101 protein-coding genes and 14 tRNA genes (2 of these 115 only partly in view) are annotated in these 115,343 nt (G+C 50.3%); 77 read left to right on the top strand and 38 right to left on the bottom strand.

What is annotated here, in order from left to right; genetic code table 11:
- The 13 genes from rlmD to rpoS all read left to right on the top strand — a co-directional run.
- Nucleotides 1-940, top strand: partial view of a 23S rRNA (uracil(1939)-C(5))-methyltransferase RlmD gene (gene rlmD / locus HNR75_RS06090; RefSeq protein WP_188026100.1) — the 3' portion only. It extends 383 nt beyond the left edge of the window; the window shows 940 of its 1,323 coding nt (coding positions 384-1,323); the start codon falls outside the window, past its left edge; it ends in the stop codon at nt 938-940.
- A gap of 17 nt (nt 941-957) precedes the next feature.
- Nucleotides 958-3,189 (top strand): GTP diphosphokinase, encoded by a 2,232-nt coding sequence (gene relA, locus HNR75_RS06085; RefSeq protein WP_188026099.1) that lies wholly within the window; start codon nt 958-960, stop codon nt 3,187-3,189.
- A gap of 65 nt (nt 3,190-3,254) precedes the next feature.
- Entirely contained in the window at nt 3,255-4,052 is a 798-nt protein-coding gene (gene mazG, locus HNR75_RS06080; protein ID WP_188026098.1) for a nucleoside triphosphate pyrophosphohydrolase, read from the top strand.
- A 142-nt stretch (nt 4,053-4,194) separates the two neighbouring features.
- On the top strand, nt 4,195-5,832 hold the full coding sequence (pyrG, locus tag HNR75_RS06075) for a CTP synthase (RefSeq protein ID WP_188026097.1): 1,638 nt from the start codon (nt 4,195-4,197) through the stop codon (nt 5,830-5,832).
- Nucleotides 5,833-5,925: 93 nt separating this feature from the next.
- Nucleotides 5,926-7,227: a phosphopyruvate hydratase gene (gene eno / locus HNR75_RS06070; RefSeq protein WP_188026096.1), complete on the top strand. Its 1,302-nt coding sequence runs from the start codon at nt 5,926-5,928 to the stop codon at nt 7,225-7,227.
- Between the two features lie 99 nt (nt 7,228-7,326).
- Complete coding sequence (gene ftsB / locus HNR75_RS06065; RefSeq protein ID WP_188026095.1) at nt 7,327-7,644, top strand: cell division protein FtsB; 318 nt, start codon at nt 7,327-7,329, stop codon at nt 7,642-7,644.
- A gap of 2 nt (nt 7,645-7,646) precedes the next feature.
- Nucleotides 7,647-8,330 (top strand): 2-C-methyl-D-erythritol 4-phosphate cytidylyltransferase, encoded by a 684-nt coding sequence (ispD, locus tag HNR75_RS06060; RefSeq protein ID WP_188026094.1) that lies wholly within the window; start codon nt 7,647-7,649, stop codon nt 8,328-8,330.
- Nucleotides 8,327-8,809, top strand: a complete 483-nt coding sequence (ispF, locus tag HNR75_RS06055) for a 2-C-methyl-D-erythritol 2,4-cyclodiphosphate synthase (RefSeq protein ID WP_188026093.1) — start codon at nt 8,327-8,329, stop codon at nt 8,807-8,809. The genes ispD and ispF overlap by 4 nt, the downstream gene beginning before the upstream one ends.
- Complete coding sequence (gene truD, locus HNR75_RS06050; protein ID WP_188026092.1) at nt 8,802-9,863, top strand: tRNA pseudouridine(13) synthase TruD; 1,062 nt, start codon at nt 8,802-8,804, stop codon at nt 9,861-9,863. Before ispF ends, truD begins: the two co-directional genes overlap by 8 nt.
- Nucleotides 9,844-10,590, top strand: a complete 747-nt coding sequence (gene surE, locus HNR75_RS06045; RefSeq protein ID WP_188026091.1) for a 5'/3'-nucleotidase SurE — start codon at nt 9,844-9,846, stop codon at nt 10,588-10,590. Before truD ends, surE begins: the two co-directional genes overlap by 20 nt.
- A gap of 10 nt (nt 10,591-10,600) precedes the next feature.
- Nucleotides 10,601-11,218 carry a protein-L-isoaspartate(D-aspartate) O-methyltransferase gene (locus HNR75_RS06040; RefSeq protein ID WP_188026143.1) on the top strand — a complete coding sequence of 206 codons (618 nt, stop codon included), beginning with the start codon at nt 10,601-10,603 and terminating at the stop codon, nt 11,216-11,218.
- 209 nt (nt 11,219-11,427) lie between these two features.
- Nucleotides 11,428-12,342, top strand: a complete 915-nt coding sequence (locus HNR75_RS06035) for a peptidoglycan DD-metalloendopeptidase family protein (RefSeq protein ID WP_188026090.1) — start codon at nt 11,428-11,430, stop codon at nt 12,340-12,342.
- A gap of 49 nt (nt 12,343-12,391) precedes the next feature.
- The gene (gene rpoS / locus HNR75_RS06030; RefSeq protein ID WP_188026089.1) at nt 12,392-13,366 is read left to right on the top strand and encodes an RNA polymerase sigma factor RpoS; all 975 of its coding nucleotides are present in this window, start codon (nt 12,392-12,394) and stop codon (nt 13,364-13,366) included.
- Nucleotides 13,367-13,440: 74 nt separating this feature from the next.
- Here rpoS and mutS read toward each other — a convergent pair whose 3' ends face one another.
- Entirely contained in the window at nt 13,441-16,035 is a 2,595-nt protein-coding gene (gene mutS, locus HNR75_RS06025) for a DNA mismatch repair protein MutS (RefSeq protein ID WP_188026088.1), read from the bottom strand.
- Between the two features lie 31 nt (nt 16,036-16,066).
- Here mutS and HNR75_RS06020 point away from each other — a divergent pair, with 31 nt between their 5' ends.
- From HNR75_RS06020 to alr, 12 genes are all read left to right on the top strand, one after another.
- Nucleotides 16,067-16,552: a CinA family protein gene (locus tag HNR75_RS06020; protein WP_188026087.1), complete on the top strand. Its 486-nt coding sequence runs from the start codon at nt 16,067-16,069 to the stop codon at nt 16,550-16,552.
- Between the two features lie 73 nt (nt 16,553-16,625).
- Complete coding sequence (recA, locus tag HNR75_RS06015; RefSeq protein ID WP_188026086.1) at nt 16,626-17,714, top strand: recombinase RecA; 1,089 nt, start codon at nt 16,626-16,628, stop codon at nt 17,712-17,714.
- A gap of 101 nt (nt 17,715-17,815) precedes the next feature.
- On the top strand, nt 17,816-18,223 hold the full coding sequence (locus HNR75_RS06010) for a regulatory protein RecX (RefSeq protein ID WP_223157789.1): 408 nt from the start codon (nt 17,816-17,818) through the stop codon (nt 18,221-18,223).
- 154 nt (nt 18,224-18,377) lie between these two features.
- Nucleotides 18,378-21,002, top strand: a complete 2,625-nt coding sequence (gene alaS, locus HNR75_RS06005; protein ID WP_188026084.1) for an alanine--tRNA ligase — start codon at nt 18,378-18,380, stop codon at nt 21,000-21,002.
- Between the two features lie 200 nt (nt 21,003-21,202).
- Nucleotides 21,203-21,397 carry a carbon storage regulator CsrA gene (gene csrA, locus HNR75_RS06000; RefSeq protein ID WP_188026083.1) on the top strand — a complete coding sequence of 65 codons (195 nt, stop codon included), beginning with the start codon at nt 21,203-21,205 and terminating at the stop codon, nt 21,395-21,397.
- 164 nt (nt 21,398-21,561) lie between these two features.
- Nucleotides 21,562-21,654 (top strand) — tRNA-Ser (locus tag HNR75_RS05995).
- Between the two features lie 10 nt (nt 21,655-21,664).
- A tRNA-Arg gene (locus HNR75_RS05990) sits at nt 21,665-21,741 on the top strand.
- A 28-nt stretch (nt 21,742-21,769) separates the two neighbouring features.
- Nucleotides 21,770-21,846, top strand: a tRNA-Arg gene (locus HNR75_RS05985).
- A 30-nt stretch (nt 21,847-21,876) separates the two neighbouring features.
- Nucleotides 21,877-21,953 (top strand) — tRNA-Arg (locus HNR75_RS05980).
- A gap of 30 nt (nt 21,954-21,983) precedes the next feature.
- Nucleotides 21,984-22,060: transfer RNA gene (locus HNR75_RS05975), tRNA-Arg, on the top strand.
- Between the two features lie 92 nt (nt 22,061-22,152).
- A complete protein-coding gene (gene dnaB, locus HNR75_RS05970; protein WP_188026082.1) occupies nt 22,153-23,547 on the top strand; it encodes a replicative DNA helicase in 1,395 nt (464 codons plus the stop codon).
- Between the two features lie 9 nt (nt 23,548-23,556).
- A complete protein-coding gene (gene alr, locus HNR75_RS05965) occupies nt 23,557-24,633 on the top strand; it encodes an alanine racemase (protein WP_188026081.1) in 1,077 nt (358 codons plus the stop codon).
- A gap of 10 nt (nt 24,634-24,643) precedes the next feature.
- Here the strand turns inward: alr and HNR75_RS05960 are convergent, their stop codons facing one another.
- Entirely contained in the window at nt 24,644-24,883 is a 240-nt protein-coding gene (locus tag HNR75_RS05960) for a hypothetical protein (RefSeq protein ID WP_188026080.1), read from the bottom strand.
- Nucleotides 24,884-25,100: 217 nt separating this feature from the next.
- Here HNR75_RS05960 and dusA point away from each other — a divergent pair, with 217 nt between their 5' ends.
- Nucleotides 25,101-26,117, top strand: coding sequence for a tRNA dihydrouridine(20/20a) synthase DusA (gene dusA, locus HNR75_RS05955; protein WP_188026079.1), 1,017 nt, complete (start codon nt 25,101-25,103; stop codon nt 26,115-26,117).
- Between the two features lie 51 nt (nt 26,118-26,168).
- On the top strand, nt 26,169-26,393 hold the full coding sequence (locus HNR75_RS05950) for an HP1242/YdcH family protein (protein WP_188026078.1): 225 nt from the start codon (nt 26,169-26,171) through the stop codon (nt 26,391-26,393).
- A 57-nt stretch (nt 26,394-26,450) separates the two neighbouring features.
- On the opposite strand, the gene lnt is transcribed toward HNR75_RS05950, so the two are convergent.
- The 5 genes from lnt to miaB are packed head-to-tail and all read right to left on the bottom strand — an operon-like array spanning nt 26,451 to nt 31,878.
- Entirely contained in the window at nt 26,451-28,004 is a 1,554-nt protein-coding gene (gene lnt / locus HNR75_RS05945) for an apolipoprotein N-acyltransferase (protein ID WP_188026077.1), read from the bottom strand.
- Nucleotides 27,991-28,869, bottom strand: coding sequence for a CNNM family magnesium/cobalt transport protein CorC (corC, locus tag HNR75_RS05940; protein WP_188026076.1), 879 nt, complete (start codon nt 28,867-28,869; stop codon nt 27,991-27,993). The genes lnt and corC overlap by 14 nt, the downstream gene beginning before the upstream one ends.
- A 14-nt stretch (nt 28,870-28,883) precedes the next feature.
- On the bottom strand, nt 28,884-29,351 hold the full coding sequence (ybeY, locus tag HNR75_RS05935) for an rRNA maturation RNase YbeY (RefSeq protein WP_223157788.1): 468 nt from the start codon (nt 29,349-29,351) through the stop codon (nt 28,884-28,886).
- Nucleotides 29,348-30,397, bottom strand: coding sequence for a PhoH family protein (locus tag HNR75_RS05930; RefSeq protein ID WP_188026075.1), 1,050 nt, complete (start codon nt 30,395-30,397; stop codon nt 29,348-29,350). Before HNR75_RS05930 ends, ybeY begins: the two co-directional genes overlap by 4 nt.
- A gap of 50 nt (nt 30,398-30,447) precedes the next feature.
- Nucleotides 30,448-31,878, bottom strand: a complete 1,431-nt coding sequence (gene miaB / locus HNR75_RS05925; protein ID WP_188026074.1) for a tRNA (N6-isopentenyl adenosine(37)-C2)-methylthiotransferase MiaB — start codon at nt 31,876-31,878, stop codon at nt 30,448-30,450.
- A gap of 206 nt (nt 31,879-32,084) precedes the next feature.
- Here miaB and HNR75_RS05920 point away from each other — a divergent pair, with 206 nt between their 5' ends.
- The 25 genes from HNR75_RS05920 to nadA all read left to right on the top strand — a co-directional run bounded on the left by HNR75_RS05920 (nt 32,085) and on the right by nadA (nt 48,209).
- The gene (locus HNR75_RS05920) at nt 32,085-32,339 is read left to right on the top strand and encodes an FmdB family zinc ribbon protein (RefSeq protein WP_188026073.1); all 255 of its coding nucleotides are present in this window, start codon (nt 32,085-32,087) and stop codon (nt 32,337-32,339) included.
- A gap of 57 nt (nt 32,340-32,396) precedes the next feature.
- Nucleotides 32,397-34,163 carry an aspartate--tRNA ligase gene (aspS, locus tag HNR75_RS05915; protein WP_188026072.1) on the top strand — a complete coding sequence of 589 codons (1,767 nt, stop codon included), beginning with the start codon at nt 32,397-32,399 and terminating at the stop codon, nt 34,161-34,163.
- A 108-nt stretch (nt 34,164-34,271) separates the two neighbouring features.
- Entirely contained in the window at nt 34,272-35,015 is a 744-nt protein-coding gene (locus HNR75_RS05910) for a YebC/PmpR family DNA-binding transcriptional regulator (protein WP_188026071.1), read from the top strand.
- Nucleotides 35,016-35,145: 130 nt separating this feature from the next.
- Nucleotides 35,146-35,667: a crossover junction endodeoxyribonuclease RuvC gene (gene ruvC, locus HNR75_RS05905; protein WP_188026070.1), complete on the top strand. Its 522-nt coding sequence runs from the start codon at nt 35,146-35,148 to the stop codon at nt 35,665-35,667.
- Between the two features lie 74 nt (nt 35,668-35,741).
- Complete coding sequence (ruvA, locus tag HNR75_RS05900; protein WP_188026069.1) at nt 35,742-36,362, top strand: Holliday junction branch migration protein RuvA; 621 nt, start codon at nt 35,742-35,744, stop codon at nt 36,360-36,362.
- A 13-nt stretch (nt 36,363-36,375) separates the two neighbouring features.
- On the top strand, nt 36,376-37,392 hold the full coding sequence (gene ruvB / locus HNR75_RS05895; RefSeq protein WP_188026068.1) for a Holliday junction branch migration DNA helicase RuvB: 1,017 nt from the start codon (nt 36,376-36,378) through the stop codon (nt 37,390-37,392).
- 448 nt (nt 37,393-37,840) lie between these two features.
- A complete protein-coding gene (locus HNR75_RS05890) occupies nt 37,841-39,397 on the top strand; it encodes a cytochrome ubiquinol oxidase subunit I (RefSeq protein ID WP_188026067.1) in 1,557 nt (518 codons plus the stop codon).
- A gap of 12 nt (nt 39,398-39,409) precedes the next feature.
- Complete coding sequence (cydB, locus tag HNR75_RS05885) at nt 39,410-40,549, top strand: cytochrome d ubiquinol oxidase subunit II (RefSeq protein WP_188026066.1); 1,140 nt, start codon at nt 39,410-39,412, stop codon at nt 40,547-40,549.
- A 10-nt stretch (nt 40,550-40,559) separates the two neighbouring features.
- Nucleotides 40,560-40,670: a cytochrome bd-I oxidase subunit CydX gene (cydX, locus tag HNR75_RS05880; RefSeq protein WP_188026065.1), complete on the top strand. Its 111-nt coding sequence runs from the start codon at nt 40,560-40,562 to the stop codon at nt 40,668-40,670.
- Nucleotides 40,671-40,804: 134 nt separating this feature from the next.
- Nucleotides 40,805-41,218: a tol-pal system-associated acyl-CoA thioesterase gene (ybgC, locus tag HNR75_RS05875; protein ID WP_188026064.1), complete on the top strand. Its 414-nt coding sequence runs from the start codon at nt 40,805-40,807 to the stop codon at nt 41,216-41,218.
- A gap of 1 nt (nt 41,219) precedes the next feature.
- On the top strand, nt 41,220-41,891 hold the full coding sequence (tolQ, locus tag HNR75_RS05870) for a protein TolQ (protein WP_188026141.1): 672 nt from the start codon (nt 41,220-41,222) through the stop codon (nt 41,889-41,891).
- Between the two features lie 2 nt (nt 41,892-41,893).
- Nucleotides 41,894-42,334, top strand: coding sequence for a protein TolR (gene tolR / locus HNR75_RS05865; protein WP_188026063.1), 441 nt, complete (start codon nt 41,894-41,896; stop codon nt 42,332-42,334).
- 15 nt (nt 42,335-42,349) lie between these two features.
- The gene (gene tolA, locus HNR75_RS05860) at nt 42,350-43,417 is read left to right on the top strand and encodes a cell envelope integrity protein TolA (protein ID WP_188026062.1); all 1,068 of its coding nucleotides are present in this window, start codon (nt 42,350-42,352) and stop codon (nt 43,415-43,417) included.
- Between the two features lie 41 nt (nt 43,418-43,458).
- Entirely contained in the window at nt 43,459-44,754 is a 1,296-nt protein-coding gene (tolB, locus tag HNR75_RS05855) for a Tol-Pal system beta propeller repeat protein TolB (RefSeq protein WP_188026061.1), read from the top strand.
- Between the two features lie 27 nt (nt 44,755-44,781).
- Nucleotides 44,782-45,300, top strand: coding sequence for a peptidoglycan-associated lipoprotein Pal (pal, locus tag HNR75_RS05850; protein WP_188026060.1), 519 nt, complete (start codon nt 44,782-44,784; stop codon nt 45,298-45,300).
- A 12-nt stretch (nt 45,301-45,312) separates the two neighbouring features.
- On the top strand, nt 45,313-46,104 hold the full coding sequence (gene ybgF, locus HNR75_RS05845; RefSeq protein ID WP_188026059.1) for a tol-pal system protein YbgF: 792 nt from the start codon (nt 45,313-45,315) through the stop codon (nt 46,102-46,104).
- A gap of 147 nt (nt 46,105-46,251) precedes the next feature.
- Nucleotides 46,252-46,327: transfer RNA gene (locus HNR75_RS05840), tRNA-Lys, on the top strand.
- A gap of 10 nt (nt 46,328-46,337) precedes the next feature.
- A tRNA-Val gene (locus HNR75_RS05835) sits at nt 46,338-46,413 on the top strand.
- 18 nt (nt 46,414-46,431) lie between these two features.
- Nucleotides 46,432-46,507 (top strand) — tRNA-Lys (locus HNR75_RS05830).
- Nucleotides 46,508-46,518: 11 nt separating this feature from the next.
- Nucleotides 46,519-46,594: transfer RNA gene (locus HNR75_RS05825), tRNA-Val, on the top strand.
- A gap of 47 nt (nt 46,595-46,641) precedes the next feature.
- Nucleotides 46,642-46,717 (top strand) — tRNA-Val (locus HNR75_RS05820).
- 19 nt (nt 46,718-46,736) lie between these two features.
- Nucleotides 46,737-46,812: transfer RNA gene (locus HNR75_RS05815), tRNA-Lys, on the top strand.
- Nucleotides 46,813-46,819: 7 nt separating this feature from the next.
- Nucleotides 46,820-46,895: transfer RNA gene (locus tag HNR75_RS05810), tRNA-Val, on the top strand.
- Between the two features lie 11 nt (nt 46,896-46,906).
- Nucleotides 46,907-46,982: transfer RNA gene (locus HNR75_RS05805), tRNA-Lys, on the top strand.
- 165 nt (nt 46,983-47,147) lie between these two features.
- Complete coding sequence (gene nadA / locus HNR75_RS05800) at nt 47,148-48,209, top strand: quinolinate synthase NadA (RefSeq protein ID WP_188026058.1); 1,062 nt, start codon at nt 47,148-47,150, stop codon at nt 48,207-48,209.
- Between the two features lie 76 nt (nt 48,210-48,285).
- On the opposite strand, the gene HNR75_RS05795 is transcribed toward nadA, so the two are convergent.
- Nucleotides 48,286-49,176 carry a D-hexose-6-phosphate mutarotase gene (locus HNR75_RS05795; RefSeq protein WP_188026057.1) on the bottom strand — a complete coding sequence of 297 codons (891 nt, stop codon included), beginning with the start codon at nt 49,174-49,176 and terminating at the stop codon, nt 48,286-48,288.
- Between the two features lie 73 nt (nt 49,177-49,249).
- Entirely contained in the window at nt 49,250-50,245 is a 996-nt protein-coding gene (gapA, locus tag HNR75_RS05790) for a glyceraldehyde-3-phosphate dehydrogenase (protein WP_188026056.1), read from the bottom strand.
- A 317-nt stretch (nt 50,246-50,562) separates the two neighbouring features.
- Between gapA and malQ the strand changes: the two genes are divergently transcribed.
- The 4 genes from malQ to msrB all read left to right on the top strand — a co-directional run bounded on the left by malQ (nt 50,563) and on the right by msrB (nt 57,623).
- Nucleotides 50,563-52,749 (top strand): 4-alpha-glucanotransferase, encoded by a 2,187-nt coding sequence (gene malQ, locus HNR75_RS05785; RefSeq protein ID WP_188026055.1) that lies wholly within the window; start codon nt 50,563-50,565, stop codon nt 52,747-52,749.
- A 66-nt stretch (nt 52,750-52,815) separates the two neighbouring features.
- On the top strand, nt 52,816-54,999 hold the full coding sequence (gene glgB, locus HNR75_RS05780) for a 1,4-alpha-glucan branching protein GlgB (protein WP_188026054.1): 2,184 nt from the start codon (nt 52,816-52,818) through the stop codon (nt 54,997-54,999).
- A 55-nt stretch (nt 55,000-55,054) separates the two neighbouring features.
- On the top strand, nt 55,055-57,136 hold the full coding sequence (gene glgX / locus HNR75_RS05775) for a glycogen debranching protein GlgX (RefSeq protein WP_188026053.1): 2,082 nt from the start codon (nt 55,055-55,057) through the stop codon (nt 57,134-57,136).
- 103 nt (nt 57,137-57,239) lie between these two features.
- The gene (msrB, locus tag HNR75_RS05770; RefSeq protein ID WP_188026052.1) at nt 57,240-57,623 is read left to right on the top strand and encodes a peptide-methionine (R)-S-oxide reductase MsrB; all 384 of its coding nucleotides are present in this window, start codon (nt 57,240-57,242) and stop codon (nt 57,621-57,623) included.
- 57 nt (nt 57,624-57,680) lie between these two features.
- Here the strand turns inward: msrB and ansA are convergent, their stop codons facing one another.
- Complete coding sequence (ansA, locus tag HNR75_RS05765; RefSeq protein ID WP_188026051.1) at nt 57,681-58,688, bottom strand: asparaginase; 1,008 nt, start codon at nt 58,686-58,688, stop codon at nt 57,681-57,683.
- A 40-nt stretch (nt 58,689-58,728) separates the two neighbouring features.
- The gene (sppA, locus tag HNR75_RS05760) at nt 58,729-60,579 is read right to left on the bottom strand and encodes a signal peptide peptidase SppA (RefSeq protein ID WP_188026050.1); all 1,851 of its coding nucleotides are present in this window, start codon (nt 60,577-60,579) and stop codon (nt 58,729-58,731) included.
- A 155-nt stretch (nt 60,580-60,734) separates the two neighbouring features.
- On the opposite strand from sppA, the gene HNR75_RS05755 reads away from it, so the two are divergent.
- Complete coding sequence (locus tag HNR75_RS05755; protein ID WP_188026049.1) at nt 60,735-61,289, top strand: NAD(P)H nitroreductase; 555 nt, start codon at nt 60,735-60,737, stop codon at nt 61,287-61,289.
- A 1-nt stretch (nt 61,290) separates the two neighbouring features.
- Here HNR75_RS05755 and yfbR read toward each other — a convergent pair whose 3' ends face one another.
- The 3 genes from yfbR to dacB all read right to left on the bottom strand — a co-directional run bounded on the left by yfbR (nt 61,291) and on the right by dacB (nt 64,830).
- Nucleotides 61,291-61,905, bottom strand: coding sequence for a 5'-deoxynucleotidase (yfbR, locus tag HNR75_RS05750; RefSeq protein ID WP_188026048.1), 615 nt, complete (start codon nt 61,903-61,905; stop codon nt 61,291-61,293).
- Nucleotides 61,906-61,985: 80 nt separating this feature from the next.
- Nucleotides 61,986-63,203, bottom strand: a complete 1,218-nt coding sequence (locus HNR75_RS05745) for a pyridoxal phosphate-dependent aminotransferase (RefSeq protein ID WP_188026047.1) — start codon at nt 63,201-63,203, stop codon at nt 61,986-61,988.
- Nucleotides 63,204-63,375: 172 nt separating this feature from the next.
- Nucleotides 63,376-64,830 carry a D-alanyl-D-alanine carboxypeptidase/D-alanyl-D-alanine endopeptidase gene (gene dacB / locus HNR75_RS05740; RefSeq protein WP_188026046.1) on the bottom strand — a complete coding sequence of 485 codons (1,455 nt, stop codon included), beginning with the start codon at nt 64,828-64,830 and terminating at the stop codon, nt 63,376-63,378.
- 181 nt (nt 64,831-65,011) lie between these two features.
- Here dacB and fabV point away from each other — a divergent pair, with 181 nt between their 5' ends.
- Nucleotides 65,012-66,205, top strand: a complete 1,194-nt coding sequence (gene fabV, locus HNR75_RS05735) for an enoyl-ACP reductase FabV (RefSeq protein ID WP_188026045.1) — start codon at nt 65,012-65,014, stop codon at nt 66,203-66,205.
- A gap of 94 nt (nt 66,206-66,299) precedes the next feature.
- Here the strand turns inward: fabV and HNR75_RS05730 are convergent, their stop codons facing one another.
- A complete protein-coding gene (locus HNR75_RS05730) occupies nt 66,300-66,527 on the bottom strand; it encodes a hypothetical protein (protein WP_188026044.1) in 228 nt (75 codons plus the stop codon).
- A gap of 482 nt (nt 66,528-67,009) precedes the next feature.
- Between HNR75_RS05730 and HNR75_RS05725 the strand changes: the two genes are divergently transcribed.
- The 6 genes from HNR75_RS05725 to HNR75_RS05700 all read left to right on the top strand — a co-directional run bounded on the left by HNR75_RS05725 (nt 67,010) and on the right by HNR75_RS05700 (nt 73,408).
- Nucleotides 67,010-68,293 (top strand): tyrosine-type recombinase/integrase, encoded by a 1,284-nt coding sequence (locus tag HNR75_RS05725; RefSeq protein WP_188026043.1) that lies wholly within the window; start codon nt 67,010-67,012, stop codon nt 68,291-68,293.
- Between the two features lie 518 nt (nt 68,294-68,811).
- Complete coding sequence (locus tag HNR75_RS05720; protein ID WP_188026042.1) at nt 68,812-68,988, top strand: helix-turn-helix transcriptional regulator; 177 nt, start codon at nt 68,812-68,814, stop codon at nt 68,986-68,988.
- A 301-nt stretch (nt 68,989-69,289) separates the two neighbouring features.
- Nucleotides 69,290-69,787 (top strand): MarR family transcriptional regulator, encoded by a 498-nt coding sequence (locus HNR75_RS05715; protein WP_188026041.1) that lies wholly within the window; start codon nt 69,290-69,292, stop codon nt 69,785-69,787.
- The gene (locus HNR75_RS05710) at nt 69,774-70,154 is read left to right on the top strand and encodes a hypothetical protein (RefSeq protein WP_188026040.1); all 381 of its coding nucleotides are present in this window, start codon (nt 69,774-69,776) and stop codon (nt 70,152-70,154) included. The genes HNR75_RS05715 and HNR75_RS05710 overlap by 14 nt, the downstream gene beginning before the upstream one ends.
- A 331-nt stretch (nt 70,155-70,485) precedes the next feature.
- Nucleotides 70,486-72,090 (top strand): class I SAM-dependent DNA methyltransferase, encoded by a 1,605-nt coding sequence (locus tag HNR75_RS05705; RefSeq protein ID WP_188026039.1) that lies wholly within the window; start codon nt 70,486-70,488, stop codon nt 72,088-72,090.
- Nucleotides 72,080-73,408, top strand: a complete 1,329-nt coding sequence (locus HNR75_RS05700; RefSeq protein ID WP_188026038.1) for a restriction endonuclease subunit S — start codon at nt 72,080-72,082, stop codon at nt 73,406-73,408. Before HNR75_RS05705 ends, HNR75_RS05700 begins: the two co-directional genes overlap by 11 nt.
- 72 nt (nt 73,409-73,480) lie before the next feature.
- On the opposite strand, the gene HNR75_RS05695 is transcribed toward HNR75_RS05700, so the two are convergent.
- Both HNR75_RS05695 and HNR75_RS05690 read right to left on the bottom strand, forming a co-directional pair.
- Nucleotides 73,481-74,299 carry a hypothetical protein gene (locus HNR75_RS05695; protein WP_188026037.1) on the bottom strand — a complete coding sequence of 273 codons (819 nt, stop codon included), beginning with the start codon at nt 74,297-74,299 and terminating at the stop codon, nt 73,481-73,483.
- Entirely contained in the window at nt 74,265-75,257 is a 993-nt protein-coding gene (locus HNR75_RS05690) for a type IV toxin-antitoxin system AbiEi family antitoxin (protein WP_188026036.1), read from the bottom strand. The genes HNR75_RS05695 and HNR75_RS05690 overlap by 35 nt, the downstream gene beginning before the upstream one ends.
- A gap of 146 nt (nt 75,258-75,403) precedes the next feature.
- Between HNR75_RS05690 and HNR75_RS05685 the strand changes: the two genes are divergently transcribed.
- The gene (locus tag HNR75_RS05685; protein ID WP_223157787.1) at nt 75,404-78,673 is read left to right on the top strand and encodes a type I restriction endonuclease subunit R; all 3,270 of its coding nucleotides are present in this window, start codon (nt 75,404-75,406) and stop codon (nt 78,671-78,673) included.
- Nucleotides 78,674-78,907: 234 nt separating this feature from the next.
- Nucleotides 78,908-80,182 (top strand): phospholipase D-like domain-containing protein, encoded by a 1,275-nt coding sequence (locus HNR75_RS05680; protein WP_188026034.1) that lies wholly within the window; start codon nt 78,908-78,910, stop codon nt 80,180-80,182.
- A 198-nt stretch (nt 80,183-80,380) separates the two neighbouring features.
- On the opposite strand, the gene HNR75_RS05675 is transcribed toward HNR75_RS05680, so the two are convergent.
- From HNR75_RS05675 to rpsU, 4 genes are all read right to left on the bottom strand, one after another.
- A tRNA-Ile gene (locus HNR75_RS05675) sits at nt 80,381-80,456 on the bottom strand.
- A gap of 92 nt (nt 80,457-80,548) precedes the next feature.
- The gene (rpoD, locus tag HNR75_RS05670; protein WP_343043256.1) at nt 80,549-82,456 is read right to left on the bottom strand and encodes an RNA polymerase sigma factor RpoD; all 1,908 of its coding nucleotides are present in this window, start codon (nt 82,454-82,456) and stop codon (nt 80,549-80,551) included.
- Between the two features lie 190 nt (nt 82,457-82,646).
- Nucleotides 82,647-84,407 (bottom strand): DNA primase, encoded by a 1,761-nt coding sequence (gene dnaG / locus HNR75_RS05665; RefSeq protein WP_188026032.1) that lies wholly within the window; start codon nt 84,405-84,407, stop codon nt 82,647-82,649.
- An 81-nt stretch (nt 84,408-84,488) separates the two neighbouring features.
- Nucleotides 84,489-84,704, bottom strand: a complete 216-nt coding sequence (gene rpsU, locus HNR75_RS05660; protein ID WP_188026031.1) for a 30S ribosomal protein S21 — start codon at nt 84,702-84,704, stop codon at nt 84,489-84,491.
- A 185-nt stretch (nt 84,705-84,889) separates the two neighbouring features.
- Between rpsU and tsaD the strand changes: the two genes are divergently transcribed.
- Nucleotides 84,890-85,909, top strand: a complete 1,020-nt coding sequence (gene tsaD, locus HNR75_RS05655; protein ID WP_188026030.1) for a tRNA (adenosine(37)-N6)-threonylcarbamoyltransferase complex transferase subunit TsaD — start codon at nt 84,890-84,892, stop codon at nt 85,907-85,909.
- On the opposite strand, the gene plsY is transcribed toward tsaD, so the two are convergent.
- A complete protein-coding gene (plsY, locus tag HNR75_RS05650) occupies nt 85,889-86,500 on the bottom strand; it encodes a glycerol-3-phosphate 1-O-acyltransferase PlsY (RefSeq protein ID WP_188026029.1) in 612 nt (203 codons plus the stop codon). The genes tsaD and plsY overlap by 21 nt on opposite strands.
- 105 nt (nt 86,501-86,605) lie before the next feature.
- Between plsY and folB the strand changes: the two genes are divergently transcribed.
- The gene (folB, locus tag HNR75_RS05645; protein WP_188026028.1) at nt 86,606-86,956 is read left to right on the top strand and encodes a dihydroneopterin aldolase; all 351 of its coding nucleotides are present in this window, start codon (nt 86,606-86,608) and stop codon (nt 86,954-86,956) included.
- Nucleotides 86,956-87,444: a 2-amino-4-hydroxy-6-hydroxymethyldihydropteridine diphosphokinase gene (gene folK, locus HNR75_RS05640; protein WP_188026027.1), complete on the top strand. Its 489-nt coding sequence runs from the start codon at nt 86,956-86,958 to the stop codon at nt 87,442-87,444. The genes folB and folK overlap by 1 nt, the downstream gene beginning before the upstream one ends.
- Before the next feature lie 4 nt (nt 87,445-87,448).
- Here the strand turns inward: folK and HNR75_RS05635 are convergent, their stop codons facing one another.
- Nucleotides 87,449-88,681 carry a multifunctional CCA addition/repair protein gene (locus HNR75_RS05635; RefSeq protein WP_188026026.1) on the bottom strand — a complete coding sequence of 411 codons (1,233 nt, stop codon included), beginning with the start codon at nt 88,679-88,681 and terminating at the stop codon, nt 87,449-87,451.
- Nucleotides 88,682-88,781: 100 nt separating this feature from the next.
- Here HNR75_RS05635 and HNR75_RS05630 point away from each other — a divergent pair, with 100 nt between their 5' ends.
- The 3 genes from HNR75_RS05630 (at nt 88,782) to HNR75_RS05620 (ending at nt 92,725) form a co-directional block, all read left to right on the top strand.
- Nucleotides 88,782-90,410, top strand: coding sequence for an ExeA family protein (locus tag HNR75_RS05630; protein WP_188026025.1), 1,629 nt, complete (start codon nt 88,782-88,784; stop codon nt 90,408-90,410).
- Complete coding sequence (locus tag HNR75_RS05625; protein ID WP_188026024.1) at nt 90,410-91,126, top strand: general secretion pathway protein GspB; 717 nt, start codon at nt 90,410-90,412, stop codon at nt 91,124-91,126. Before HNR75_RS05630 ends, HNR75_RS05625 begins: the two co-directional genes overlap by 1 nt.
- Before the next feature lie 96 nt (nt 91,127-91,222).
- Entirely contained in the window at nt 91,223-92,725 is a 1,503-nt protein-coding gene (locus HNR75_RS05620; RefSeq protein WP_188026023.1) for a CYTH and CHAD domain-containing protein, read from the top strand.
- A gap of 75 nt (nt 92,726-92,800) precedes the next feature.
- On the opposite strand, the gene rho is transcribed toward HNR75_RS05620, so the two are convergent.
- Together rho and trxA are read right to left on the bottom strand one after the other, a co-directional pair.
- Complete coding sequence (gene rho / locus HNR75_RS05615) at nt 92,801-94,066, bottom strand: transcription termination factor Rho (protein ID WP_188026022.1); 1,266 nt, start codon at nt 94,064-94,066, stop codon at nt 92,801-92,803.
- 215 nt (nt 94,067-94,281) lie between these two features.
- On the bottom strand, nt 94,282-94,608 hold the full coding sequence (trxA, locus tag HNR75_RS05610) for a thioredoxin TrxA (RefSeq protein ID WP_188026021.1): 327 nt from the start codon (nt 94,606-94,608) through the stop codon (nt 94,282-94,284).
- A 150-nt stretch (nt 94,609-94,758) separates the two neighbouring features.
- On the opposite strand from trxA, the gene rhlB reads away from it, so the two are divergent.
- The 5 genes from rhlB to HNR75_RS05585 all read left to right on the top strand — a co-directional run bounded on the left by rhlB (nt 94,759) and on the right by HNR75_RS05585 (nt 101,327).
- Nucleotides 94,759-96,036 carry an ATP-dependent RNA helicase RhlB gene (gene rhlB, locus HNR75_RS05605; RefSeq protein WP_188026020.1) on the top strand — a complete coding sequence of 426 codons (1,278 nt, stop codon included), beginning with the start codon at nt 94,759-94,761 and terminating at the stop codon, nt 96,034-96,036.
- Between the two features lie 16 nt (nt 96,037-96,052).
- Nucleotides 96,053-97,549: a guanosine-5'-triphosphate,3'-diphosphate diphosphatase gene (gene gppA, locus HNR75_RS05600; RefSeq protein ID WP_188026019.1), complete on the top strand. Its 1,497-nt coding sequence runs from the start codon at nt 96,053-96,055 to the stop codon at nt 97,547-97,549.
- 383 nt (nt 97,550-97,932) lie between these two features.
- Nucleotides 97,933-99,519 carry an alpha-glucoside-specific PTS transporter subunit IIBC gene (locus HNR75_RS05595; protein WP_188026018.1) on the top strand — a complete coding sequence of 529 codons (1,587 nt, stop codon included), beginning with the start codon at nt 97,933-97,935 and terminating at the stop codon, nt 99,517-99,519.
- A 60-nt stretch (nt 99,520-99,579) separates the two neighbouring features.
- Entirely contained in the window at nt 99,580-100,908 is a 1,329-nt protein-coding gene (locus HNR75_RS05590) for a 6-phospho-alpha-glucosidase (RefSeq protein WP_188026017.1), read from the top strand.
- A gap of 122 nt (nt 100,909-101,030) precedes the next feature.
- Nucleotides 101,031-101,327, top strand: coding sequence for a SemiSWEET family sugar transporter (locus HNR75_RS05585; protein ID WP_246358758.1), 297 nt, complete (start codon nt 101,031-101,033; stop codon nt 101,325-101,327).
- Between the two features lie 17 nt (nt 101,328-101,344).
- On the opposite strand, the gene HNR75_RS05580 is transcribed toward HNR75_RS05585, so the two are convergent.
- The 13 genes from HNR75_RS05580 to nuoC form a co-directional block, all read right to left on the bottom strand.
- On the bottom strand, nt 101,345-102,502 hold the full coding sequence (locus tag HNR75_RS05580; protein ID WP_188026016.1) for an iron-containing alcohol dehydrogenase: 1,158 nt from the start codon (nt 102,500-102,502) through the stop codon (nt 101,345-101,347).
- Between the two features lie 32 nt (nt 102,503-102,534).
- Nucleotides 102,535-103,338 (bottom strand): UTRA domain-containing protein, encoded by an 804-nt coding sequence (locus HNR75_RS05575; RefSeq protein ID WP_188026015.1) that lies wholly within the window; start codon nt 103,336-103,338, stop codon nt 102,535-102,537.
- A gap of 144 nt (nt 103,339-103,482) precedes the next feature.
- A complete protein-coding gene (nuoN, locus tag HNR75_RS05570; RefSeq protein WP_188026014.1) occupies nt 103,483-104,952 on the bottom strand; it encodes an NADH-quinone oxidoreductase subunit NuoN in 1,470 nt (489 codons plus the stop codon).
- A 9-nt stretch (nt 104,953-104,961) separates the two neighbouring features.
- Nucleotides 104,962-106,482 carry an NADH-quinone oxidoreductase subunit M gene (gene nuoM / locus HNR75_RS05565; protein WP_188026013.1) on the bottom strand — a complete coding sequence of 507 codons (1,521 nt, stop codon included), beginning with the start codon at nt 106,480-106,482 and terminating at the stop codon, nt 104,962-104,964.
- 10 nt (nt 106,483-106,492) lie between these two features.
- The gene (gene nuoL, locus HNR75_RS05560; protein ID WP_188026012.1) at nt 106,493-108,331 is read right to left on the bottom strand and encodes an NADH-quinone oxidoreductase subunit L; all 1,839 of its coding nucleotides are present in this window, start codon (nt 108,329-108,331) and stop codon (nt 106,493-106,495) included.
- Entirely contained in the window at nt 108,328-108,636 is a 309-nt protein-coding gene (gene nuoK, locus HNR75_RS05555; protein WP_188026011.1) for an NADH-quinone oxidoreductase subunit NuoK, read from the bottom strand. The genes nuoL and nuoK overlap by 4 nt, the downstream gene beginning before the upstream one ends.
- Complete coding sequence (nuoJ, locus tag HNR75_RS05550; RefSeq protein WP_188026010.1) at nt 108,633-109,160, bottom strand: NADH-quinone oxidoreductase subunit J; 528 nt, start codon at nt 109,158-109,160, stop codon at nt 108,633-108,635. Before nuoJ ends, nuoK begins: the two co-directional genes overlap by 4 nt.
- A 13-nt stretch (nt 109,161-109,173) precedes the next feature.
- Nucleotides 109,174-109,716 (bottom strand): NADH-quinone oxidoreductase subunit NuoI, encoded by a 543-nt coding sequence (gene nuoI, locus HNR75_RS05545; RefSeq protein ID WP_188026009.1) that lies wholly within the window; start codon nt 109,714-109,716, stop codon nt 109,174-109,176.
- A 10-nt stretch (nt 109,717-109,726) separates the two neighbouring features.
- On the bottom strand, nt 109,727-110,695 hold the full coding sequence (gene nuoH / locus HNR75_RS05540) for an NADH-quinone oxidoreductase subunit NuoH (protein WP_188026139.1): 969 nt from the start codon (nt 110,693-110,695) through the stop codon (nt 109,727-109,729).
- Nucleotides 110,696-110,697: 2 nt separating this feature from the next.
- Entirely contained in the window at nt 110,698-113,424 is a 2,727-nt protein-coding gene (nuoG, locus tag HNR75_RS05535; protein ID WP_188026008.1) for an NADH-quinone oxidoreductase subunit NuoG, read from the bottom strand.
- A gap of 32 nt (nt 113,425-113,456) precedes the next feature.
- Nucleotides 113,457-114,791 carry an NADH-quinone oxidoreductase subunit NuoF gene (nuoF, locus tag HNR75_RS05530; protein WP_188026007.1) on the bottom strand — a complete coding sequence of 445 codons (1,335 nt, stop codon included), beginning with the start codon at nt 114,789-114,791 and terminating at the stop codon, nt 113,457-113,459.
- Nucleotides 114,788-115,288 carry an NADH-quinone oxidoreductase subunit NuoE gene (gene nuoE / locus HNR75_RS05525; protein WP_188026006.1) on the bottom strand — a complete coding sequence of 167 codons (501 nt, stop codon included), beginning with the start codon at nt 115,286-115,288 and terminating at the stop codon, nt 114,788-114,790. The genes nuoF and nuoE overlap by 4 nt, the downstream gene beginning before the upstream one ends.
- 2 nt (nt 115,289-115,290) lie before the next feature.
- Nucleotides 115,291-115,343, bottom strand: the 3' end of a protein-coding gene (gene nuoC / locus HNR75_RS05520) for an NADH-quinone oxidoreductase subunit C/D (RefSeq protein WP_188026138.1). Its footprint extends 1,717 nt past the window's final position; only the last 53 of its 1,770 coding nucleotides appear in the window; its start codon lies off the right edge, out of view; the stop codon is at nt 115,291-115,293.

Genomic DNA, 115,343 nt, shown 5'->3' with positions numbered 1-115,343 from the left:
CAGTGCCCCGCAGGCTTATCGCCGTGTGTGTCGCCTGGCCGTGAAATATGACAAGAGTAAACGTTGTGTTCAGCTCGGCTTTCGACAGAAGCAGAGTCAGTCGCTGGTGGAGATCGACCGTTGTCCGGTGCTGACAGCTGCGTTATCCGCGCTGATCGTTCCGTTACGGGCCATGCTGAACTCGCTCGGATCTTATCGCGATATCGGACATGTCGAGCTGTATGACACGGACAGCGGACTGGCGATGCTGCTGCGTCACAACGGGAAACCCTCCGTAAAAGATAAAGCCCTGATGCAGGATTTTGCGCTGCAGCATGATTGTGCATTGTATCTGCAGACAACCGGAACGCCGGAACCGCTGGCGGACGTTGCCCCAAGTTTTTATCAACTGGATGACCTGCGTCTTTATTTCCGGCCGGGTGATTTTTTGCAGGTCAATGCCGCCGTTAACCAGCGACTGGTGAATTATGTGCTGGAGTGGCTCATGCCCGCAGCCACCGATAACGTCCTGGATCTGTTCTGCGGGATTGGCAACTTCACCCTGCCTCTGGCACGGCAAGCTGCATCCGTTACCGGCATCGAGGGTGTCGATGACATGGTGCAAAGAGCGGCTCTGAATGCAAACCTGAATCAGCTGGCTAATACCGAATTTCATCGCGCAGATCTGACAAAAATGGCGGAATATGCCAACGCAGGCTGGCAGCAACAATGTTATGATCTGGTGCTGTTGGATCCAGGTCGGGCCGGTGCCGAAGATGTAATGCCATGGCTGGCTAAAAATGGTGCCCGCCGGATCGTGTACGTTTCTTGCAACCCTGTCACCGCGGCACGTGACTGTGCACTGCTACAATCAGACTATGCAGTGAAACAGTGGGGGTTGCTGGACATGTTCCCGCATACCGGGCATGTCGAATCTCTTTTCTTGTTTGAACGAAAATAAATAAGGACGAGCGTCTCATGGTTGCAGTTCGTGATACTCACCTGAAAACGGGTTTTGACTTCAATAACTGGATGACAACGTTGGACTTGTCTGCGACAGACAAAGCCGCGTTAGTGTCGGTATTTGAATATTGTCACAACCGTATTCAGGATGAAAATGAACAGCAACGCTTGTCCAAGCGCAGCGCCGAAATGATCGGCATTCTGCTGACGCTGCACATGGACATGGATACGCTGAAAACAGCAGTGCTATTCCCGCTGATTGAGCCTGGTCATCTGACGATCGAACAGGCTGAAGCCGATTTCGGCGAGGGGATCAGCCGGTTGCTGCTGGGCGTGATTGATATTGATGCCATCCGTTTTCTGCAGCATCTGAATAATGCCGCTGTTTCTGATAGTCAGGTTGATAACGTGCGTCGCATGTTATTGGCGATGGTCGAGGATGTGCGTGCCGTTGTTATCAAACTCGCCGAACGTATTGCCTGCCTGCGGGAAGTCAAAAATGCCACCGAAGAAACCCGGGTTTTGGTGGCGAAGGAAATTTCCAATATCTATGCTCCCCTGGCAAACCGCTTAGGTATTGGTCAGCTTAAATGGGAGCTGGAAGATCTCTCATTCCGTTATCTGCATCCGGATACCTACAAACAGATTGCCAAGCTGCTGGATGAAAAACGCCTGGATCGCGAGCGCTATATTCAACAGTTTGTGGCGGATACAAAAGCTGCATTGCAGGAAGCTGGGATTGACGCCGAAGTCTATGGCCGGCCAAAACATATCTATAGCATCTGGCGCAAGATGCAGAAAAAGAACCTGAATTTTTCTGACTTGTATGATGTGCGTGCTGTCCGTGTCGTCACCAAGCGACTACAGGACTGCTACGCTGCACTCGGTATTATCCATACCCACTGGCACCATATTCCGCGCGAATTTGATGACTACGTCGCCAACCCGAAACCGAACGGTTATCAGTCGATTCATACCGTGGTACTGGGGCCGGATGGTAAAACAGTCGAGATCCAGATCCGTACCGAGCAGATGCATCAGGAATCGGAACTGGGTGTTGCCGCGCACTGGAAATACAAGGAAGGCATGCAGGCCGGTAAAAATGCTGCCTATGAAGAACGTATTGCCTGGCTGCGTAAATTGCTGGCCTGGCAGGAAGACATGGTGGAATCCGGTTCGCTGGTGGATGAACTGCGTACGCAGGTATTTGAAGATCGTGTCTACGTGTTCACGCCAAAAGGCGATGTCGTCGATTTACCGGCCGGCGCAACACCACTGGATTTTGCCTATCAGGTGCACAGCATGATCGGCCACCGCTGTATCGGGGCCAAAATCGATGGTCGCATCGTGCCATTCACCTATCAGTTGCAGACCGGTGATCAGATCGAGATCATTACCCAGAAAGAACCGAACCCCAGCCGAGACTGGATGAATCCAAACCTCGCGTTCTTGCGTACCAGTCGTGCCCGGGCCAAGGTGGCAGCCTGGTTCCGGAAACTGGATCGGGATAAGAATATTCTGGCGGGCAAGGAGTTGCTGGATAAAGAAGTCGAACGCCACGGCTTTAATCTTTCCCGGGATGAACTGGCTTCGACGGTCAAAGAGTTTTACACCCGTCTGAGCCTGATGGAATTTGATGATTTGCTGGCCGGTATAGGTTCCGGTGAGGTTCGTATTAATCAGCTGATGAACTTCCTGGAACAAAAGCTGAATAAACCGACCGCGGAGGAAGAAGACCGCCGTCTACTGGCACAGCTGGAAAATAAAACCCAGCACCGGATGAAAAACATCAAACCGGGCAAAGGTCATATCGTGGTTCAGGGCGTCGGCAACCTGATGACGCATGTGGCCCGTTGCTGTCAGCCGATCCCGGGAGACAGCATCATCGGCTTTATTACCCAGGGGCGAGGGATCTCCATTCACCGCGAAGATTGCGAACAGTTCAAAGAGCTGAGTCGCCGTAATCCGGAACGCGTCATTGATGCTGTCTGGGGTGAAAATTATTCCGGTGGGTATCCGTTGACGGTTCGTATTACCGCCAATGATCGTTCTGGATTGTTGCGTGATATAACCACCATCATCGCCAACGAAAAAATCAATGTACTGGGCATGCGCAGCCGGTCCAATGTCAAACAGCAAACCGCCGATATCGATATTGATATGGAAATTTACAATATCGAAACGCTGAACCGGATGCTGGCGAAGATCAACCAGATGAATGACGTGGTCAGCGCTAAACGTCTTTAATCAGCATTTATCTTTAACCGCCGTCATCCACAACGGCGGTTTTTTATTTTCAGCAGGTACTCATCATGTCACACACATACTCCATGCAAGATCTTCTGGCTCTGATGCAGCAGTTGCGTGATCCGGAAAAGGGTTGTCCGTGGGATAAAAAACAGACCTTGCACAGTCTGACCGCTTATACCATCGAAGAAGCTTACGAGGTGGTGGACAGTATCGAACAAAATGACCTGAATGGCCTCAAGTCAGAACTGGGCGATCTGTTATTTCAGGTGGTGTTTTATGCGCAACTGGCGCAGGAACAGGGTCTGTTCAATTTTCAGGATGTCGTCAACACCATCAGTGAAAAACTGGTGCGCCGGCATCCACATGTATTTGCGGATAAAGAATTTGTGGACGCGGCTGCCGTGAGCGCTAACTGGGAAGCAGAAAAAGCGAAAGAGCGTAAAGAAAAAAATGCCTCGGCGACCAGCGTCCTGGACGATATCCCGCAAAGTTTACCGGCACTGATGCGCGCGAATAAAATCCAGAAGCGCTGTGCAACGGTGGGATTTGACTGGCATGAATTGCCGCCCGTGATTGAAAAGATCCATGAAGAACTCGACGAAGTGATGGCCGAGCTGAATCAGCCGGAACATGACAAAAATGCTCTGGGTGAAGAGCTGGGCGATTTGTTGTTTGCGAATGTGAATCTGGTTCGTCATCTGGGATTCGATCCGGAAAAGATCCTGCGTGCCGGTAATAATAAGTTTGAACGACGTTTCCGGGCACTGGAGCAAATCGTTCATTCGCAGGGACGCTCCTTAAAAAGCTGTTCGTTAGACGAATTGGAAGCCGTTTGGCAACAAGTTAAACAAATGAAGTGAAGTTGATGCAACGCAAGACTCCTCTCAATGCAAATGAGTATCCTGTTTGCCGTTGTTAGGAGCGGGGGCTTGCGGTATAATTTCATCCCGTCTGTTTCTCCCGCACGCATCTGCGTGATTCCTAAACATCTTCAGGTTCAGCATGACGACTAAATATATTTTCGTGACAGGCGGGGTGGTTTCATCCTTGGGTAAAGGTATCGCGGCAGCATCACTGGCAGCGGTCCTGGAAGCGCGTGGTTTAAAAGTAACCATGCTGAAACTCGATCCGTACATCAACGTTGACCCGGGCACCATGAGCCCTATTCAGCATGGTGAGGTATTTGTCACGGAAGATGGCGCCGAAACCGATCTGGATTTAGGTCATTACGAGCGTTTTATCCGTACCAAAATGTCCCGTCGCAACAACTTTACCACTGGTCGTGTTTATTCCGACGTACTGCGTAAAGAACGCCGCGGCGATTATCTGGGTGCAACGATTCAGGTCATTCCACACATCACTAACGCGATTAAAGAGCGTGTGATTGCGGGTGCCGAAGGCCATGATGTGGCGATCGTTGAAATCGGTGGTACGGTTGGTGATATCGAATCATTGCCATTCCTGGAAGCTATCCGTCAGCTGGCGGTGGACATTGGCCGTAACAACGCATTGTTCATGCATCTGACACTGGTGCCGTATCTGGCTGCTTCCGGTGAAGTAAAAACCAAACCAACGCAGCATTCGGTAAAAGAACTGCTGTCTATTGGCATTCAGCCAGACATCCTGATTTGTCGTTCTGATCGTGCTATTCCGGCCAACGAGCGTGCGAAAATCGCGTTGTTCTGTAATGTACCGGAACGTGCCGTAGTTTCACTGAAAGACGTTGATTCTATTTATAAAATCCCGGCACTGCTGAAATCGCAAGGTCTGGATCAGCTGGTCGTTGATCGTTTCGGTCTGCCATGCGCAGAAGCCAATCTGTCAGAATGGGAACAGGTTATTTACCAGGAAGCGAATCCGACTGGTGAAGTCACTATCGGTATGGTCGGTAAATATGTCTCTCTGCCGGATGCTTATAAATCAGTGAACGAAGCACTGAAACACGGCGGTCTGAAAAATCGTTTGAGCGTCAATATCAAATATATCGATTCTCAGGATCTGGAAACGAAAGGTCTGGATGTACTGGAAGGTCTGGACGCAATTCTGGTTCCGGGTGGTTTCGGTGAGCGTGGTGTTGAAGGCAAGATCCTGGCGGCACAATATGCCCGTGAGAATAAAATCCCGTATCTGGGGATCTGCCTGGGCATGCAGGTGGCGCTGATTGAATATGCGCGCCATGTAGCCGGTATGGAAGGTGCGCATTCAACCGAGTTCAAGCGTGACACGCCTTACCCGGTCGTTGGTCTGATCACCGAATGGATCGATGAAGAAGGTAAAGTGGAAGTACGTACTGAAGGCTCGGATCTCGGCGGCACCATGCGTCTGGGTTCTCAGTTGTGCCATCTGGCCGAAGGTTCCAAGGTTCGTGCTTTATATGGCAACGAGACTATTCAGGAACGTCACCGTCATCGCTACGAAGTAAATAACACCCTGTTGCCGAAAATTGAAGCGGCAGGGTTGAAAGTTACCGGTTTGTCTGCGGACAAGAAACTGGTAGAGATCGTTGAAAATCCGGATCACCCATGGTTCGTGGCAGTGCAATTCCACCCGGAATTTACTTCTACACCGCGTGACGGACATCCTCTGTTTGAAGGCTTTATTAAAGCGGCAGGGGAGTACATGAAGAGACATCTAAACTAATCGACAAAATCCGTGGTTGTGGCATATATTGCCGCAACTACAATTTATAAGTTTGTTTGTAGTTCATATATCTAAATAACGAGGATTGACAATATGGCTAAAATCGTCAAAGTGATCGGTCGTGAAATCATCGACTCACGCGGTAACCCTACTGTAGAAGCTGAAGTACACCTGGAAGGTGGTTTCGTAGGTATGGCTGCTGCTCCGTCTGGTGCATCTACCGGCTCTCGCGAAGCACTGGAACTGCGTGACGGTGACAAAGCTCGTTTCCTGGGTAAAGGCGTTCTGAAAGCAATTGCTGCTGTAAATGGCCCAATCGCTACTGCGCTGCTGGGTAAAGATGCACAGGATCAGGCTACTATCGACCAGATCATGATTGACCTGGATGGTACTGAAAACAAATCTAACTTCGGTGCTAACGCAATCCTGGCGGTATCTCTGGCAAACGCTAAAGCAGCTGCTGCATCTAAAGGCATGCCACTGTACGCATGGATCGCTGAACTGAACGGCACTCCAGGTGTTTACTCTATGCCTCTGCCAATGATGAACATCATCAACGGTGGCGAGCACGCTGACAACAACGTAGATATCCAAGAATTCATGATCCAGCCAGTTGGCGCTAAGACCCTGAAAGAAGCAGTTCGTATGGGTGCTGAAGTGTTCCACAACCTGGCTAAAGTTCTGAAATCTAAAGGTTACAACACTGCAGTTGGTGACGAAGGTGGTTTCGCTCCTAACCTGAAATCTAACGCTGAAGCGCTGGAAGTTATCGCTGAAGCTGTTGCGGCTGCTGGCTACGTTCTGGGTAAAGACATCACTCTGGCGATGGACTGTGCTGCATCTGAATTCTACGATGCCGAGAAGAAAGAATATAACCTGAAAGGCGAAGGTCGTATCTTCACTTCTAACGCTTTCTCTGACTTCCTGGAAGATCTGACTAACAAGTTCCCAATCGTTTCTATCGAAGACGGTCTGGACGAATCTGACTGGGAAGGTTTCGCTTACCAGACTCAGAAACTGGGTAAAAAAATCCAGATCGTTGGTGACGACCTGTTCGTAACTAACACCAAGATCCTGAAACGTGGTATCGACAACGGTATCGCTAACTCCATCCTGATCAAATTCAACCAGATCGGTTCTCTGACCGAAACTCTGGCTGCGATCAAAATGGCTAAAGACGCTGGTTACACTGCAGTTATCTCTCACCGTTCAGGTGAAACTGAAGACGCTACCATCGCTGACCTGGCTGTTGGTACCGCTGCTGGCCAGATCAAAACTGGTTCTATGAGCCGTTCTGACCGTGTTGCTAAATACAACCAGCTGATCCGTATCGAAGAAGCTCTGGGTGCCAAAGCGCCTTTCAACGGTCTGAAAGAAGTTAAAGGTCAGGCTTAATTTTTAGCCCTTCCTTTTTTGCTTCAAGAAAGCCCCGCTCTATGCGGGGCTTTCTTTTATATACCAATATGGGAAACTATGTCTCCAGGAGGAGACGACATGCGCCTGTTTACCCTTATCCTGATGGTTGTGTTGGCGTTGGTTCAGCGTCAGCTCTGGTTCGGGAAAAACGGACTCGTTGAGTATCGACAAGTCTCGGAAAATTTATTACGCCGGCAGGCAGATAACCAAAAACTGCAAGAACGTAATATGCTTCTTAAAGAAGACATTGAAGATCTGAAAAGCGGTCTGGAAGCTATAGAAGAACTAGCCCGGAATGATCTGGGGTTTATTAAACCCGGAGAGACGTTTTATCGGGTGCTGCCTCGTGACAGTGCCGGACAAAATAAACAAAGCTCATTACCGAAGAGTGACTAATCATGCAGACATTTACCGCCGTAGTGCCCGCTGCAGGCCGGGGAAGCCGGATGCAGGCTAATATGCCGAAGCAATATTTGCCTCTGGGTGATAAAACGATCATCGAACACACGTTAACGCGTTTGCTGGCTCATCCACAGATCGAGAAGATAGTGGTGGTGATTGCTGCCGATGATCATCATTTCTCCTCTTTACCGCTCGCCAGTCATCCGAAAATAGAAGTCACCATCGGCGGACCGGAGCGGGCAATCTCGGTGCTGAATGGTTTGTCTTGCGTCGAAACAGACTGGGTCCTTGTGCATGATGCGGCCAGACCTTGTATTACGCTCGCAGATCTGGATACATTAGTGTCTGCCATCGATCAGGGTGAAGACGGCGCGATATTAGCGATTCCGGTAAAAGATACGATGAAACGTGCTGATATCAGCAATCGTATTGAACTGACCGTTGAACGCGGGCATCTCTGGCATGCGCTGACTCCTCAAATGTTCCCTACGCAGCAATTGGCGGATGCGATTGATGCAGGTTTGGCTCAATCCATCGTATTAACTGATGAAGCCTCGGCGATGGAGTTGGCCGGATTCAAACCACTACTGATCACAGGGCGAGCCGATAATATTAAAGTGACCCAGCCGGAAGATCTGGCGCTGGCAGCATTTATTTTGCAACAACAGGAACGTGCATGATTCGGATTGGACACGGTTTTGATGTGCATCGTTTTGGTGGCGAAGGCCCCTGCACATTGGGTGGGGTTAAGGTTCCTTATGAACAGGGGCTACTCGCTCATTCTGACGGCGATGTCGTATTACATGCGGTAGCTGATGCGTTGCTGGGTGCTATTGCTGCCGGTGATATCGGCCGGCATTTTCCGGATACCGACCCGCAATTTAAAGGGGTGGATAGCCGGATCCTGTTGCGTGATGTTTTCGCCCGGGTGAAAAAAAGCGGATTTAAACTGGGTAATCTGGATGTCACCATCATTGCGCAGGCGCCGAAAATGGCACCGCATATCCCGGCGATGTGTCTGAATCTGGCTGCAGATCTGGAGAGTCAGTTATCTCAGGTGAATGTCAAAGCGACAACAACAGAAAAACTGGGCTTTACCGGCCGCAAGGAAGGAATCGCGGTTGAAGCCGTCGTGTTGCTGGTTGCTGCTGATGAATAAAGAATTTGATCTGGACTGGCCATACAGCTTCGGTAAACCTGAGCAGACTGCATTATTAAAGGCCGAACCGGCCGATTTTCAGGTTATTGAAGACCTCGGGTTCATGCCGTGCGGGCAGGGCGAACATCTTTTTGTCCGGATCCGGAAAACAGGGGAAAATACCGCCTGGGTGGCAAAGCTGCTGGCAGAACATACCGGTTTACCTCTTTCTGCCATCAGCTGGGCAGGTCTGAAAGACCGGCATGCGGTGACAGAACAGTGGTTCGGTTTACATTTACCGGGAAAACCAGATCCTGATCTTCGAGGCTTACAGTCTGATACTATTCAGGTTTTACAGACAATCAGGCATGATAAAAAGCTGAGACCTGGCGCATTACGTGGTAATTTCTTCTGCCTGAAATTACGGGAACTGAGTCAGAGCCGTGAGCTGGATATGCGGTTACAGCAAATATCTCAGCTGGGTGTGCCAAATTATTTCGGTCCGCAACGTTTTGGACATCATGGCAACAATCTGCATGCAGCAGAAGCTATGTTTGCAGGGCATCGCCGGATTCATGATCGGCAAAAACGGGCGATGTATCTTTCTGCTGCCCGCAGTTATATTTTTAATCACGTAGTCGCGGCCCGAGTCCGTGATAACCGTTTACAGGAACCGATGCTGGGTGATTGTTTACTGTTTACTAACCGTGATGGCTATCTGGTAACAGATAAGAAAACAGATAAAAATGCTATTGCGCAGCGCATTGCATTCGGTGAGCTGGTTACGAGTGCTCCACTGTGGGGGCGAGGTGAAAATCTTGCCCAGAGCGATGCGCTGGCATGGGAATCTGCCGTATTGGCAGAACATGACGCCTGGTTACGGGCATTGGAACAGGCGGGAATGCAGCAAGAACGGCGCCGCGCGGTACTGCGTACCAATGATTTACGCTGGCGTTGGCTGGATAACGCGCTTGAGCTGCATTTTTCTTTATCAGCAGGCAGTTATGCCACCAGTCTGATCCGCGAATTGGTTACCACAAGAGAAAATAAGCACGATGAAGATTCTGGTCAGTAATGATGATGGTGTAAATGCACAAGGATTGCATTGCCTGAGTGAAGCATTATGTTCGCTGGGCGAAGTTATCGTCGTTGCACCGGATCGCAATCGCAGCGGCGCCAGTAACTCTCTGACACTGGAAAATCCTATCCGGGTTGAAACGCTAGAGACTGGAAAACGTTATTCAGTCAAAGGAACACCGACGGATTGTGTGCATTTCGCAGTCAATAAATTGCTCGATCCCTGGCCGGATATTGTTGTCTCAGGCATCAATCATGGCGCCAATCTGGGGGATGATGTGATTTATTCGGGCACAGTCGCTGCTGCTACCGAAGGGCGGCATATGGGATTACCGGCCGTTGCGATCTCGCTGGTTGGTGAAACGCATTTTTCCTCGGCAGCGCATTATGCCTGTTTGCTGATTTCCCGGTTGCGTTCACATCCTTTGCCATCCGATCAGATTCTGAATGTGAATGTTCCGGATTTACCGCTGGAACAGATTAAAGGCATCAAAGTAACCCGGCTTGGGAATCGCCATCGTGGTGAAAAAATGATTGTCATGCAGGATCCACGAGGCAAACCGGTCTACTGGATCGGCCCTCCAGGTGAAAAACAGGATGCGGGTGAAGGCACTGATTTTCATGCAATCGAGCAGGGATATGTTTCAATTACGCCGCTTCATGTGGATATGACGGCATATGCCAGTGTTGCTGAACTCTCTGCATGGGTTGGGGAGTTTAAATAGCGTGCGTGACATGGTGGCTTCGCTGTTAATCAGGCAATTACAGGAACTCGGTATCAGAGATGAGCGAGTGCTTGCCGCTATGGCTAATGTGCCACGTAATTATTTTGTGGATGAAGCCATCTCGCATCAGGCCTGGGAAAATACGGCATTACCGATTGGTTTTGGTCAGACAATTTCACAACCCTACATTGTGGCCAGAATGACTGAAACACTCATCCAGAATAATCCACGGAACGTGTTGGAAATTGGCACGGGATCCGGTTATCAGACGGCTGTGCTATCCCAGCTTATTCCGCAGGTTTACAGTGTCGAACGGATTAAGGCTCTGCAATATCAGGCGCGTCGCCGGTTACTGCGGCTGGATTTTCATAATGTTTCTATGCGCCACGGCGACGGCTGGGCCGGCTGGCCAAGCAAAGCGCCCTTTGATGCCATTATTGTAACGGCAGCAGCTGAAAAGATTCCTGATGCGCTGTTGGCGCAACTAGCTGATGGTGGCCGGATGGTGATCCCGGTTGGCGAATATAAACAGGAGCTGCTGCTGATCGAAAAATATGGTTCAAGAACCAGAACTGAGATTCTGGAAGCTGTTCGTTTTGTTCCTCTGGTACATGGCGAGTTAATTTGACGTCGATTAATTCGGCTTGGATGTTCATGCGTACATACAATAAACAAGAATCTTTCGTTTGCATGCTGATCTTATTGTTCTCTCTGGCAATAACGGCATGTGTCTCATCGTCCTCTCCTGCGCCGGTCAGAGACGCCGGGAGTAAAAAACAGCCTGAACCTTCTTACCGGAGTCATGTTTCCCGGATAACCGTTTCCGAGAAGAGAGAAATGTTTGGTATTTCCTCCGTGAACGAGCGCCCCAAATTAACGCCAGGCACTCCTTATACGGTCAAGGCAGGCGATACCTTATATGCGATTGCATGGATGTATGATGCGGATGTTCGTACGCTGGCGGAACAAAATGCGCTTCGTGCTCCGTATCATGTGCGTACCGGCCAGGTATTACGTTATTCATTGCCCGATACGCTGAAATCATCCGGAGTATCTACAGAAATTCCAGAATACAAGGTTAGGGTGGGTGATAGCCTGTCTGTGCTGGCAGAAAAACATGGGCTACGTTTGGCTGAGCTAGGTTCATTCAACAATATTAAAGCACCTTATGTTATTCATCCGGGTCAGACTATTCGCTTCCCGACAAATGCATCTATCGGCATTGTTAATAATGCAACAAACAGTCCATCTTTTGGTCCAAAGGGCTCCTTTAATGAGGAGCGTGCAGTAGATCAGAAATCTGAAAAAAGCAATACGAAAGCGTTTGTTGACAAAAAAGAAACTGCTTACTCTAACCCTACCGAACAAGTCACTAACAAATCACTAACCTGGCGATGGCCAGCAAAAGGTATGATGATCGGTGGCTATAAAGCAGGAGAACAGAGCAACAAGGGGATCGATATATCAGGCAAACGTGGTCAGCCGGTAGTCGCCGCTGCAAACGGGCGGGTCGTCTATGCTGGTAATGCACTTCGTGGATATGGAAATCTGATCATTATCAAACATAACGAAGATTATCTTTCTGCGTATGCACATAACGATGCGTTGAGAGTAACAGAGCAACAAGTGGTTAAAGCTGGGCAAAAGATTGCCGATATGGGTAGTAGCGAATCGTCAGATGTCAGACTTCATTTTGAGATTCGTTATCGCGGTCAATCTGTGGATCCTTTGAGATATTTGCCGAAACGATAGTTCCACAATTGTCGCAGTCAGATACGTTGTGGAACTCAAGGAGGGGGCCATGAGTGTAACTGAACGTGCTGATAGTGATATGGATCTTTTGGACTTACAAGATCCGACTGAAATGGATGACATTACTGAAACTGATGAAGTTTCAGATTCAACGGATGAACTCCAGTTATCTCCCACACTTAATCGCATCATGGATGCGACGCAGCTATACCTCGGTGAAATTGGTTTTTCACCTTTACTGACTGCAGAAGAAGAAGTTTATTTCGCTCGCCGGGCTTTACGCGGCGATGAAGCAGCACGTAACCGCATGATTGAGTCCAACCTGCGTTTGGTCGTAAAAATTGCCCGTCGTTATAACAACCGGGGTCTGGCTTTATTGGATCTGGTTGAAGAAGGTAATCTGGGGCTGATCCGGGCTGTTGAAAAATTCGATCCGGAGCGGGGTTTCCGCTTCTCCACTTATGCAACATGGTGGATCCGTCAGACTGTTGAACGGGCTATCATGAATCAGACCCGAACCATCCGTTTACCTATTCATGTAGTCAAAGAACTGAACGTCTACCTGCGGACAGCCCGGGAACTGGCACAACGTCTGGACCATGAACCGACAGCGGAAGATATTGCCAGTCTGCTGGATAAACCGGTAGAAGAAGTCTCCCGGATGTTAAAGCTGAATGAAAAAATCTGTTCTGTGGATACGCCGCTTGCCGGTGATGGTGACAAATCACTGATCGATATTCTGACTGATGATCGGATTAATTGTCCGGAAGATCAGACTCAGGATGATGATATGCAGAATAGCATTGTCATGTGGCTGGAACAGCTTAACCCGAAACAGCGGGAAGTACTGGCTCGTCGTTTCGGTCTGCTGGGCTATGAACCTGCCACTTTAGAAGAAGTGGGTGAGGAAATCGGCCTGACCCGGGAACGTGTTCGTCAGATCCAGGTTGAAGGCTTGCGTCGCATGAAAGAGATGCTGACCCAGCAGGGGTTATCGGTAGAAACCTTGTTTCAGCTGGATTAAAACAGACATGTAAATATGAAATCGCCGGACAATGTTCCGGCGATTTTTTTCGTCTGGATATATCTGATTGCTGATTATTCCAGTATTTCTGTTTTGGCTAATTCCTTGATTTTATATAGCCAGTCTAATGCATCTCGCGGTGACAGACTATCTGGATCAAGTTGTTCCAGCGCCTGATACAGTTTGCTCTCTCTGAAGGTGTTTTCTGCTGCAGTCATGGTTGTGATAGTTTCCGGCTTGCCTTCATTGGCTGAATGATCACGGTTTTCCAACTCATGTAATTTGGTCCGGGCCAGACTCAGCACTGCACGCGGAACGCCTGCTAGGGCAGCAACCTGTATACCGTAAGAACGGTTTGCTGCACCTTCCTGCACGGTATGCAGAAAGGCTACGCTATCACCATGTTCAATCGCATCGAAATGCACATTGACGATATTGGGCTGTTGTTCCGCCAGTTGCGTCAGTTCAAAGTAATGGGTTGCGAACAGCGTGTATGCCCGGATTTTTTGTGCCAGTTGTTCCGCACATGCCCAGGCCAGCGACAGCCCGTCATAGGTGCTGGTGCCTCGGCCGATTTCATCCATCAGTACCAGACTCTGGTGTGTGGCATTATGCAGAATATTGGCCGTTTCGGTCATTTCCACCATGAAGGTTGAACGTCCTGATGCCAGATCGTCAGAGGCGCCGATACGAGTAAAGATTCGATCAATCGGACCTACTTTAGCGGCTTCGGCTGGCACATATGCGCCGATATATGCTAACAGCACAATCAATGCGGTCTGGCGCATGTAGGTCGATTTACCACCCATATTCGGACCGGTAATGATCAGCATATGCCGCTCATCATGCAGCTTCAGATCATTGGCGATGAATGGTGCCTGCAGACTCTGTTCCACCACAGGATGACGTCCGGCTTTGATGTGAATGATCGGCTCGTTAGTTAATTCCGGACAATGATAGTCCAGTGTCTGAGCCCGCTCCGCCAGATTATTGAGCACATCCAGTTCTGCGATCGCGGCCGCGCTGATTTGCAATGCACTCAGGTGTGGCAGTAACTGATCGAGCAAATCTTCATAGAGCTGTTTTTCCAGCGCCAGTGCACGACTTTGTGCTGTCAGCACCTTTTCTTCATATTCTTTCAGTTCAGGGATCAGATACCGCTCATTATTTTTCAGTGTTTGACGGCGGATATAATCAGCTGGTACCAGATGTGCGTTGGCTTTGGTGACATCAATATAGAAGCCGTGGACTTTGTTATAACTGACTTTTAGCGTCGCAATGCCGGTCCGTTCGCGTTCCCGCACTTCAAGGCGTTCCAGATAACGGGTCGCGCCGTTTTCCAGATCCCGCAGCTCATCCAGATCATCGTTATAGCCAGGAGCAATCACACCGCCATCGCGGATAATGACTGGGGGATTTTCCACAACAGCCCGTTCCAGCAGTTCCTGTAATTGAGGGAAAGTGCGGATGGCCTGACGGATTTCCTTCAGGGGTTCGCAATGTTGCAGACTTGCCTGTAATTCCGGTAATTGCTGAAATGCGTTGCGCAGACGGCTCAGATCCCGTGGACGGGCTGAACGTAATGCCAGACGAGCCAGAATACGCTCCACATCACCGATCTGCTTCAGCATTGGCGTCAGGGTATCCATCAGTTGCTGGTCCAGTAATTCACCAATAACCGACTGACGTTGTAACAGCTGGGCTTTATTACGGATCGGCTGATGTAACCAGCGCTTTAACAACCGGCTACCCATCGGCGTGGCGGTAGCATCAAGCACCGCTGCCAGTGTGTTATCCAGACCGCCAGCCAGATTACTCGTCAACTCAAGGTTGCGTCGGGTAGCCGCATCCATGACCACCATCTGTTCACTTTTTTCCAGGCGGATGCCCTGGATATGTGGCAACGCGGTTCGTTGTGTGTCTTTGACATACTGCAGCAACGCACCGGCAGCCTGCAGGGCAATTTTTTCCTCTTCAACGCCAAAACCGCGCAGATCCTGCGTGCCAAACTGGTTACACAGCAGATGATAGGCTGTGCTGAATTCAAACTCCCAGGCTGGGCGGCGGCGCATACCTCTGCGCTGACCCAGCTGTGACAGATCAGCAAAACTTTCTGAATAGAGTAATTCCGCCGGATTCAGTCGCTGTAATTCTGCGCTCAGTGTTTCCTGCCGGGTGAATTGATTGATGGTAAACCGGCCGGAGGCGACATCCATGGCTGCCAGACCGTAATGCGGTGCCATAAAATCCACCGCGACGATCAGGTTATCCTGACGTTCATTCAACAGTGCTTCATCGGTCAGTGTGCCCGGCGTAATAATCCGGACCACCTTGCGTTCCACCGGACCTTTGCTGGTCGCTGGATCACCAATCTGTTCACAGATCGCGACCGACTCGCCTAGCTGCACCAGACGACTCAGATAACCCTCTACCGCATGATAAGGCACACCGGCCATCGGAATTGGCTGCCCGGCGGATTGCCCGCGCTTGGTCAGCGAGATATCCAGCAATTCGGCCGCTTTACGGGCATCGTCGTAAAACAGCTCATAGAAATCCCCCATACGATAAAACAGCAAAATATCGGGATGCTGGGCTTTCAGCCCTAAATATTGCTGCATCATAGGGGTATGCGTGGTCAGTGATTGCGGTGCAGAAGAAGCTGGTTGCATAATGGATTCAGGTTCAGTTGAGAGAGTCAGCATGCAGAAGGATATTATTGAATTAGCTCAGCGGCTAGGAGATGCATTGTCAGCCAAACAGTGGATGGCCGCAACCGCAGAATCCTGTACCGGAGGAGGGGTAGCATACGCCATCACCGCAGTCTCGGGAAGTTCAGCATGGTTTGATCGCAGTTTTGTGACTTATACCAACGAAGCCAAACAGCAAATGCTGGGTGTCCAGGCCAGCACACTGCAGGAATACGGTGCAGTCAGTGAGGCGGTAGTGAAGGAAATGACAGCTGGTGTGCTCCGGCATTCCGGCGCCAATATTGCCGTGGCCATCAGCGGTATTGCCGGGCCAACCGGCGGTTCGGAGGAAAAACCAGTCGGTACAGTCTGGATTGCCTGGCAAACGACTAATGGTCAGGGTCATGCGTGTCATTACTTATTCCGGGGTGATCGGGAACAGGTCCGATTACTGGCGATCCGTGAGGCATTACTCGGTTTGTTATCATACAGTAAATAAAACACTTGATACTGTATAGATAAACAGTATGATGCAATTTAACAGCTAAGATACTCGTTTCGTGGGGACGATGATGGATTCAAATAAAGAAAAAGCTCTGGCGGCCGCATTAGGCCAAATTGAAAAACAATTTGGTAAAGGTTCGATCATGCGTCTTGGGGACACCCAAACTCTTGATATTGAATCGATCCCCACTGGCTCTTTGTCTCTGGATATTGCTCTGGGTATTGGTGGTTTGCCAATGGGGCGTATCGTTGAGATTTTTGGACCGGAATCATCAGGTAAAACGACTCTGACTCTGGAAGTAATTGCCCAGGCACAAAAAGCTGGTAAAACCTGTGCCTTTATTGATGCCGAACATGCACTGGATCCTATTTACGCTGCCAAACTGGGGGTAAAAGTGGATGACCTGCTGGTGTCTCAACCGGATACTGGTGAGCAGGCTCTGGAAATCTGCGACATGCTGGTTCGCTCCGGAGCGGTCGATGTCATCATCGTTGACTCGGTTGCCGCGTTAACACCGAAAGCGGAAATTGAAGGTGAAATGGGGGATTCCCATGTTGGTTTACAGGCTCGTCTGATGTCTCAGGCGCTGCGTAAACTGACCGGCAATATCAAGAATGCGAACTGTCTGTGTATATTCATCAATCAGATCCGTATGAAAATCGGTGTCATGTTCGGTAACCCGGAAACTACCACCGGTGGTAATGCGCTGAAATTCTATGCTTCGGTTCGTCTGGATATCCGTCGTACCGGCGCCATCAAGGATGGTGAAGAGATTGTTGGTAACGAAACGCGGGTTAAGGTTGTGAAAAACAAAGTGGCCCCGCCGTTTAAACAGGCCGATTTCCAGATCCTTTACGGTGAAGGGATCTCCAAGGAAAGTGAACTGATCGATCTGGGTGTCAAATGCAAGCTGATTGACAAATCAGGTGCCTGGTATGCCTATAACGGCGAAAAAATTGGTCAGGGCAAGGCCAATGCCATGAAGTATTTGAAAGAGAATGTAACTGCAGCAGAAGAAATCGAGCTGAAATTACGCGAGTTACTGTTAAGTCATGGTCAGGCAGCCGGCGCTGATGCGGCGCCAACGGCCGTTGTAGAAGAGTTCACGCCATCTGATGATGAGCTGGATAGCCTGTCATTAAGTGATGATATCTGATGAGATAAGGGTTGCTGCGGCAGCCCTTTCTTTTACCTTTGATTTGAAATTTTATGAGTTTGTCCGCAAATAAAAATAATATCTCCCCTCTGGCCAAGACAATGAAATTACTGGCCAGACGGGATCATAGTGTTTATGAATTAACGTTGAAGCTGAAACCGTTTTATTCCGGCAGAGAGATTGATACGGTTATTGCGCGTTGTCTGCAGGACAACTGGCTGGATGATGCGCGGTTTGCAGAAAACTATATTCGCAGCCGTAGCAATAGTGGTTATGGCCCTCGGCGTATTGCTTTGGAGTTGCAACAAAAGGGGGTTGCCGGTGAGATTATCCGGCAGGCATTACAGGAAGCGGCGGTTGACTGGCAAGCCTTGCTGCTGAGATTACTGGAACGGCGTATGCCATTACCAGAGGAGCCGGCAGAGCGGATAAAACTGCAAAATATGCTTTTACGCCGGGGCTTTTCGTCGGATCTGATTCAGCGTTGTTTTTTCTCGCCGGAAATCTGATTCTATCGTGCCTTTATTGCGGTCAGCGTTTTACTTTGCTGCCGATAACTTTTACAGTATGCCCACCATAAGCCTGTCTGCTTAATTATCTGGATTGAATTAATCAGGCGGGATTCAATTGCCCATGATTATTTTGTAGCAAGCAGGTTTTTTCATGCAAATGACCACGTCAGAGATCCGTACCGCGTTTCTCGAGTATTTCCGTTCACAGGGACATCAGGTTGTCGATTCTAGCTCTCTGGTGCCGCACAACGATCCGACTCTGCTGTTTACTAACGCCGGGATGAACCAGTTCAAGGATGTGTTCCTTGGCGGCGATATTCGTCCATATTCCCGGGCAACGACTGCGCAGCGCTGTGTCCGCGCTGGTGGTAAACATAACGATCTGGATAACGTTGGCTATACAGCACGTCACCATACTTTCTTTGAAATGCTGGGTAACTTCAGCTTCGGTGATTATTTCAAGCATGACGCGATTACCTTTGCCTGGACTTTCCTGACCAAGGTCCTGCAGTTACCACAGGAAAAGCTGCTGGTTACTGTTTATGCTACCGATGACGAAGCCTACAATATTTGGGCCAACGAGATTGGTGTTCCGACCGACCGCATCGTGCGCATTGGTGACAACAAGGGCGCCCCGTATGCATCTGACAACTTCTGGCAGATGGGTGATACGGGTCCTTGTGGTCCTTGTACCGAAATTTTCTATGACCACGGCGAGCATATCTGGGGCGGGCGTCCTGGCTCACCAGAAGAAGATGGCGATCGCTTCATCGAAATCTGGAACGTCGTGTTTATGCAGTTCAACCGCCAGGCTGATGGCACGCTGGAACCGCTGCCGAAGCCATCGGTTGATACCGGCATGGGTATCGAACGTATTTCTGCGATCATGCAGGGCGTTCATTCCAACTACGAAATTGACATCTTTAAGGCGCTGATTCAGAACGCGGCCAAGATTGTTGGTATCACTGATCTGGAAAATAAATCACTGCGCGTTATTGCTGACCACATTCGCTCCTGTGCTTTCCTGATTGCAGATGGCGTGATGCCATCGAATGAAGGCCGTGGTTATGTGCTGCGCCGAATTATCCGCCGTGCTGTTCGTCATGGCCGCAAGCTGGGCGCAACTAATACCTTCTTCTATCAACTGGTCGGAACGCTGGTTGCATTGATGGGCGATGCCTATCCGGAACTGAAGAGTCAGCAACCGGTTGTTGAGCGAGTTCTGAAACTGGAAGAAGAGCAGTTTGTTCGTACTCTGGATCGCGGTCTGGCTCTGCTGGAAGATGAACTTGCTCGTCTTGGTGATGAGAAAGAAATTCCGGGTGCCGTTGTGTTCAAACTGTACGATACCTACGGTTTCCCTGCTGATCTGACTGCTGACGTTGTGCGTGACCGTGGTTATACCATTGATGAAGCCGCTTTCCAGCAGGAAATGGAAAAGCAGCGTGAGCGTGCTAAAGAAGCCTCTAACTTCGCCGTCGATTACAACAAACAGCTGAAAATCGAACAGACTTCTGAGTTTTGCGGTTATGACAAAACTGCTGATTCAGCAGCTATCACAGCGATCTATTTAGGCGATGATGCGGTAACGTCACTGAAAACCGGTGATCAGGCATTAATCGTTCTTGATCATACCCCATTTTATGCTGAATCAGGCGGCCAGATGGGTGACGCCGGTTTACTGCGTGTGGGTGATGCATTATTTGCCGTTACTGATACACAAAAAGTAGGGCAGGCGATTGTTCATAAAGGCTTTGTTGAAGACGGTTCATTCCAGGTCGGCGATAAGGTAGACGCGATTGTTGATCACAGTCGCCGTAATGCCACTGCACTGCATCACTCGGCAACTCACCTGTTACATGCTGCGCTGCGTAATACGCTGGGCGAGCATGTGGCGCAGAAAGGTTCGCAGGTTGGCCCGGATCGTCTGCGTTTTGACTTCTCTCATTTTGAAGCCATTAATCCTGCCGTATTGCGTCAGATTGAACAAAGCGTGAATGCGGAAATTCGCAAAAACGAACTGATCAATACACAACTGATGTCATTGGATGATGCTAAAAACAGCGGCGCAATGGCACTGTTTGGTGAAAAATACGGTGATGAAGTCCGTGTTGTGAAAATGGGCGAATTCTCTACCGAACTGTGTGGCGGTACTCACGCTAAACATACTGGTGATATCGGTTTCTTCAAAATCATCAGTGAAGGCGGTATTGCTGCCGGTGTGCGTCGTATCGAAGCAGTAGCCGGGGAAGTCGCACTGGCGCATATTCACCAGATGGGTGAGCAGCTGGACGAAGCCGCCGCAATTGTTAAGGCAGATGCGCTGTCCGTTGTCAGCAAGATCCGCCAGATGCAGGAACGTAGCCGTTTGCTGGAACGTGAAATCGAAACGCTGAAAGCCAAACTGGCGGCGCAGGCAGGCAATGACTTGCTGTCGCAGATCATGAAAATCAACGGTCAGCAGGTACTGGTTGCCCAGTTGGATGGTGTGGATGCCAAATCACTGCGTACGACGATGGATGATCTGAAAAACCGTCTGCAATCTGCCGTATTGCTGCTGGCTGCGGTGAATGATGACAAAGTGAGTCTGATCGCAGGTGTTACTGCCGATTTAACCTCTAAGGTGAAAGCGGGTGAACTGGTGAATCTGGTGGCCCAGCAGGTTGGCGGTAAGGGCGGTGGTCGTCCGGATATGGCACAGGCGGGTGGTACCGATGTCGTTGCCTTGCCAGGCGCACTGAAGTCAGTCCAGGCTTGGCTGGAAGAACGCCTGTAATCACTTTTTAGTAATGTAATTCCGGCAAGCGGCGTTCGATGAATGCCGCTTGTTGTTTTTTATGCCAAAAATAATTTCAAACGGTTCATGAAAATTTCTGATGATTGATTTCTGGACTAGACTTGAAATATGACTATTTAAACCGCACATTGGTTAAACCATCAGGATTTTTCCTGATTGATTATAAAAGGAGCTAATTAATGCTGATTCTGACTCGTCGTGTAGGTGAAACACTGATGATCGGTGATGAAGTCACTGTAACCGTATTGGGTGTTAAAGGTAATCAGGTCCGGATTGGTGTGAATGCGCCGAAAGATGTTTCTGTGCATCGCGAAGAAATCTATATGCGTATTCAGTCTGAAAAAGATAACGAAAACGAGCCGCAGTCTTATTGAGCTATACCGGAAGAGAAACTCAATAGGGGCGGCTAATAACCGCCTTTGTTGTAGTTAACTGATGTAGAAAGGGTAAATTTGCTCACTCCCTGTACGGACGAGCACAACACACGGAAAAATTGTTTGACTTATTTTCCGTGCACAGTAATATCTGCCCCCGCAACGGTGAGGTGGCCGAGAGGCTGAAGGCACTCCCCTGCTAAGGGAGCATGCGGTCAAAAGCCGCATCGAGGGTTCGAATCCCTCCCTCACCGCCATTGCGCTTGTGCATCCGTAGCTCAGCTGGATAGAGTACTCGGCTACGAACCGAGTGGTCAGAGGTTCGAATCCTCTCGGATGCACCATTTTATTTTAGTGTTATAGTTTACTCATGCATCCGTAGCTCAGCTGGATAGAGTACTCGGCTACGAACCGAGTGGTCAGAGGTTCGAATCCTCTCGGATGCACCATCTTGCTTCACATGTTACACCCTTACTCTTGCATCCGTAGCTCAGCTGGATAGAGTACTCGGCTACGAACCGAGTGGTCAGAGGTTCGAATCCTCTCGGATGCACCATTTTGCTTCACATGTTATACCCTTACTCTTGCATCCGTAGCTCAGCTGGATAGAGTACTCGGCTACGAACCGAGTGGTCAGAGGTTCGAATCCTCTCGGATGCACCATTTCTTGTTTTATCTGCAATATCTTTACTTCCTGTTCCCCTGTCGGTTAAAAAGTCCGATAATGTAGCTGTTATTCTGTTTGGTATCGAGTCATGCCCGCCACATCATCCAGTAAAAAAGATCAGAATGTAGAACAACTCAAGCTGCCGCCACATTCATTTGAAGCGGAGCAATCGGTGCTGGGCGGTTTGCTGTTAGACAACCAAGCCTGGGACCGGGTCAGTGAACGTGTTGTCGAGCGGGATTTTTATAGCCGTCCACATCGCCTTATTTTCCAATCCATGGCCCGTCTGGTAGAGAAAGGCAGCCCGATTGATCTGATCACGTTGCAGGAAGAACTGGAACAGCGCGAACAGCTGGATGCGGTGGGTGGTTTTGCCTATCTGGTCGAGATTGCGCGCATTACTCCCAGTGCAGCCAATATCAGTGCCTACGCCGAAATAGTGCGCGAGCGGGCTGTTGTCCGTGAAATGATTTCGGTTGCGAATGAAATCGCGGAAGCCGGGTTCGATCCACAGGGACGCGATGCGGCGGATTTGCTCGATCTGGCTGAAACCAAAGTATTCAAAATTGCCGAACAGCGCACCAGCAGCACAGAAGGGCCGCAGCCACTGAAGGTTCTACTGGAGAAAACCGTCGATAAAATCGAGGAGTTGTTCCACAAACCGCATAACGGTGTTACCGGCGTTTCCAGCGGTTATACCGATCTGGACAAAATGACCGCCGGTTTCCAGTCTTCCGATTTGATTATTGTTGCTGCTCGTCCCTCAATGGGAAAAACCACGTTTGCGATGAATTTGTGTGAGCATGCCGCTTTAACCCGCGATAAACCGGTGCTTATTTTCTCGCTCGAAATGCCTTCAGAGCAGATCATTATGAGGATGCTGGCATCGCTGGGACGTATTGAACAAAATCGGGTGCGTACCGGACAGCTGGATGATGATGATTGGGGCCGTCTCTCTTCTACCATGGGGTTGTTGCTGGAAAAAGGGCAGCTCTATATTGATGATGCGTCTGCGTTGACGCCGACCGAGCTGCGTTCCCGGGCCCGGCGTATTGCGCGTGAACATGGCGGGCTCAGCATGATCATGGTGGACTATCTGCAGTTGATGCGGGTGCCGTCACTGAGTGAAAACCGTACACTGGAAATTGCAGAGATATCCCGCTCACTAAAGGCATTGGCAAAAGAATTACAGATCCCGGTTATTGCGCTATCCCAGCTGAACCGTAGTCTGGAACAACGCGCGGACAAACGCCCGGTTAACTCGGATTTGCGTGAATCCGGTTCTATCGAACAGGATGCGGACTTGATTATGTTCATTTACCGCGACGAAGTGTATCACGATGACAGTGCTGATAAGGGCATTGCCGAAATCATCATCGGGAAACAGCGTAATGGCCCGATCGGTAAGGTGCGTCTGACGTTTCAGGGGCAGTATTCCCGGTTCGATAATTATGCCGGCCCCGCGTTCAACGACGATTACTAAGGATTTTTCATGAAGGGTGCAACGGCGCAGATTGATACTCAGGCATTACAACACAATCTTGCGGTAGTCCGATCACAGATCCCGGCAAATACAAAAGTGGTAGCAGTTGTTAAAGCGAATGCTTATGGCCATGGTCTGGTGCAGGTCGCAAAGACCCTGGCTTCGGCAGACGCGTATGCGGTGGCCCGTCTGGAAGAGGCGTTGATCCTTCGTTCCAGTGGCATTGTGAAGCCAATCATCATGCTGGAAGGTTTTTTCAGCCCGGATGATTTGCCTGTGCTGGCAGCCAACAATATTCAGACTGCTGTGCATTCTGTTGAGCAACTGGATGCGCTAGAACAAATACAACTGCCCAATCCGGTCACGGTCTGGTTAAAACTGGACACCGGAATGCATCGCCTGGGAGTTCGCCCTGAAGAAGCGGAAGCGTTTTGTGAACGACTGGCTAACTGCCGGAATGTCGTGCAACCGTTCAACTTTATCACGCATTTCAGCCGCGCCGATGAGCTGAATGATATGACCACAACGAAGCAAATCGAGTTATTTAATCTGCTGACGCAAACCTATGCCGGAGAGTGTTCTCTGGCGAGTTCGGCCGGCATCATGGAATGGCATGATGCGCACGCAGATTGGATCCGCCCTGGGATCATGCTGTATGGCGCATCTCCCTTTGAAGGTAAAACGGGTGTTGATCATGGCTTGAAACCGGTGATGACACTGAAAACCAGCCTGATCGCGGTGCGTCTGGTGAAGCAGGGTGAACCGGTTGGTTATGGCGCCAAGTGGGTGGCACAGCAGGACACGAAAGTCGGTGTCGTGGCGATCGGTTATGGTGATGGCTACCCCCGAATGGCGCCAAGTGGGGTTCCGGTTTTAGTCAATGGTCGCATTGTGCCACTGGTTGGCCGTGTCTCAATGGATATGCTGACCGTTGATTTAGGCCCGGATGCGACAGACCGGGTGGGGGATGATGTGACATTGTGGGGTGATGGTTTACCGGTAGAGACGGTTGCCGAAGCGATAGGCACCATCCCTTATGAACTGATCACTAAACTGACACCCCGCGTTATCATGGAATATAAATAATTCATTTTACCTATTGAAGAAGACTCAGGGTTGGCTCTTCCTGGGTTTCTTCTTCTTTATCCTGACTCCATTTCACCGTACCCGGTGTCCAGTAGAAATAGAGCCACGGTTGTTCTGTCTGCCATTGTGGGAAAATGATTTCCAGGCTGTTTTTCTCTTCTTTATAGATCGATGTTTCCAGATTGATTTCGGAGCAGGCCAGTACGGCTACGAATCCTATAAATGCCCAGAGGAGTAGTTTATTCAACATATGCTGGTTCCTGTTCTGTCCGTGTTTTCATTATGTCCCTGGTTATATAGTTAAACTTTAACATACCGGGTGCCAAGTGGAAGTTTATACGCCGATTATTTCTGCCAGATGGCGGATAGCAACATTAGTTCTTCATCTGCACCATCACGCCATGATTGCAATACCGTAATTCTCACGTACCATATTTGCCCTTTCAGCTCTTACAGGTTATGCAGACATGTCTAGTCCGGTTTCATCCACCAATACGGTCGCAGGTTATCCACTTAACCGGTTTTCAATTGCTCCGATGCTGGATTGGACTGACCGGCATTGCCGCTATTTCCATCGCTTGCTGACAAAGAATACTCTGCTTTATACCGAGATGGTGACGACCGGAGCGATACTGTTCGGTAAAGGCGATTATCTGCAATTCAGCACAGAAGAACATCCGATTGCATTACAACTTGGCGGCTCTGATCCGGCAGATCTGGCGAAATGTGCCCGGATTGCCGAAGAACGTGGTTATGATGAAATAAACCTGAATGTCGGTTGTCCTTCTGACCGGGTCCAAAATGGCCGGTTTGGTGCCTGCCTGATGGCTTCTGCGCAGCTGGTTGCTGACTGTGTGGCCGCGATGCGTGCTGAAGTAACGATTCCGGTGACAGTCAAAACCCGTATCGGTATTGATGAGCTGGATTCTTATGAATTTCTGTGCAATTTCATTGAGACGGTTCAGCAATCGGGTTGTGATACATTCGTTGTTCATGCCCGTAAGGCCTGGCTGAGCGGTTTGAGTCCGAAAGAAAACCGGGATATTCCGCCACTGGATTATGAACGGGTATATCAGCTGAAACGGGATTATCCGCATCTGACGATCGCCATTAATGGTGGCATCACGGATCTGGCGCAAATACAGCAACATCTGCAGCATGTTGATGGGGTCATGGTGGGGCGGGAAGCCTATCAGAATCCTTATATATTGGCTCAGGTCGATGCCTTGTTATTTGCGGATCACCATCCGGTTCTTTCCCGCCATGATGTGGTCATGCAGATGCTGCCTTACATTGACGCGCATCTGCAGTCGGGTGGATATCTGTCGCATATTACACGCCATATGCTGGGACTCTTCCAGGGAGTTCCCGGAGCACGGGCATGGCGGCGTCATCTGAGTGAGAATGCTACCCGCAGGGGAGCCGATACGAAGGTTGTGCTGGAAGCATTAGCCCATATACAGGAATGTGATCTTTCTGACTAAATATTAAGCAGAATCATCTATAGTCATGGGACTTTTAGATTAGGAGGTCTCATGATGTCTTATTCTCTGGCGGATGAGTTCCCTGATATGGCTGCACGCTTTGAACGTCTGAGCCATGATGATCCTGAATTCGCAACCCAATTGGCTTCTTTTTATGCGATTGATGCTCAGATCACGACGCTGTGCGGCACCAATGCGCTGGAGCAGTTGCCCAATCTGGCGACTCAACGTCTGCGTCTGAAAGAGTCGCTTTACCGCCAGTTACTCGCGAAATAAATCATCATTGATAACTATGTGATCTTTCATGAACTGGCGGTGTCAGCTTTAACCAAATTACCAATAGTAATCCCGTTTCTGGCTTTGCCGCCATAATCCGAGCATTAACGCGGCAACGCAGAAGACGATCAATGGCTGAGAACCCCAGCGGGTGTAGGGGGTCACGCCCGTCGTAGGCGCCGCATCTACGCGCAATACTTTCTGTTCAAATTGCGGCAGTATGCCCAGCGTCTTTCCCTGATGGTCGAAGACCACCGTCACACCACTGTTTGTTGCCCGGACAACCGCCTTGCCAAATTCAATTGCCCGCATACGAGCAATTTCCATATGCTGCCAGGGACCGCCAGAGGTACCAAACCAGCTGTCATTGGATACGTTGACGATAAACTGCGTATCTTGGTGAATATTACGGCGAAGTTCGTCGGAATATTCCATTTCGTAGCAAATCGACGTGGCAAATTTGTAACCGGCTGACAGCAGGTTTTCCTGTACGGCATCGCCGCGGGAAAAAGAGGACATCGGCAGATCGAAAAACGGCGCGATAGGGCGCAGCAGATCGCCAAACGGTACAAACTCGCCGATTGGCAGCAGGTGATGCTTGTACCAGCGGTTTCCCTGTCCGTACTGATAAGTTCTTTTCCCTTCTTTATCAATCAGTCCCGAGCCGATCACGCCGTTATAGTAGCGATCTGATGACTGATCGTAGTACTGGATACCGGTAATAAAGCCGGTTTTCTGGCTGCGCAGGGCATCGTCCATGTTGGTCATGAATTCCCGCATATCATTTTCCAGCGCCGGTACAGCGGATTCCGGCCAGATGATAATATCGGCACCCTGGCTTTCCCGGGTTAAATCCAGATAGCGGACCAGGGTAGGCTTAATGAAGTTGGGATCCCACTTGGATGATTGCGGAATATTGCCTTGTGCCAGAGCAAAATTTACGGGGTCACCCGGTGTAGTCCAGACTTTTTGCTGCAGTCCATAACCGGTCACAAACAGGAGTGGCGGCAGTAATAACCATAAAATCTGACGTTGCTGCCAGTAAAGCAGACAAGCGGCAGAGCACCACACCACTGCCAGCGTGATACTTTGTACGCCGAATAACGGTGCAAAGCCGGTCAACCAGGTGTCAACCTGACTGTAGCCCAGCCACATCCAGGGAAACCCGGTCAAGACATGTCCCATTGCCCAGTCACTGATCAGCCATAAGGCAGGAAATGCCAGTAACAGCCGGGTCGCGCCGGTTTTAGGGAAAAAGCGGTTAAGTAAGGCGGCAGCCAGTGCAGGATATAGCGACAGGTATGCGCAGAGTATGGCGACCAGCACAAATGCTGCCGGCAGTGAGATTCCCCCGAACTGGGTCATGCTGACGTGGATCCACCATAAGCTGGGCAGATTCATTGCCATGGCAAACAGCCAGGTTAAGCGGAAGGCACGTCCGGCCGTTTGCTGATGCAGGGACGCCAATAAGCCGAGCATGGCGACAAAAGCCAGAGGCCAGATTTTATAAGGTGCAAATGCCGCACCGCAGAGTAAACCAGACAACAACGCGCCCCAGAGAGCGCGTTGTGAAGCAGGACGGCGGAAACCGTCAGAATTATTCCAGTTCATTATCAGTTCGCTGTTCGGGGATCGTGACTTGTAATTGGATTAAACGACGGCGATCCACCTGCAGGATTTTGAATTCGAATCCTGACAGGTCAATACTTTCACCGCGTTTTGGCAGATGACCAAACCCGTGCATGACTAAGCCGCCGATGGTGTCCACTTCATCATCACTGAACTGACAGGAGAAGAACTCATTGAACTCCTCAATTGGCGTCAGTGCGTTCAGTGTGAAACGTCGCTCATCCAAAGCCCGGATGGTTAGTTGTTCCTGGTTGTGTTCATCGTATTCATCTTCGATTTCACCGACGATCAGTTCCAGAATGTCTTCAATGGTCACCAGACCGGACACGCTGCCAAATTCATCGACCACAATCGCCATGTGATAGCGTTGCTGCTGGAACTCCTTCAGCAAACGATCAACGCGTTTGCTTTCCGGTACCACAACGGCTGGCCGCAATACTTTTTCAAAATCGAAGGGCTCACTGGTCAGTCCGAAACCGTAAGGCAGCAAATCTTTCGCCAGCAGGATGCCGTCCACATGATCCTTGTCATCACTGATGACCGGAAAACGGGAATGGGCAGAACGAATGATCAGTGGCAGAAAAGCGGATACCGGTTGGTCACGACGGATCGTGATCATCTGGGTACGGGGAATCATGATATCCCGTACTCTGAGTTCAGACACTTCCAGCACGCCTTCGATCATTTCTTTTGTATCTTCATCGATAACGTCGCGCTCTTCAGCGTCCTGAATGACTTCAACCAGATCATTACGATCTTTCGGTTCACCCTGGAACAGATGGCTTAAACGCTCCAGCCATTTTCTTCTGGATGAACCGTGACTAGTATGAGAGTGCTCATCACTCATGATGTCATTAATCCTTAAATTTCATCATCTTTATAAGGGTCCGGGAAACCGAGATCCTGCATGAACTCTTTTTCCAGCGTTTCCATTTCCTCGGCTTCTTCGTCTTCTATATGGTCATAGCCGAGTAAATGCAAGCTGCCATGAATCACCATGTGCGCCCAGTGGGATTCCAGCGTCTTTTGTTGTTCCTGAGCCTCTTTTTCCACTACCTGCCGGCAGATGATCAAATCGCCCAATAATGGAAAATCTTCAACGCCGGGTGGACACTCAAACGGAAAGGACAGCACATTGGTGGGTTTATCTTTTCCGCGATAAGTCAGGTTCAGTTCATTGCTTTCCGCTTCATCGACCAAACGGATAGTCACTTCCGCTTCCTGCTGAAAGGGTAAGACTGCGGTGTCCAGCCATTGCTGGAATTGAACTGCAGAAGGCAATCCGGTGGTATCGGCACAGGCTATCTGTAAATCCAGTGTCACGCTCATGATGATGGTTCCTCGCGGTTAGCTGATTTACTTTCAGCGGCCGCTTTTTGTTGTTCAAATTTTTCGTAAGCCTGCACGATGCGTGCGACAACCGGATGACGAACAACGTCGGTCGCCTGGAAAAAATTGAAAGACAATCCATCCACGCCGTTCAGCACTTCAATTGAGTGTCGCAAACCTGATTTCACATTACGCGGCAGGTCGATCTGGGTGATATCACCGGTGATCACGGCTTTGGAATTAAAACCGATACGGGTCAGGAACATCTTCATCTGTTCGACCGTGGTGTTCTGGCCTTCGTCCAGAATGATAAAGGCGTCATTCAGTGTACGGCCACGCATGTAGGCGAGCGGGGCAATCTCGATAACATTGCGTTCGATCAGTTTTTCCACGCGTTCGAAGCCCAGCATTTCAAACAGGGCATCGTAAAGCGGGCGCAGGTAAGGATCGACTTTCTGGCTCAGATCACCAGGCAGGAAGCCCAGCTTTTCACCGGCTTCGACCGCAGGGCGGGTGAGCAGAATACGGCGGATTTCCTGACGTTCCAGTGCATCCACAGCGGCAGCAACGGCCAGATAGGTTTTACCGGTACCGGCCGGACCAATCCCGAAAGTAATATCATTCACCACAATATTATTGATGTACTGCGCCTGATTCGGTGAACGCGGTTTCACCATGCCGCGCTTGGTTTTGATGTTCACCTCTTTGCCATAAGGAATGGCATTCGGATTTTCATCATCGTCACTCTGTTCCAGCATATGACATTGTTGAATAGCCAGATGTACCTGATCGGGTGTCAGATCGACAATTTTTTGCCCGCGTACAGGCTGGGTTTCCACATAAAGCTGTTTCAGCAAATCAACCACGACTTGTGCGACGTTACCGTTGCCTACAACTTGAAAATGGTTATTGCGATAGATGATTTCCACGCCCATACGGCGTTCAATCTGCTTAATGTTGTCGTCGAAAGGACCGCACAGGCTGGCCAGTCGCTGGCTGTCAGCGGGTTCAAGATGGATGTCGAGAGTGGCGATATGTCGGCTCAAGGTATTCCTCTTCATAAAACAGGCCGTCATTCGACGGCCGGAATCAGCAATTAAGGTCGGAACTGGGCAACACCCAACTCATCTGCGACGCCATCCGGACGACGGCTCAGAATTTCAGCGGGGCTGACGTTCTGACGCAGATCCATTTCTGCTTCGGTACGAATAATTTTACCACGTAATGAGTGTGGCAGTGCCTCTGTGATTTCCACATCGACAAATTGTCCAATCAGACGGGCATCACCGGGGAAGTTCACCACGCGGTTGTTTTCAGTGCGGCCCCGCAGTTCCATGATGTCCTGACGGGAAGGACCCTCCACCAGAATACGCTGGACGGTGCCATGCATCTGGCGGCTGTACTGCATCGCCTGATGGTTGATGACCTGCTGCAGATGAGCCAGACGCTCTTTCTTTACATCCATCGGTGTATCATCCGGCATGTCGGCAGCTGGTGTACCCGGACGCGCGCTGAACACAAAGCTGTAGCTGGTATCAAACTGGATCTCTTCAATCAGCTTCATGGTTCTGGCGAAATCGTCATCGGTTTCACCCGGGAAGCCCACGATGAAGTCAGAACTGATCAGGATATCCGGACGTACTGCTTTCAGCTTACGGATCTTCGATTTGTATTCCAGCGCAGTATGCGGACGTTTCATCATCGACAGGATCTTGTCTGAACCAGACTGTACCGGCAGATGCAGGAAGTTCACCAGTTCAGGTGTGTCTTTATAGACTTCGATGATGTCATCGGTAAATTCGATCGGGTGGCTGGTGGTATAGCGAATACGATCGATACCGTCGATCGCTGCAACCAGACGCAGTAACTGTGCAAAGGAGCAAATCTCACCATCATGGGTTTCGCCGCGATAAGCATTCACGTTCTGACCGAGCAGGTTGACTTCGCGCACGCCCTGTTCCGCCAGTTGTGCAATTTCATATAGCACGTCGTCCAGCGGACGGCTGACTTCCTCACCGCGGGTATAAGGGACCACGCAGTAAGTACAATATTTGGAACAGCCTTCCATGATGGAAACATAGGCGGTCGGACCTTCGGCCCGCGGTTCCGGCAGGTTGTCGAATTTCTCGATTTCCGGGAAGGAGACATCGACCTGCGCACCCTGACCGGCTTTGACCTGTTTGATCATATTTGGCAGGCGGTGCAGTGTTTGCGGCCCGAAGACCACGTCGACATTCGGTGCACGGGACCGGATGGCTTTACCTTCCTGTGAAGCCACACAACCGCCAACCGCGATCACCAGTTCCGGATTTTTCTTTTTCAGTTCTTTCCAGCGGCCTAACTGATGGAACAGTTTTTCCTGCGCTTTTTCGCGGATAGAACAGGTATTCAGTACCAGCAGGTCAGCTTCTTCCGGAAGCTCAGTGGTTTCATAACCCAGTGAACTGGTCAACAAATCTACCATCTTGGCCGAGTCGTACTCGTTCATCTGGCAGCCCCAGGTTTTGATATGCAGTTTCTTGCTCATGGATTGCTTAGCTGACTCACTATTAACAAAGACGCAGTATTCTACTTGGTTAGTCAGGTACTGACTATATTTGCGGCTTTAAGCTGACCGAAATTCACATCTTTCCTGGCAAACGGATAACGTAATCCCTGCTTGTGCTAGTTATCAGCGCGCAGAGTTTCCTCTATAATACGCGGTCTTTTGTGGAACAATCGTGGGTGAACACTATGCCGATGTATCAGTATGAATGTACGCATTGTGGCCATCAGCTTGCGAAACTGCAGAAAATGTCTGATGCGCCGCTGGTGGATTGTCCGGCCTGCTCTCAGGCGGCATTGAAAAAATTGCTCTCTGCACCCGGCTTTCGCTTAAAAGGCGGCGGCTGGTATGAAACCGATTTTAAAACCGGTACCAAAAAGAATCTGGCAAGTTGTGACTCAGCGCAGGGCGGATGCAAAGGGTGTCCAGCCGCTGGCGAATAATTAAATGACATCTCCGGCAGAGAAACCGGAGTTATAAATTCAGTAAAGGAATTAATCATGCGTAGCATTTACTGTGGTCAGGTGACAAGCAGCAATGTCGAACAGACCGTAACCCTGTGTGGTTGGGTGCATCGCCGTCGTGATCTGGGCGGCCTGATTTTTATCGACATGCGCGATCGTGAAGGCATTGTTCAGGTGTTCTTTGATCCGGATAAACCGGAAGCGTTCGCACTGGCTTCAGAGCTGCGTAATGAATTCTGTATTCGTGTGACCGGTGTGGTGCGTGCGCGTCCAGAAAGTCAGATCAACAAAGACATGGCGACCGGTGAAATCGAAGTGTTTGCTCATGGCCTGGAAATCATCAACCGCGCCGAGCCACTGCCACTGGATTTCAATCAGACCAACACCGAAGAACAGCGTCTGAAATACCGCTATCTGGATCTGCGCCGTCCGGAAATGGCAGCCTCTCTGAAAACCCGTGCGCGGATTACCAGCTTTGTGCGCCGCTATATGGACGAGCATGGTTTCCTCGATATCGAAACGCCGATGCTGACCAAAGCAACGCCAGAAGGCGCACGCGATTATCTGGTGCCAAGCCGTGTGCATAAAGGCAAATTCTACGCGCTGCCACAGTCACCACAGCTGTTCAAACAGCTGCTGATGATGTCTGGTTTCGACCGTTATTATCAGATCGTGAAATGTTTCCGTGATGAAGATCTGCGTGCGGATCGTCAACCTGAATTCACTCAGATCGACGTGGAAACCTCGTTCCTGAATGCTGAACAGGTGCGTGAGCTGATGGAAAATCTGATCCGTGGTTTGTGGCAGAACACCATCGGTGTCGATCTGGGTCAGTTCCCGATCATGACCTTCGATGAAGCAATGCGCCGCTATGGTTCTGATAAACCGGATCTGCGTAACCCGATGGAAATGGTGGATGTGGCTGATCTACTGAAAGAAGTGGCTTTTGCGGTCTTTGCCGGCCCGGCGAACGATCCGAAAGGTCGTGTTGCTGCACTGCGTGTACCGAGTGGCGCTCAGCTTTCCCGTAAACAGATCGACGAATACACCCAGTTCGTGGCTATCTATGGCGCGAAAGGTCTGGCGTGGATGAAAGTCAATCAGGCCGCGAATGGTCTGGAAGGTGTGCAGTCTCCGGTGGCTAAATTCCTGACCGATGACATCGTGCGTGAAATTCTGGCGCGTACCGGTGCTCAGGATGGCGATATCATCTTCTTCGGCGCAGACTCTAAGAAAGTAGTGTGTGATGCCATTGGTGCGTTGCGTCTGAAACTGGCCCGCGATCTGGATCTGGTGGAAAACTGCTGGAAACCGCTGTGGGTCGTTGACTTTCCGATGTTTGAAGAGGATGGCGAAGGTGGCGTGACCGCGATGCACCATCCGTTCACTGCACCGAAAGATTTCACGCCGGCACAACTGGAAGCCGATCCTCTGGCAGCTTACGCCAATGCCTATGACATGGTCATTAACGGCTACGAAGTCGGTGGTGGTTCAGTGCGTATTCACCGTGGTGATATGCAGCAGGCGGTATTCCGCACTATCGGCATCAGTGAAGCTGATCAGAAAGAGAAATTCGGCTTCCTGCTGGATGCGCTCAAGTTCGGTACACCACCGCATGCGGGTCTGGCCTTCGGTCTGGATCGTCTGACCATGCTGCTGACTGGCACCGATAACATTCGTGACGTGATTGCATTCCCGAAAACCACAGCCGCGGCTTGTCTGATGACGGATGCACCTAGTTTTGCCAACCAGCAACAGCTGAGTGAGCTGGCTATCCAGACTACTGTCAAAGCAGACGAATAATTTTGTTTTCCGGGTGACGCGGCTTTTGTGGCGGGAATGCTACCGCCACCACGTTACCCGCTGATTTTAGCTGATAGATTCAGCGTTAATTTTTATCAGGAGAGAGTTATGGCAGGTCACAGTAAGTGGGCCAACATTAAACACCGCAAAGCAGCACAGGATGCGAAACGCGGTAAGTTGTTTACTAAAATGATCCGTGAAATTACCACGGCTGCACGTCTTGGCGGCCCGGATGCAGGTTCGAACCCACGTCTGCGCGCTGCAGTAGCTGCTGCACTGTCTATCAACATGACTCGCGACACGGTTGACCGTGCGATCAAACGCGGTGCCGGTGGCGATGACGGTGTCGAGCTGGAAACCCTGGTATATGAAGGTTACGGCCCGGCAGGTACGGCGGTGATGGTTGAGTGTATGACTGACAACCGCAACCGTACAGTAGCGGGCGTACGTCATGCGTTTACTAAAAGTGGCGGCGCTTTAGGTACTGATGGCTCCGTTTCTTACCTATTCACCAAAAAAGGTGTGATCTCTTTTGCTGAAGGCGATGAAGACGCAATCATGGAAGCAGCGCTGGAAGCGGGTGCTGATGATGTCGAAACCAACGAAGATGGTTCTATCGATGTTTACACTTCACCGGCTGACTTCGGTACTGTGCTGGATGGTTTAGAAGCGGCAGGTTTCAAACCGGATAACGCAGCGGTCAGCATGATCCCAAGTACCGAAGTAGATCTGAACGCGGAAGATGCGCCGAAGCTGATGAAGCTGATCGACATGCTGGAAGATCTGGACGACGTGCAGGAAGTGTATCACAACGGCACCATGTCGGATGAAGTGGCCGCCACACTGGAATAATCATTCCTGTTATTCAGAACGAGGGAGCTGCGGCTCCCTTTTTTCTTTCTGCGTTTATTGCCGGCTTTATTTCTGGGTTTATTTCTGACGTGTTAATCTGCCGTCAGTTATTTTTTCGGTTTATGCAGTTATGCCCATTATTCTTGGAATCGACCCCGGCTCCCGTATTACCGGCTATGGTGTGATCCGCCAGCACGCCGGCAAAGTGGAATATCTGGGATCTGGATGTATCAGAACCAGTGGCGATCATTTGTCGCACAAGCTGAAACAGATCTATGACGGTATCAGCGAGATCATTCTGCAATTTAAACCGGAGCTGTTTGCCATCGAACAGGTGTTTATGGCGAAAAACCCCGATTCGGCGTTGAAACTAGGGCAGGCACGAGGTTGTGCCATCGTCGCTGCAGTGAATGCCGGCTTGCCGGTGGCAGAATATGCGGCCCGCCAGATCAAACAATCGGTGGTCGGAACCGGCGCTGCAGATAAGGAACAGGTGCAGCACATGGTGAAACAGTTGCTGAAGCTGCCAGCCTGTCCGCAGGCGGATGCGGCCGATGCGCTGGCGGTCGCGCTTTGTCATACCCATACCCAGCAGAGCCTGATCCGCATGGCGGGTAAAGTGCATGGTAGCGTGCGCGGACGTTTCAGATAATCCACCTAATAACTGGATGTTCATCCAGTTATTTATTATGCTACCGCAGATATTTTTGCATAGGAGCAACGCCCGTGATTGGCAGACTGCATGGCATTATCATTGAAAAATCTCCTCCGGAAATTCTGTTCGACGTCGGTGGTGTCGGGTATGAACTGCAGTTACCGATGACCTGCTTCTATGAATTGCCCGCAGTCGGGCAGGAAGCGACAATTATCACTCATTTCGTTGTTCGTGAAGATGCGCAGTTGCTGTACGGCTTTAATACAAAGCAGGAGCGCACACTGTTCCGCGAATTGCTGAAAGCCAATGGCGTCGGGCCGAAACTGGCGCTGGCGATTATGTCCGGCATGTCGGCTCATCAGTTCGTCGCCTGTGTCGAACGTGAAGATGTCTCTTCGCTGGTGAAACTACCCGGTGTTGGCAAAAAAACGGCTGAACGCCTGATTGTCGAGATGAAAGATCGCCTCAAAGGCTGGACCAGCCATGATCTGTTTACTCCTTATACCGATGCTGCTCCTGCAGACAACACCAGTGTGTCTGAACCTGCCGATACGATCGAAAGCGAAGCTGTTGCCGCGTTGCTGGCACTGGGCTACAAACCCCAGCAGGCCAGTCTGGTGGTGAGCAAGGTGATCAAACCGGAGATGACGGTAGAAAATGTCATCCGTGAAGCGCTGCGTGCCATGCTGTAACAGGATGTGAAGAATGATTGAAGCGGATCGACTGATAGCCCCGGCAACGGTGACGACTGAAGAAGAGCAACTGGATCGTGCCATTCGCCCGAAAATGCTTGCCGATTATCAGGGGCAGGATCAGGTGCGCACGCAGATGGAGATCTTCATCGAAGCCGCGCGCCGGCGCAATGAAGCGCTGGATCATGTGCTGATCTTTGGCCCTCCCGGGCTGGGTAAAACCACACTGGCGAATATCGTCGCCAATGAAATGGGCGTCAATATCAAAACTACCTCTGGTCCGGTGCTGGAAAAAGCCGGTGATCTGGCGGCGCTGCTCACCAATCTTGAACCACACGATGTGCTGTTTATTGATGAAATCCACCGCTTAAGCCCGGTAGTCGAAGAAGTACTCTATCCGGCGATGGAAGATTATCAGCTCGACATCATGATCGGGGAGGGACCTGCCGCCCGCTCCATCAAACTCGAATTGCCGCCGTTTACACTGATTGGTGCCACGACGCGGGCCGGTTCGCTAACCTCTCCACTGCGCGATCGTTTCGGGATCGTGCAGCGGCTGGAATTCTATAAAGTTGAGGATCTGGCGCATATCGTCGCGCGTAGTGCCAGTTGTCTCGGCTTATCACTCGATACTCAGGGGGCGTTCGAGATCGCCAAACGCGCCCGCGGTACGCCGCGTATCGCCAACCGGTTACTGCGCCGGGTGCGCGATTTTGCTGAAATCCGCTCCGATGGTCATATCTCCGATCAGATCGCAGCACAGGCGCTGGATATGCTGGATGTCGATAATGCCGGTTTTGACTACATGGACAGAAAACTGTTGCTGGCAATTATCGATAAATTTATGGGCGGGCCGGTTGGCGTTGAGAACCTGGCGGCCGCCATCGGTGAGGAAAAGGAAACTATCGAGGATGTGCTGGAACCGTATCTGATCCAGCAGGGCTTTTTACAACGTACCCCTCGCGGGCGTATTGCCACGCCGCGTGCTTATCTGCATTTTGGTCTTACCACTCCGGAGCGGCAGGGATAGTCCTGCTGTTCATCTTTTGTTTTATTCAGTTCTGTCATTATTTATTACGATAATTTTATTAAAAAGATTTTGTTAAATTATCGTTAACGAATAGGGCTGTAATCCACGCAGAAATAGAAAGAATATTGCGGATGAGCTCGCAATTTACAGATGACTAATTGCTTTATTTGTTGAGTTAAATCAATGAAAAGAGTTTAAGCTCATCTCTCGGCAATGTTCTGATTTACAATGATAAGAGTTGTGCCTGTTTAACAACTTGTTAAATATAAGAATTATTGTCTTTGGTTCGTCTTCGCCAAAAAGCCAGGTTTTAACTACATTTATGGCAAAAATGATCCAAATTTGTGTCAAATAGTATAACATTCACTGAAAATACAACATTAACGTAGCGATGTCGTTTTGTGCCGACGGAGTCTGCCAACAATGTCACTTTTGATGAGGAATAATCATGATCAATGAACTTGTGGTTGATCTGTCGCGGCTGCAATTTGCCGCCACAGCTCTCTATCACTTCCTGTTCGTTCCATTAACTATCGGGATGACATTTATCCTGGCGATAATGGAATCAGTGTATGTGATGACAAACAACCCGATCTATAAGGACATGACCAAGTTCTGGGGTAAATTATTTGGTATCAACTTCGCTCTGGGTGTGACAACTGGTCTGACCATGGAGTTTCAGTTTGGTACTAACTGGTCATATTATTCGCATTACGTCGGTGACATTTTCGGTGCGCCGCTGGCGATCGAAGGTCTGATGGCGTTTTTCCTGGAATCAACCTTCGTCGGTATGTTCTTCTTTGGCTGGGATCGTCTGACTAAAGTGCAGCATCTGGCTTCTACCTGGTTAATGGCGCTGGGCACTAACTTCTCTGCGCTGTGGATTCTGGTAGCAAACGGCTGGATGCAGTTCCCGGTTGGTTCCGAATTTAATTTTGAAACCATGCGTATGGAAATGGTCAGTTTTGCCGACCTGATTTTCAACCCGGTTGCGCAGGTCAAATTCGTTCATACCGTGGCGGCGGGTTATACCTGTGGTGCCATGTTTGTTCTGGGTATTTCTTCTTACTATCTGCTGAGAAAACGAGATATCCCGTTTGCCCGTCGTTCCTTCGCCATCTCTGCTGCATTCGGCATGGCCTCAATTCTGTCTGTAATTGTGCTGGGTGACGAGTCAGGTTACGAGCTGGGTGATGTTCAGAAGGCCAAACTGGCGGCTATCGAATCACAATGGGATACACATGAGGCACCTGCACCGTTTACTGCCTTTGGTATTCCGGATCAGGAGAATCAGCGGACTGATTTTGCCATCGAAATCCCTTATGTAGCCGGTATCATCGCCACCCGTTCTATTGATGAAGAGATTACCGGTCTGAAAGACCTGATTGCACAGAACGAGAAACGTATCCGTAATGGCATGCAGGCGTATGCGTTGATGAAAAAGCTGCAAGCAGGCGAGAAGACACCTGAAAACCTGGCCAAATTCCAGGAGCTGAAGGTTGATCTGGGCTATGGCCTGCTGTTAAGCCCATATGCACCGAATATTGTTGATGCAACGGAAGAGCAGATCAAAATGGCGGCTAATGATTCCATTCCGCCTGTAGCTCCGATTTTCTATTCCTTCCGGGCCATGGTCGGTGCGGGTGTGCTGATGCTGCTGCTGATCGGTCTGGCATTCTATGACAGCTGCCGTCACCGCATCGGTGAACGGACCTGGTTACTCAAGGCGTTGCTGTGGGGGATTCCGCTGCCATGGATTGCGATTGAAGCAGGCTGGATCGTGGCTGAAATTGGTCGTCAACCATGGACTATCGGGGAAGTATTGCCAACGTATCTATCCGCCTCAACATTGTCGCCGAGTGATGTGCTGTTCTCTATGATTGGTATTTGTGCGTTCTATACCGTCTTGCTGATCATTGAAATGTATCTGATGTTCAAGTTTGCCCGTAAAGGTCCGAGCAGCCTGAAAACCGGTAAATATTTCTATGAAACGGAACAGGCATAAGAGGGAACCATCATGTTTGATTACGAAGTATTGCGTCTGATTTGGTGGGTTCTGATCGGTGTCTTGCTGATTGGATTCGCTGTGACTGACGGTTTTGATATGGGGGTAGGTGCACTGTTGCCTATCCTTGGTAAAACAGACACTGAACGTCGTGTCATGATCAATACCATTGCGCCGCACTGGGATGGTAACCAGGTCTGGTTGATCACTGCCGGTGGTGCGTTATTTGCTGCATGGCCAATGGTATACGCAACCGCATTTTCCGGTTTTTATATTGCGATGATACTGACACTGATGGCGTTATTCTTCCGCCCGGTCGGTTTTGATTATCGTTCTAAACTGGAAGGTTCCCGCTGGCGCAACAGCTGGGACTGGTGTCTGTTCATCGGTGGTTTTGTGCCACCAATCGTGATTGGTGTCGCATTTGGTAACCTGCTGCAAGGTGTGCCATTCAGTGTGGATACACTGATGCGTACTACTTATGAAGGTACTTTCTTCCAGTTGCTGAATCCGTTTGGTCTGCTGGCAGGACTGGTCGGTCTGTTCATGTTTGTTACCCAGGGTGCGACCTGGCTGATGATGAAAACAGAAGGCGAGCTACAGGATCGTGCCCGTAAAACGGCCATGCTGGCGGCACTGCTGACTTTCATATTATTTGCTGTTGGCGGTTACTGGGTTGCAAACGGCATTGATGGTTATACCATCGTCAAATTTGCTGGTACTGATGCGGTCTCTAATCCGCTGAACAAGGACGTTGCTGTTTCTGCCGGTGCGTGGATGCAGAACTATTCCCTGTATCCGTGGATGGCGGCAGCCCCTGTTGGTGGCTTGGTGATGGCGGTACTGACTATTCTGGCTGCGCGTTTTGACCGGGCTGGTTTTGCGTTCTTGTTTTCATCACTGATGATTGCTGGCGTGATCCTGACAGCAGGCTTTTCCATGTTCCCGTTTGTTATGCCATCCAGCCTGAATCCGGCTCAGAGTCTGACAATGTGGGATGCCACCTCATCCAAGAACACGCTGACCGTCATGACATTTGCTGCTGCGATTTTTGTACCGATTGTACTGGGCTATACCATCTGGACATATATCAAGATGTTTGGCCGTGTCAGCAATCAGTTTGTTGAAAAGAATAAACATTCCGTCTACTAGGAGGCATTTGATGTGGTATTTCACATGGGTTCTTGGCGTGTTATTGGCCTGTGCTTTCGGTATCATTAATGCCTTGTGGCTGGAACACACCGAAAATATGGATCGTCGGGTAGACGATTAGCAAGTTAACCGGACGAAAGGCCACCTGATTCAGGTGGCTTTTTTATTGAAAAAATAAAGTGAGCAAGATCACCTTCTTTCCGCAATTATGCTGGGGTATATTATGCGCGTCTTACGACTGCGGGATTGAGCTCGATGGTCAACTCAGAATTTAGCTGGCCGGTGCGGATCTATTACGAAGATACCGATGCTGGCGGCATAGTATATAACGCGAATTATCTGAAATTTCTGGAACGTGCTCGCACAGAATGGCTGCGTCATCTTGGGATAGAACAGGATCTGCTATTGCAGTTGAATGTAGCCTTTGTTGTGCGTCATATCGATATTGAATTCCGTAATGCGGCCCGGTTTAACCAGTTACTGGCGGTTTCCTGCCGTGTAGCGCAACTAAAACGGGCTTCAATGGTATTTTCACAAGAGATTGCGGACGAATCTGGCCGGACAATTGTAACTGCTGATGTAACGATAGCCTGCGTCAATCTCTCTGCAATGAAACCTATAGCTATTCCTGATGATGTAAGTGGAGTGATTGCTCGTGCAACCAGCTGAAATGTCGTTTACCAACCTGATTTTCGAAGCCAGCCCATTGGTACAAATCGTAATGTTGATCCTGTTGTCCATGTCGATTGCATCATGGGCGATTATTGTTCAGCGAACCAAAGTTCTGAAAGAAGCCCGTTCTATTTCTGAACAATTTGAAGAGCGTTTCTGGTCTGGCATTGATCTGAACCGCCTGTATCAGGAATGCGCGAATCGTCGTGACGAACTGAGTGGGCTGGAGCAGATTTTCTATTCCGGATTTAAAGAATTCGCCCGTCTGCATAACAGCGGTCTGAAAAATCAGGAAATGATCATGGATGGCACTTATCGTGCCATGCGCGTTTCACTCTCCCGCGAAATTGATGAACTGGAAACGCATCTGCCTGTCCTGGCAACCATTGGCTCAATCAGTCCGTATATCGGTCTGTTTGGTACGGTATGGGGGATCATGCATGCCTTCATCGCATTATCTGCTGTTAAAAACGCCTCGCTGGCCATGGTCGCACCACCAATTGCAGAAGCGCTGATTGCAACGGCAATGGGTCTGTTTGCAGCGATTCCTGCCGTGGTTGCATATAACCGTTTCAGTACCAAAGTTGAACGTCTGGACAATGCCTACGTTAACTTTATGGATGAATTCTCCACCATTCTGAACCGCCAGCTTGGCAACAAGGGTGAGTAACCATGCACGTCAACAAACGTAGCAAAAGACGCGCTGTTGCCGAAATTAACGTCGTTCCATATATCGACGTCATGCTGGTGTTGCTGATTATTTTTATGGCAACCGCTCCAGTGGTGATGCAAAGCGTTAAAGTTGATTTGCCTCAGACAACATCCCAGCAGTTGTCTGAAGACTCCGAATTACCGGTCATTGCTGAAGTAGATAAAGACGGTCATTACTCGATCAAACTCAGTACCGAAGACAGCAGAGATGTTGCTGACCTGGTTGAGCTGGCCGGTATTGTTGCTGACTTTCATAAAACACACCCGAATGTCCCTGTACTGGTCGGCGGCGACAAAGAGGTGAAATATGATGCCATCATCCAATTAATGGCATCCCTGAAAGACGCAGGTGTAGAAAGTGTCGGTCTGATGACTCAGCCTTCTTCCGAGCAAAAAAAATAACGGAGTAGTGGCGTCGTGAAACGTGGCATGAGAGGTCCGATAGTAATCTCTATCATACTGCATGCACTTTTGATCCTGATGTTCATTCTGAAATGGAATCTGGACAAGCCCAAACGGCCTGCCGGCGGCGGCGGTGGCGGTGGTGGCATCGTGAATGCAGTCGTGATTGATCAATTGAAATTTGATCAGCACAAACAGTTTGTTAAGCAACAGAAAGCCAAGAAATTGGAAGAAGCGAAAGAGCAGGCTGAAGCTAAAGAGGCCGCTGCCGAGGCTGCGCGTCAGGCCAAGCTGGAGAAAACTATCCAGCTGAAGAAACAGCAGGCTGCGGAACGGGCAACAAAAGAAAAAGCCCGCCAGGAAGAAATTCAGAAGCAGAAAGCGATAGCCCTGCAGAAGAAAAAAGAAGAACTGAAGAAAAAGCAGGAAGAAGAGAAAAAGCTGGCTGAACAGAAAGAAGCTGAAGAAAAAGCTGAAAAACTGAAGGCAGAAAAAGCTGCGAAAGAAAAGGCTGATAAAGAAGCTAAAGAAAAAGCCAAACAGGAAGCCAAAGAAAAGGCAGAAGAAGAGGCTAAGAAAAAAGCTGAACAAGAGGCCAAAGAAAAAGCAGCTGAAGAAGCTAAAGAGAAAGCTGAAAAACTGAAAGCAGAAAAAGCTGCGAAAGCCAAAGCTGTGAAGGAAGCCAAAGAAAAGGCGAAACGTGATGCGGCTGAAGCCAGTCAACTGGAAGATGAATTGCTGAGCGAAGATATTGGCGGAGCTGCAGCCGGACCATCCGGAAACAGTTCAAAACCATCAACATCAGCAGGCCCTGGTGGCTCTGGTGGTGGCGATCCTGGATATGGTGATAAGGTTGCCAATATGATTGAGCAGCGCATGCTGATTGATCAGAACATGAAGGGTAAGAGTTGTGTTGTTAAAATCAGACTGGCTCCGGATGGACTGGTGCTGAGCGCAACCGCAGGTAGTGGCGATCCTTCAATCTGTCGTGCAGGCGTTACAGCTGTTAATATGATAGGCAAGTTCCCTGCTCCGCCATCGGATGCTGAACGGACTATTAATGCAACAATACAGCCCCAGTAATGATGATTCTTAATTTTGTAACAACCGGGAAATGAATAAAGATGAAAAAACTCTTGATAGCATTGATTGGGTGGTTGTGGTTTAGTCAGTCTGCCATGGCAGAACTGGATATTCTGGTAACCGGTGGTATGGACAGTGGCCGTCCTGTTGCGATTGTGCCGTTTCAATCGGACGGATCTGTGCCTGAAGATGTGGCTAATGTGATTAGTTCGGATCTGATGCGTAGCGGGAAATTCAGTCCGCTGAGCCGTAACTCACAGCCTGAACAACCGGCACAGAGTGGTCAGATTAATTACGCTTCCTGGTCTGCATTGGGTACTGAAGCGGTTGTTGTTGGTCATATTGAAGCTGCGGGTGCAGGTCAGTACCGGGTAACGTTCGAGCTGGTTGATGTTGCCCGTGGTCAGTCAGGTGGTAATGCGGTGCTGGATAGTCGTGTCGCGACAGTGACCGCGAAACAGCTGCGTAAATATGCTCACCGTATTTCTGACATCGTCTATGAAAAGTTGACTGGCGAGCGTGGTGCTTTCCTGACCAGTATTCTGTATGTCACCGTGAATCGCGGTGATGCCATGCCATACCGTCTGATGCTGGCTGATTACGATGGTTATAACGAGCGTATGCTGTTACGTTCCCGGGAACCGATCATGTCACCAACCTGGTCTCCGGATGGTCGCCGAATTGCCTATGTAAGTTTTGAAAAACGTACTCCGGCAATATTTATTCAGGATCTGTACTCCCAGGCCCGTTCAATGCTAGTGGCATTGCCAGGGATCAATGGTGCGCCATCATGGTCACCGGACGGACGTTCTATGGCCGTGGTATTGTCTAAAGATGGTCAGCCGGATATTTATACGGTGGATATCGGTTCCCGTCGTATCAGCCGCCTGACCTCCGATCCGGCGATTGATACCGAACCATCCTGGAGTGCGGATGGCCGTTCTGTCTTCTTCACGTCTGAGCGTGGTGGCAGACCGCAAATTTATAAAGTAGATGTAGCATCACGTAGCTCCAGCCGTGTAACATGGGAAGGTGATTCGAATCTTGGCGCAAGCGCGACTCCGGATGGCAAAGCGTTGGTCATGGTGAGCCGGATTCAGGGTGCATACCGTATTGCACGTCAGGATCTGAATGGTGGCGGTGTGTATGTACTGACCAGCTCATCACTCGATGAATCACCAAGTGTTGCGCCAAATGGCAGCATGATTATCTACAGCACTGTATATCAAGGTCGCCAGGGGCTGGCACTGGTATCGGCAGACGGGCGCTTTAAAGCTAACTTGCCTTCCGCGAAAGGGGAAGTTCGCTCTCCGGCCTGGTCACCGTTTTTGAATTAATCCGAGCAATGTACCAAGGATATGAAAATGAAAATTAACCCACTGCTGAAAACGCTGCTGATTGCTATTCCATTAGTTACACTGGCTGCATGTAGCTCTAAAAAAGGGTCTACATCTGCTGATACTGATGGCATGGGCGCAGGTCAGGGTGTAGAAACCGCTGGTCTGGACTCAGGTATGTCAGCTGATGAACAAGCTCGTCAGCAGTTTGAATCGCTGAAACAGGACAACGTGATTTACTTCGGTTTCGATTCGGATGCAATCGAAGGCCAGTATGCTCAGTTGTTACAGACTCATGCTGATTTTCTGCGTAGCCACAACACTGTCAAAGTGCTGATCGAAGGTCACACTGATGAAAAAGGCACACCAGAATACAACATCGCACTGGGCGAACGTCGTGCGAAAGCGGTTGCCAAATATATGCAGAACCTGGGCGTAGATGTCTCTCAGTTGTCTGTAGTCAGCTACGGTGAAGAAAAACCGGCAGACCCAAGCCACGGTGAAGGCGCTGACAGCCACAACCGTCGTGCGGTACTGGTTTACTAAGGTTGAATGTTGATGGGTTACCTCCATTATGTAAAAGCGGCCACATTGATGGCCGCTGTTTTTTCTGTTTCTCTGGTGCACGCAGATGAACTTGAAGATCGTGTGCTGAAACTGGAGAGAATGGTGAATGCGCGCAACCTCTCTCAGATAGAAATGCAGCAGCAGATTGACGCGTTAACTAACGATGTCCGTTCTTTGCGGGGGGCACTGGAAGAGTCGAACTACAAGCTGCAACAGGCGACGGAACGACAAAAATCGCTGTATCAGGAACTGGACAAACTTCAGCAGCAGCCAGCACAACCGCAACCGGCAGCCGCTACTGCGCCATCTCCTGGTGCCCAACCACCGGCAGACGCAGCTCAGCAGCAACCGGTAGAACCGGCACAGCAAAGCACAATCCCCACTCAGCCGACAGCTGCTGCTCCTGCTGGTGGCTCGGAAAGCAAAGACTATGATGCTGCTGTTGCGCTCGTTTTAAAGCAGAAGAATTACGCCCAGGCGATTCCGGCTTTTGATTCGTTCATTGCGAACTATCCGAATTCGTCATTGCAGCCGGGCGCCCACTACTGGTTAGGCCAGTTACTGCTTAATCAGGGTGATCGTGAAAAAGCGAAAACGCATTTTCTGACAGTTGCACAGAAATATAAAGACTCACCAAAGCGTCCGGAAGCAATTTATAAGCTGGGTGTTATCTCCAAGGCGGATGGTGATACAGAAAAAGCGAATAAATTTTTCCAGCTGGTAATTAAGCAATACCCAAATACTTCTGCCGCTCAACTGGCGCAGAAGGCAATTGGTGGTTAATAATAAGTTAAATCTGGCCTAAAGTAGGAAAAATTGGTCGAACGGTGAGCAAACAGGAAAAAATCATTACTTTTCTGTTGCGTCGGAAACTTAAATCCGTATTATAGGCCGCCGTTGGCAGGGCACAAAGCAAAGCCAGCAAAGAGTGGGTCGTTAGCTCAGTCGGTAGAGCAGCGGACTTTTAATCCGTTGGTCGAAGGTTCGAATCCTTCACGACCCACCACGAATTCCCAGGTCGCTTAGCTCAGCTGGGAGAGCACCTCCCTTACAAGGAGGGGGTCACTGGTTCGATCCCAGTAGCGACCACCAGTTTCAAGATTTACCAGTGGGTCGTTAGCTCAGTCGGTAGAGCAGCGGACTTTTAATCCGTTGGTCGAAGGTTCGAATCCTTCACGACCCACCACTTAATTCCCAGGTCGCTTAGCTCAGCTGGGAGAGCACCTCCCTTACAAGGAGGGGGTCACTGGTTCGATCCCAGTAGCGACCACCAGATTTGAAAAGCATGGTTGCATTCCCATATTAACCATGAAGGAATTAGGTCGCTTAGCTCAGCTGGGAGAGCACCTCCCTTACAAGGAGGGGGTCACTGGTTCGATCCCAGTAGCGACCACCAAAATTTGTCGTAAGTGTGTGGGTTGTTAGCTCAGTCGGTAGAGCAGCGGACTCTTAATCCGTAGGTCGAAGGTTCGATCCCTTCACAACCCACCAGTTCCCAGGTCGCTTAGCTCAGCTGGGAGAGCACCTCCCTTACAAGGAGGGGGTCACTGGTTCGATCCCAGTAGCGACCACCAATTCTTTCGATGGGTCGTTAGCTCAGTCGGTAGAGCAGCGGACTTTTAATCCGTTGGTCGAAGGTTCGAATCCTTCACGACCCACCATCTTCTCTGATAAAACCTCACAATCCCACGTTCTGATGCTGTTAATTTTAAATTTGTTTTAACTGCATAATTACTCATTTGTCCGCGCGATAGCATTAATAAAATTCAGCAACTCTGTCTTCTCGGTTATAATCAGCGAAGCATTAATGTAAGCCGGAGTCAGATATGAACAGCTCAGTCAATGTGGTTGAAATTGACTATCCTTTCCCACAAATTCCTGCACCATTGTCAGCAGAGCGCAAGCAGGAGCTGACTGCGCGCATTTCTGAATTACTGAAAGCCAAAAATGCAGTACTGATTGCGCATTACTATACCGATCATGATATTCAGGCTTTAGCCGAAGCTACCGGCGGTTTTATCGGTGACTCATTGGAGATGGCCAAGTTCGGTAAGCAACATGCTGCACAAACGCTTATTGTGGCGGGAGTGCGCTTTATGGGCGAAACGGCGAAGATCCTGAGTCCGGAGAAGCATGTGCTCATGCCGACGCTGCAGGCTGAATGTTCTCTCGACCTTTCTTGCCCGATCGAGGAATTTTCTGCATTTTGCGATGCACATCCTGATCATACCGTGGTTGTTTATGCGAACACGTCTGCCGCAGTCAAAGCCCGTGCCGATTGGATTGTGACGTCCAGTATCGCTCTGGAAGTGGTTGAGCATCTGGATGCGGAAGGTAAAAAAATCCTGTGGGCGCCTGATCGTCATCTGGGTGCTTATATTGAGAAGAAAACTGGTGCCGAGATGCTGCGCTGGCAAGGCGCCTGCATCGTTCATGATGAATTCAAAGCTAAAGCATTAGCACGCCTCAAAGAAGAACATCCTGATGCTGCCGTACTGGTGCATCCGGAATCACCGGCGGCGGTGATTGATATGGCGGATGCTGTAGGCTCTACCACGCAACTGATTAAAGCGGCTCAGCAATTGCCACACAAGAAACTGATTGTCGCTACAGACCGCGGCATCTTTTATAAGATGCAACAGGCTTGCCCGGATAAAATAATGATTGAGGCACCTACAGGTGGGGATGGTGCAACCTGCCGTAGTTGTGCGCATTGTCCGTGGATGGCGATGAATGGTCTGGAAGCGATATATGCTGCGTTATCTGAGCAGGCGGATGCCCATGAAATTCATGTGGAAGAATCCGTTCGTCAGAAGGCGTTGATTCCTCTGAATCGTATGCTGGATTTTGCCGCCAGTTTGCAGCAAAAAGTGAGCAGTAATATCTGAAGGCGATAAGCTAAAACAGTAAAAAGCAGAACACTCCTCCGCTGAGAGTTCTGCTTTTTATTATCCTGCTATTTTATCAGGCAAGATAACGCAGTGTTGCGCTCAGTGTATGCTCTTCACCTGCGGCAACCACAACGCCTTCACCGGTCACGGCAGTTTCAATACATACCATCGTTGGCCAGCGATCACTATCGAAGTCAGGCATATTGGCAGCAATCTTGTCCCAAGGATTCCAGACTACAACAGAATTGGCATTGCCGTTATTCAGCTGAACGGTTTCATAACCGTTAGTGAACGTGACAGCAGCAGCTGGCGCTGTATAGATACGATCCATACCTTCAGTCAGCAGAAGGTCACCATCCTGTGCTCTTTCACTTTGTGTCAGCTTGTCATAGAAACGATCGCCTAAGCCCGAGATTTTGACAGACTCAGTATTCAGGGTATCGAAATAGGTGTGTAACGCACCGCGGTAACGAAGTTCACTACTACCGGTATTGGTCGTGGTGATAGACATGGTCAGTTCCGCGCCAACCTGCACTTCAAATTCCAGACGGAAATCATGTGGCCACAATTCACGGGTTTTCTCTGTGCTTTCCAGAACCAGATGAATCAATGTGCCGTCTGCGTTCTCACTGATACCTTCCAGTTTCCATTCATTGATACGGGCAAAACCATGTAATGGCTTATCAGTACCAATGTCAGCAGAAGCCGGACCAAACCATGGCCAGCAGATTGGAACACCGCCACGGAATGGTTTAGAACCATCCTGAGCAGAGGTATTGCTCATCCATAACAATGGGTGTTTACCATTGGCCTGATAATGCATCAGATGTGCACCAAACAAAGAAATCGCTGCTTCCGCATGATCGTTTTTAATCAGCAGATAGGAGAGACCAGCACTGCCTGTCGCCAGCGTGACATGGTTGGTTAAGTCCTTTTGTTTAGTCAGATTGAAGTTTTGTAGCATGATGACTCCTTGTGGTAAAAAAAAGGCAGCCAATTGGCTGCCTTCTTGAAACTCATTCGGAATGAGCGCTCAATTATTTAGCGATGTGAGCGATCAGGTCCAGAACTTTGTTTGAGTAGCCGATTTCGTTGTCGTACCAAGAAACCAGTTTAACGAAGTTGTCGTTCAGAGCGATACCAGCTTTAGCATCGAATACTGAAGTCTGTTTTTCGCCAACGAAGTCAGTTGATACAACTTCATCTTCGGTGTAGCCCAGAACGCCTTTCATTTCGCCTTCTGATGCAGCTTTCAGAGCAGCACAGATTTCAGCGTAAGTAGCTGGTTTAGCCAGACGGCAAGTCAGGTCAACTACAGATACGTTAGGAGTTGGAACACGGAAAGCCATACCAGTCAGTTTGCCTTTCAGTTCTGGGATAACCACGCCTACTGCTTTAGCTGCGCCAGTAGAAGATGGGATGATGTTCTGAGCCGCGCCACGGCCACCGCGCCAATCTTTAGCAGATGGGCCGTCAACAGTTTTCTGAGTAGCGGTAGTAGCGTGAACAGTGGTCATCAGACCTTCAACGATACCGAATTTGTCGTTGATAACTTTAGCCAGTGGAGCCAGGCAGTTAGTGGTGCAAGATGCGTTAGAAACGATGTCCTGACCAGCGTAAGTAGCGTGGTTAACACCCATTACGAACATTGGGGTAGCATCTTTAGATGGGCCAGTCATAACAACTTTCTTGGCACCAGCAGTGATGTGTTTACGAGCAGTGTCGTCAGTCAGGAACAGACCAGTTGCTTCAGCAACAACGTCAGCACCGATAGCGCCCCAGTTCAGGTTCGCTGGATCACGTTCTGCAGTTACACGGATAGTTTTGCCGTTAACAACCAGGTTACCGTCTTTAACTTCTACAGTGCCTTTGAAACGACCGTGAGTTGAGTCGTATTTCAGCATGTACGCCATGTAGTCAACGTCGATCAGGTCGTTGATACCAACAACTTCGATGTCTGAACGCTCGAAAGAAGCACGGAAAACGAAACGACCGATACGGCCAAAACCGTTAATACCTACTTTGATAGTCATAGTTGTACCCAACATGTGTTCAAGGGAAAAAATTCGAGTATGAATTTACAAGAATTAAGGGGGCATGAGCAACCACCAAGAGACTTTTAATTGCGATATATCATGAAATAGTCAATTTGTTCACTAAGCTTTAGCGTGTTTGTGCTATGTCAAGTCACATGACCTGATTTTTTCTGGATAAATTATAAGCGGTTGAACAAAGCAAAAATAATTGCTGGCGGTCAGGTCACATTCAGTATTACCTTCAATATGTGAGAATAAGCGTTTACCAAGTGGCTCTGGCATTAGTAGCCTGAATTATTCAACGGGAGGATATGATGGATGATCTCCTTGAGTTATTGGCAAAAAAGCGCGGGATAGGGCAGGAATACACGGATATTTGGGGCAAAACGACCCGGACTTCCCCGGAAAACAAACGCGCGATACTGAATGCGATGGGGTATGTAACGTCTGACCCTGAGGCATTGGCTGCTCAGATCGCTGATGAAGACATCAGACACTGGCAGCAGATATTGGAACCGGTCTATATCAGAAGACAGCAGGCGGAGCATCAGGTGGTGTGTCGTTTGCCGGCTGGTGCAACTCAGCGGTTGATCTGGCGCATTGAACTGGAATCCGGGGATCAGTTGCAAGGTACAACTGAACTTACTGAAAATCATAAAATAAAATCATTTGAATATAATAAAATCTTATATTCTGAATATTCTTTAAATATTCAGAATAATATTCCTTGTGGATATCACAGATTAGTTCTTTTATCTGAAAATAACGCCAAAATATTAGCGGCTTCGTCTTTAATTATCGCGCCGTCACATTGTTTCCATCCCGGCTTTATTCAACAAAATCAAAAGTGCTGGGGACCCAGCGTTCAGCTGTATAGTCTGCGCAGTCAGCGTAACTGGGGCGTAGGTGATTTCACGGATCTTAAGATGCTGCTCCGGGGCGTTGCTGCCTGGGGAGCGGATTTTGTCGGTCTGAATCCGATCCATGCTCTGTATCCGGCCAATCCGGATGCGTGCAGTCCTTATAGCCCATCTTCCCGCCGCTGGCTGAATGTCATTTATATCGATGTTGAAGCTATTCCGGAATTTAAGGCTAATCCTGAACTGCAGAAAGCCTTGTCTGTCTCGGAAGAACAGGCACAGCTGCAGCAGTTGCGGACTGTGGAATGGATTGATTATAAGGCTGTCTTCGCCTTCAAGATGCGCTGGTTACGCCAGGTCTTTGAAAACGCGGATTTGTCAGATCGTTCAGAACGAGGCAGAGCGTTTGCAGAATATATAGCGGCCGGTGGCGACAGTCTGTTGCAGATGGCCACTTTTGACGCCTTGCAAAACACCCTGTATGCCGGTGGTCTGGAAGCATGGGGACCGCCTGTATGGCCGGATGCTTACCGGGATTACCATTCCGCCGCGGTTAAAACCTGGATTGCCTCACATCAGTTTGATATCCGTTTTTATCTGTTCCTGCAATGGGTCGCTGATCAGCAGCTGACAGAAGCCGAGCAGTTGGCGAAGGCGCTGGGGATGAAAATTGGCCTGTACCGGGATCTGGCTGTCGGTGTCTCCGAAGGCTCTTGCGAAATATGGGCAAATAAAGATTTTTATTGTCCCGAGGCCAGCATTGGCGCGCCGCCGGATCCACTGGGCCCGCAAGGTCAGAACTGGGGATTACCACCGGTTGATCCGGTGCGTTTATATCAGGCGGCCTATCAGCCATTTATTGAGCTGCTGCGGGCCAATATGCGTGGTTGTGGCGCATTACGTATCGATCATGTCATGGGCTTGCGACGTTTATGGTGGGTTCCGCCGGGAGCACCGTCCAGCATGGGGGCTTATGTCTATTACCCGGTAGACGATCTGCTGGCGATTCTTGCTCTGGAATCTCACCGTCAGCGCTGCATGGTGATCGGTGAAGATCTGGGTACTGTGCCACCGGAGATGCGTACCTTATTACATGATAATGGCATTTATTCCTATAAGGTCTTCTTCTTTGAGCGGGCGCTGGATGGCGGCTTTTTCTCTCCTTCTCATTATCCAGCTCAGGCGATGTCAGCGCTGACGACGCATGATATGCCGACACTGCGTGGCTTCTGGCATTGTGATGATCTTTCGCTGGGGCGTGATCTGGGTCTCTATCCGGATGAAGAAAAATTGCAGGATCTATACCGGGAAAGGCACAGTGCGAAGCAGGCGATCCTGGATTCATTACGCTGGCATGGCATTTTACCGGAAAATATCGGCCATGATGTCAGTTGGGTTGGCATGAGTTCTGCGCTATCGCATGCGCTTCAGGAACATATGTGCCGGGGAAATAGCGCGCTATTCAGTACTCAGCTGGAAGACTGGTTGGAGATGGATCTGCCGGTGAACGTGCCGGGAACCTGCTCGGAATATCCGAACTGGCGGCGAAAATTGAGTAAGGATCTGGAAAGTTTTCTGAATGATCCGGCATTGGCTGTGCTGGCTCGCCGGCTGACTAATGCCAGAAAGCAACTGCAATAAATTTAATATCAGCGAGTTAATGTATCTGTAGCTGATGATCTTTCGTGATGTCCTAGAGGTTTTAATATGTTGTTGAGAGAGCTTAATGAAGCGCGTTGTGGTCAGCCTTTTGAAAAGCTGGGTTGGGTTTATGACAACGAACAAGCCTTGTGGCGTTTGCGGGTCTGGATGCCGCATGCAACTGAGGTTGCGGTACGACGTATTGAGAAAAAGGCCGTTGAATGCAAACTAAAATGTCTGCATACCGATGGTTTGTTCGAAGCTGAATTCCCCGGTCTGGCTGCCACGTTTCCTTATGTGCTGAAAGTGGCTTATGCGGGTGTGAAATCAGAAGTTACTGATCCTTATCAATTCCATGATGAAGCTTTCCGTGGTTTGGCGGAACTGAAACACAGTGCGGACAATGTATACCGGACACTGGGTGCCCAGTTGATGGAGACCGAGGTCAATGGCGTCAAGGTGAAGGGTGTCCGTTTCGCGGTATATGCACCAAGCGCAATGTCTGTCAGTCTGATTGGTGATTTCAACTACTGGGATGGCCGTCGGCATCCGATGCAGCGCAGCCTGTGTGGTCACTGGGTGCTGTTTGTGCCGGGACTGGATGTTGGTGCCCGCTATAAATTTGAACTGAAAGATCTGTATGGTCATTGCTTGCCACATAAAGCGGATCCGGTCGGTTTCTATTCGGATCAATATCCTTCGTTTGCTTCGGTGGTGTACGACCATAAGCAATATGAATGGCACGATGCGGATTGGCAGAAATCGCAGCGGAATGACAAGCTGGAACAACCTGTTTCCATTTATGAAATGCATTTCGCCTCATGGAAACGTCATGAGGATGGTAACTCTTTAAGTTATCGTGAAATGGCGGATGAGCTGATCCCTTATCTGCTGGAAATGAATTACACCCATATTGAACTGATGCCGATTATGGAGCATCCGTTCTCCGGTTCCTGGGGTTATCAGCCGCTGGGTCTGTTTGCACCGACCAGCCGTTTCGGCTCAGCAGATGATTTCAAATATTTTGTGGATCGTTGCCACCAGGCTGGGATCGGCGTGATTCTCGACTGGGTACCGGCACATTTCCCATCTGACTCGCATGGTCTGGCCCGTTTCGATGGTACCCCGTTATATGAGTACGAAGATCCACGTCGTGGCTGGCACCCGGACTGGAATTCCTACATTTATGACTTTGGTCGGGAAACGGTCCGTCAGTTCCTGATCGCCAGTGCGTTGTACTGGCTGGATCATTTCCATATCGATGGTCTGCGTGTCGATGCGGTCGCGTCAATGCTGTACTGGGATTATTCCCGTGACGACGGTCAGTGGGTACCAAACGTTGATGGTGGTAACCACAACTATGAGGCGATCTCGTTACTGCAATGGTTTAACCGCGAAGTTTACGAACGTTATCCGCATGCGATGACAATCGCAGAAGAATCCACTGCCTTTTCCGGGGTATCCCGTCCTACCTATACCGGCGGTCTGGGCTTTACCTTCAAGTGGAATATGGGCTGGATGAACGATTCTTTACGCTATATGGCGAAAGAGCCGGTGCATCGTAAATATCATCACAACGATCTGACCTTCTCCATGGTTTACCACTATAACGAGAATTTCGTTCTGTCTTTATCACATGATGAAGTGGTGCATGGTAAGCAATCACTGCTGTATAAAATGCCGGGCGACGAATGGCAACAGGCTGCCAACCTGCGTGCGTATATGGGTTACATGTATGCGCATCCGGGCAAAAAGCTGAATTTCATGGGAACTGAAATTGCGCAGGCTGCTGAATGGGATCATGACAGCCAGCTGGACTGGTGGTTGCTGGGCTTTGATAAGCATCGTGGACAAAAGAATCTGATCCGGGATTTAAACCGTCTCTACCGTTCAGAACCGGCACTGTATGATGCGGATTATCTGCAGAGCGGGTTTGAGTGGCTGGATCATTCCAACTGGGAAAGCAGCTCTTTATTGATGTTGCGCCGTAATAAGGCTCAGGACAGCTTTGTCATTACGGCCTGTAACTTTACGCCGGTTCCGCGCGATGGCTTCCGTATCGGTGTGCCGGAAGCGGGTCGTTATCAGATCGTGCTGAATACAGATAGCAGTGAATACTGGGGTAGTGATTATTCTGTGGGTGCAGAGATCTTCCAGTCCGAAGCTGTTGAATCACACGGAAAATCTAACTCGATTATGTTGAACCTGCCGCCACTTGCCACCGTATTTATCAAAAAAGTGGCTGAGTAATACAGCGCAACAGGCACCCGTTGCAGTTTGACGGGTGCCGGATGGAGTTAAGACAATGACAGATCAGTATGTATTGCTATCTGGCAGGGATGCACCATTCGGTGCCATTCTGGACTCACAGGGATGTAATTTTGTCTTATGGGCTCCGGAAACCGAGCGTGTCGAGTTATGTCTGTTTGATGCCAGAGAACAGGAAATTGCCCGCATCCGTTTCCGTGAACGCCGTGGTCATCTTTGGTATGGCTATGTTCAGGGCGTAGTGTCCGGTACTTTATATGGTTACCGGGTGTATGGTCCGAATCATCCGGATCAGGGATTACTGTTTGATCCGCAAAAACTGCTGCTGGATCCTTATGCCAAAGCGCTATCGCGTGCATTGGAGTGGAATGAGGAGCTCTATCAGGGCGACAGCCAGTACATGATGCCCAAAGCGATTGTCTGGGATGATGAGTTTGACTGGCAGGGCGTGGTTTCCCCCCGCTACAATGATGCGCAAACCATCCTCTATGAAGCACACGTTAAAGGCTTCACCAAGCTTAATCCTGACGTGCCGGAGCAATTGCGCGGCACTTATCTTGGTCTCTGTCATCCCTCCGTTATCCGTCATCTGCAGGAACTCGGTATTACCTCACTGCAACTGATGCCGGTTGCCAGCTTCATGAGTGAACCACGTTTGATTCAACTGGGACTGAAGAACTACTGGGGATATAACCCCATCTGTTTCATGGCGCCGGATCCTCGCTATGCTGTGAAACATGCGGTGACCGAATTCAAAACAATGGTGCGTGAACTACACCGTGCCGGTATTGAAGTGATCCTAGATGTGGTGTTTAACCATACGGCGGAAGGTGGCCATGGCGGACCATTGCTGAGTTATAAGGGACTGGATAATCGTAATTACTATTGCTTTGACAATGGCGGTTTTGGCCAGGATTTCACCCGTTATAGCAATGTGACCGGCTGTGGTAATTCGTTTAATGTGGATCATCCGAATGCGTTACGACTGGTCATGGACAGTCTGCGCTACTGGGTTACCGAGATGCACGTTGATGGTTTCCGTTTTGATCTGGCCGTGACCCTGGCGCGCGAAGGCGGCGAATTTGATCCTTACGGCGGTTTTTGCAAAGCGATGATTCAGGATCCGGTATTACGCAATGTGAAACTGATTTCCGAGCCCTGGGATATCGGACCGTTTGGCTACCGTCTAGGACAATTTCCGACACAGTGGCGCGAGTTGAATGATCGCTACCGTGACACCATCCGTTCTTTCTGGCGGGGTGATATGGGGAAAATGGCGGAATTTGCCACGCGTCTGCTGGGATCTCGCGATATCTTTCCGAAATCGCTGCGTGTCATTCATTCCAGTGTGAACTTTGTCTGTTATCACGACGGATTCACGCTGGAAGACACGGTCAGTTATGAACAACGGCACAACCAGGCCAATTCCGAAGAGAACCGGGATGGGCACGGTCATAATTTATCGAAAAATTATGGTCTTGAAGGGCCGACACGGGACCCGCGTATTTGCCGTCTGCGTGTGCAGCAGAAGCGGAACATGCTGGCGACGTTGTTGTTATCACAGGGGATCCCTCATCTGCTGGCTGGTGATGAGATGGGGCGAACTCAGATGGGCAACAATAATGCTTATTGCCAGGATAATCGCATCAGTTGGGTTAACTGGCAGTTGAACGAGGAGGATGAGGGGTTACTGCGCTTTGTTAAACAGATGATCCAGGTCCGTCGTTCTTCCAGTGCATTCACGGAATTGCATCTGGGCGATGATCTCTATTTCGGCGCGAGGACACACGCGGATACCGTGCACTGGTATCATCCAGATGGCAGTGAACTGACTGAAAGTGACTGGAATGCGCCTTCTGCGCAGGCGCTGGTAATGGAAATTATTGCCCGGGAAAGTCAGGAACACTGGCTGGTATTGTTTAACTCCAGTGCTTACGACATTCATTTCCGTCTGCCGGAGCCTGCGGAACATCACACCTGGGCACTGGCCGCCGATACCGCCTTTCACGATGGGAAACGGCTGCTGCTGGATGATTTGCCTCAGTTGGTCGCGGTGTGCAGTGCCCGGGCGATGAAACTGCTGCGGGCCTGTTCTTCCGGTGAATGTGATGTTAATTGAATTTTCGGATTAACCCTGCAGTTTGTAATTTGAATCTACATCCACTCTCATCTAATCTGTTAACAATTGTATAACATTTATTGCAGATAAGAGTGGACAGCAGATGACTGACTGGCGGTCAAAGTTAACACCGGAACAATTTCATATTTGCTGGGAGAAGGGGACCGAACGTCCGTTTTCCGGTGGGTTGCTGCATAACCGTAAAACCGGTGTTTATCACTGTGTCTGTTGCGATGCGCCATTATTTGAATCAAGCACCAAGTTCGATTCCGGCTGTGGCTGGCCCAGTTTTGATCGCGCCATTCCGGATGCGGTACGTTATGAAGAAGACCTCAGCCATGGCATGCGGCGGGTGGAAATATTGTGTGCGAACTGTGGTTCACATCTGGGACATGTTTTTCCGGATGGCCCGACGGAAACCGGTCAGCGTTACTGTGTGAACAGTCTGTCGCTGGGGTTTACGGAAGCACAGAAAAAAGCAGAATAAATTGTTGATTCGCTGAAAATAATCCCCTGATATTCAGGGGATTATTTTTTAGCTTAATTAGTGAGAAAGCTCACCACGCAGATCCAACTGCATTAATCTGCGGATCTCCTCCGGAGCCAACGCCTGGCTCAGCAGAAAGTGTAATTTGGCCAGTGCCGCTTCAGTTGTCATGTCATAGCCGGATAAGACGCCGGCATCTGCTAGGGCGTTGCCGGTGGCATAGCCGCCCATGTTGACCTTGCCGCGCAGACACTGACTGAGGTTAACGATGATCACACCACGCGCCGATGCGTCACGCAGTAGCTGCAGCATGGCCGGATTCTGGGGGGCATTCCCTACGCCGTAGGTCAGCAGGATCAGTGCTTTAACCGGTTGTTGCAGAATATTGGCGATGACATCCACCGAGATGCCCGGGTATAAGGTGACGACGCCGATCGGTTGTGGCTGGATGGAGTGCATCTTTAATGGCTTATGGGTGGTATCGGCCGGTTTACCCGCATTCCACTCAATATGAATCCCTGCATCCAATAATGGCGCGAAATCAGGAGAATCGAAGGCATGGAAGCCATCGGCATGCACTTTGGTACTGCGATTGCCACGGAACAGCTGATTATTGAAGTAGAGCGTGACCTCATGCACCGGATAATTGGCCGCAATATACAGGGCATTCAGCAGGTTTTGTTGTCCGTCGGAACGCAGTTCAGCCAGCGGGATCTGGGAACCGGTGATGATCACCGGTTTGCTCAGATCTTCCAGCATGAAGGAGAGGGCTGATGCGGTATAAGACATCGTATCCGTACCATGCAGCACGACGAAACCATCAAAATCCTCGTAATGATCCCGGATATCTTCGGCGATCCGCTGCCAGTCAGCCGGTGTCATATCGGAGGAGTCAATCAGAGGATTGTATTCATGAATGACATACTCCGGCATTTCTTCCCGGTGGAATTCAGGCATGCCTGCCAGACAGTTTTCCATAAAACCAGCCTGTGGAATATAGCCATGGCTGGAGCGTTGCATACCGATGGTACCACCGGTATATGCGATATAAATGCGTTTTTTCATCTGTGAATAACCTTGCATAACGCAGAGAGGCTGAGCCTCTCTACTGCTGACAAACCGGACAATAACTGTAAATTCCTTGCGGATCCTGCAGCGCATTCAATGGTGCCAAGGCCTGATTACCGGCGGACCACCACTGTAACGCCAGTTTGCCCAAACCGGAATGGGTGACGGAGGATGGCAGATACTCAGCACTCTGATTAAAGAGTTCGCGTAACAACTTATCGCGGGTGGATAATTCCGGTTCAATCAGTGTCAGCTGATAATCAGTCAGTTTTGCCTGTTTACCGGCTTCGGCCGCTGCTTCGGTGAGACTGCCTAGCTCATCGACTAGCCTCAGTTTTTTCGCGTCCGTACCCACCCAGACACGGCCTTGTGCAACCAGATCAACCTGCTCCGGTGTCATTCCACGTCCTTCGGCGACCAGATCTAAAAAACGCTGATAAGTATTTTCCACATTCAGCTGGACGATCTGTTTGATATGGTCAGGTAATGGCTGTACCGGGCTGATGCCGGTAAAGTCGGTGGTACCCAGTCCGTCAGCATGAATACCCAGGGCATTCAGCGCTTTATCTGCGGTCAGAAACATGCCGAAGACGCCAATTGAACCGGTGATTGTGGTGGGCTCGGCAAAGATTTTATCGGCATCAGCGGCAATCCAGTAACCCCCAGAGGCGGCAGTACTGCCCATCGAGACGATAAGTGGTTTACCGCTGGCCTTGAAGGCAAGTAAGGCGGTACGGATTTGTTCGGCAGCAAAGGCACTGCCGCCGGGGCTGTCTATGCGTAATACCAGCGCTTTGATCTTTGCATCATACATGGCGGTATGAATTTGTTTTACCAGGTCATCGCCATTGATGGTGCCGGGTTGTGAGATGCCATCAACAATGGCTCCGGCCGCCACTAATAATCCTATCTGAGGCTTATTGGTGACAGCCTGATAACGGGGTGGCAGAGACTGCAGATAATCGCTCATGACAATATGACGGAAATCATGCTCATCGCTGCCAGCAAAATTGCGGATGGTATCTGTCATTTCATCGTAAGTGGCCAACTGATCGACCAGCCCCTGGTCCAGGGCATACTGCGCCGCATTACCCTCTGCTTTGGTCAGACGCGCCAGTACCTGTTCTTTGCTTGGTGCTACAGCATCGGCGGGCAGGCCACGTGCTTTACTGACATCCGCAACATATTGCTGCCATACGGCACCAATCCAGCGCTGATTTGCTTCGCGTGCTTCAGAAGACATATCATCACGAATATACGGTTCAACAAATGATTTGTAGGTGCCTACGCGGAATACATGTGGTGTCAGGTTAAATTTTTCCAATGCGGATTTGAAATAGAGGTTATACAACCCCAACCCCTGAATGGTGACTGCGCCGGCCGGGTTCAGCAAAATTGTGTTGGCGTGAGCGGCCAGTAAATACTGGTGTTGCTGGTAGAAGTTACCGATAGCAACCACTGGTTTTTTACTCTGTTTAAAGTCATCCAGCGCCTTCGTGATCAGCAGTAATTTACCAATGCTGGTAGTTTCCAGATCGGCTGTTTTCAATACGATGCCTTTGACTCGTGGATCCTGTTTTGCCTGCTGAATCATATAAACCACGTCACTCACCGCAATCTCACGAGTGGTGTCGTTGTTTGAAAGCCATTTTTCCATCAGCTGATCAGCCGGATTTGGTGTGGTTGGCTGTTCAACCAATTTACCGGCCAGATCCAGCACCAGCGCGCCTTCTTGGATAGTGGTTTCCGGGGTTTCCTCGCTGAGACCGATGAAGATGGCTAAAACAATTCCGATAAAAATCAGATTGATAATCAGCAGCCGGGTGAAATTGATCACCCGCCAGAGAGAGCGGAAAAACCATTTAATACTACGGAACAGAAAACGCATTGAATAATTCCCGGAAGAGTTTAATAACGACATTATGCGAATAGTTGGCACAGATTACTACGCAGGTGTCTATCAGAGCGATCTCTGTAGCCGCTATCAACGTATAGCTTATTCTATGTTGATAAGAATAATGGTAATCAATGATGAGGAACAGCATGAATCAGTCAGCATTATCTTTGTTACTGACACGCGCATCGTGCGGCCTGCTGCAGGCGCCGGCTCCTGATGGTGAGATACTGGAACACATTTTACAGGCGGGATTACGGGCGCCGGATCATGGTCATTTGCAACCTTTTCAGTTTTTACTGGCCGAAGGGGAAGGGCTGAACCGGCTGGGGACCTTGTTGGCCGAAAGTGCCAAAGCCGATGGGGCAGCCGATGATGTGATTGAACGGGCGGCTCAGTTGCCGTTGCGCGCGCCCCTGGTGATCACGGTTGTGGCAAAGGTCACCCCGCATAACAAGGTGCCTGAATTTGAACAGCATTTATCAGCCGGTTGCGCTGTCATGGCGATGCAGATGGCGGCACAGGCCCAGGGCTTCGGTGGTATCTGGCGGTCCGGTCCGCTGATGTATTCGCGCAGACTGCATGAACTGCTGGGACTGAATGAGCGGGACCAGATTGTCGGTTTTCTTTATCTGGGTACCCCGGCGACGTCCTTGCGGATCCCGTCATTTGCCAATAGTGCCGATTTTGTCCGCCGGATCTGATTCAGGGGGTATTGCTCATCTCATCCAGTGTCAATGAAAAACCGGGAATGAAGACATCAATAAAATACTGTACGGCTGGTGTCATGCGCTCTTCCAGCATGGTTTCCAGCCGGCGTTTCGCAGGGACGAACTCTTTATTCCCTGCCGCAATCTCTTCCAGACATTTAATGTAAGCACAGAGTGTGTCTGCGGCTTTCACTACCTTGACCGCTTCGGCATCCTGATATTCTGAATCCAGCAATTCACGGTAGTCATTTATGAATTCATCAGGTAACAGAGACAGTAACTGTTTCTCTGCCAGTTTCTCGATCTTCTTATATTCACTGGCGATCGCGTTATTCTGATATTTCACCGGTGTGGGCAGATCACCGGTCAGGATCTCGGTGGCATCATGGAAGATGGCTACCAGAGCAATATGCCCCGTATCAAGCTGCGTGCCGAATTTCCGGTTACTGATCAGTGCCAGTGCGTGGGCGACCATGGCGACCTGCAGGCTGTGCTCGCTGATATTTTCTTTCTGGATATTGCGCATCAGCGGCCAGCGATAGATCAGTTTCATGCGTGATAACTGGGCAAAGAAATGGCTGGCCGGGGCAGGTGAATTGCTGGTGGACATAGACCGCTCACAATAACGGGAAGGGGTGGTTGCTATATAAATAGCAAAAAAAAATGGCGACTATCAAGTCGCCATTTCATTCATGATTGTTTGTACGTTTTCAGGAACCGCGCCAGACGGGTCATGGCGTCCTGTAACTGTTCTTCCGGTGGCAGGAATACAATGCGGAAGTGATCCGGTGCCGGCCAGTTAAAACCGGTGCCTTGCACGATCAGCATTTTTTCCTGTTGCAGCAGATCAAACACCATTTTCTGGTCATCTTTGATCGGGTAAACCTTCGGATCGAGTTTCGGGAACATATACAGCGAACCTTTCGGTTTTACGCAGGAGACACCCGGAATATTGTTCAGCAGTTCCCACGCCAGATCGCGCTGTTTGCGCAGGCGGCCGCCCGGCAGGATCAGTTCGTTGATGCTCTGGTAACCGCCCAGTGCGGTCTGAATGGCAAATTGCATCGGCACGTTGGCGCACAGCCGCATGGAGGCAAGCATCTCCAGACCTTCGATATAACCACGGGCATTTTGTTTCGGACCGCTGACCATCATCCAGCCCTGACGGAAACCGCAGGCACGATAGGCTTTGGACAGACCGTTAAAAGTCACAACCAGCACGTCGTCACACAGCGTACAGATACTGTGATGCGCGATATCGTCATAAATGATCTTGTCGTAGATCTCGTCAGCGAAAATGATCAGATCGTTCTGACGGGCGATTTCGATCACTTCCAGCAGGAATTCGGTGCTGTACACCGCGCCGGTCGGGTTGTTCGGGTTGATCAGCACGATCCCGCGGGTACGCGGTGTGATTTTGGATTTGATGTCATCCAGATCCGGATACCAGTCGGCCTGCTCATCACAGATGTAATGTACCGGGCGACCACCGGACAGCGTCACGGCGGCAGTCCAGAGCGGATAATCCGGTGCCGGCACCAGCAGTTCATCACCGTTGTTCAGCAGTGCCTGCATCGACATGACGATCAGCTCGCTGGCGCCATTACCGATATAAATGTCGTCCACATCGGCTTTGCGCAGCCCTTTTTGCTGATAATACTGGGCGATCGCTTTACGTGGCGCGAATAAACCTTTGGAGTCGCAGTAGCCCTGGCCCTGATGCATGTTGACGATGACATCCTTGATGACTTCTTCCGGGGCGTCAAAACCAAAGGGGGCCGGGTTACCGATGTTCAGTTTCAGAATACGATGGCCTTCGTCTTCCAGACGACGGGCTTCTTTGTGCACCGGACCGCGGATGTCGTAACAGACGTTGTCCAGCTTGTGGGATTTTTCAATAAATGACATGACTACAACGCGCCTCTGCAATACTTGCGGGAGAACCGACAGACGGGCTGGCTCCCAGGGCGTCTATTGTTCTCCATCTGTGACTCTAAGACAATGGTAATTGTCGGTTTTTTCTACTGGCGATGATGCATCAAAGCCAGAGGCATTAGTTTAATTTTCTGAAAAAACACACTTATTCAGTTATTTCTATCGGTGCTTCCCGGTAAATCTGTTCTAAAATCTGCCGTTCAAACTTGTAATGAGGAGAAGCAATCCGATGCGCTTTCAGTGCGCGGCGGACTTCAGGCGGGAAAGTCAGCCCGTTTGTCATCAGCACAAACGCTTTTCGCTTGCCGGATGCGGTGGTCATGAAGCCCGCCAGATTCGATACGTTCTGCAAGGTACCGGTTTTGGCGGTGACATTTTTTACCAGTGGCGGATTCTGCACACTGCCGCGGGAGCCGAGCGTTCCGCTCATGCCTGCCACCGGCAATAACTTGATCAACTGCAGCTCGTTATCATGTAAAGCAATATAATCCAGCACTTCCAGCATTTGTTTGGCGGTGATCAGATTATGCGCAGAAAGGCCGGAACCATCAGCCAGCAGTGCAGAGCCCAAATCAATCCCGGCTTTGTTTTTCAGAATACCGCGAACCGCATCTGCACCGGCCGCATAACTGGCGGCACGTTTCAGATAGTAGTGCCCTAAAGCACGAGACAGACTGTCTGCAATCAGGTTATCGGAGCGTTTCAGCATTCGATCCAGCAGTTTTTTCAGCGGGGCAGAGGGTACATGTGCCAGTTCCACCAGATTGTCCGGCACATGACGTACGGCTTTGACCTCGCCAGTCAGACTGATATCCGCGCGTCTGGCGGCCCAGTTAACCAGTTCCACCCCCCAGGCTGTCGGGTCGGTAATGGCGAAACTGAGTGGCCAGGGAGTACCGGACTGCTGTGGGATACAACCGGTCAGATGATAGTTGTTGCTAGAGTTCATATCGACGCGCAGATCACAGCCGGAATAATACTCCTGCTGAGTCACAACCCGTGCTTCACTGGTAATGGTAATCGGCTGACCAGCCGGAATGATGGGTTCGGCAATTGCTCCGAGCTGATTGGCTTTGAGCTGGGCAAAGACGCAGTTACGGTCGATGACGACAGCAGAAGCCGGCGCGGTAAAACAGATAGGCAGATCATTCCATGACCAGCCATCGCCATGGTCGTAGCCACCATAGCCGCTGACATCCAGAAGTATATCGCCGTTGATCTGCGTGACTTTCTGCTGTTTCAGATAGGCCAGCAGGTTAACCAGTGCCTGACGGGTCAAGTCGGGTGCACCATCAAACTCCAGTACCAGGTCACCGTTCAGGACGCCATTCTGGATCGCTCCCTGTGGGGCCAGCATGCGGGTTTTGAATTGCCAGTCCGGCCCGAAATAAAGGCTGGCGGCCAGCGCGGTCAGTAATTTCTGTGTCGATGCCGGGATCATAAAGGTATCCCCGTGATACGCTGCAACAGCCTCGGAGCCCGGTTCTTTGAACGCCAGGGCTATCCGGCTGCCTTCGGGTACAGAAATTGCCGCCTGGGCACTGCATGCCGTAAAAAAGGCAAAAAATAACGTGGATGCAGAGCGAATAAATTTCAGCATAATAAAATAGTCTCAACAGAGAATGGCGGGAAGGAATAATGCGCCGCTTAACCAGAATTCGTGCAGGCCGATTATAGAGCGCAATCGCGAAGGCGCAACATTCACAACACAAACGTGGCAAGATCATGTATCTTATATGCCGATTTTTTGCATAAAACCCTTAACCAGGTGAGAACAACCAATGATTATTGCTCCGAAAGTCCGTGGCTTTATCTGCACCACCACCCATCCTGCTGGCTGTGAAGCCAATGTCCGTCAACAGATTGCTTATGTCAAAAGCAAAGGCCCGCTGGCGAATGGCCCGAAAAAGGTTCTGGTGATTGGCGCATCAACCGGTTATGGTCTGGCATCCCGTATTACTGCTGCATTTGGCTCTGACGCAGCAACTATCGGCGTATTTCTGGAAAAAGCCGGTACAGAAAAAAAACCAGCCAGTGCTGGTTGGTACAACTCCGCTGCGTTTGATAAAGCGGCCAAAGAAGCAGGTCTGTATTCCAAAAGCATCAATGGTGATGCGTTCTCTGATGAATGCCGCGCTAAGGTCATTGAGCTGATCAAAGCTGACTTGGGTCAGGTTGACATGGTGGTTTACTCTCTGGCGTCGCCGGTGCGTAAATTACCATCGACTGGTGAGCTGATCCGTTCTGCACTGAAACCAATTGGTGAAGTGTATAAAGCCACCGCAGTTGATACCAACAAAGATGAAATCATCGAAGCGCAGGTTGAACCGGCGAACGAAGAAGAAATCGCCAACACCATCAAAGTGATGGGTGGTGAAGACTGGGAACTGTGGTTAAACGCGCTGGATCAGGCTGGTGTACTGGCTGAAGGCGTAAAAACCGTGGCTTACAGCTACATCGGTACCGATATTACCTGGCCAATCTACTGGCATGGTACTCTGGGTCGTGCAAAAGAAGATCTGGATCGTGCCAGCAACGCGATTCGTGCACAGCTGAGCAGCAAAAACGGCACCGCGAATGTGGCGGTACTGAAATCGGTCGTGACCCAGGCTTCTGCGGCGATCCCGGTAATGCCGCTGTATATCGCAATGTCTTTCAAACTGATGAAAGAGCAGGGCATTCACGAAGGCTGTATCGAGCAGGTTCAGCGTATGTTCTACACTCGTCTGTATGACGGTGAGTTCGTTACCGATGACGCACAGCGTATCCGTATGGATGACTGGGAACTGCGTGAATCAGTTCAGCAGGCATGCCGTGATTTGTGGCCGCAAGTAACCACTGAGAACCTGTCTCAACTGACCGATTATCAGGGCTATAAAGACGAATTCCTGAAACTGTTCGGTTTCGGCTGGGAAGGTGTTGATTACAACGCGGATGTAAATCCGGAAGTGAATTTCGACGTTGTGACACTGTAAACGGTGAAATAATCACTGGGTTCTTTTGTCTGAACCGAGCTTGATAAACAGAGGCTTACAGCATGATGTTGTAAGCCTTTGTTGTTATCGGCGGTCAATCATCAGACCATAATTTAATGACTACACCATTTTCGATACGGAGAATAGTGCCGTAAACCGTATCATCCACCCAGTAATCGCCTATCCGGGCGCCAGCTTCCTTAAAGGGTGATGTGCTCAACTGTGACTCAGTGACCGGGCTGATGACAACGACATCTAACGGATCGACAAAGCTCCCTTTGCTGTCATAGACAAAGTTATCGCGGATATATTGTTCTAACATTTCCCGCTCATTGTTCATGATTATCACCATGTTTGCTGCTGCAGATTTAAACCGAGATGCTGCTATAAACATGGAACGAACTGCTACTACTGTAAATCTCTCCGTTCTGTCGCCATACATTTTTGGGATCTGGGTCTTGTCCCTGACCTGTTTCAATCTGCATTCAAATTCAAGAACAGTTTAAATTCAAACAATTAACATGCGTAATTAACTTAAAAGAAGCAGAAAACAAAAAGGACCTACAACAAAAAGCTGTAAGTCCTTGATATATTTGGTGGCCCCTCCCCGGTTTGAACGGGGGACCAAGCGATTATGAGTCCTATGTGTTTCATATCTATATTTATCTCAATATTTCTTATTTTATCTAAAAATTTATATATATCATGCGTATGTGTTTTGTGTGATATCTCTCTTTATCTCGATAACTCCGATTATGTTACTCTATAACTACAGGTGAAACTGCAGGTGGTTTTTGGGGTTATATGCTGACAATGAACGAGATAAAAGGATTAAAACCAAAAGAACGACAGTATGAGGTTTTCGAGGATAGTCGCGAGAAGGGGACTGGAAGACTGGGGATAACGGTTGGAACTAGTGGTTCAAAGACATTTATATTCCGTTTCTTCTGGGAAGGTAAGCGGCAATTTATGCAGCTTGGAAAATTTCCTGAAATGTCATTATCAACAGCCAGAGACTTAGCTAAGTTTTATGGTGGTCAATTGAAATCTGGTCATAACCCCAAAATAGAACTTGCACATGAAAAACTAGCCAGAGAACGAGTTGAACAACAGGAAGCTGAGAAAGGGTCAATAAAACAGTTAATTGACTCCTATATCTGGAAGATGAAAGCGGACGGCAAACGGACACATGCAGATGTGTTGCGGCGGCTAGAGAAGGATGTTTACCCAGTCATTCCATCAGCGACAAAAGCAAAGGATGTCACACCGTTAGACATCAAGCAGATATTAACCAATATGATCCAGCGTGGGGCGGTTGTTCAGTCTAATCGTGTCCGCTCATATCTTCATGCAGCATATCAATATGGATTAACAGCAGACTTGGATCCGATGAATAACAGGCAGGAAGTTATATTCGGGTTAACCGTAAATCCAGTGTCCGTGGTTCCAAGGCAAGCCAGTGCAGAGAAAGTAGGGGAAAACTGGCTATCAAAACAAGATCTATGCAGGCTGATGGAGTCATTTTCAGAAGCAAAAAAAGTTGGCTGGATGATTGGTCAGTTCCTAAAGTTGTGCGTTTATACTGGTGGCCAACGTCCGTATGAGTTATCTGTCAGTGAATGGCAGTGTGTGAACTGGGATGAGAAAACGCTGTTAATTATAGCCGACATATCTAAAAACAAGCGGGAGCACTTGATACCGCTTACTGATTCAGCACTTCATATTCTTAGTGAACTGAAACAACGTAATACCGCTAACAGCAAATACATATTTCCGCAGAGAGGCGGATTAAAACCGTTAAGAACTGACTCATTTTCGCAGGCGATTAGCTATTACAGAGAACAATATCCTGATTTTCCTTTCTTCATCGGTCGGGATATACGGCGTACCTGCAAAACCCTGATGGGCGAGCTAGGTATCAGCAAAGAATTGCGCGATAGAATCCAGAATCATGCTTTTCAGGACGTATCTACAAAACATTATGACCGCTATAGCTATCTACCTGAGAAACGAAGAGCTCTTGAAGCCTGGGAAGTGAGACTCAATGAAACTGATACAAGTAGTAATGTGATTAGCTTTGCATTATGAAAAGCTTAGCTCTCAGCGGAGTATTGCAAATCTGAAGTTATCTCTGATAAGCTGATAGACCATTTCAAAAAAGCTCGATTTTAATAATAAACTTGAGTCAGGACGGAGTTTGCCGAGTAATGCTAATTACAGCAGATATGTGTATTAGGATTGAAGGACTGCGCTTATGTGATAGGGATATAATCGCTCATCTCAATACAGTTCTGTCTGTAGATGCAAATGTATCTTGCAATAAATCGCCGAAAGAAAAACGAATTGAGAAGCTTTTATATATTTTGGCATTAGTCAAAATTAAAAAGTTTCTTGTGCGACTATTACGTGTTTCTGTATCAGTTTTTACCCTACCTGAAATTTTAGTATGCGAACCAACTAGGTCTGCCCGAATTACGCCGTTTATTTACTTTCCTTAATTCCTCACGACCCCACATCCGCGTAGTGCTTTGATTGGCTCTATGCGCTGATTCCTATTGTTTAAATTTTTCGAACTAGCATTGTTTTTCTATGTGGAGTCGCATTCTATGGAACAAATTATCTCTATTCCAGAAATGGAAAAGTTAGTAAACCGCGATTACAAAACCCTTTGGGTATGGGTTAAAAATGGCAACTTCCCGAAACCAGTGCGAGTTAATGGTCGTGCTATTGGTTGGACTCAATCGTCTTATCAGAAATGGATTGATGAATCACAGACGGTATAAGCGTCACTGAGTGATTTGCCGGAGCGATGCTGAAAACAAACTCGAGAGACAACATACTCTAAATCTGAAGTGTGGAACTGTTACTTTCGGAGCTTACAGCATCGCTGCTTGGCATGTAGCCATCAGTACTAGAAAAAGTGCTTAGGAACCTAATACGATGAGTTTTCAAATTAAGGTGAGTTATTCGCAGGGGAACGGCTTACCTAAAGAAAGCCTGATAGCATCAGTTTTTATTATTTCATCAGCCAATGGTATCCCTTTCAATTCTGTAGTGAATGAGTCAATTCATTAGGAGACAGACATGACATCTCCAAGTGAGTTAAGACGAAAGAAGAAATACACCTCACTAGGTTTTTTGACGGGGCATTGGGGGGCTCGGGGTGGATATTGTAGCATCCCTCAGCAAGTGTTTTTGGGACCTGATGTAAATGCGCTGTCTCATGCGACTTTCAGAGCACTAATGGTGTTGGTGCGCCAGTATAACGGTCGCAACAACGGCGATTTATGTGCAACGGAGAAAGAGATGTCAGCTTTTGGCATTACCAGCCCTGATACTATAAACAGAGCTATAAAAGAGTTGTTAAAAAGAGGGTTAATCGTCAAGACGCGACATGGTGGATATTCCGGCAAAGATGGAAAAAGAAAGCCAGCACTGTATGCGCTTACCTGGTTGCCTGTTGATGATATTGATCAATGTGAAAATGGGATGTGGGTATCCAAGATTAAAGGAACGCGTTCAGCGCTTCGAATGTCTTTCGATACGCCCTTCTCCGGAAATATCCAATATGAAGCAACCTGATCAAAGACGGCAAATTCCGATTTTTACCACTATGACTATCGTAGTGGGTATACCAAAGACTACTACGGCTATCGTAGCTGGTTTACAGAAATTGTTAGCTGACTACTACTACCATCGTAGTAGTCACACCTGTTTTTGTGGTGTCACCTACTACGGCTATCGTAGTCCTTTTAATATAACCATTGGTATAGGGATATTCTTCATTGAAGGAAATAGCCTGTTTAATGCGAAAGGGTCACAAACAAGCGAAACGGGGCCACCGAAACTCCTTGCGATGAAGATGATGAACACTGATTCCGGCAAAGGCGTTAAACGTGTTCATGATACGCAGGAACATTCAGATAGCCCCCATTTTTTGAAACAGTGAGCGTGTATTGCGAAATAGGTATATCAACGCTGTAGTTCGCTTATCCGGACTAGGGTTGGAATCCTTGTATATGCGAATTTACTGCGAAATTCGCAGTGCGAAAAAATATTTATTTACTCAATTGGAGCCTAATGGTGAATCTGGTTTTACCCAGAATTCAGGCTGGCATTTATTTCGGATTTAGGCACCTTCTCCACCAGCAAAATTGCCATCGTTGATTTTCGGATGACCAAACAACATCAAAACATGCGGTAACAACCGATATCAACATCCCCCTCCTAGTGCTCAATCGGGTAAACTAGCCTCAACAGAAATCATCAGAAGCATTGTCATGGCAAAAGCACCGGCAAAGAAAGCACAGAAAGGGTTTGAAGAAACCCTGTGGGATACCGCAAATCAATTACGCGGCAGCGTTGAATCATCCGAATACAAGCATGTGGTGTTAAGCCTTGTCTTCCTGAAGTTTATCAGCGACAAGTTTGAGAAGCGCCGCCAGCAGTTGGTTAACGAAGGCAAAGAAGCCTTTGTTGATATGGATGTGTTCTACCAGCAAGACAATATCTTCTATCTGCCGGAAGAGGCGCGTTGGTCTTACATTCAGGCGCAAGCCAAGCAAGATGACATCGCGGTGAAGATTGATACCGCGCTCTCCACCATCGAGAAACGCAACCCTGTGCTGCAAGGCGCATTGCCTGATAACTACTTCTCACGCCAGAACCTTGAGGTGAAAAAGCTCGCCTCGCTGATTGATAGCATCGAGAACATCGACACACTGGCGAATGAATGTCACTTAAGTGAAGACGACTTGGTAGGCCGTGTGTATGAATATTTCTTAGGGAAATTTGCTGCAACCGAAGGTAAAGGCGGTGGTGAATTTTATACCCCGAAGTGTGTGGTTACGCTGCTTGCCGAGATGTTGGAACCTTATCAGGGTAAGATTTACGACCCGTGTTGTGGCTCGGGCGGTATGTTCGTGCAGTCGCTGAAATTTGTTGAAAGCCATCAGGGGCGCAGTAAAGACGTGGCCATCTACGGGCAGGAACTGACAGCCACCACCTATAAGCTGGCGAAGATGAACCTTGCCATTCGTGGCTTATCAGGCAACCTCGGTGAACGGCCTGCCAATACCTTTTTCAGCGATCAACACCCGGATCTGAAAGCCGATTTCATCATGGCGAACCCGCCGTTTAACCTGAAAGACTGGCGCAACGAAGCCGAGCTGACGACTGATCCGCGCTTTGCTGGTTATCGCACGCCGCCAACCGGCAATGCCAACTACGGTTGGATTTTACACATGCTGTCGAAGCTGTCAGAAACCGGCACGGCAGGCTTTGTGCTGGCGAACGGTTCGATGAGCTCGAACACCAGCGGTGAAGGCGAAATCAGAGCGCAGATGATTGAGAACGACTTGGTGGAATGTATGATCGCGCTGCCGGGGCAGTTGTTCTACACCACGCAAATTCCGGTCTGTTTGTGGTTTATAACAAAAAACAAAAAAGCCGATCTGTCGCATGGCTACCGCAATCGTGCCGGTGAAACGCTGTTTATCGATGCGCGTGAACTCGGCACCATGATAAGCCGCACCACCAAAGAACTAACAGTGGAAGATATCGCCCGTATTGCCGACACCTATCACGCATGGCGCAGCACGCCCGAAGAGTTGGCCGATCGCATCCAACGTGGTGAAAGCAAATTAGCGCAATATGACGATATCGCTGGTTTCTGCAAAGTTGCCACCATTGATGAAATGAAAGCTAACGACTATGTGCTGACACCGGGGCGTTATGTCGGGGCTGCCGAGTTAGAAGATGATGGCGTGCCGTTTGAAGCGAAGATGCATGAGCTGTCGCAGACCCTGTTCCAACAGATGAAACAAGCCGAAACGCTGGATCAGGCGATCCGTCATAATCTGGAGGCGTTGGGTTATGGGGAGTAAGAATCTTGATGAAAATCAATGGAATCAAACCACTTGGGGAGAGATTGTCGAATTAAAATATGGAAAAGCGTTGAAAGACTATCAAGGCGCACAAGCTGAATTTCCTGTGTATGGTACTAATGGACCAGTAGGTTTCTGTGATACACCATTATGCCAATATCCAAGTGTCATTGTTGGTCGAAAAGGCGCTTATCGAGGTATTCATTATTCAGATAAACCTTTTTTTGTTATTGATACTGCTTTTTATATTCATCCATTAATTAACATTAATTTGAAATGGGCTTACTACCATTTACTAACGCAAGATATCAATGGTCTTGATTCTGGTTCTGCGATCCCATCAACACGCAGAGAAGACTTTTATGCACTACCAGTGAATATTCCACCTCGCTGGATACAGGATGAAATAGTAAATAAGCTAGATTCTTTGGAAAAAAAAATCACCCTCAATCGCCAAATCAACCAAACCCTCGAACAGATGGCGCAAACGTTGTTTAAGTCGTGGTTTGTTGATTTTGATCCGGTGATTGATAACGCCCTTGATGCAGGCAACGACATTCCTGACACCTTGCAGGAACGCGCCGAACAACGCCGCCTGCTGCGCGCCAAAGCCGATTTCAAACCGTTACCCGCCGAGACCCGCGCCCTGTTCCCGTCTGAATTTGAAGAAACCGAATTAGGCTGGGTGCCGAAGGGGTGGGATATTTCAACGACAGGTGATGAATTTGAAGTAAAGGGAGGTTCAACACCGAGCACTGCTAATCCAGAGTTTTGGGAAAATGGTGATATTCATTGGACATCGCCAAAAGATTTATCAGACCTTGATACAAAAATTTTACTCGATACATCAAGAAAAATTACTGAAGCTGGATTGAAAAAAATAACCTCTGGGCTATTACCTGAAAATACAGTCTTGATGTCATCACGAGCACCTGTTGGTTATCTGGCATTGGCTAAAATTCCAGTTGCAATCAATCAAGGCTACATTGCGATTCCATCGGCTAAAAATTTCACAGCGGAATACATTATTCAGTGGTTAGATTCGAACATGGATCAAATAAAAGGAATGGCTGGCGGAACCACTTTTGCCGAAATTAGTAAATCAACATTCAAAACCATAGAGATAGTTGTTCCAACCAAACCCGTAATTCTTGAATTTACGAAAATGGCAAAAACGATTTTTGACAAAATAACCAGTAATGTGAAAGAAACTTCATCCTTATCAAATATTAGAGACTCACTGCTACCCAAACTCATTTCCGGCGAACTGGCGCTGCATGCTTTACCAGAAGTACCTGAGCTGGCCGAAGCCCGCTGATTCCTGAAAACGCCCATCTTTTAATTCTGATGATGCCACTCCCTCATAGCTGGGGGAGTGGTCATTGGCGATTCAGAGATCTACACCATGCCAGAAGGCATTCAACATGGCTTCGAGTTGAGCGATATCAATACCCGCCTGTGTTCTTGCAATGACCGAGATAAATTCATCTTGTTTTGATGACTGAATCCGGGCTAGCACGTCTCTGGCAGGATCAGAGAGGATATTTTTGATATCAAACCCCAATAAAAATGAACAACAACGGGCAATGTCATAACCATAAATGTCATTCGGCACGTAGTCGTCCCAGAGTCTGTCTGCACTGATCATCTGATAGCGATCGAGGATGGCATAAAAATCCGTGGCGTCTTTATTTCGTGCCTGACCTTTTTCATCCCATGCGATCAATTTCAAGAGTGCGATGCCGGGTAAAGAGGCAACTTTGAATTGTAACCCTCTATCTTCCACCAATAATGCAGCGGAATAGGCTTCATCAAAACCAATCACGCTCATGGTTACCGCATAGTCTGGCGGCCATTGAATAGAGCCCTCACTATCCGCTATCTCACCAAAAGGAATGATATCTAACGGCAGACCTGTTACAGGTTCGATTAAACGGTGTGCATGTGTTGTCTCAAGCATCCCTTTTTCTATCAGCGCATTTCTGGCATGGGTGAACTCATCCCATGATCGGATGAAAATGGCTGTATCAATATCTCGTGTTGCTCTGCTGGGGGCATAGCCAAAGATGCCATGCAGCACGATGTCTCGTGCAGTTGCCCCCGCGATAAAATAATCGAGCGGAATACTGTTCGCCGCAGCAACCACATTGCTTAATGCCCGATGCAGCAACGGATCAAGGGAGTTTTGTAAGGTGTAAATATTGGTCATTGATCATCTCGGCTAATTCACGATTTCGTCCATCATTACTCAACAGCAACTCAGCCACTGTCAGCAAGGCAAATGCGTTTTGAGAAATACTGAGCGCTTTACCCCAGAATGCTTTTTTCATCCGCAATTTTGCATTGTGATTTTTGCTGATGGGGTATTTTTCAGGCCGCATATTTTGCGTGAATAACAGGTAATCCTGAGGGATGAGATAGTTCGTTAACTGCGCAGCGGCAACCTCACCAGCCCAAATGTCACCAGTATTTAATGGAACGCTTTCCCAGTTTTCAGGCGGAGGGCACGCAATAGACGGTATTTTAGGGGCAACCTTCTGCTGATAACTGATCAACCATTCGTATTGCAGAGTTTGAACATCTAAAAATCGACGTGGCGTAGATTGATGAGCAATATGCTTGTTTTCTATCAGAAAAGTCATGGTCTTATTGACCATACCTAATGAAATGCCAGCTCGTTCAGCAATGAGGCTGTAAGGCTCGTTCAGCAGCGATGGTTCAGCAAAGAAGGCAAATAAACATTTCACGATACCGGTTGTCATCGTGGCAATAGCCTTACTCGCAACAGCCTTCTGCCCTTGGATGAGGATATAAGTAGAGTCATCCGCAATTCTGATGTTGCCGGATTCATCGATGTAATTCACATTGAGCTCTGTGCAGATATCCCGCAGGTATGTACTCAATGGGTTACACACCAAGATGCGCTGTGTGTTCGAATGGGCATGGGAATAATGCACCAGACTTTCTTTGCGGTGTATTTGCTTAAATGCGAGCAAATAGTGCTTGGTTTTCTGATTCAGTTGAATGGTCAACTCACCATCACATCCAGTGTCTGATGCTGTGTTAAAAAGCTTTATTTGCGGTTGCCATTCATTCGGTAAAACCTGAAGAATGCTTTCCAGATCCGGTTCCTTCATTTTCACGTTTTCCAAATTTTCATGAATCATGAAAAAATCATATTTGTGAAAACTATCGATGTAAAGGATTGGTTTGCAACATTGGAAGGGAACGGGCGTTTACCCCATACCTTTTTGACTCCTGAATCAGTAAACTACTGTTAATTCTGGCAGTCAAAACGGTCATGCGGATGTTCATGGAAGGATCGATCAAATTTACCGAAGCAAAACTGGAACAAGCCATCATCGAATTACTCGGTGAGCAGGGTTATCATTACCTTTCCGGTGAACAGCTTCAACGCACTGATAAAATTCAGGTGCTGATTGAAAGCGATTTGCGTGATTATCTCCGCCGCCGTTATCAGCCCGATGGTATTACCGATGCTGAAATTGCCCGTATTATTTGCCAGCTCACCACACTCTCTGCCAACGACCTCTACGACAGTAATAAAACCTTCTGCAACTGGCTTTCCAACGGTTTTCTGTTTAAGCGCGATGACCGTAATCAGAAAGATCTCTACATCGAACTGACTGATACCCGCCATTTACCCCACGCACTTGCTGCATTATTTACACCTGAGCCTGAACCGCTGGCCGCCGTTGCCGAACCCAAAACCGCTTATCTGCCGACCGAGCAAAACCGTCTGAAAATCGTCAATCAGTTAGAGATCACCGGCAAAGATGACCAGCTGCGTATTCCTGATGCCATTCTTTATATCAATGGTTTGCCGCTGGTGGTGTTTGAGTTTAAGAGTGCGATCAAAGAAGAACAGGCCAATCTGCATGATGCGTGGCAACAACTCTGTAAACGCTATCGCCGCGATATTCCGCAACTGTTTATCTACAACGCGCTGTGCATTATCAGCGACGGCGTCAATAACCGCATGGGCAACCTGTTTGCGCCTTACGACTTCTACTATTCATGGCGTAAAGTGAGCGGTAATGAATCGCGTGAAGAGAACGGCATCCATTCGCTACACAGCATGGTGCAGGGGTTATTCCACCCGGTGCGCTTACTCGATGTGGTGAAGAACTTTGTATTCTTCCCCGACACCAGCAAGCATGAAGTGAAAGTCTGTTGCCGTTATCCGCAATATTACGCGGCTCGTAAACTCTATTTCAGCATCAAAGCGGCCCGTAAACCTGAAGGTGATGGTAAAGGAGGGACTTACTTCGGTGCAACCGGCTGCGGTAAGAGTTACACCATGCAGTTCCTTGCCCGTTTGCTGATGAAAAGTGTCGAGTTTGCCAGCCCGACTATTGTGCTGATCACCGACCGCACCGATCTCGATGACCAGCTATCCAAGCAGATCTGTAATGCCACGCAATATATTGGTGATGCGACGATTGTACCGGTCGAAAGCCGAGCCGACTTACGCGAGAAACTCTCAGGCCGCAACAGTGGTGGCGTGTTCTTAACCACCATTCACAAATTCACCGAAGACACCGAGCTGCTGTCAGAACGCAGCAACATCATCTGTATCTCTGATGAAGCGCACCGCAGCCAAATCAACCTCGATCAGAAGGTCGTGATTGATGAAAAAACCAATACTGTGCGCAAAACCTACGGCTTTGCTAAATACCTACATGATTCACTCCCCAATGCGACCTATGTTGGTTTCACCGGCACGCCGATTGACGCCACGTTGGATGTGTTTGGTCAGGTGGTCGATAGCTACACCATGACCGAATCGGTGAACGATGAAATCACCGTGCGAATTGTTTATGAAGGCCGTGCCGCAAAAGTGCTGCTTGATAGCAGCAAACTGCAAGAGATCGAAAACTATTACGACGAATGCGAAAGCGCCGGTGCCAGTGAATATCAGATCGATGAGAGCAAGAAAGCCACTGCGAACATGAATGCGATTCTGGGCGACCCTGATCGCATCAAAGCAATTGCCGCCGACTTTGTGAAACATTACGAAGATCGTGTGACAGAAGGCTCTACGGTGAAAGGCAAAGCGATGTTTGTCTGTGCCAGCCGTGAAATCGCGTATCAGCTTTATCTGCAAGTCAAAGAAATCCGCCCTGATTGGTTTATCGAAAAAACCGCCCCTGAAGGCATTGAGCTAACAGAGCAAGAGCAAAAAGAAGTGATGCCATCGGCGATGGTGAAGATGGTGATGACACGCGGCAAAGACGATGACGCCACGCTCTATGACTTGCTAGGCACCAAAGACGACCGCAAAGAGTGCGATAAACAGTTCAAAAACCCGAAATCAAACTTCCGTATCGCGATTGTCGTGGATATGTGGCTGACCGGTTTCGATGTGCCGGAACTCGATACCATCTATATCGATAAGCCGCTGCAAAAGCACAACCTGATCCAGACCATTTCCCGAGTGAACCGTAAGTTTGAAGGCAAAGAGAAAGGGCTGGTGGTCGATTACTTCGGCATTAAACGGCAGATGAACCTGGCACTGGCAATGTATTCCAAAGCCGATTCCACCAACTTTGAAGACATCACCCAATCGATTGTGGAGGTGAAAAATCACCTCGCATTATTGGGGAACATGTTCCACCACTTTGATAGCAGCGATTATTTCAGTGGCGAACCGAAAGCACAGCTTAATTGTCTGAATCTGGCCTCAGAATATGTCTTACAGAGTAAGAAGTTTGAAACACGTTTTATGGCGTTGGTGAAACGCCTGAAAGCGGCGTATGACGTTTGCTGTGGCAGTGAAAACCTAACGCAAGATGACCGCGATAACATTCACTTCTATCTGGCGGTACGTTCCATCGTATTCAAGTTGACCAAAGGCGATGCGCCGGATGTGACGCAGATGAACGCCCGTGTGCGCGATATGATCGCTGAAGCGTTGAAAGCAGATGGTGTTGAAGAGATTTACACGCTGGGGGAGGAGAACGCCGAAGCCATTGATATCTTCGATGAAGACTATCTCGATCGGATCAGCAAAATAAAACTGCCGAACACCAAGATCCAACTGCTGCAAAAGCTGCTGGAAAAGGCTATCAGCGATTTCAAGAAAGTGAACCAGTTGCAGGGCATCAATTTCTCGAAACGCCTGCAATCGCTGGTGGAGCAGTATAACGAACGCAAAGAAAACGATGTGTTTAACGCCGAAGAGTTCAACAACATCACCGATGAAATGGTCGATCACATCTTCGGTTTATTTGGTGAGCTGAAAGGTGAAATGACGTCATTTGCCGATCTCGGCATCGACATTGAAGAGAAAGCCTTCTACGACATTCTCAATGCCATGCGCCAGAAATACGATTTCAGCTATGAAGACGACAAGATGCTTAAACTGGCAAAGGCCATGAAAGTGATCGTCGATAATCAGGCGCAATTCCCCGACTGGAGCAAACGCGACGACATCAAAGCCGCGCTGAAAGTCGAATTGATTCTGTTACTGCACAAATACGGCTTCCCGCCCGTGGCAAATGATGACGTTTACAAAAGCGTGCTGGAACAGGCTGAGAACTTTAAGAAGAATAGGATTTAAACTGAGCTGATCGTACAGTCAGAGCGCAATGGTCTGGCCGTCAAATCGGGGTAAAACCATAAAGAGGCTAAAGTCGTCTAGTGAAGTAGTGGCGATTCAAGCCTCTTTCAGTCAGATCTCTTACCATCAGCGCTTTTCAGTACGAATGAGCAGCTCTCGATTTAACCATAGTGTTATTAATCCCCTGCAGACAAAGGGGCTCATTTACTCAATATTCAAATACAGGAAAAGAAGATGTTGTTACGGATTAACACCAAAATGCTTTCCTATGAGATTGCTAAGGCAAAACAGCGGATCATTATTTGTGCAGCCGGTTTAACAAAGGAGCTTGCAGTCTCCATTTGCCATGCAAAGCAACAAAATATCAACCTTCAGATCGATGTCATCGTAGATATTTCCGAACATTCTCGTCGCCTTGGGTATGGAGAACATGACGCAAATGAACTACTAATGCAAAACCAGATTAATCTGTATCAATTACCTAAGATCCGTTTGGCATTTTGTGTGGTTGATCAGAAGTCGTGGGTGTTTAGTCAACTTCCGGAATTGGTTGAGACCAATGAGACAACTGAAGGTTTTAATTGCCTCGAATTGGGATCGCAAGTCACAGAAGATTTAGTTCTGACCTTCCAATCAATAGTTTGCCCCCCATCTGTTGCTACTGATATCTCTAAATTCACAAATGAACAGCGTACAGACTTATTAACAAGAAACGCACTTACTGTACCTGCTTTATCTGATCAAGCTAAAAAAGTAAGCAAAGCTGAATTGAACAAAATTAAAGAGGAACTGACAACAAATCCGCCCCAAAAATTCAATGTCAGTCGCCAAGTTAATGTATTTAACAGTCGATTAGAGTTTGTGGAACTAGAACTATCTAATGGCCATATTGAACGCCATGTATTCAAGTTTCCGGATGAAATTAAACGGTTGTTTACTGATGATGCAGAAGCTCAAAAACGGCTGACCGCAAGTTACAAAATAATTGGTGAAAACAGTGAGATATCATCTAAAGACATCGTTACAGAAGTTGATCGTTTACGGAAAGTTTTTCTAAAACCAGTCGGAAAGTTAGGCAGAGTGATACTACGTTCTAACAAAATAAAATTTGAAGAAGAATTAGCTAACCTACGGACTCTTATCGATCAATATTCGGTGAAATTGTACGCTAACTTAGAAAAAGAGTTAGCAAAGTCTAAAGATGAACTGATTAAAGCAGTGGTGGATCGAGTGGCAAATAACCCACCTGATGAATTGAAGTTTGGAATTGAAGGGACGGTGGTTAAAAAGGAGGATGCCGAACGTTATCTGGATGACCTGCTAACCGAGCATATGCCAACAGCGAACAGTCTGATAAATAACATCACATTGCGTTGTGATTATAAAGCCGTCACTTATGAGATGTTAACCGATGCTAGTTTTGTGCATCAAATTAGGAAACAGTTCCCTTATGTGGCATGGAATATGCCCCTTGAAGAGTATGCTGCAGCTAAGAGTATGGAGGATTAACCCACCAGCCACTGAGTGAAAGAACAACGGGATGAATCATAGTGACATCCCGTCATGCGATCAGATAACGGGCAGATAAATCGATACCTAACTTCACTTAAAGTCAGTTTTAAAACCTTACTTGACTTGCTACTTAACTTAAAAGAGCCAGAAAACAAAAAGGACCTACAACAATCAGCTGTAAGTCCTTGATATATCTGGTGGCCCCTCCCCGGTTTGAACGGGGGACCAAGCGATTATGAGTCGCCTGCTCTAACCACTGAGCTAAGGGGCCGAATTGGTGCGTATTATACGGATAGCGTTTCTGGGTGTCTATATTTCAACAGGTTAGGCGCTCATAAAAGCGCCAACCTGTGAGATGCGACACTATTCGTCCAGGAAGCTGCGCAGAACTTCAGAACGGCTTGGATGACGCAGTTTACGCAGCGCTTTCGCTTCGATCTGACGGATACGTTCACGGGTAACATCGAACTGCTTACCAACCTCTTCCAGAGTATGGTCAGTGTTCATGTCGATACCAAAACGCATACGCAGCACTTTCGCTTCACGTGCAGTTAAGCCGGAGAGGACATCACGGGTTGCCGCTTTCAGGCTTTCTGAAGTAGCAGCATCCGCTGGCAACGCCAGGGTGGTGTCTTCGATAAAATCACCTAAATGAGAATCTTCATCATCACCGATAGGGGTTTCCATGGAGATTGGTTCTTTGGCGATCTTCAGTACTTTACGGATCTTGTCTTCCGGCATTCCCATACGCTCAGCCAGTTCTTCCGGATTAGGCTCACGGCCCATTTCCTGCAGCATCTGACGGGAGATACGGTTCAGCTTGTTGATCGTTTCGATCATGTGTACCGGAATACGGATCGTGCGGGCCTGATCCGCGATCGAGCGGGTGATCGCCTGACGGATCCACCAGGTCGCATAGGTCGAGAACTTGTAACCACGGCGGTATTCGAATTTATCGACTGCCTTCATCAGACCGATGTTACCTTCTTGGATCAGATCCAGGAATTGCAGACCACGGTTGGTGTATTTCTTCGCGATAGAAATAACCAGACGCAAGTTTGCTTCCACCATCTCTTTCTTCGCACGGCGGGCCTTGGCTTCACCAATGCTCATACGACGGTTGATATCTTTGATTTGTGCGATCGACAAACCGGTTTCCTGCTCAACCTGCTGTAATTTCTGGATAGAACGCTGAACGTCTTCATCCATGTTTTCCAGCGCAGCAGACCACGGTTTACCGCTGCCTTTGGCAAATTCGAACCAACCGTTGCTGGATTCATTGTTAGTGAATGCGGTGACGAAGTTTTTCTTCGGCATTTTTGCGTATTCAACGCAGTAACGCATGATCAGACGTTCCTGAACACGTACGCGTTCCATCATTTCGCGCATGCTATTGACCAGGCGGTCAAATTGCTTAGGTACCAGACGGAACTCTTTGAATACGTTGGCTAATTCCAGGATCTGTTCTTTGGCAGCATCGCTTTCACGACCCTGCGCCTTGATAGCGTCACGAGTTTTTTCATACTGGGTACGCAAAGCAGCAAATTTTTCACGAGCTACTTCAGGATCCGGACCGGTATCTTCATCCGTATCGCTGTCGCTATCTTCGTCTTCATCTTCATCGTCATCACTGCTGTCATCGTCGATCTGATCTTCTTCATCCAGCGCAGAACCGATGTTGGTAGCAGTTGGTGGCAAATCGTCATCTTCACTGACGAAGCCGGAGATAATATCGCCCAGACGGATGTGACCCGCTTCGAAACGATCAAACTGATCCAGCAGATAAGTGATCGCTTCCGGATATTCGGCAACGGAACTCTGTACCTGGTTGATACCGTCTTCGATACGTTTAGCGATGTCGATTTCGCCTTCACGGGTCAACAGTTCAACAGTGCCCATTTCGCGCATGTACATGCGAACCGGGTCAGTGGTGCGGCCAATTTCAGATTCAACAGATGCCAGTACTTGTGCCGCAGCTTCGGCTGCGTCTTCATCAGCGGCACTGCTTTCGGTCAGCAACAGATCATCGGCATCAGGTACGCTTTCAACGACCTGGATACCCATGTCATTGATCATCTGAATAATGTCTTCTATCTGATCAGAGTCAACGATATCCTGTGGCAGATGATCGTTTACTTCAGCATAAGTCAGATAGCCCTGCTCTTTACCTTTGGCAACGAGGAGTTTTAGTTGCGACTGAGGGGTTTGCTCCATAGAACTCATCCGGTTGGTACTTACTTGGGCAGATGTTCTTGCCCGGTGGCGTAAAATCCGCCGATTATAAAGAAACGACGGCCATTTTGCACGTTAACGACAAAGTAAAAATCCGCCCCGTTATATTTCAAGCAGGGTAAGCGGTTTGTTCAGTGCTGTGTTGCAACTTCAAGTAGCTATAATCCCGAAAACCGGGCTGTGTTAATCATATAGTGCCGCTGAGCGTGAAATTCAAGCTGGCGGCTATTTATTTCGCAGAACGTTTGTATTCGGTCAGCAGAAACTGAAGTTCTTGTATTTCTTCCGGATTCAGTTGGCCTGTGTTCTGTGCCTTATTTTGCAGGGTTGCCAGCCGTTGCTGCAGATAAAGATCCAGCAGACGATCACAGACATCTTCCAGTTCCTGCTGAATGTTATCGCCGACGGCAACCTCGTCCAGCATTGCCAGCTGGGCCAGTGCGCGTCCCTCGCGGGTATCGCGCCAGTGCTCCAGCAACTGACCCGTCGTCATCGGGTTGTTATGCAACTGGGTAAGCAGCGATAGCAACACGTTAATGCCGGGCTGGTTCAATGTGCGCAACACATCCGGCAGGGGAGGCAGTAACGCGGCCTGTTGCGGATGTTGTACGACCAGTGCGATAGCCCGACGGATCAGCGTCAGCTTGATTTTACCTGTCTGCGGCTGAACGGCGGTGGTCTGCTGTGCTTCTTTTTCCTGGCGGCGGAAAATATCGCGCAGGCGTTTCTCGTTTTCTCCCCAGCGCAACTGAGCGGAGAGTTTGGTCAGCAAGCTTTCGCGGTTAAATCCTTCCGGGACACGGCGGATCAACGCAATGGCTTTATTGGCCAGTTCGTTTTTCCCTGCTTCACCGCTCAGGTTCAGATCCCGGCTCAGACGCTCAAACAGGAAATCGGCATATGACTGCGCGCTATCCAGTTTCTGTTCAAAGGCCTCTCGGCCATATTCACGGATAAAACTATCCGGATCATGTTCCGCTGGTAAAAAGACGAAACGTAGATTTTTACCATCCTGCAGGCTGGGCAGGGCATTTTCCAGTGCCCGCCATGCAGCTTCCCGCCCTGCATTGTCACCGTCATAACAACAGACGACTTCTGAGGTTGTGCGAAACAACAGATGCATATGATCAGACGTGGTCGATGTTCCCAGCGAGGCAACGGCATAATCGACGCCAAACTGCGCCAGTGCGACCACATCCATATAACCTTCAACGATCAGGATCCGCACGGGAGAACGGTGCTTTTCTTTGACCTGATAAAGGCCAAACAGCTCTTTCCCTTTATGAAAGATCGGCGTTTCCGGCGAGTTCAGATACTTGGGGGTGCCGTTACCCAGCACCCGACCGCCAAAACCGATCACCCTGCCACGACGATCGCGGATCGGAAACATGATCCGATCCCGGAAACGATCATAACTGCCGCCGCCATCACGGCTGATCAGCATGCCCAGTTCAACCAGTTGGGCTTCGGTTGCGGCAGAACGGACTAGCGTCTGACGCAGACCGTCCCAGCCGGACGGGGCATAACCGATGGCAAACTGCTTGACGACCTCACCGGTCAGGCCACGCTCTTTCAGGTAACTGATCGCGGATGGTGCGTTTTTGAGTTGCCCCTGAAAGTAACGGGCAGCCCATTCCATCAGCTGATAATGATCCGCAGATGCGGCCGAACCCTGCTGATGCTGAGGCTGATCGTGCGGTACGGTCAAACCGTGCAGACCGGCTAATTCACCGACTGCGTCAGGGAAGGTTAATCCGTCATATTCCATCAGGAAACCAATGGCGTTGCCGTGGGCTCCACAGCCAAAGCAGTGATAAAACTGTTTTTCCGGACTGACAGAAAATGAGGGGGATTTTTCGTTATGAAACGGACAGCAGGCCTGGTAGTTCTTACCGGCTTTTTTCAGATGAACGCGACTATCGATCAGCTCGATGATATCGGTCCGGTTCAGCAGATCATCAATAAAGGATTGCGGGATTTTGCCAGCCATCTGAATTCCGTCTGCCAATAAAACAAGCCGCGCAATCAGAGGAGAGCGCGGCTTATCGAGAAAACTTAACGGTCTGTAAAATTAGTACAGACGGTTACGACGTGCGTTTTCGCGAGCCAGTTTCTTCATGTGACGTTTAACAGCAGACGCTTTAGCGCGTTTACGAACAGTAGTTGGCTTTTCGTAGAATTCGCGGCTGCGAACGTCTGACAGAACACCTGCTTTTTCGCAGGAACGTTTGAAGCGACGCAGTGCTACGTCGAATGGCTCGTTTTCACGGACTTTAATAACTGGCATGTGCCTTTCACCTCGGTGTGAATGTTTTTCTGGCTGAAAGTCAGCCTTACTAAAAATGGTGCCGAATTTTAATCCTATGGATGGGGGTATGTAAACCCCGATCAGAACAAGCTGGAGTAAAAAAGCGCTGAAATGTACCATAGCACCTCATTAATCGGTCGAAAATTTACCGGAGTAACCGAAAAATGCGGGTTTTGGGTATTGAAACATCCTGTGACGAAACCGGGATCGCGATCTTCGACGATCAACAAGGGATCCTCGCTCATCAGCTATATAGTCAGATCAAGTTGCATGCCGATTATGGCGGCGTGGTGCCGGAATTGGCCAGCCGGGATCATATCCGTAAAACCTTGCCATTGATCGAAGCTGCGCTGCAGCAAGCGGGTTGTCGATCCGAGGATCTTGACGGGATCGCCTATACGGCCGGCCCGGGTCTGGTGGGTGCTTTACTGGTCGGTGCGACCATTGCGCGTTCGCTGGCCATGGCCTGGAATAAACCCGCGGTACCGGTCCATCATATGGAAGGTCATCTGCTGGCGCCGATGCTGGAAGAGCGGGTGCCGGAGTTTCCTTTTATTGCGCTGCTGGTTTCCGGCGGACACACCTTGCTGGTACGGGTAGATGGCATCGGTCAGTATCAGATCCTCGGCGAATCGATTGATGATGCGGCCGGTGAAGCGTTTGATAAGACCGCCAAGCTGCTGGGCCTGGATTATCCGGGCGGGGCGGCGCTGGCCAGACTGGCGGAACAGGGTACCGCCGGGCGGTTTGTGTTCCCGCGGCCCATGACGGATCGTCCGGGGCTGGATTTCAGTTTTTCCGGTTTGAAAACCTTTGCTGCCAATACGATCCACAGTCAGGGATCCGACGATCAGACCCGGGCGGACATTGCGCATGCCTTCCAGTCGGCTGTCGTGGATACACTGGCGATTAAATGTAAGCGCGCATTGCAGGAAACCGGCCTGAAACGTCTGGTGATCGCCGGTGGCGTGAGTGCCAATAGAGAGCTGCGAAGTCAACTGGCGGAACTGATGCATAAGCTGGGTGGAGAGGTGTTCTATCCGCGTCCGGAATTCTGTACCGATAACGGCGCAATGATTGCCTTTGCCGGGATGCAACGTCTGAAAGCCGGGCATACCACCGGTCTGGAGATCGTGGTACAGCCACGCTGGAATCTGGAAACGTTAGCGCCGGTGACGCTTTAACCGGTGACGTGACCAGACCTGTGGTTCGTTGCCGTGCAGCAGGCGGCTGATGTTCTCGTGATGACGCAGAATAATCAGGCAGCACAGCATGGCTACGGGCAGAGTATATTCGGGTTTCAGATAATAGGTATAAAACGGTGCCAGCAAGGCGGCACAGATGGCGGCCAGTGATGAATATCCGCTGAGAAGCAAAACAATCAGCCAGGTAATAATCATGAAGCTGCCCATATCCAGCCCCAGCGGCATCAGTGCGCCGAGCGCTGTCGCTACACCCTTGCCGCCTCTGAAGTGAAAATAGAGGGGGTACATGTGTCCGAGACAGGCTGCAATACCGATAAAGCCGAGATAGAGTGGCGGTATCCCCAGATACCAGGCGAGATAAACCGGAATGGTGCCCTTGAGCATATCCAGCAGAAACACGATGAAGGCGGCAAACCGGTTACCGGAGCGGAGCACATTGGTGGCGCCGGGATTGTGTGAGCCATAGTCACGGGGATCGGGCAATTTGAAGAAACGGCTGATCAGTACTGCGTTACTGACTGAACCCAGCAGATAAGCTATTCCTGTCATGGCGAAAGTGAGAGCGAGCATAAGTCTCCTGACGTTGTTCGCGGGCACTATTTTTCTATCGGCGCTGGCTGGAGTATGATCCACACCCGATACCCACGTTCCAGATTAGCAGAATTAGGATAAAACATGGATAAAGTCTTTATCGATCATCTTGAGGTCTACTGTACGATTGGTGTGTATGAGTGGGAAAAACAGATCACGCAGAAACTGGTGCTGGATCTGGAGATGGATTTTGATATGCAGGCTGCCGGTGAACAGGATGATATGTCGCTGGCGCTGGACTATGCCGCAGTGTCGAAACGGGTGACGGATATGATCAGTACCCGTCCGATCGGTCTGGTCGAGGCGGTTGCCGAACAGACCGCACAGTTGCTGCTGACCGAGTTTCCGGTGCTGCGGGTACGGGTGCGGGTGACCAAACCGGGGGCGGTGGTCAATGCCCGTGGTGTCGGCGTTGAGATTGTACGGGAGGCATAATGGCCCGTATCTATATCGGTGTCGGTTCTAACATCGAACGGGAACGTTATCTGCGTGCCGGCTGGCAGGCGCTGCAACTGGTATTTGCTGATTGTCGTTGCTCCACCGTGTATGAAAGTGATGCGGTCGGATTTGATGGCGCACCGTTTTATAATCTGGTCATTGCGGCCGAAACCACGGTGAGTGTTGCCGAAGTGGCGGCGCAATTGCGGGCTATCGAGTTTGCACATGGCCGCCCGGCAGATGCGCGCAAGTTTTCCGGTCGGACGCTGGATCTGGATCTGCTGGCTTACGATGAACTGGTGATCAGTGCGCCGGTTGAACTGCCCCGCAGCGAGATCCTGCACAATGCGTTTGTGTTACGTCCGTTTGCGGAACTGGCGCCCGAGTGGCGGCATCCGCTGGCGGAGATGACGTTGGCTGAATTGTGGAATGAGTATGACGCCAGCCGTCAGCCACTGCGGGCAGTGGCATTCGACTGGTCATAGAACGCTATTTATCGTTCCAGCGACAATGCACATCGCGGATGGCAAAGATACGGCGCCGGCTTAGCTGCAGCCGTATTGCCTCGCCGGTATAGCCAGCCTCAACAATGGGTCTAACTGCAACGGCTGCCGCTGCGGCATAGGCCTGTCTGACATAGTCAGGTTCCGGATATTCCCGTTCGGCAAACCCCAGGCGTCCGTAAAAGTCAGCCTGACAGCACAGTAACAGTTGTGACAGACGCTCCGGTTTCCGCCAGACATCAAGACGATCAAACAGCTTCAGCATGGTGGCCGGCCGCAGCTGTAATGCCGTATGTACCAGGGAATGCAGTTCGCTGACCAGCAGCGCGAGATCGCGGCATTCATTCGGTACTTTTAACCGTTGACACAGCTCCCGGATCAGGGGGATCCCGCGGTCGCCGTGACCATGGTGACTGGGCAGTATATGCGACGGGGTTCTGGCTTTGCCAAGATCATGACAGAGCGTCGCAAAGCGGACGGCCAGCTCGTCGCTGCGCTGACTGGCCTCACGAAGGGCCATCATGACATGGATGCCGGTATCGACCTCCGGATGCCAGTCGGGACGCGCCGGCACACCGAACAAGGCATCCACTTCCGGTAACAGGACACTCAGGGCCTCGCAGTCATGCAGGATCTCGAAAAAGATCTGCGGATTACGTCCGGACAACACTTTTTCCAGCTCTTTCCAGACGCGTTCCGGTGTCAGATGGTTTAATTCTCCGCTGCGGCTGAGTTTACGCATCAGTTCCAGCGTTTCCGGGGCAATATAGAAGCCCAGATGATGAAAGCGGGCAGCAAAACGGGCGACCCGCAATACTCGCAGCGGGTCTTCACTGAACGCGGGAGAGATATGGCGTAACACGCGGTTATTCAGATCCGCGACACCGCCATAAGGATCGTAGAGCTGACCTTCCTGATCCTGCGCGATGGCATTGATAGTGAGATCCCGTCGCAACAGATCCTGTTCCAGTGTCACATCCGGTGCGGCATAGCAGGCAAAACCGGTGTATCCCTTACCCTGTTTGCGTTCAATGCGGGCCAGGGCATACTCTTCTTTCGTTTGCGGATGCAGAAAGACCGGGAAATCACGACCGACAGGCACAAACCCCTGATCTAACAAGGTTTGAGCTTCACTGCCAACGACTACATAATCACGCTCTGTCACCGGCAATCCCAACAGGGAATCGCGTACCGCGCCACCCACCAGATATATCTGCACTTGCTGTTCCTCTATTTTCTGTAAGCGGATTATAGCCTGTTTTTGACTTCACTCGTGCAGCGGATTACTCTGCGATCAGCACTCATGGGATGAGCTGATTATGTATAAAGCCTTTTTTAATCTGACGGATAATCCGTTTTCGATATCTCCGAACCCTAAATACCTCTATATGAGCGAGCGCCATACCGAAGCGCTGACGCATTTATTATATGGTTTACGTGATGGCGGAGGATTTGTCTTGCTGACCGGGGAGGTCGGCACCGGGAAAACAACCGTATCCCGTTGTCTGCGCCAGCAGTTGCCGGAGGATACCGATCTGGCGTTCATCCTGAATCCGGCGCTTGCAACAGAGGAGATGCTGGAGGCCATTTGTGATGCCTATCAGCTCACCTATCCTCAGCCTGTCAGCCTGAAGATACTATTTGATACGTTGCATCACTTCCTGTTGCGGAATCATCAGGCCGGACGGCGAACGCTGCTGGTGATCGACGAAGCCCAGCATCTGATGCCGGAAGTGTTGGAACAGTTGCGTCTGCTGACCAATCTGGAAATGGATGATACCAAGTTGCTGCAGATCGTGCTGATTGGTCAGCCGGAACTCCAGCATCTTTTGCGTCAGCCGCTACTGCGTCAGCTGGCTCAGCGCATCACTGCCCGTTATCACCTGCTGCCGCTGGATCTGAATGATGTGGACGCCTATGTCCGTTTTCGTCTGCAGGTCGCAGGCGGTATGCAACCTATTTTTACGCCTTCCGCCATCCGCGAATTGCACCGGTTAAGCGGGGGAATACCGCGAGTGATCAACCTTATCTGCGAACGGGCATTACTGGGGGCTTATGCTGCCGGTAGTGCACGAATCAATGGCAAATTACTGGCACAGGCCGCCTATGAAGCGACCGGGGTCCGTGATGAAGGCAGTTTCCGGTCGGTACTGGCTTTTTCGCTGGCCGGGATGCTAATGCTGGCCGCTGGCTGGTTTGGCTGGCAGCAGTGGGGCATTCAGCCGCAGGCTCCAGTTAAAAAGGTGATGGTTCCGGTTACCTTGCCGCCGGATGAAAAACTGGTGAAGCAGTTTGATCAGGCTGTTGCGGATGCCGCTTATGAAGATCAGGCCACGCAGCAGTTATACCGGGTATGGGGTTTTGATGCCTCTGTTGAGGATTCATATTGTGATACGGCACAACGCGTGAATCTGCGTTGTGCGCAGGAGCAGGGAACGCTGGATGATCTGCTGCAACTGAATTACCCGGCTGTGGTACGGCTGGCAGATGAAAAGAGTCAGATCTTCTATGCGGTCTTATTGCATGTGGCTGACGGGCAAGCCGAGCTGCTGCTGGGCGGAGAACGCTGGCAGGTATCGCAGACATGGCTGGAAAAGGCATGGGATCAGTCTTACACCCTGTTCTGGCAGTTGCCGGGCAGTGGTAATACATTGATTTCAAAACGCAGTAATACATCGGATATTCAATGGCTGGAAACGGCAGTGAGCCAGGCGTTACATCAGCCGGTACGAAATAAATTAAGACGGTTTGATTCTCAACTGGAGTCCAAGGTGCGTCAGTTCCAGCAACAGGAAGGGCTGAAAGCGGATGGCGTGGCCGGTGAGCAGACCTTGCTGCGTCTGGCGATCTATAGCAGGGAAGACGTTCCCCGGCTGAACGGACGTATTCCGGCACAGCAAACGGTCAATAACGGGGATGAGACAACAGATACGGGAGGTGCCAGCTAATGTCATTACTTACTTCGGCTTCCCGTCAGTCAAGACGGGTTGAACAGGCGCATTTCTTCATGCCGGAACGGTTACATGGCGAATCGGGCAGTAAAGCTCGATGGCTGGCATGGCTACTGGGTTTGCCGCTCTGTGCCGCGCTGGGCGGCGCGACAAACTACGGATGGCATTTACTGCATAATGAGCCGGTTGAACAGCGGGTGGAGGTTCCGCACCCCACCGAGTTGCCTTTTAAACTGTTGCCACAGGATTACGAGTTTGTCACTGAGCCGTTGCCAGAAGCAGACCCGGTACAGGATCTGGTGATTGATCAACCTGCGTTGCCACCAGTTGCAGATAAACCGGTGGTACCGGACGCTGTGGATACCGATCTTCGCAGTTCCCTGGAAAAACGCTTTATGCAGGCGGTCAATGATACGGTGCAAGCGAATACGCCGGCTGTTCCGGTTCAGAGCACGGCTTCGCCGGATGCGACACCATTGGGCGCGCTTCCGCCCCGTATCAGTCAGCAGGTTCCGGCCATGAAATACGGTGCGCATGTGTATTCCTCCATACCGGCTAACCGCACCATTAATATCAATGGCCGTGACTATCATGAAGGCGACGAAGTGGTCAGTGGTGTGGTGTTGCTGCGAATTGCGCCTGAAACCAGCATTTTTCGGGTCGGCTCACAAAGTTTCAGTTTAAATGCGCTGACAGACTGGCAAGGCTATTGAAAGCGCGATCGGCCAAGTACACTATAACTGGTTGAGTTAAAAGATAAATAAACCAATGTTGATGAATGATTTACGCACAAGACCGGAGAGATCTGCATGAGCAATGAAGTTGAATTGAAGTTTCTGGTCACTGATGATGTGTATTCCTATCTGGAACAGGTACTGCGTTCTCTGGTTGTAAAAGAACAGCAAAATCAACAGCTGGAAAATATTTACTTTGATACCGCCGATCAGCAATTGCGTGGACTGGATTGCGGTCTGCGGATCCGTTCCTATAACGGCAAACATGAGCAAACGATCAAGCTGGCCGGGCAGGAAACCGGTGGTTTGTATCAACGGCCTGAATATACCTTGCCGAGTAATGATACCTGGCCGGATCTGCGGGCATTTCCGGCGGATATCTGGCCGGCGGGTACCGATGTCGGTCTGTTACAGCAATCATTAATGACACTGTTCCGTACAGATTTTCATCGCCGTACCTGGAAGGTTGCCCTGCAGGAAAACTCGTTGATCGAGATTGCCTATGACATTGGTTTTATTGACGCCAACGGCGAGCGTGAAGCCATTAATGAAGTCGAGCTGGAGATTATCTCTGGTCCGGTGGAACCGCTGTTTGAACTGGCCAAATTACTGGCGTCGCGCCCGGGCTGGCAACTGGGCTGTGCGTCCAAGGCGCAGCGTGGCTATCGTCTGGCGGGACTGAGTGCTGAACCCGATGTCCGCCGTATGGGATTTGTGCCGGTCTTTCCTGAGCAGACAGCAGAAGAAGGATTAATCACTGCACTGAAGTTTGCGGTGCGACACTGGCAGTTTCACGAACAGCTTTATATGCAGCAGCCGTCCATCAGTGCCTTGCTGCAATTACGCAGTGCGGTTACGCTGATTCAGCACACCCGGTTATTGTATGCCGATGTTTATGCTGTATTGACACCGGTAGACTGGGAAGAGGATTTGCAGTGGCTGGTGGCGCAGTTTTCATGGCTGGATGAAGCGCTGGTGCTGCAACGGATGCAGGTTGAATACCGCCAGATGCTGAAAGATGCGCCTTGCCAAAGCGAGTTGACTAGTGAAATTAAACGGCATGAGCAGCTGTTGCCAACCCTGGAACAGACGCAAGCATTGCTGTTATCGGTCCGTTATTGCCAGACACTGTTAAAATTATCGTCGTGGATGGTATTACATAAAGCGGATGACCCGAACAGTCCGGGCCTGGTTCAACCGATCCATTCTCTGGCTGTGGTGGCCTTGGATAATAGCTGGCAGGAGTTGTTGTCTTTATCCAAACTGAGCGACGCCCTCGACCATGACAGTTATCAGCGGTTGCGGGAAATGTTGCGGCACAATCTACAGGTCGGGGTCTGTTTTGCCGCGCTGTTTGATACGGAGCGTCAGCAGGGATTCCGTTTGCCATGGCTGAATATGCTGGGACGTTTAACTGACCTTGAGCATATCGAATGGATTTTCGATGCCGCGAACAATATGGCGTGTCCGCATCAGCAGGAGCTGAATGACTGGCTGCATACGGAACTGAAACCTCGTCTGCTGGAGCTGGATCAGATCCGGGAGCGGGGTATTGGCATGCAGCCGTACTGGGAATAAATCATTCCGGCAGAAGCAGAAAACAAAAAGGGACAGCATAAGCTGTCCCTTTTTAATGACCGGTACAAAACCTGATTATTTCTGCTGACGCTTCATGGCGTCAAAGAATTCGTCGTTGGTCTTGGTCAGCGATAACTTGTCGATGAGGAATTCCATCGCGTCGATCTCGCCCATCGGGTGGACGATCTTGCGCAGGATCCACATCTTCTGCAGTTCATCCTGTGCCGTCAGCAACTCTTCACGGCGGGTGCCGGAGCGAGTGATATCAATTGCTGGATACACGCGTTTTTCCGCAATCTTACGGGACAGGTGCAGTTCCATGTTACCGGTGCCCTTGAACTCTTCGTAGATCACTTCATCCATCTTCGAACCGGTATCGATCAGCGCGGTCGCGATGATGGTCAGAGAACCACCTTCTTCCACGTTACGGGCGGCACCGAAGAAGCGTTTCGGACGGTGCAGAGCGTTGGCATCGACACCACCGGTCAGCACTTTACCGGATGACGGGATCACGGTGTTGTAGGCACGGGCCAGACGGGTGATGGAGTCGAGCAGGATCACAACGTCTTTCTTGTGTTCAACCAGACGCTTGGCTTTTTCGATAACCATTTCAGCAACCTGAACGTGACGGGTAGCTGGTTCGTCGAAGGTGGAAGCAACCACTTCACCTTTCACCATGCGCTGCATTTCGGTCACTTCTTCCGGACGTTCGTCGATCAGCAGAACGATCAGTTCACACTCCGGATGATTGCTGGTAATACTCTGCGCGATGTTCTGCAGCAGAATGGTTTTACCGGCTTTCGGTGGTGCGACGATCAGACCACGCTGGCCTTTACCGATTGGTGAAGCCAGGTCGAGAACACGTGCGGTGATATCTTCAGTTGAACCGTTACCACGTTCCAGACGCAGACGTTTGGTTGGGTGCAGTGGTGTCAGGTTTTCAAACAGGATCTTGTTGCGGGCGTTTTCCGGGCGATCGTAGTTGACGGTGTCTACTTTCAGCAGGGCGAAATAACGTTCACCTTCCTTCGGCGGGCGGATTTTGCCGGAAATCGTGTCACCGGTACGCAGGTTGAAGCGGCGTACCTGGCTTGGCGAGACATAGATGTCATCCGGACCTGCCAGATAGGAGCTGTCTGCGGAACGCAGGAAGCCAAAACCGTCCTGCAGAATTTCCAGCACACCATCCCCAAAAATGTCTTCCCCGCTCTTCGCGTGAGCTTTCAGAATGGCAAAAATAATGTCTTTTTTATGCAGACGGGCGAGGTTTTCCAGGCCCATGGATTCGCCGAGATGTACCAGCTCGGAGACTGAGGTATTTTTTAATTCAGTTAGATTCATAACATTGAGTAGTTACAGGGAATAACATTAAGGGTCGGATTAACTGTCGGATAAAGCTGCCGGAGAGAGCGTATTACGCGAGTATAAGCAGCATCATTTAGCCAAGTTAGCACCAATTTATGGATGCGTCCAGTTATCTGATGAATGAAACGAACAAAAATCAGACATTACCGATAAAACAGAGGAGGCCGAAGCCTCCCCGAAGATATAACCGATTACAGATGCGTGTCGAGAAACTCTTTCAGCTGAGTCTTGGACAGTGCGCCAACTTTGGTAGCTGCCACGGCGCCATTTTTGAACAACAGCAGAGTCGGGATACCGCGGATACCGTATTTTGGTGGAGTACCGGAGTTCTGATCGATATTCAGCTTGGCGATAGTTACTTTGCCTGCGTATTCGCCTGCCACTTCGTCCAGAATCGGGGCAATCATTTTACAAGGACCGCACCACTCAGCCCAGAAATCAACCAGAACCGGGGCAGAAGCTTTCAGTACGTCACTCTCGAAGCTGGCATCGGTCACGTGTACAATTTTGTCACTCATTTTTTACTCCACTATCGCAATTCGTTGACTCAAACAATATAGGGGTACGAAGATGCAAATTAAAGGGATCAAGAAATAAAAGCCAAACAGTTACCCTAATTAAGGGATACTGTTTATTATTGCAAGTCTAATTCAATAAGCATATTGCCCATGAGCAAAACACATCTTACAGAGATCAAATTCGCAGAACTCGGACTGGAACCACAGGTTCTGGCCGGACTTGAAGCCAAAGGCTTCCATAATTGTACGCCGATTCAGGCGGAAACTTTACCATTGTTGCTGAAAGGCAAAAATATTGCCGGACAGGCGCAGACCGGTACCGGGAAAACGATCGCGTTCCTGGCGGGAACATTTAACTATCTGCTGACCCATCCGGCGAGTGCGGAACGTCGTCTGAACCAGCCGCGTGTGCTGATCATGGCGCCGACTCGTGAACTGGCGGTGCAGATCTATAATGATGCCGGTGCGATGGCTGCCAGCTGCGGTTTTAAAATGGGGCTGGCTTATGGCGGTGAAGGCTATGAAAAACAGCAGGCTGTACTGGAAGCGGGCATTGACCTGCTGATTGGTACGACTGGTCGTATCATCGACTTCCTGAAACAGGGACTGATTGATCTGGGTGCGATCCAGGTGGTGGTATTGGATGAAGCAGATCGCATGTTCGATCTGGGCTTTATCAAGGATATCCGTTACCTGTTCCGCCGCATGCCGCCTCCGGTACAGCGTCTGAATATGATCTTTTCGGCCACTCTGTCGCTGCGCGTGCAGGAGCTGGCGTATGAACATATGAATGAGCCGCAGCATGTGCAGGTTGAACCAGAGCAGATGACCGGGCAGCGCATCAAGGAAGAGTTGTTCTATCCTTCTAACGAAGACAAGATGTTGTTGTTGCTGACGCTGATGGAAGAAGACTGGCCGGAAAAGGCGATTGTATTCTCTAACACCAAGCATGGCTGTGAAGATATCCATGCCTGGCTGCAGGCAGATGGTCACCGTGTTGGTTTGCTGACCGGTGATGTGCCGCAGAAAAAACGTCTGAAAATTCTGGATGATTTTACCTCCGGTCATCTGGATATTCTGGTGGCGACGGATGTGGCTGCCCGCGGGTTACATATTCCTGATGTCACGCATGTCTTTAACTACGATCTGCCGGATGATGCGGAAGATTACGTGCATCGTATTGGCCGTACCGGTCGCGCGGGTCGCAGTGGGCATTCCATCAGTTTTGCCTGCGAGGATTACGCATTTAACCTGCCGGCGATCGAAGAGTATATTCACCATGCGATCCCGGTCAGCAAGTATGATCCTGCCTCGCTGCTGGATGATGTGGTTGCGCCGAAGCGTGTCGTCCGTCATCGTTTGCCGGTAAACCGTAATATGCGGGATCGTCAATCGGCGGGACGTCGCCGTCCGATGAATAAATCTTAACGACAGGATGTCTTTCGTGGATCAATCACCGTTATATGCTGCTATTGATCTTGGCTCGAACAGCTTTCACATGCTGATGGTACGGGAAGTGGCGGGTGCCATCCGTACTGTCGCCAAGGTCAAACGTAAAGTGCGTCTGGCTGCTGGTCTGGACACTGAACACAATCTGAGCCATGAGGCGATGGCGCGGGGCTGGGATTGTCTGCGTCTGTTTGCGGAACAGTTGCAGGACGTGCCCAAAGAGAATGTCCGGGTGGTTGGTACCGCGACTTTACGTCTGGCCCGTAACGTTGATTCCTTTTTGCGAATTGCCGAACAGGTGCTGGGGCATCATATCGAGATCATTACCGGGGAAGATGAAGCCCGTACCATTTATCAGGGGGTTTCGTGGACTTCCAGCGGTGAAGGTAATCGTCTGGTGATTGATATCGGTGGGGCCAGCACCGAGCTGGTCATCGGCGAAAACAACCAAGCCAAACTGCTGAACAGTCTGCACATGGGCTGCGTGACCTGGATCAAGCGTTATTTTGCCGATGGTTTGCTGAACGAGGCCAACTTCACCGCGGCGATTGATGCAGCGAAAGCGGTTTTACAAGGTGTTGCCGGAGAATATAAAACCTTGGGCTGGGAAAGCTGTGTCGGTGCGTCCGGTACGGTGCAGGCGCTGCAGGAGATCATGATTGCCCAGGGCCGCAGTGAGCGGGTAACGCTGGCCAAACTGTATGAGCTGAAAGCCCAGACCATTGCTTGCGGTCATCTGGATATGCTGGTGCTGCAGGGACTGATGCCGGAGCGGCTGAGTGTTTTCCCGTCGGGGCTGGCGATCCTGATTGCGATCTTTGAAACACTGCAAATTGGTAATATGACGCTGGCGGGCGGCGCCCTGCGCGAAGGACTGATCTACGGCATGATCGGGAAACGTCGTGATTGCGATGTGCGTGAGCGTACAGCCGACAGTCTGATCACCCGTTATCAGATGGATCGCATTCAGGCGGAGCGTGTGCGCGATGCGGCGCTATATGCTTTTCAGCAGGTACAGAAAGAGTGGCAACTGAGCGAACAGTACGGACGTCCGATGTTGCGCTGGGCTGCCATGCTGCATGAGCTGGGCCTTTGCATCGAGTATAAGAAGGCGCCACAACATGCGGCGTATATCATTGATAACATTGATATGCCTGGCTTTACACCGGCACAGAAGCAACTCTTATCGGCATTGGTCTATAACCAGCGGGACAGCTTTAAAGTGGAAGTACTGGAAAAGCAGAATGCCGTTTCGCTGCGCCAGGCGACCCGGTTAGCCCGTTTGCTGCGTTTTGCTATCATCCTGTGCATGCGCCGGACCGAAGGTTCCGTACCGCGTTTTGCGCTGGAGGCTAATGAAGATCAACTTGTGCTGCGGCTGCCGGTGGGCTGGCTGAATGAGCATTATCTGCGAGCGTCTGAACTACAGCAGGAAGCGCAGCGCCAGTGTGCCATGGGATGGCCAACGGTCATTGAAGAGTCGGCGATCTGAGTTTTATTCTGACAAGCAGGGTTCCCTGCTTGTTTCCTTTCCCTGTTCCCCTGTTTTTTCTCCCTGTCATTGTCTGTTTGCGGAATATCATTTTATACCATCGCTGAATTGGTATCTTTATTGTGTCCAGTTAAATACCAATTTAATCTAGTTAGGTTCGTTAATAGGCCACTTATAGTCACAAACAGATACCACAATATGAATTTTTGATACCAATGAAATACCTTTGTGATCGTTGTCGCTTTTTGAAATTCATATTGGTTTTATATTGATACTACACAACAGCATATCTGAAACGAAAAAGTTTCAGTTGCATCAAAAAGAATAAGTCGATGGAGATGACGTTCCATGTCACTGATACTGGAAATTGAGGAGCGACAAAGATGCTAAAGTTATTACAACGATTCGGTGGTGCCATGTTTACTCCCGTATTGTTATTTCCCTTTGCGGGAATCGTGGCTGGTATATCAATATTATTAACCAATCCACAACTGGTCGGTTCGATTGCTAATTCTGATACGGTCTGGTTTAAACTCTGGATGATTATTCAGGAAGGCAGCTGGACAGTATTCCGTAATATGCCAATTATTTTCGCGATTGGTTTGCCGATTGGTCTGGCGAGAACAGCGCATGCACGGGCCTGTTTGGCAGTTATCGTCTCTTATTTAACATTTAATTATTTTATCGGTGCGATATTAACGACCTGGGGTGCCGAATTTGGTGTTGATTTTAATCAACCAATTGGTGGCGTCAGCGGATTAACAAATATTGCCGGTATTAAAACATTAGATACCAGTATTATCGGTTCTATCTTTATTGCGGCCATTATGACTTATATTCATAACCGCTATTTTGATAAAAAACTGCCGGATTATCTGGGTATTTTCCAGGGTACCGCGTTTGTTACCATTATTGGTTTCATTGCTATGCTGCCACTGGCGTTCTTAACCGCACTGGTGTGGCCAAAAGTGCAGGGTGGTATTGCATCACTGCAGGAGTTCCTGAGTCAGGCGGGTGCATTCGGTGTCTGGATCTATACCTTCCTGGAACGCATTCTGATCCCGACTGGTCTGCATCACTTTATCTATGGTCCGTTTGTGTTGGGTCCGGCGGTGGTGGAAGGTGGTATTCAGGCTTACTGGATCCAGCATATCGCGGAGTTCAGTAACTCCAGCCAGCCGCTGATTGAGCTGTTCCCGCAGGGTGGGTTTGCACTGCACGGCAACTCCAAGATGTTCGGTGCGATTGGTATTGCCGGTGCCATGTATATGACCGCCAAACCAGAGAACAAGAAGAAAGTGGCAGGTCTGCTGATCCCGGCAGTGTTGACTGCGGTGCTGGTGGGGATCACGGAACCGCTGGAGTTTACCTTCCTGTTCGTGGCGCCGTTCCTGTTTGCTATCCATGCTGTACTGGCGGCGACCATGGCCGCGGTGATGTATATGAATGGCATTGTCGGCAACATGGGTGGTGGTTTACTGGAAATCATGGTGCAGAACTGGCTGCCGATGTTCCACAATCATGCGATGAATGTACTGATGCAAATCATGATCGGCTCTCTGTTTACCGTCATCTACTTCTTCAGCTTTAAATATCTGATTCTCCGCTTCGATGTAAAAACACCGGGCCGTGAAGATGAAGCAGAAGATATTAAACTGTTCACCAAAGCCGATTATAAAAACCGTCAGCAGGGTTCATCAGTAGTAAATAATGATAATCCGTATGAAGGTCAGGCGCTGCAATTGCTGGAAGCGCTGGGTGGCAGTGAAAATATTGCCGAAGTCAATAACTGTGCTACCCGCTTGCGTATCAGTGTTAAAGATGAACACCGGGTTATGAATGATGCCACATTCCGTCAGATTGGTGCGCATGGTGTGGTCAGAAATAAAGATGCAATTCAGGTGATTATCGGTTTGTCTGTGCCGCAGGTTCGCGACAGCATGGAAAATCTGATGAAGTTGAATGCGTAATTGTTAAATAGTTAAAAACTTAATCGCTGAATAATTAATTAGTCGTAGTTGGAGATTAACATGCAAAAGTATTCTGTATTAGTTGCTGGTGGTGGTAGTACTTTTACTCCTGGTATCGTTTTAATGCTGCTGGATAATCTGGATAAATTCCCGATTAAAGAACTGAAATTCTATGATAATGATGCAGCCCGCCAGGAAGTGATTGGTAAAGCGTGTGCGGTATTAATTAAAGAACGCGCACCGGAAGTGGTTTTCTCTTACACCACTGATCCACGTGAAGCTTTCAGTGGTGTGGATTTCGTGATGGCGCATATTCGTGTTGGTAAATACCCGATGCGTGAGCTGGACGAGAAAATCCCGTTGAAACACGGCGTAGTCGGTCAGGAAACCTGTGGTCCTGGTGGTATTGCCTACGGTATGCGTTCTATCGGTGGTGTGCTGGAGCTGGTGGATTACATGGAGAAATATTCTCCGAACGCCTGGATGCTGAACTACTCCAATCCGGCAGCGATTGTGGCCGAAGCGACCCGCCGTCTGCGTCCGAATTCGAAGATCCTGAACATCTGTGATATGCCAGTCGGTATTGAAGTGCGTATGGCCGAGATCCTGGGTCTGGAATCCCGCAAAGAGATGACCGTGAAATACTATGGTCTGAACCACTTCGGCTGGTACAGCGATATCCGTGACCAGGCGGGTAACGATTTGATGCCGAAACTGAAAGAGCACGTAGCGAAATACGGTTATGTGGTGCACAAGGATATCGATTCGCAGCATGTGGAACCAAGCTGGAACGATACCTTTGCCAAGGCGAAAGATGTCTTTGCCCTGGATACCAATACATTACCAAATACGTATCTGAAGTATTACCTGTTCCCGGATTATGTGGTGGAACATTCTGATAAAGAATACACCCGTGCGAACGAAGTGATGGATGGTCGTGAGAAACACGTGTTTGGTGAATGCCGTAAAATCGCCGAGAAAGGTTCTTCTGCCGGTGCATCGCTGCATATCGACGAGCATGCTTCATACATCGTCGATCTGGCGCGTGCCATTGCCTACAACACCAAAGAGCGCATGCTGCTGATCGTGCCAAACCAGGGTTCTGTCAGTAACTTTGATCCGACGGCGATGGTGGAAATTCCATGTCTGGTGGGCAATACCGGTCCGGAACCAATGCAAATCGGCGCGATTCCGCAATTCCAGCTGGGCATGATGAATCAGCAGGTTGCGGTTGAGAAGCTGGTGGTGGAAGCCTGGATCGAGAAATCGTATACCAAGCTGTGGCAGGCGATCACGCTGTCCAAGACCGTACCAAGTGCGACCGTAGCCAAAGCGATTCTGGATGATCTGATTGCCGCCAACAAGGATTTCTGGCCTGAGCTGCACTGATTGTTCGGCAGCAGGTGTCAGGGGGAAAGCCTGCTGAAATGTGTGTGTGAAAATGAGTTGTTCTTGGAGTTAATTAATGCCACCTTCGGGTGGCATCTTTTTTATTTACAGGGAATGAATTGATGATGGACGTTTCACTGACAGAATTGGTTGGACTGATGGCAGGATGTCTGACTACGGGCTCTTTTATTCCACAGGTGGTCAAGATTTTGCGCACCCGCGATGTCTCCGGCATTTCATTGCTGATGTACGTCGCATTTGTCATTGGGGTTTTGCTGTGGTGTATCTATGGCGTGATCAATGGACAGATTGCGGTGATTGCGGCCAATGGTATCACGCTGGTTCTGGCTGGCATCATTCTGGGAATGAAGATCCGGTATCGCGGGATTGCCGGAAAAGAGCGTCCTTTCCGGCAATAGGGGAGTGGCAGTCGAAATTACAGCGCCAGTCGCAGCAGCTCGGTAACGGCGTCCGGGGTGATATCGCCATGTTCACCCAGTTTCAGCCGGCCATGCTGCTTCAGTTTGGCCACTACAGCCGGAATAACGCTCTCATCCAGACCATAGGCGGAGAAACGGGTCGGAACGCCCATCAGTTCAAAGAACGCCCGGGTTTTCTCAATCGCCTGCGTGGCGCGCTGCTCGTCATCGCCCTCCGTCATGCCGAGCACATGGCTGGCGTATTGCAGCAGCTTGGCCTTTTTCTGTTCTTTTTTGTGCTGCCAGACCGCCGGTAACACGATGGCCAGGGTCTGGGCATGATCCAGCCCGTACAGTGCGGTGATCTGATGACCAATGGCATGAATGGACCAGTCGCCGGGGACGCCGAGGCTGAGTGTACCGTTCAGCGCCTGCGTGGCCGCCCACATGATATTGGCCCGCACGTCGTAATTCGTTGGATCCTGCAGCGCCTTCGGACCTTCTTCCATCAGCACTTTCAGCAGGCTTTCCGCATAGTAATCCTGCACTTTGCCGTTCACCGGATAGGTCATGTACTGCTCGACGATATGCACGATAGCATCGACCACGCCATTGCCGATCTGACGGGGCGGCAGACTGTAGGTAGTTTCCGGATCCAGCACGGAAAACGCCGGACGGATCAGTTCGGAGAAAATGCCGGTCTTGTCTTTGGTTTCCCAGCGGGTGATCACGGCATTGCCGTTCATTTCCGAGCCGGTCGCCGGTAAGGTCAGTACACAGCCCAGCGGCAGGGCGCTACGGATGTGGGCACCTTTGGTAGGCAGCATTTCTACCGGATCATTGGGGTATTCTGCCGCTGCCGCGATGAACTTGGTGCCATCGACGACAGACCCGCCGCCGACCGCCAGCAGATAGGTGATTTTTTCCTGTTTTACCAGTTCAACGGCTTTCATCAGCGTTTCAAAATGCGGATTGGGTTCAATGCCGCCAAACTCAAAAAAAGTGATGTTTTCCAGGGCGGCATGTACCTGATCCAAAACACCATTTTTTTTGATACTGCCACCGCCATAGGTGATCAGCACGCGGGCGTCAGCCGGAATTTCCTCTCTGATTTTTGCGATTTGTCCTTTGCCGAAATGAATTCTGGTCGGGTTCCGAAAACTGAAGTTATTCATCTGTCGGGTTTCCTTTTGGTGTGAGATAAAAATTATTGTACCGGATAGAACTTGAGTGTGTCCTCTGTCGGTGCAGACGAATGAATCTGGTTATCCGGGGTGCTCAATTTCTTCTGTGACAGTATCGGCCCCTGCGTTTCGCGGTGCACATACATGGCATGCAGGTATTCGCTGGCCTTAAATTTCATCACACTGTAGTCGAAGATAGTGCCGTCCTGGAAATTGGACAAGGAGGTGATCTGCAGCACCGGTTCCCGGTTCTGTATATTCAGTAACTGCTCTTCTTCCTTATCGGGCAGGACCGGTGAGAACTCCTGATAACTGCCTTCTATTTTCAGCCCCAGCTTGTCTTCGATGTATTCGAACTTGGAGTGTTCCAGTACCCGGATGGTCAGCTCGGGAAAGAGCGCGACAGGCATGAAACTTTCCTCGATGATCTGCGGCCGGTCATTGATCTTGCGTACACGTTTGGTGTGATAAACCCGCTCGGCCGGGCTGATTTTCAGTCGCTGGGCGATTTCGGTATCCGGATAGACGATAGAAAATTCAATGACTTCACTGGTAATGCGTTTACCTATTTCCTGTGAGCTTTCGACTCCACTGCGCAGCGGCTGCATCATGTGCACGATTTCTTTTTGCTTGATGTAAGTACCGCTGCCCTGTTTTTTCTCGATCAGATCCATGGTCACCAGTTCATCAATAGCCTTGCGGATGGAGACCCGGCTGGCCTGGTATTCTTCCATCAGTTGCCGTTCGGTCGGCAAGACATCTCCGATGGCAAATTCATCCGAGTTGATGCGGAACCGTAGTTTCTTGGCGATATTTTTATATAACACGGTTATTCCTTCGTATGAACACGACCTGTTCAGGACATAGTGGTTTTATGTAACCGGTAACAATAATACCAATATAAGATGAATTGAGCAGGAAGGATGTATAAAAAACTGGCACACTTCACAGGAAATGTGCCATGAGAGCGCTTAAGGTGCGGAGAGCTGTGCCAGCGGCAGCAGATCCAGCAACGGTTGCGGATAAACACCCAGCAGAATGACCAGTATCGCGGAGGTTAATACCATCAGACCACCGGTGGTCAGCCCCCAATCATTGGTCGCATCCCGTGATGGCATGCCCGGCGTGCGCAGATAGAGAATGCTGATCACTCGCAGATAGTAATAAAGCCCCACCGCGCTGCCGAAGACTACCGCCCCGGTCAGCCACCAGAAATGGAACTGGACACCGACAGTGAGAATGTAGAATTTGCCAATAAAACCGAGCGTCATCGGAATGCCGGCCAGTGACAGGAGCATGATGGTCAGGGCCGAGGAGAGGATCGGACGCCGCCAGAACAGACCGCGATACGCGGGCAGCTCATCGGCGTCCCGTTCCTGATACGGGCTCGACATCAGACTCACCACACCGAAACTGCCTACCGAGGTCAGCAGATACATCACCAGATAGAGCGCCACAGCTTCTTGCGATAATTCGCCCAGACGGCAGGCAACCAGCGCGACCAGCAGATACCCGAAATGCGCGGTGGAAGAAAAGCCGAGCAGGCGTTTCAGATTGTTCTGCAGCAGTGCCAGCAGATTGCCCACAATGATAGAAATAAAGGCCAGTCCGCCGAGCAGGCTGTAGAAGAAGGTGTCGGTTGCCGGAATGGAATAAAACAGGCGCAGCAGCACCGCGAACACGGCGATTTTACTGACCGTCGCCAGATAGGTGGTGACTGGTGCCGGTGCCCCCTGATAGACATCGGGTGTCCACAGATGGAATGGCACCAGTGACAGTTTGAAGCCCAGCCCGATAACCATCATTCCCAGTCCTACCACCAGCAGCGTGAGATGCGCATTCTCGACATCGGGCAACCGGGAAAGCCGGGCGCCGATAGTGGCGATATCGAGACTGCCGAGCTGAGCGTAAATCAGGGCGATACCAAACAGCAAAAACGCCGTGGCACTGGCGGAGAGCACCATGTATTTCACCGCCGCTTCCAGCGATCGCCGTTGTTTGAAGGCGTAACCGACCAGACCGAACAGTGGCAGCGACATCAGTTCGATACCAATAAACACGGCGGCCAGATGATGCGCCTGGGCCATGACGATGGCGCCGGTCGATGCCAGGATCAGGAGCAGATAAAACTCTTCCCGGTTATCCGGGAATTTTTTCAGCCAGGCACGGGCGAGCGTGATCGTGGCGAGCGAGCCAATCAGAATCAGCGCTGAGTAGAACAGCGCATAGCTGTCCACCATCAGCAGCGGCGTTACCTGCACGTCAGTGGCGCTGCTGGCCCAGAGCAGGCTGAACAACGCGGCGTTCAGCCCGGCTGCCGTGATAAAAAATACCTGCTTGTGGTTTCGTTGCCAGGCAATCGACAGCATCACGGCAATGGCGGTGAGTGCGGTCAGCAGCAGCGGCACCTCGGCGATAAATAAGACAGAATTAAACGACATACACTCCTCCTAGCGCTGATTCGTCATGACTGATGCGTCGCCGGGTTGCAGCAATGCACCGGTCATACCGCTGACATCCAGCACCGGTTGTGGATAAACACCGAGACCCACCAGCAAGATCACCAGTAACAGCAACATACTTAATTCACGGGTGCTCAGCGCTTTCAGGGCGGTATTCACTTTTCCCTGGCCGAAGCAGGCCCGCTGCAGCATGACAAGTGAATAGACAGACGCCAGTACCAGCCCCACGGTGGCTACCATGACGATCACCGGTTCCGAACCGAAACTGCCTAGCAGGATCATGAATTCGCCGACGAAGTTGCCGGTTCCCGGCAGTCCCAGTGACGCAACCGAGAAGAACAGCATGATTCCAGGCAGATAGCGCAGACGATGCCACAGCCCGCCCATTTCACGCAGGTCGCGGGTGTGCAGACGTTCATACAACTGACCACACATGATAAACAGCCCGGCCGCGGACAGGCCGTGCGCCACCATCTGCACGATCGCGCCCTGAATCGCGGTGGAAGTGCCGGCATACAGGGCAATCACGACAAATCCCATGTGCGAGATACTGGTATAGGCGACCAGACGCTTGATATCCGTCTGACTGAAGGCCAGTACGGCGCCGTAGACGATCCCGATGATCCCCAGCCACATGGCCACCGGCGCAAATTCGGCGGAGGCATTCGGAAATAGCGGGATCCCGAACCGCAGCAGACCGTAGGCGGCGGTTTTCAACAAAATGCCGGCCAGGTCGACCGAACCGGCGGTGGGAGCCTGGGAGTGGGCATCCGGCAGCCAGCCATGCAGCGGTACCAGCGGCATTTTTACGGCAAAGGCCACAAAGAAACCCAGCATCAGCAGAAATTCAACTTCGGCGGGCATCGAGGTGTTCAGCAAGGCCGTGTAATCAAACGTGATGGTACCGCTAGCCTGATAGTGCATGAACACCAGCGCCAGGATGGCCAGCAACATCAGCAGACCACTGGCCTGGGTATAGAGGAAAAACTTGGTGGCGGCATAGATACGGGTCCGGCCGTCGGAGCCGCTATGTCCCCATAGCGCAATCAGGAAGTACATCGGGACCAGCATCATTTCCCAGAAGAAGAAGAACAGGAACAGGTCCAGCGACAGGAACACACCGATCACGCCGCCCAGGATCCACAGCAGGTTCAGGTGGAAGAAACCGACCCGATCCTGAATTTCACTCCAGGAGCAGACGACCGCCAGTATCCCCAGCAGGCCGGTCAGTGTCACCATCAGCAGCGAGATACCATCCAGTGCCAGGTGGATGGAAATGCCAAAGCGCGGGATCCAGGACCACTGATGATCCAGTGTCCAGTTGCCTTGTCCCGGCAATACCAGCGAATAGTCATACGCATGCCACAGGCTCAGTGCCAGCAGCAATTGCAGCGCCATACTGATCAGCGCAATCCAGCGGGGGATGTTGGTGCCCTTATGGGTAAATTCCACCAGCCAGCAAAGGAAGCCGCCGATAAATGGTAACAATATTAACCAGAGTAAACTCACGACGGGCCTCCTAGTACATCAGCAACAGGGTCAAAACAACCAGCGCACCCAGACTCATGCTGGCGGCGTACCAGCGCAGACTGCCGGTGACCATCCGTACACTGAGGCGGTTCAGTATTCCGATAACCGGGACACTCAGTGCGATCATGCGATCCAGCGGATCCCGCTTCAGTAACTGCGCAATCCACTGATAGGGCATGACAAACAGGGTCTGATACAGCCAGTCGAATCCCCAGGCATGAAACCAGAGCTTACACAGTGGCCGTCCGACAGCGCTGTTGGCCAGTTGCCCGATCAACGGCCGTTTTCCCAGGAACAGGATGGCCGCCAGCGCAATACCGGCAATCGCAATGGTGGCGGAAAGCAGTTCAATCAGTAATTTCCCATCGTGGCTTTCACTGGCCGGCGGGAACACACTGGCCAGCGGCGGTGTAATCAATGCGCCGACAAAGGTGGAAAGCAGCATCAGCACCAGCAGCGGCAGATGATGACTGATGCCATGACCCGGATGCACGTTCAGCTTACTGTCACCGTGGAATACGATGAAGATGAGGCGGAAGGTGTACAGCGAAGTCAGAAAGGCGCCAACCAAACCGGATAGCAATAACCCGGAATAGCCGCCCTGGTACGCGGCAAACAGGATCGCGTCTTTACTGAAGAAACCAGCCGTCACGAAAGGCAGGGCTGCCAGAGCGGAACCCCCGATCAGGAATGCGGCATAAACCAGCGGGATCGACTTGCGTAGGCCGCCCATCTTGAAAATGTTCTGTTCATGATGACAGGCCAGAATGACGGAACCGGCGGAAAGGAACAGCAGCGCCTTGAAAAACGCATGCGTCATCAGATGGAACACCGCGCCACCCCAGGCACCAACCCCCAGCGCCAGGAACATGTAACCGATCTGACTCATGGTGGAATAGGCCAGGATACGTTTGATATCGGTCTGAACCAGTGCGGCAAAACCGGAAAGCAGCAACGTTACTGCGCCGACAATACCGACCAGATACAGCACATCCGGCGCCATCAGAAAGAGGCCATGCATGCGGGCGATCAGATAGACCCCGGCAGTTACCATGGTAGCGGCATGGATCAGCGCCGAGACCGGTGTCGGACCCGCCATGGCATCGGCCAGCCAGGTTTGCAGTGGCAACTGAGCCGATTTACCTACCGCACCACCCAGCAGCATCAGCGTGGCAAATTCGATGGTGGGATCACCGGCGGTCAGTTTCTGGGGGGCCAGCGTCAGAATATCGGCGATATTCAGTGTGCCCAGCTCACGATAGAGCACAAACAGGCCAATCGCCAGGAACACGTCACCGACCCGGGTCACGATGAACGCTTTCATCGCGGCAGCAATGTTATTGCGATCCTTGTAGTAGAAGCCGATCAGCAGATAACTGCACAGACCAACTCCTTCCCAGCCAAGATAGACAAACATCAGGTTATCCGCCAGCACCAGAAACAGCATGCTGGTGATAAACAGGTTGGTGTACGCGAAGAAACGGGAGTAGCCCTCTTCACCGCGCATATACCAGGACGCAAACAGGTGGATCAGGAAACCGACACCGGTGACGACGCCCAGCATGGTCAGCGATAAACCATCCAGATGCAGTACCAGTCCGACTTTCAGATCCAGGGTGTTGATCCATTGCCACAACGTCTGGCTGAAGGTGTTGGCTGCGCCTTGTTGCAGAAACTGCAGACCGACGAACAGCGTTGTCAGTGCAGAAAGCCCGATACTGCCGACGCCAATCAGCGCGGCGCGGTTTTCGCTTAATCTGCCGGCGGAAAAGGCGAGGAGCAGGAAGCCGGCAAACGGAAACAGACAAGTCAGGAATAACAGGCTCATCCGCGCATCTCCTTAACTGAATCGACATTCAGTGTGTGATGACGGCGGTACATCCGCATCAGCAGCGCCAGGCCAATACTGGCTTCGGCGGCCGCGAGGCTGATCACCAGGATATACATGATCTGGCCGTCAGTCTGACCATAACGGCTGCCGGCGACAATGAAGGCGAGCGCGGAGGCATTCATCAGGACTTCGATACTCATCAGAATGAATAACAGATTCCGGCGAATTAACAGTCCACACAGCCCCAGCGAGAACAGAATGGCTGCAACAAGCAGTCCATGTTCAAACGGAATGCCGTTCATGCATCATCCTCCTCATTGCGGGTGGAGATGATGTCACCACGGCGGCTTTCCCGGCCGAGGTGATAAGCCGCAACCAGACCAGCCAGCAGCAGCAGGGAGGCCAGTTCAACGGCCAGCACATAAGGGCCGTAGAGTGCGATGCCGACCTGTTTGGCAGTGATCGGCTCGCCAGTGATGATGCCGGGAATGCCGTGCAGTGCGGCGTAAAAAACCGCCATCTGACCGATACTCAGGATCAGGGGGCCAACCCAGGTTATTGGTCTCAGCCACTGCCGTTCCTGTTCCTGTGCGGTTCCCAGGTTCAGCATCATGACCACGAATACAAACAGCACCATGATGGCGCCGGCATAGACAATCACCTGCATGGCACCGGCGAAACTGGCGCCGAGGCTGAAGAAAATCATGCCGACCGCAATCAGTGACACGATCAGATAAAGCAGGGCATGCATCGGGTTCGTTCCGCTGATGACCCCGAGGGTAGCCAGAATCGCGACTACCGACGATCCATAAAACGCGAGTTCCATATCCGCGGGCTCCTTACGGCAGAATGCTTTTGACATCAATCGGGGCAGCCTCTTTCTGGGCAGTGCCTTTGGGCTTGCCATCAATCGCCATCCCGCTGACGCGGTAGAAGTTGTAATCCGGATATTTTCCCGGCCCGCTGATCAGCAGATCTTCTTTTTCATACACCAGATCCTGACGGCGATATTCGCCCATCTCGAAATCGGGGGTGAGCTGAATGGCGGTCGTTGGACAGGCTTCTTCGCATAAGCCGCAGAAGATGCAGCGGGAAAAATTGATGCGGAAAAACTCCGGATACCAGCGACCGTCCTCTCTTTCGGCTTTCTGCAGGGAAATACAACCCACCGGACAGGCAACGGCGCACAGGTTGCAGGCCACGCAGCGTTCATCACCGTCAGGATCCCGGGTCAGTACGATCCGGCCGCGATAGCGCGGGGCTAACGGTACTTTTTCTTCCGGATAACAGAGCGTGTCGCGTGGGCGGAAGGAGTGGGAAAAAACCATCGCCAGACTGCGCAACTGGGTGCCAACACCTTGTACTATTTGTTTTATATTCACGTTTTTTTCCTCACTCCGCCTGTAACAGGATCAGGGCACCGGTCACCAGCAGGTTTACCAGTGTCAGCGGCAGACAGACTTTCCAGCCAAAGGTCATAACCTGGTCATAACGCGGGCGGGGCAATGACGCCCGCAGCAAAATAAACAGCATCATGAAGAAGCCGGTTTTCAGCGCAAACCAGACCACCGGCGGTAGCCAGGGACCATGCCAGCCACCGAAAAACAGCGTCACCAGCAAGGCGGAAACCAGTACGATCCCGATGTATTCGCCAACGAAGAACATCCCCCATTTCATGCCGGAATATTCAATGTGATAGCCATCGGCCAGTTCCTGTTCGGCCTCCGGCTGGTCAAACGGATGCCGGTGAGTAACGGCCACGCCGGCGAAGGCAAAGGTGATGAAGCCAAAGAATTGCGGAATGATGAACCAGAGGTCGCTTTGCGCTTCAACGATGTCACGCATGTTGAAGGAACCGGTTTGCGCCACCACGCCCATCAGCGACAGGCCGAGAAACACCTCGTAACTTAAGGTTTGCGCGGAAGCACGCAGACTGCCCAGCAGGGAGTACTTGTTGTTGCTCGACCAGCCGGCGAACAGCACGGCATAGACCGCCAGTCCGGCGATTGCGAGAAAGAAGAGGATCCCGATATTCAGATCGGCCACACCCCAGTCGGGGGTAATCGGCACAATCGCAAACGCGATCAGGAAAGAGCAGAATGCGATCATCGGTGCCAGAACAAAGATCAGCCGATCCGCAAAAGGCGGGATCCAGTCTTCCTTGAAAAACATTTTGATCATATCGGCGACCAGCTGGAAGATACCGAATGGTCCGACCCGGTTCGGGCCGTAGCGATCCTGCCAGAGACCGAGCAGACGCCGTTCGATAAAGCTCATGAAGGCACCGATCCCGACCACAATAACCAGCACAATCAGCGCTTTGCCGATGGCGATCAGCAGATCAATTAATTCTGCGGAGATTGTCATGTTCTGACCTCCTGCAATGAGTCAATCGTTGCCGCCAGCATGGCCGGAGTGAACGGTGTCACGCCCAGCGGCAAGCCGATCAGACCATCCGCCAGATGATGACTGATTCTTACCGGCAGCGTGAATGGCTGGTTATCCCAGACAAAGCGGACCACCGAGCCTTCCTGCAATTTCAGACGCGCAGCATCGTCTTCACTCAGCCAAAGTACTGGGGTTGCCATGCGTTGCAGCATCACCGGTGAACGCTGCGTCAGTTCTTCACTGCCAAACAGCTGCCAGTGAGCCACGATCTGAAAATTGGTATCCGGCAGATAAGCCGGTGGGATCGTGGTCTGATATTCCGCCTGGCCGGACAGCGCACTGTCAAACAGGCGGGTTCCCGGATCGCCGGCGCGCAGATGACCGCCGACCTCATCCTGGAATTTGTTCCAGGCGGAAGGGGAGTTCCAGCCCGGTGCCCAGGCAAACGGGACTTGCTGGAATGTTTCCCGGCTGCCGATATAACCCTCCATGGAGAAGGCAAAGGCGGAATCCGGATCCTGCGCGGCCTGCGGTTCACTGACATCAATGTTGGCGCGCATGGAGGTGCGGCCACTGTAGCGGTGTGGTGAACGGGCCAGCTTCATGCCTTTGATGCGGAATTTGGCATCCGGCGCGGCATCGGCAATGCCGCGCAGTTCCGCGATGGTCTCGGCGCAGCGGGTGACGATGTCATCCAGCTCGCCCCAGTCCATCCGACGGTGCGTCTGCAGACTGTTCAGCACATGCAGCCAGTGCCAGCTGGCTTTGACTGAGCGGCTGTTATCGTAATAGGTGGGATCAAACACCTGGAAGAAGCGCTGCGCCCGGCCTTCATTGTTGATCAGCGTACCATCCGCTTCGGCAAACGTGGCTGCAGGCAAGACCCAGTCTGCCATCTCGGTCAGTCCGGTTGGCTGGTGGTCGAGCACGATGAGCTGCTGCACTTTTTCCAGTGCCGCCTGTACGCGTGATGCCGGCAGACGACGGAACAGATCATTTTCTGTCACAATCAGCGTATCGATACGCCCCTGTTCCAGTTCGCTCAGCATCTGTTCCAGCGGCTTGCCGCCGATCAAGGCACTCCCTACGCTGTTGGCCTCGGCCGCCACCAGTGACAGACTGACATCGGCATTTTGCTGCTTCAGCGCCCGGACAATGTTGGCAGCAGCATCCAGTAACGCAGGGGTTTCCGATGTGGTGCCGGTGATGATTAACGGTTTTTTCGCTTTTGACAGACCGTCGGCAATTTTCTGTGCCATGGCCATCAGATTGTCGTCCGCATAAGGGACTGCTGGTGCCGCACGATCCAGCAGGTGTGCGACGGCAAATCCCAGGCGGGCCTGATCCGCATAAGCCGCGTGGTAATGCAGACAGGCGGCGTCATCCAGACGCGTGCTGTCGACGCTGGTGAGATAGAGCGGGAAGCGATCGTTTTGTCCGATATTCTGGATGGCGGCAATCTGCCAGACATCCACTTTCAACTCTGTTGCCATCTGACGGGCTTTACCCTTGACGGCCTGACGCACCGACAGTGCCATGCGGGCCGCAGTCTGGGTCAGATCTTCACCCAGGACCAGAATGGCATCACAGCTTTCGATTTCGCGCAGGGTGGGGGTATGTACTCCGCTGTGACGCAGCAAGGTGGTCATTTTCTGCAGACACTGCCACTCCCGGGTGGCAATGCCACTGGAAAAGTTGCCGGCGCCCACCAGTTCCCGCAGCATGAAGTTGCTTTCCGTACTGGCCCGGGGAGAACCAATGCCGGCAATCCGTTTATTCTGACGCAGAAGATCGGCTATTTTTTCCGCTGCTTCCGTGGTGCTCAGTTCAAACCGCTGGCCTTCATGCCGGTGCCAGGCTTTGTAAGGCCGTTCAGGCAAGTTGACATAGCCATAACCGAAGCGTCCGCGGTCACAGAGAAAGTAATGGTTGATCCCACCGTGATAACGGTTTTCGATGCGGCGCAGCTCGCCATAACGCTCACCGGGACTGATGTTACAGCCCAGGCTGCAACCGTGGCAGATACTGGGGGCAAACTGCATGTCCCATTTGCGGTTGAACCGGGCCGACTGGGTTTTGTCGGTGAACACGCCGGTCGGGCAGACTTCAACCAGGTTGCCGGAGAACTCGCTCTCTAGGGTGCCGGATTCGACCCGGCCGAAATAAACATTATCGTGTGCGCCATAGACGCCCAAATCACTACCATCCGCGTAATCTTTGTAATAACGCACACAGCGGTAACAGGCGATACAACGGTTCATTTCATGATTGATGAACGGGCCGAGATCCTGATTTTCATGCGTACGCTTGGTGAAACGGTAACGGCGGGTGTTATGACCGGTCATCACCGTCATATCCTGCAGATGACAGGCGCCGCCTTCCTCACAGACCGGACAATCGTGCGGATGATTCAGCATCATCCATTCATTCACACTTTGGCGGAATGCGACCGCTTCCTCATCTTCAATCGAGATATAGGTGCCGTCACTGGCGGGGGCCATACAGGACATCACCAGCCGGCCGCGTTTATCGTCGGGACCGGAATATTGTTTTACGGCACATTGCCGGCAGGCGCCGACACTGCCGAGCGCCGGATGCCAGCAGAAATAGGGGACATCCAGCCCCAGAGACAGACAAGCCTCCAGCAGGTTATCCGCTCCGTTGACTTCATACTCTTTGCCGTCTACATGAATTGTGGCCATAGCAACATCACTTCCTTTTTTATATCCGGTGATCACCAGCGCTGTTCCAGCAGATTGGGTTGTATCCCGGCCGGAACAGGGGAAGACAGCATGGGATCGCGGGTAATGCCGGCTTCAAACTCTGCTCTGAAATATTTAATGGCACTCTGTAATGGTTCCACGGCACCGGGTGCGTGAGCGCAGAACGTTTTCCCCGGACCCAGATCGCGGCACAGTTGCTCCAGTGTTTCGATATCGCCCGGCTGACCTTCCCCTTGTTCCAGGGCCTGCAGGATTTTGACGCTCCACGGCAAACCTTCCCGGCAGGGGGTACACCAGCCACAGGATTCCCGGGCAAAGAATTTTTCCAGATTCAGTGTCAGTGACACCATATTGATTTCGTGATCCACCGCCATCGCCAGCGCGGTACCCAGACGGCTGCCGGCTTTCCCGATGGAATCAAAATCCATAGGCAGATCAAGATGTTGTTCCGTCAGGAAATCCGTACCGGCACCGCCCGGCTGCCAGGCTTTCAACGTCAGGCCATCGCGCATGCCGCCGGCGTAATCTTCCAGCACTTCACGGGCGGTTGTGCCGAAGGGGAGTTCCCACAGTCCGGGATTCTTTACCCGTCCGGAGAAACCCATCAGCTTGGTACCGGCATCGTTGCTCTTGCCGGCAGACAAGCCTTTGTACCAGTCCACGCCGTTCAGCAGGATGGCTGGCACGTTATTCAGAGTTTCCACGTTGTTGACGCAGGTCGGTTTGCCCCAGGCACCGGCCAGGGCCGGGAACGGCGGTTTGGCCCGCGGATTGGCCCGGCGGCCTTCCAGTGAATTGATCAGCGCGGTTTCCTCGCCGCAGATGTAACGGCCGGCACCGGTATGTACGAACAGTTCAAAGTTAAAACCGGTTCCGAGGATGTTCTTACCGAGGAAACCCGCTTTGGTAGCTTCGTCAATCGCATGACGTAACCGTTCCGCCGCGACAACATATTCACCACGCAGGAAGATGTAACCGCGGTAAGCCTGCAGGGCGTAAGCGCCAATCAGCATGCCCTCAATCAGCTGGTGGGGCAGTTGTTCCAGCAGCAGACGATCTTTGTAAGTGCCGGGTTCCATTTCATCGGCATTACACAACAGATATTTCCTGTCGAATTTCGGATCCATCGGCACCAGGCTCCACTTCACGCCGGTCGGGAAACCGGCGCCGCCACGGCCACGTAATCCGGCTGCTTTCACCTGTTCCGTCACGGCAGTCGGTGCCAGCGCCAGTGCTTTTTCCGCGCCGGCATAACCCTGTTTGGCCCGGTATTCCTCAAACCAGACTGGCTGCTGATCGACCCGCAGCCGCCAGGTGAGGGGATGAGAATCAGCAGTTCGGATCATGGATATTGCTCCAGCAGTTCGTCGATTTTGTCTGCGTTCAGATGACTGTGAGTATCCTCATCGATCATCATGGACGGCCCTTTATCACAGTTACCCAGGCAGCAGACGGGCAGCAGGGTGAAACGGTTATCGGCTGTGGTCTGACCTGGCCGGATACCCAATTTTTCCTCCAGCGTCTGCTGTATCGTCTGATAACCGTTGATGAAACAAACCACGCTGTCGCAATAGCGGATGATGTGACGGCCAACCGGCTGACGGAAAATCTGGCTGTAGAAGGTTGCCACGCCTTCCACATCCGAAGCCGGGATGCCCAAGACATCCGCGATGGCATAGATAGCGCCGTCAGGCACCCAGCCGCGTGCCTGCTGGACAATTTTCAGTGCTTCGATGCTGGCAGCGCGCGGATCTTCATAGTGATGCATCTCGTGCTGAATTGCTGTCCGTTCAGAATCTGACAGTACAAATGGCTCATTTTTGCTTTGGCATTGATGATTCATAGTTAGCGATCCACATCTGACATAACGAAATCGATACTACCCAGATACACAATCA

The organism is Tolumonas osonensis (assembly GCF_014202415.1).
Taxonomy (GTDB): domain Bacteria; phylum Pseudomonadota; class Gammaproteobacteria; order Enterobacterales; family Aeromonadaceae; genus Tolumonas; species Tolumonas osonensis.
This window is presented reverse-complemented; position numbering and strand designations above follow the sequence as displayed.

Excerpts from the sequence above, each read along its gene's own strand:
- ruvC (WP_188026070.1), top strand. The coding sequence starts at position 35,146 with ATGCCCATTATTCTTGGAATCGACCCCGGCTCCCGTATTACCGGCTAT.
- nuoE (WP_188026006.1), bottom strand. The coding sequence starts at position 115,288 with ATGAATCATCAATGCCAAAGCAAAAATGAGCCATTTGTACTGTCAGAT.
- nuoJ (WP_188026010.1), bottom strand. The coding sequence starts at position 109,160 with ATGGAACTCGCGTTTTATGGATCGTCGGTAGTCGCGATTCTGGCTACC.
- HNR75_RS05630 (WP_188026025.1), top strand. The coding sequence starts at position 88,782 with ATGTATAAAGCCTTTTTTAATCTGACGGATAATCCGTTTTCGATATCT.
- rhlB (WP_188026020.1), top strand. The coding sequence starts at position 94,759 with ATGAGCAAAACACATCTTACAGAGATCAAATTCGCAGAACTCGGACTG.
- nuoN (WP_188026014.1), bottom strand. The coding sequence starts at position 104,952 with ATGTCGTTTAATTCTGTCTTATTTATCGCCGAGGTGCCGCTGCTGCTG.
- ftsB (WP_188026095.1), top strand. The coding sequence starts at position 7,327 with ATGCGCCTGTTTACCCTTATCCTGATGGTTGTGTTGGCGTTGGTTCAG.
- dnaB (WP_188026082.1), top strand. The coding sequence starts at position 22,153 with ATGCCCGCCACATCATCCAGTAAAAAAGATCAGAATGTAGAACAACTC.
- ruvB (WP_188026068.1), top strand. The coding sequence starts at position 36,376 with ATGATTGAAGCGGATCGACTGATAGCCCCGGCAACGGTGACGACTGAA.
- HNR75_RS05685 (WP_223157787.1), top strand. The coding sequence starts at position 75,404 with ATGGAAGGATCGATCAAATTTACCGAAGCAAAACTGGAACAAGCCATC.
- surE (WP_188026091.1), top strand. The coding sequence starts at position 9,844 with ATGAAGATTCTGGTCAGTAATGATGATGGTGTAAATGCACAAGGATTG.
- fabV (WP_188026045.1), top strand. The coding sequence starts at position 65,012 with ATGATTATTGCTCCGAAAGTCCGTGGCTTTATCTGCACCACCACCCAT.
- tolB (WP_188026061.1), top strand. The coding sequence starts at position 43,459 with ATGAAAAAACTCTTGATAGCATTGATTGGGTGGTTGTGGTTTAGTCAG.
- dusA (WP_188026079.1), top strand. The coding sequence starts at position 25,101 with ATGTCTAGTCCGGTTTCATCCACCAATACGGTCGCAGGTTATCCACTT.
- nuoG (WP_188026008.1), bottom strand. The coding sequence starts at position 113,424 with ATGGCCACAATTCATGTAGACGGCAAAGAGTATGAAGTCAACGGAGCG.
- lnt (WP_188026077.1), bottom strand. The coding sequence starts at position 28,004 with ATGAACTGGAATAATTCTGACGGTTTCCGCCGTCCTGCTTCACAACGC.
- mutS (WP_188026088.1), bottom strand. The coding sequence starts at position 16,035 with ATGCAACCAGCTTCTTCTGCACCGCAATCACTGACCACGCATACCCCT.
- folK (WP_188026027.1), top strand. The coding sequence starts at position 86,956 with ATGGCCCGTATCTATATCGGTGTCGGTTCTAACATCGAACGGGAACGT.
- glgB (WP_188026054.1), top strand. The coding sequence starts at position 52,816 with ATGTTGTTGAGAGAGCTTAATGAAGCGCGTTGTGGTCAGCCTTTTGAA.
- HNR75_RS05710 (WP_188026040.1), top strand. The coding sequence starts at position 69,774 with ATGAAGCAACCTGATCAAAGACGGCAAATTCCGATTTTTACCACTATG.
- HNR75_RS05700 (WP_188026038.1), top strand. The coding sequence starts at position 72,080 with ATGGGGAGTAAGAATCTTGATGAAAATCAATGGAATCAAACCACTTGG.
- yfbR (WP_188026048.1), bottom strand. The coding sequence starts at position 61,905 with ATGTCCACCAGCAATTCACCTGCCCCGGCCAGCCATTTCTTTGCCCAG.
- relA (WP_188026099.1), top strand. The coding sequence starts at position 958 with ATGGTTGCAGTTCGTGATACTCACCTGAAAACGGGTTTTGACTTCAAT.
- corC (WP_188026076.1), bottom strand. The coding sequence starts at position 28,869 with ATGAGTGATGAGCACTCTCATACTAGTCACGGTTCATCCAGAAGAAAA.
- gapA (WP_188026056.1), bottom strand. The coding sequence starts at position 50,245 with ATGACTATCAAAGTAGGTATTAACGGTTTTGGCCGTATCGGTCGTTTC.
- cydB (WP_188026066.1), top strand. The coding sequence starts at position 39,410 with ATGTTTGATTACGAAGTATTGCGTCTGATTTGGTGGGTTCTGATCGGT.
- glgX (WP_188026053.1), top strand. The coding sequence starts at position 55,055 with ATGACAGATCAGTATGTATTGCTATCTGGCAGGGATGCACCATTCGGT.
- ybgF (WP_188026059.1), top strand. The coding sequence starts at position 45,313 with ATGGGTTACCTCCATTATGTAAAAGCGGCCACATTGATGGCCGCTGTT.
- tolQ (WP_188026141.1), top strand. The coding sequence starts at position 41,220 with ATGTCGTTTACCAACCTGATTTTCGAAGCCAGCCCATTGGTACAAATC.
- ybgC (WP_188026064.1), top strand. The coding sequence starts at position 40,805 with ATGGTCAACTCAGAATTTAGCTGGCCGGTGCGGATCTATTACGAAGAT.
- csrA (WP_188026083.1), top strand. The coding sequence starts at position 21,203 with ATGCTGATTCTGACTCGTCGTGTAGGTGAAACACTGATGATCGGTGAT.
- HNR75_RS05730 (WP_188026044.1), bottom strand. The coding sequence starts at position 66,527 with ATGTTAGAACAATATATCCGCGATAACTTTGTCTATGACAGCAAAGGG.
- HNR75_RS05720 (WP_188026042.1), top strand. The coding sequence starts at position 68,812 with ATGGAACAAATTATCTCTATTCCAGAAATGGAAAAGTTAGTAAACCGC.
- HNR75_RS06020 (WP_188026087.1), top strand. The coding sequence starts at position 16,067 with ATGCAGAAGGATATTATTGAATTAGCTCAGCGGCTAGGAGATGCATTG.
- HNR75_RS05910 (WP_188026071.1), top strand. The coding sequence starts at position 34,272 with ATGGCAGGTCACAGTAAGTGGGCCAACATTAAACACCGCAAAGCAGCA.
- HNR75_RS05725 (WP_188026043.1), top strand. The coding sequence starts at position 67,010 with ATGCTGACAATGAACGAGATAAAAGGATTAAAACCAAAAGAACGACAG.
- sppA (WP_188026050.1), bottom strand. The coding sequence starts at position 60,579 with ATGCGTTTTCTGTTCCGTAGTATTAAATGGTTTTTCCGCTCTCTCTGG.
- trxA (WP_188026021.1), bottom strand. The coding sequence starts at position 94,608 with ATGAGTGACAAAATTGTACACGTGACCGATGCCAGCTTCGAGAGTGAC.
- pyrG (WP_188026097.1), top strand. The coding sequence starts at position 4,195 with ATGACGACTAAATATATTTTCGTGACAGGCGGGGTGGTTTCATCCTTG.
- HNR75_RS05755 (WP_188026049.1), top strand. The coding sequence starts at position 60,735 with ATGAATCAGTCAGCATTATCTTTGTTACTGACACGCGCATCGTGCGGC.
- HNR75_RS05580 (WP_188026016.1), bottom strand. The coding sequence starts at position 102,502 with ATGAATAACTTCAGTTTTCGGAACCCGACCAGAATTCATTTCGGCAAA.
- dnaG (WP_188026032.1), bottom strand. The coding sequence starts at position 84,407 with ATGGCTGGCAAAATCCCGCAATCCTTTATTGATGATCTGCTGAACCGG.
- dacB (WP_188026046.1), bottom strand. The coding sequence starts at position 64,830 with ATGCTGAAATTTATTCGCTCTGCATCCACGTTATTTTTTGCCTTTTTT.
- HNR75_RS05595 (WP_188026018.1), top strand. The coding sequence starts at position 97,933 with ATGCTAAAGTTATTACAACGATTCGGTGGTGCCATGTTTACTCCCGTA.
- plsY (WP_188026029.1), bottom strand. The coding sequence starts at position 86,500 with ATGCTCGCTCTCACTTTCGCCATGACAGGAATAGCTTATCTGCTGGGT.
- HNR75_RS05715 (WP_188026041.1), top strand. The coding sequence starts at position 69,290 with ATGACATCTCCAAGTGAGTTAAGACGAAAGAAGAAATACACCTCACTA.
- HNR75_RS05590 (WP_188026017.1), top strand. The coding sequence starts at position 99,580 with ATGCAAAAGTATTCTGTATTAGTTGCTGGTGGTGGTAGTACTTTTACT.
- HNR75_RS05795 (WP_188026057.1), bottom strand. The coding sequence starts at position 49,176 with ATGCTACAAAACTTCAATCTGACTAAACAAAAGGACTTAACCAACCAT.
- HNR75_RS05585 (WP_246358758.1), top strand. The coding sequence starts at position 101,031 with ATGATGGACGTTTCACTGACAGAATTGGTTGGACTGATGGCAGGATGT.
- HNR75_RS06040 (WP_188026143.1), top strand. The coding sequence starts at position 10,601 with ATGGTGGCTTCGCTGTTAATCAGGCAATTACAGGAACTCGGTATCAGA.
- miaB (WP_188026074.1), bottom strand. The coding sequence starts at position 31,878 with ATGAGCAAGAAACTGCATATCAAAACCTGGGGCTGCCAGATGAACGAG.
- HNR75_RS05745 (WP_188026047.1), bottom strand. The coding sequence starts at position 63,203 with ATGTCATTTATTGAAAAATCCCACAAGCTGGACAACGTCTGTTACGAC.
- HNR75_RS05625 (WP_188026024.1), top strand. The coding sequence starts at position 90,410 with ATGTCATTACTTACTTCGGCTTCCCGTCAGTCAAGACGGGTTGAACAG.
- HNR75_RS05620 (WP_188026023.1), top strand. The coding sequence starts at position 91,223 with ATGAGCAATGAAGTTGAATTGAAGTTTCTGGTCACTGATGATGTGTAT.
- nadA (WP_188026058.1), top strand. The coding sequence starts at position 47,148 with ATGAACAGCTCAGTCAATGTGGTTGAAATTGACTATCCTTTCCCACAA.
- ispD (WP_188026094.1), top strand. The coding sequence starts at position 7,647 with ATGCAGACATTTACCGCCGTAGTGCCCGCTGCAGGCCGGGGAAGCCGG.
- ybeY (WP_223157788.1), bottom strand. The coding sequence starts at position 29,351 with ATGAGCGTGACACTGGATTTACAGATAGCCTGTGCCGATACCACCGGA.
- mazG (WP_188026098.1), top strand. The coding sequence starts at position 3,255 with ATGTCACACACATACTCCATGCAAGATCTTCTGGCTCTGATGCAGCAG.
- rpsU (WP_188026031.1), bottom strand. The coding sequence starts at position 84,704 with ATGCCAGTTATTAAAGTCCGTGAAAACGAGCCATTCGACGTAGCACTG.
- msrB (WP_188026052.1), top strand. The coding sequence starts at position 57,240 with ATGACTGACTGGCGGTCAAAGTTAACACCGGAACAATTTCATATTTGC.
- HNR75_RS05705 (WP_188026039.1), top strand. The coding sequence starts at position 70,486 with ATGGCAAAAGCACCGGCAAAGAAAGCACAGAAAGGGTTTGAAGAAACC.
- HNR75_RS05890 (WP_188026067.1), top strand. The coding sequence starts at position 37,841 with ATGATCAATGAACTTGTGGTTGATCTGTCGCGGCTGCAATTTGCCGCC.
- cydX (WP_188026065.1), top strand. The coding sequence starts at position 40,560 with ATGTGGTATTTCACATGGGTTCTTGGCGTGTTATTGGCCTGTGCTTTC.
- pal (WP_188026060.1), top strand. The coding sequence starts at position 44,782 with ATGAAAATTAACCCACTGCTGAAAACGCTGCTGATTGCTATTCCATTA.
- tolR (WP_188026063.1), top strand. The coding sequence starts at position 41,894 with ATGCACGTCAACAAACGTAGCAAAAGACGCGCTGTTGCCGAAATTAAC.
- rho (WP_188026022.1), bottom strand. The coding sequence starts at position 94,066 with ATGAATCTAACTGAATTAAAAAATACCTCAGTCTCCGAGCTGGTACAT.
- recA (WP_188026086.1), top strand. The coding sequence starts at position 16,626 with ATGGATTCAAATAAAGAAAAAGCTCTGGCGGCCGCATTAGGCCAAATT.
- nuoK (WP_188026011.1), bottom strand. The coding sequence starts at position 108,636 with ATGAACGGCATTCCGTTTGAACATGGACTGCTTGTTGCAGCCATTCTG.
- ispF (WP_188026093.1), top strand. The coding sequence starts at position 8,327 with ATGATTCGGATTGGACACGGTTTTGATGTGCATCGTTTTGGTGGCGAA.
- malQ (WP_188026055.1), top strand. The coding sequence starts at position 50,563 with ATGGATGATCTCCTTGAGTTATTGGCAAAAAAGCGCGGGATAGGGCAG.
- folB (WP_188026028.1), top strand. The coding sequence starts at position 86,606 with ATGGATAAAGTCTTTATCGATCATCTTGAGGTCTACTGTACGATTGGT.
- HNR75_RS05960 (WP_188026080.1), bottom strand. The coding sequence starts at position 24,883 with ATGTTGAATAAACTACTCCTCTGGGCATTTATAGGATTCGTAGCCGTA.
- rpoS (WP_188026089.1), top strand. The coding sequence starts at position 12,392 with ATGAGTGTAACTGAACGTGCTGATAGTGATATGGATCTTTTGGACTTA.
- aspS (WP_188026072.1), top strand. The coding sequence starts at position 32,397 with ATGCGTAGCATTTACTGTGGTCAGGTGACAAGCAGCAATGTCGAACAG.
- alaS (WP_188026084.1), top strand. The coding sequence starts at position 18,378 with ATGCAAATGACCACGTCAGAGATCCGTACCGCGTTTCTCGAGTATTTC.
- truD (WP_188026092.1), top strand. The coding sequence starts at position 8,802 with ATGAATAAAGAATTTGATCTGGACTGGCCATACAGCTTCGGTAAACCT.
- nuoF (WP_188026007.1), bottom strand. The coding sequence starts at position 114,791 with ATGATCCGAACTGCTGATTCTCATCCCCTCACCTGGCGGCTGCGGGTC.
- HNR75_RS05680 (WP_188026034.1), top strand. The coding sequence starts at position 78,908 with ATGTTGTTACGGATTAACACCAAAATGCTTTCCTATGAGATTGCTAAG.
- HNR75_RS05950 (WP_188026078.1), top strand. The coding sequence starts at position 26,169 with ATGATGTCTTATTCTCTGGCGGATGAGTTCCCTGATATGGCTGCACGC.
- HNR75_RS05690 (WP_188026036.1), bottom strand. The coding sequence starts at position 75,257 with ATGATTCATGAAAATTTGGAAAACGTGAAAATGAAGGAACCGGATCTG.
- ansA (WP_188026051.1), bottom strand. The coding sequence starts at position 58,688 with ATGAAAAAACGCATTTATATCGCATATACCGGTGGTACCATCGGTATG.
- HNR75_RS05920 (WP_188026073.1), top strand. The coding sequence starts at position 32,085 with ATGCCGATGTATCAGTATGAATGTACGCATTGTGGCCATCAGCTTGCG.
- alr (WP_188026081.1), top strand. The coding sequence starts at position 23,557 with ATGAAGGGTGCAACGGCGCAGATTGATACTCAGGCATTACAACACAAT.
- eno (WP_188026096.1), top strand. The coding sequence starts at position 5,926 with ATGGCTAAAATCGTCAAAGTGATCGGTCGTGAAATCATCGACTCACGC.
- tsaD (WP_188026030.1), top strand. The coding sequence starts at position 84,890 with ATGCGGGTTTTGGGTATTGAAACATCCTGTGACGAAACCGGGATCGCG.
- nuoL (WP_188026012.1), bottom strand. The coding sequence starts at position 108,331 with ATGAGCCTGTTATTCCTGACTTGTCTGTTTCCGTTTGCCGGCTTCCTG.
- HNR75_RS06010 (WP_223157789.1), top strand. The coding sequence starts at position 17,816 with ATGAAATTACTGGCCAGACGGGATCATAGTGTTTATGAATTAACGTTG.
- HNR75_RS06035 (WP_188026090.1), top strand. The coding sequence starts at position 11,428 with ATGTTTGGTATTTCCTCCGTGAACGAGCGCCCCAAATTAACGCCAGGC.
- HNR75_RS05695 (WP_188026037.1), bottom strand. The coding sequence starts at position 74,299 with ATGACCAATATTTACACCTTACAAAACTCCCTTGATCCGTTGCTGCAT.